Annotated in this window: 120 protein-coding genes, 2 tRNA genes, 1 other RNA gene and 1 riboswitch (1 of these 124 only partly in view); of the genes, 97 read left to right on the top strand and 26 right to left on the bottom strand. The window is 60.4% G+C overall.

Annotated elements, in window-relative coordinates:
• Positions 1-719, top strand: partial view of an SDR family oxidoreductase gene (locus CXK96_RS08500; RefSeq protein WP_102836046.1) — the 3' portion only. The gene continues 43 nt to the left of window position 1, outside the view; the window shows 719 of its 762 coding nt (coding positions 44-762); its start codon lies off the left edge, out of view; its stop codon occupies positions 717-719.
• A 13-nt stretch (positions 720-732) separates the two neighbouring features.
• On the opposite strand, the gene CXK96_RS08505 is transcribed toward CXK96_RS08500, so the two are convergent.
• Positions 733-1,929, bottom strand: a complete 1,197-nt coding sequence (locus CXK96_RS08505) for a benzoate/H(+) symporter BenE family transporter (RefSeq protein WP_102836047.1) — start codon at positions 1,927-1,929, stop codon at positions 733-735.
• A gap of 302 nt (positions 1,930-2,231) precedes the next feature.
• Between CXK96_RS08505 and fliE the strand changes: the two genes are divergently transcribed.
• The 18 genes from fliE (at position 2,232) to flhB (ending at position 17,612) form a co-directional block, all read left to right on the top strand.
• Positions 2,232-2,561, top strand: a complete 330-nt coding sequence (gene fliE, locus CXK96_RS08510) for a flagellar hook-basal body complex protein FliE (RefSeq protein WP_102836403.1) — start codon at positions 2,232-2,234, stop codon at positions 2,559-2,561.
• Positions 2,562-2,576: 15 nt separating this feature from the next.
• The gene (gene fliF / locus CXK96_RS08515; RefSeq protein WP_102836048.1) at positions 2,577-4,364 is read left to right on the top strand and encodes a flagellar basal-body MS-ring/collar protein FliF; all 1,788 of its coding nucleotides are present in this window, start codon (positions 2,577-2,579) and stop codon (positions 4,362-4,364) included.
• Positions 4,357-5,373: a flagellar motor switch protein FliG gene (fliG, locus tag CXK96_RS08520; RefSeq protein WP_102836049.1), complete on the top strand. Its 1,017-nt coding sequence runs from the start codon at positions 4,357-4,359 to the stop codon at positions 5,371-5,373. The genes fliF and fliG overlap by 8 nt, the downstream gene beginning before the upstream one ends.
• 15 nt (positions 5,374-5,388) lie before the next feature.
• Positions 5,389-6,177 (top strand): flagellar assembly protein FliH, encoded by a 789-nt coding sequence (gene fliH, locus CXK96_RS08525; RefSeq protein WP_102836050.1) that lies wholly within the window; start codon positions 5,389-5,391, stop codon positions 6,175-6,177.
• Positions 6,167-7,525 carry a flagellar protein export ATPase FliI gene (fliI, locus tag CXK96_RS08530; RefSeq protein WP_102836051.1) on the top strand — a complete coding sequence of 453 codons (1,359 nt, stop codon included), beginning with the start codon at positions 6,167-6,169 and terminating at the stop codon, positions 7,523-7,525. The genes fliH and fliI overlap by 11 nt, the downstream gene beginning before the upstream one ends.
• 3 nt (positions 7,526-7,528) lie before the next feature.
• Positions 7,529-7,981, top strand: a complete 453-nt coding sequence (gene fliJ / locus CXK96_RS08535; protein ID WP_102836052.1) for a flagellar export protein FliJ — start codon at positions 7,529-7,531, stop codon at positions 7,979-7,981.
• Positions 7,982-8,155: 174 nt separating this feature from the next.
• Entirely contained in the window at positions 8,156-8,461 is a 306-nt protein-coding gene (locus CXK96_RS08540) for an STAS domain-containing protein (RefSeq protein ID WP_102836053.1), read from the top strand.
• Positions 8,461-10,164, top strand: coding sequence for a fused response regulator/phosphatase (locus tag CXK96_RS08545; RefSeq protein WP_102836054.1), 1,704 nt, complete (start codon positions 8,461-8,463; stop codon positions 10,162-10,164). Before CXK96_RS08540 ends, CXK96_RS08545 begins: the two co-directional genes overlap by 1 nt.
• Before the next feature lie 76 nt (positions 10,165-10,240).
• A complete protein-coding gene (locus CXK96_RS08550) occupies positions 10,241-10,549 on the top strand; it encodes an Hpt domain-containing protein (RefSeq protein WP_418952678.1) in 309 nt (102 codons plus the stop codon).
• A gap of 122 nt (positions 10,550-10,671) precedes the next feature.
• On the top strand, positions 10,672-11,910 hold the full coding sequence (locus tag CXK96_RS08555) for a flagellar hook-length control protein FliK (protein ID WP_102836056.1): 1,239 nt from the start codon (positions 10,672-10,674) through the stop codon (positions 11,908-11,910).
• Positions 11,911-12,111: 201 nt separating this feature from the next.
• On the top strand, positions 12,112-12,642 hold the full coding sequence (gene fliL, locus CXK96_RS08560) for a flagellar basal body-associated protein FliL (RefSeq protein ID WP_102836057.1): 531 nt from the start codon (positions 12,112-12,114) through the stop codon (positions 12,640-12,642).
• A 12-nt stretch (positions 12,643-12,654) separates the two neighbouring features.
• Complete coding sequence (gene fliM / locus CXK96_RS08565; protein WP_102836058.1) at positions 12,655-13,626, top strand: flagellar motor switch protein FliM; 972 nt, start codon at positions 12,655-12,657, stop codon at positions 13,624-13,626.
• 40 nt (positions 13,627-13,666) lie between these two features.
• Complete coding sequence (fliN, locus tag CXK96_RS08570; RefSeq protein ID WP_102836059.1) at positions 13,667-14,137, top strand: flagellar motor switch protein FliN; 471 nt, start codon at positions 13,667-13,669, stop codon at positions 14,135-14,137.
• A gap of 1 nt (position 14,138) precedes the next feature.
• Complete coding sequence (gene fliO / locus CXK96_RS08575) at positions 14,139-14,558, top strand: flagellar biosynthetic protein FliO (protein ID WP_102836060.1); 420 nt, start codon at positions 14,139-14,141, stop codon at positions 14,556-14,558.
• On the top strand, positions 14,558-15,334 hold the full coding sequence (fliP, locus tag CXK96_RS08580) for a flagellar type III secretion system pore protein FliP (RefSeq protein ID WP_102836061.1): 777 nt from the start codon (positions 14,558-14,560) through the stop codon (positions 15,332-15,334). Before fliO ends, fliP begins: the two co-directional genes overlap by 1 nt.
• Before the next feature lie 19 nt (positions 15,335-15,353).
• Positions 15,354-15,623: a flagellar biosynthesis protein FliQ gene (gene fliQ / locus CXK96_RS08585; protein WP_102836062.1), complete on the top strand. Its 270-nt coding sequence runs from the start codon at positions 15,354-15,356 to the stop codon at positions 15,621-15,623.
• Positions 15,624-15,659: 36 nt separating this feature from the next.
• Entirely contained in the window at positions 15,660-16,439 is a 780-nt protein-coding gene (fliR, locus tag CXK96_RS08590; RefSeq protein ID WP_102836063.1) for a flagellar biosynthetic protein FliR, read from the top strand.
• Positions 16,440-16,475: 36 nt separating this feature from the next.
• Positions 16,476-17,612: a flagellar biosynthesis protein FlhB gene (gene flhB, locus CXK96_RS08595; protein WP_102836064.1), complete on the top strand. Its 1,137-nt coding sequence runs from the start codon at positions 16,476-16,478 to the stop codon at positions 17,610-17,612.
• Positions 17,613-17,863: 251 nt separating this feature from the next.
• Here the strand turns inward: flhB and sodC are convergent, their stop codons facing one another.
• The gene (gene sodC / locus CXK96_RS08600; protein ID WP_102836065.1) at positions 17,864-18,385 is read right to left on the bottom strand and encodes a superoxide dismutase family protein; all 522 of its coding nucleotides are present in this window, start codon (positions 18,383-18,385) and stop codon (positions 17,864-17,866) included.
• A gap of 203 nt (positions 18,386-18,588) precedes the next feature.
• On the opposite strand from sodC, the gene flhA reads away from it, so the two are divergent.
• The 15 genes from flhA (at position 18,589) to CXK96_RS08675 (ending at position 33,408) form a co-directional block, all read left to right on the top strand.
• Complete coding sequence (gene flhA / locus CXK96_RS08605) at positions 18,589-20,709, top strand: flagellar biosynthesis protein FlhA (RefSeq protein ID WP_102836066.1); 2,121 nt, start codon at positions 18,589-18,591, stop codon at positions 20,707-20,709.
• Positions 20,710-20,725: 16 nt separating this feature from the next.
• Entirely contained in the window at positions 20,726-22,003 is a 1,278-nt protein-coding gene (gene flhF, locus CXK96_RS08610; protein WP_102836067.1) for a flagellar biosynthesis protein FlhF, read from the top strand.
• Positions 22,004-22,094: 91 nt separating this feature from the next.
• Positions 22,095-22,925, top strand: coding sequence for a flagellar synthesis regulator FleN (fleN, locus tag CXK96_RS08615; protein WP_102836068.1), 831 nt, complete (start codon positions 22,095-22,097; stop codon positions 22,923-22,925).
• A 14-nt stretch (positions 22,926-22,939) separates the two neighbouring features.
• Positions 22,940-23,665 carry an RNA polymerase sigma factor FliA gene (fliA, locus tag CXK96_RS08620; protein WP_102836069.1) on the top strand — a complete coding sequence of 242 codons (726 nt, stop codon included), beginning with the start codon at positions 22,940-22,942 and terminating at the stop codon, positions 23,663-23,665.
• Between the two features lie 116 nt (positions 23,666-23,781).
• Positions 23,782-24,156, top strand: coding sequence for a chemotaxis response regulator CheY (locus CXK96_RS08625; protein WP_172830728.1), 375 nt, complete (start codon positions 23,782-23,784; stop codon positions 24,154-24,156).
• A gap of 23 nt (positions 24,157-24,179) precedes the next feature.
• A complete protein-coding gene (locus CXK96_RS08630; protein WP_102836070.1) occupies positions 24,180-24,974 on the top strand; it encodes a protein phosphatase CheZ in 795 nt (264 codons plus the stop codon).
• Between the two features lie 12 nt (positions 24,975-24,986).
• On the top strand, positions 24,987-27,182 hold the full coding sequence (locus CXK96_RS08635; RefSeq protein ID WP_102836071.1) for a chemotaxis protein CheA: 2,196 nt from the start codon (positions 24,987-24,989) through the stop codon (positions 27,180-27,182).
• A gap of 49 nt (positions 27,183-27,231) precedes the next feature.
• Positions 27,232-28,341 (top strand): protein-glutamate methylesterase/protein-glutamine glutaminase, encoded by a 1,110-nt coding sequence (locus tag CXK96_RS08640; protein ID WP_102836072.1) that lies wholly within the window; start codon positions 27,232-27,234, stop codon positions 28,339-28,341.
• The gene (locus CXK96_RS08645; protein WP_102836073.1) at positions 28,341-29,081 is read left to right on the top strand and encodes a flagellar motor protein; all 741 of its coding nucleotides are present in this window, start codon (positions 28,341-28,343) and stop codon (positions 29,079-29,081) included. The genes CXK96_RS08640 and CXK96_RS08645 overlap by 1 nt, the downstream gene beginning before the upstream one ends.
• Before the next feature lie 141 nt (positions 29,082-29,222).
• The gene (gene motD / locus CXK96_RS08650; protein WP_102836404.1) at positions 29,223-30,050 is read left to right on the top strand and encodes a flagellar motor protein MotD; all 828 of its coding nucleotides are present in this window, start codon (positions 29,223-29,225) and stop codon (positions 30,048-30,050) included.
• A gap of 90 nt (positions 30,051-30,140) precedes the next feature.
• Positions 30,141-30,929 carry a ParA family protein gene (locus CXK96_RS08655; RefSeq protein ID WP_102836074.1) on the top strand — a complete coding sequence of 263 codons (789 nt, stop codon included), beginning with the start codon at positions 30,141-30,143 and terminating at the stop codon, positions 30,927-30,929.
• 86 nt (positions 30,930-31,015) lie between these two features.
• The gene (locus CXK96_RS08660) at positions 31,016-31,840 is read left to right on the top strand and encodes a CheW domain-containing protein (protein ID WP_102836075.1); all 825 of its coding nucleotides are present in this window, start codon (positions 31,016-31,018) and stop codon (positions 31,838-31,840) included.
• A gap of 86 nt (positions 31,841-31,926) precedes the next feature.
• Positions 31,927-32,406: a chemotaxis protein CheW gene (locus tag CXK96_RS08665; RefSeq protein WP_019340623.1), complete on the top strand. Its 480-nt coding sequence runs from the start codon at positions 31,927-31,929 to the stop codon at positions 32,404-32,406.
• A 3-nt stretch (positions 32,407-32,409) separates the two neighbouring features.
• On the top strand, positions 32,410-32,823 hold the full coding sequence (locus CXK96_RS08670; RefSeq protein WP_102836076.1) for a DUF2802 domain-containing protein: 414 nt from the start codon (positions 32,410-32,412) through the stop codon (positions 32,821-32,823).
• A 144-nt stretch (positions 32,824-32,967) separates the two neighbouring features.
• The gene (locus CXK96_RS08675; protein WP_102836077.1) at positions 32,968-33,408 is read left to right on the top strand and encodes a rhodanese-like domain-containing protein; all 441 of its coding nucleotides are present in this window, start codon (positions 32,968-32,970) and stop codon (positions 33,406-33,408) included.
• Here CXK96_RS08675 and CXK96_RS08680 read toward each other — a convergent pair.
• Positions 33,389-33,712: an EscU/YscU/HrcU family type III secretion system export apparatus switch protein gene (locus CXK96_RS08680; RefSeq protein WP_102836078.1), complete on the bottom strand. Its 324-nt coding sequence runs from the start codon at positions 33,710-33,712 to the stop codon at positions 33,389-33,391. The two genes, CXK96_RS08675 and CXK96_RS08680, sit on opposite strands and share 20 nt — an antisense overlap.
• Positions 33,709-35,232: a flagellar hook-length control protein FliK gene (locus CXK96_RS08685; RefSeq protein WP_102836079.1), complete on the bottom strand. Its 1,524-nt coding sequence runs from the start codon at positions 35,230-35,232 to the stop codon at positions 33,709-33,711. Before CXK96_RS08685 ends, CXK96_RS08680 begins: the two co-directional genes overlap by 4 nt.
• Positions 35,233-35,358: 126 nt before the next feature.
• Here CXK96_RS08685 and ccmA point away from each other — a divergent pair, with 126 nt between their 5' ends.
• From ccmA to CXK96_RS08760, 15 genes are all read left to right on the top strand, one after another.
• Entirely contained in the window at positions 35,359-35,994 is a 636-nt protein-coding gene (ccmA, locus tag CXK96_RS08690) for a cytochrome c biogenesis heme-transporting ATPase CcmA (protein ID WP_102836080.1), read from the top strand.
• On the top strand, positions 35,991-36,662 hold the full coding sequence (ccmB, locus tag CXK96_RS08695) for a heme exporter protein CcmB (RefSeq protein ID WP_102836081.1): 672 nt from the start codon (positions 35,991-35,993) through the stop codon (positions 36,660-36,662). Before ccmA ends, ccmB begins: the two co-directional genes overlap by 4 nt.
• Before the next feature lie 155 nt (positions 36,663-36,817).
• Positions 36,818-37,573, top strand: coding sequence for a heme ABC transporter permease (locus tag CXK96_RS08700; protein WP_102836082.1), 756 nt, complete (start codon positions 36,818-36,820; stop codon positions 37,571-37,573).
• The gene (gene ccmD / locus CXK96_RS08705) at positions 37,570-37,746 is read left to right on the top strand and encodes a heme exporter protein CcmD (RefSeq protein ID WP_102836083.1); all 177 of its coding nucleotides are present in this window, start codon (positions 37,570-37,572) and stop codon (positions 37,744-37,746) included. Before CXK96_RS08700 ends, ccmD begins: the two co-directional genes overlap by 4 nt.
• Positions 37,743-38,207 carry a cytochrome c maturation protein CcmE gene (gene ccmE, locus CXK96_RS08710; RefSeq protein WP_102836084.1) on the top strand — a complete coding sequence of 155 codons (465 nt, stop codon included), beginning with the start codon at positions 37,743-37,745 and terminating at the stop codon, positions 38,205-38,207. Before ccmD ends, ccmE begins: the two co-directional genes overlap by 4 nt.
• Positions 38,204-40,177 carry a heme lyase CcmF/NrfE family subunit gene (locus tag CXK96_RS08715; RefSeq protein ID WP_102836085.1) on the top strand — a complete coding sequence of 658 codons (1,974 nt, stop codon included), beginning with the start codon at positions 38,204-38,206 and terminating at the stop codon, positions 40,175-40,177. Before ccmE ends, CXK96_RS08715 begins: the two co-directional genes overlap by 4 nt.
• Before the next feature lies 1 nt (position 40,178).
• Positions 40,179-40,709: a DsbE family thiol:disulfide interchange protein gene (locus tag CXK96_RS08720; RefSeq protein ID WP_102836086.1), complete on the top strand. Its 531-nt coding sequence runs from the start codon at positions 40,179-40,181 to the stop codon at positions 40,707-40,709.
• Entirely contained in the window at positions 40,706-41,179 is a 474-nt protein-coding gene (locus CXK96_RS08725) for a cytochrome c-type biogenesis protein (protein ID WP_102836087.1), read from the top strand. Before CXK96_RS08720 ends, CXK96_RS08725 begins: the two co-directional genes overlap by 4 nt.
• A complete protein-coding gene (ccmI, locus tag CXK96_RS08730; protein ID WP_102836088.1) occupies positions 41,176-42,393 on the top strand; it encodes a c-type cytochrome biogenesis protein CcmI in 1,218 nt (405 codons plus the stop codon). The genes CXK96_RS08725 and ccmI overlap by 4 nt, the downstream gene beginning before the upstream one ends.
• 24 nt (positions 42,394-42,417) lie before the next feature.
• Entirely contained in the window at positions 42,418-42,852 is a 435-nt protein-coding gene (locus CXK96_RS08735; RefSeq protein ID WP_102836089.1) for a hypothetical protein, read from the top strand.
• A 129-nt stretch (positions 42,853-42,981) separates the two neighbouring features.
• Positions 42,982-43,278 carry a flagellar protein FliT gene (fliT, locus tag CXK96_RS08740; protein ID WP_102836090.1) on the top strand — a complete coding sequence of 99 codons (297 nt, stop codon included), beginning with the start codon at positions 42,982-42,984 and terminating at the stop codon, positions 43,276-43,278.
• Between the two features lie 402 nt (positions 43,279-43,680).
• Positions 43,681-45,150 (top strand): sigma-54 dependent transcriptional regulator, encoded by a 1,470-nt coding sequence (locus CXK96_RS08745; protein ID WP_102836091.1) that lies wholly within the window; start codon positions 43,681-43,683, stop codon positions 45,148-45,150.
• A gap of 114 nt (positions 45,151-45,264) precedes the next feature.
• Entirely contained in the window at positions 45,265-46,482 is a 1,218-nt protein-coding gene (locus CXK96_RS08750) for a sensor histidine kinase (protein ID WP_423835184.1), read from the top strand.
• On the top strand, positions 46,473-47,870 hold the full coding sequence (locus tag CXK96_RS08755; protein ID WP_102836092.1) for a sigma-54-dependent transcriptional regulator: 1,398 nt from the start codon (positions 46,473-46,475) through the stop codon (positions 47,868-47,870). The genes CXK96_RS08750 and CXK96_RS08755 overlap by 10 nt, the downstream gene beginning before the upstream one ends.
• 67 nt (positions 47,871-47,937) lie before the next feature.
• Complete coding sequence (locus CXK96_RS08760) at positions 47,938-48,600, top strand: thiopurine S-methyltransferase (protein ID WP_102836093.1); 663 nt, start codon at positions 47,938-47,940, stop codon at positions 48,598-48,600.
• Positions 48,601-48,708: 108 nt separating this feature from the next.
• Here the strand turns inward: CXK96_RS08760 and CXK96_RS08765 are convergent, their stop codons facing one another.
• The 4 genes from CXK96_RS08765 to CXK96_RS08780 all read right to left on the bottom strand — a co-directional run bounded on the left by CXK96_RS08765 (position 48,709) and on the right by CXK96_RS08780 (position 52,117).
• The gene (locus CXK96_RS08765) at positions 48,709-49,353 is read right to left on the bottom strand and encodes a DUF2959 domain-containing protein (protein WP_102836094.1); all 645 of its coding nucleotides are present in this window, start codon (positions 49,351-49,353) and stop codon (positions 48,709-48,711) included.
• Between the two features lie 115 nt (positions 49,354-49,468).
• The gene (gene htpX, locus CXK96_RS08770; protein WP_102836095.1) at positions 49,469-50,341 is read right to left on the bottom strand and encodes a protease HtpX; all 873 of its coding nucleotides are present in this window, start codon (positions 50,339-50,341) and stop codon (positions 49,469-49,471) included.
• A gap of 114 nt (positions 50,342-50,455) precedes the next feature.
• On the bottom strand, positions 50,456-50,899 hold the full coding sequence (locus tag CXK96_RS08775; protein ID WP_102836096.1) for a hypothetical protein: 444 nt from the start codon (positions 50,897-50,899) through the stop codon (positions 50,456-50,458).
• 6 nt (positions 50,900-50,905) lie between these two features.
• The gene (locus tag CXK96_RS08780; protein ID WP_102836097.1) at positions 50,906-52,117 is read right to left on the bottom strand and encodes a pyridoxal phosphate-dependent aminotransferase; all 1,212 of its coding nucleotides are present in this window, start codon (positions 52,115-52,117) and stop codon (positions 50,906-50,908) included.
• Positions 52,118-52,307: 190 nt separating this feature from the next.
• Here CXK96_RS08780 and msrB point away from each other — a divergent pair, with 190 nt between their 5' ends.
• Genes msrB through CXK96_RS08795 form a run of 3 tightly spaced genes read left to right on the top strand, consistent with a single transcriptional unit; the run spans position 52,308 to position 54,161 of the window.
• Positions 52,308-52,706: a peptide-methionine (R)-S-oxide reductase MsrB gene (msrB, locus tag CXK96_RS08785; RefSeq protein ID WP_102836098.1), complete on the top strand. Its 399-nt coding sequence runs from the start codon at positions 52,308-52,310 to the stop codon at positions 52,704-52,706.
• A 33-nt stretch (positions 52,707-52,739) separates the two neighbouring features.
• Positions 52,740-53,222, top strand: coding sequence for a glutathione peroxidase (locus tag CXK96_RS08790; protein ID WP_102836099.1), 483 nt, complete (start codon positions 52,740-52,742; stop codon positions 53,220-53,222).
• Positions 53,223-53,282: 60 nt separating this feature from the next.
• Positions 53,283-54,161, top strand: a complete 879-nt coding sequence (locus tag CXK96_RS08795) for an ATP-binding protein (protein ID WP_102836100.1) — start codon at positions 53,283-53,285, stop codon at positions 54,159-54,161.
• 221 nt (positions 54,162-54,382) lie between these two features.
• Here CXK96_RS08795 and CXK96_RS08800 read toward each other — a convergent pair whose 3' ends face one another.
• Positions 54,383-55,066, bottom strand: a complete 684-nt coding sequence (locus tag CXK96_RS08800) for a glutathione S-transferase family protein (RefSeq protein WP_102836101.1) — start codon at positions 55,064-55,066, stop codon at positions 54,383-54,385.
• 95 nt (positions 55,067-55,161) lie between these two features.
• Positions 55,162-55,929, bottom strand: coding sequence for a hypothetical protein (locus CXK96_RS08805; RefSeq protein ID WP_102836406.1), 768 nt, complete (start codon positions 55,927-55,929; stop codon positions 55,162-55,164).
• Between the two features lie 214 nt (positions 55,930-56,143).
• Between CXK96_RS08805 and CXK96_RS08810 the strand changes: the two genes are divergently transcribed.
• Positions 56,144-56,219: transfer RNA gene (locus tag CXK96_RS08810), tRNA-Glu, on the top strand.
• A gap of 16 nt (positions 56,220-56,235) precedes the next feature.
• Positions 56,236-56,311: transfer RNA gene (locus tag CXK96_RS08815), tRNA-Gly, on the top strand.
• Positions 56,312-56,510: 199 nt separating this feature from the next.
• Here CXK96_RS08815 and CXK96_RS08820 read toward each other — a convergent pair.
• Positions 56,511-56,801 carry a metal-sensing transcriptional repressor gene (locus CXK96_RS08820; RefSeq protein WP_102836102.1) on the bottom strand — a complete coding sequence of 97 codons (291 nt, stop codon included), beginning with the start codon at positions 56,799-56,801 and terminating at the stop codon, positions 56,511-56,513.
• Positions 56,802-57,123: 322 nt separating this feature from the next.
• On the opposite strand from CXK96_RS08820, the gene CXK96_RS08825 reads away from it, so the two are divergent.
• The 3 genes from CXK96_RS08825 to CXK96_RS08835 are packed head-to-tail and all read left to right on the top strand — an operon-like array spanning position 57,124 to position 58,194.
• Positions 57,124-57,558, top strand: coding sequence for a YeeE/YedE family protein (locus tag CXK96_RS08825; RefSeq protein ID WP_102836103.1), 435 nt, complete (start codon positions 57,124-57,126; stop codon positions 57,556-57,558).
• A 2-nt stretch (positions 57,559-57,560) separates the two neighbouring features.
• Positions 57,561-57,980: a YeeE/YedE family protein gene (locus tag CXK96_RS08830; protein WP_102836104.1), complete on the top strand. Its 420-nt coding sequence runs from the start codon at positions 57,561-57,563 to the stop codon at positions 57,978-57,980.
• A gap of 13 nt (positions 57,981-57,993) precedes the next feature.
• The gene (locus CXK96_RS08835) at positions 57,994-58,194 is read left to right on the top strand and encodes a YgaP family membrane protein (protein ID WP_102836105.1); all 201 of its coding nucleotides are present in this window, start codon (positions 57,994-57,996) and stop codon (positions 58,192-58,194) included.
• Positions 58,195-58,279: 85 nt separating this feature from the next.
• Here CXK96_RS08835 and CXK96_RS08840 read toward each other — a convergent pair whose 3' ends face one another.
• The 7 genes from CXK96_RS08840 to CXK96_RS08870 form a co-directional block, all read right to left on the bottom strand.
• Positions 58,280-58,660: a rhodanese-like domain-containing protein gene (locus CXK96_RS08840; protein ID WP_102836106.1), complete on the bottom strand. Its 381-nt coding sequence runs from the start codon at positions 58,658-58,660 to the stop codon at positions 58,280-58,282.
• On the bottom strand, positions 58,657-60,432 hold the full coding sequence (locus tag CXK96_RS08845) for a SulP family inorganic anion transporter (RefSeq protein ID WP_102836107.1): 1,776 nt from the start codon (positions 60,430-60,432) through the stop codon (positions 58,657-58,659). Before CXK96_RS08845 ends, CXK96_RS08840 begins: the two co-directional genes overlap by 4 nt.
• Positions 60,429-62,177 (bottom strand): bifunctional protein tyrosine phosphatase family protein/NAD(P)/FAD-dependent oxidoreductase, encoded by a 1,749-nt coding sequence (locus tag CXK96_RS08850; protein WP_102836108.1) that lies wholly within the window; start codon positions 62,175-62,177, stop codon positions 60,429-60,431. The genes CXK96_RS08845 and CXK96_RS08850 overlap by 4 nt, the downstream gene beginning before the upstream one ends.
• 22 nt (positions 62,178-62,199) lie before the next feature.
• Positions 62,200-63,063 (bottom strand): MBL fold metallo-hydrolase, encoded by an 864-nt coding sequence (locus CXK96_RS08855; protein WP_102836109.1) that lies wholly within the window; start codon positions 63,061-63,063, stop codon positions 62,200-62,202.
• A gap of 178 nt (positions 63,064-63,241) precedes the next feature.
• Entirely contained in the window at positions 63,242-63,973 is a 732-nt protein-coding gene (locus CXK96_RS08860; RefSeq protein ID WP_102836110.1) for an ABC transporter ATP-binding protein, read from the bottom strand.
• Positions 63,966-65,186, bottom strand: coding sequence for an ABC transporter permease (locus CXK96_RS08865; protein WP_102836407.1), 1,221 nt, complete (start codon positions 65,184-65,186; stop codon positions 63,966-63,968). The genes CXK96_RS08860 and CXK96_RS08865 overlap by 8 nt, the downstream gene beginning before the upstream one ends.
• 5 nt (positions 65,187-65,191) lie before the next feature.
• Positions 65,192-66,373, bottom strand: coding sequence for an efflux RND transporter periplasmic adaptor subunit (locus tag CXK96_RS08870; protein ID WP_102836111.1), 1,182 nt, complete (start codon positions 66,371-66,373; stop codon positions 65,192-65,194).
• A gap of 239 nt (positions 66,374-66,612) precedes the next feature.
• On the opposite strand from CXK96_RS08870, the gene CXK96_RS08875 reads away from it, so the two are divergent.
• The gene (locus tag CXK96_RS08875) at positions 66,613-67,542 is read left to right on the top strand and encodes a ZIP family metal transporter (RefSeq protein WP_102836112.1); all 930 of its coding nucleotides are present in this window, start codon (positions 66,613-66,615) and stop codon (positions 67,540-67,542) included.
• Between the two features lie 75 nt (positions 67,543-67,617).
• Here CXK96_RS08875 and CXK96_RS08880 read toward each other — a convergent pair whose 3' ends face one another.
• Positions 67,618-68,604, bottom strand: coding sequence for an NAD(P)/FAD-dependent oxidoreductase (locus tag CXK96_RS08880; RefSeq protein WP_102836113.1), 987 nt, complete (start codon positions 68,602-68,604; stop codon positions 67,618-67,620).
• Positions 68,605-68,908: 304 nt separating this feature from the next.
• Here CXK96_RS08880 and ffs point away from each other — a divergent pair.
• From ffs to nhaD, 19 genes are all read left to right on the top strand, one after another.
• An RNA gene (ffs, locus tag CXK96_RS08885) (signal recognition particle sRNA small type) lies at positions 68,909-69,005 on the top strand.
• A 281-nt stretch (positions 69,006-69,286) separates the two neighbouring features.
• Positions 69,287-70,462 carry an elongation factor P maturation arginine rhamnosyltransferase EarP gene (earP, locus tag CXK96_RS08890; RefSeq protein ID WP_102836114.1) on the top strand — a complete coding sequence of 392 codons (1,176 nt, stop codon included), beginning with the start codon at positions 69,287-69,289 and terminating at the stop codon, positions 70,460-70,462.
• A 134-nt stretch (positions 70,463-70,596) separates the two neighbouring features.
• Entirely contained in the window at positions 70,597-71,163 is a 567-nt protein-coding gene (gene efp / locus CXK96_RS08895; RefSeq protein ID WP_102836115.1) for an elongation factor P, read from the top strand.
• A 416-nt stretch (positions 71,164-71,579) separates the two neighbouring features.
• Positions 71,580-71,708 carry a hypothetical protein gene (locus CXK96_RS20925; RefSeq protein WP_256061688.1) on the top strand — a complete coding sequence of 43 codons (129 nt, stop codon included), beginning with the start codon at positions 71,580-71,582 and terminating at the stop codon, positions 71,706-71,708.
• Between the two features lie 270 nt (positions 71,709-71,978).
• Positions 71,979-73,049: a 3-deoxy-7-phosphoheptulonate synthase gene (locus tag CXK96_RS08900; protein ID WP_102836116.1), complete on the top strand. Its 1,071-nt coding sequence runs from the start codon at positions 71,979-71,981 to the stop codon at positions 73,047-73,049.
• A gap of 94 nt (positions 73,050-73,143) precedes the next feature.
• Positions 73,144-73,815: a DNA-3-methyladenine glycosylase I gene (locus CXK96_RS08905; RefSeq protein WP_102836117.1), complete on the top strand. Its 672-nt coding sequence runs from the start codon at positions 73,144-73,146 to the stop codon at positions 73,813-73,815.
• A gap of 136 nt (positions 73,816-73,951) precedes the next feature.
• Positions 73,952-74,317 (top strand): DUF2946 domain-containing protein, encoded by a 366-nt coding sequence (locus tag CXK96_RS08910; protein ID WP_102836408.1) that lies wholly within the window; start codon positions 73,952-73,954, stop codon positions 74,315-74,317.
• Between the two features lie 104 nt (positions 74,318-74,421).
• Positions 74,422-74,976 carry a putative natural product biosynthesis protein gene (locus CXK96_RS08915; RefSeq protein ID WP_102836118.1) on the top strand — a complete coding sequence of 185 codons (555 nt, stop codon included), beginning with the start codon at positions 74,422-74,424 and terminating at the stop codon, positions 74,974-74,976.
• Between the two features lie 378 nt (positions 74,977-75,354).
• Positions 75,355-75,534, top strand: coding sequence for a cytochrome oxidase putative small subunit CydP (gene cydP / locus CXK96_RS21130; RefSeq protein ID WP_102836119.1), 180 nt, complete (start codon positions 75,355-75,357; stop codon positions 75,532-75,534).
• Positions 75,531-77,171 carry a cytochrome ubiquinol oxidase subunit I gene (locus CXK96_RS08925; RefSeq protein ID WP_102836120.1) on the top strand — a complete coding sequence of 547 codons (1,641 nt, stop codon included), beginning with the start codon at positions 75,531-75,533 and terminating at the stop codon, positions 77,169-77,171. Before cydP ends, CXK96_RS08925 begins: the two co-directional genes overlap by 4 nt.
• 10 nt (positions 77,172-77,181) lie before the next feature.
• Positions 77,182-78,324, top strand: coding sequence for a cytochrome d ubiquinol oxidase subunit II (gene cydB / locus CXK96_RS08930; protein WP_102836121.1), 1,143 nt, complete (start codon positions 77,182-77,184; stop codon positions 78,322-78,324).
• A 55-nt stretch (positions 78,325-78,379) separates the two neighbouring features.
• Positions 78,380-78,505, top strand: coding sequence for a cytochrome bd-I oxidase subunit CydX (gene cydX, locus CXK96_RS08935; RefSeq protein WP_102836409.1), 126 nt, complete (start codon positions 78,380-78,382; stop codon positions 78,503-78,505).
• Positions 78,486-78,779: a cyd operon YbgE family protein gene (locus CXK96_RS08940; protein ID WP_372239365.1), complete on the top strand. Its 294-nt coding sequence runs from the start codon at positions 78,486-78,488 to the stop codon at positions 78,777-78,779. Before cydX ends, CXK96_RS08940 begins: the two co-directional genes overlap by 20 nt.
• Before the next feature lie 83 nt (positions 78,780-78,862).
• The gene (locus CXK96_RS08945) at positions 78,863-79,303 is read left to right on the top strand and encodes a group II truncated hemoglobin (RefSeq protein WP_219807525.1); all 441 of its coding nucleotides are present in this window, start codon (positions 78,863-78,865) and stop codon (positions 79,301-79,303) included.
• 14 nt (positions 79,304-79,317) lie between these two features.
• On the top strand, positions 79,318-79,893 hold the full coding sequence (locus tag CXK96_RS08950; RefSeq protein ID WP_102836123.1) for a cytochrome b/b6 domain-containing protein: 576 nt from the start codon (positions 79,318-79,320) through the stop codon (positions 79,891-79,893).
• Positions 79,894-80,030: 137 nt separating this feature from the next.
• A complete protein-coding gene (locus tag CXK96_RS08955; protein ID WP_102836124.1) occupies positions 80,031-80,678 on the top strand; it encodes a C40 family peptidase in 648 nt (215 codons plus the stop codon).
• Positions 80,679-80,761: 83 nt separating this feature from the next.
• Positions 80,762-81,292 (top strand): C40 family peptidase, encoded by a 531-nt coding sequence (locus tag CXK96_RS08960; RefSeq protein ID WP_102836125.1) that lies wholly within the window; start codon positions 80,762-80,764, stop codon positions 81,290-81,292.
• 104 nt (positions 81,293-81,396) lie between these two features.
• A complete protein-coding gene (locus CXK96_RS08965) occupies positions 81,397-81,717 on the top strand; it encodes a hypothetical protein (protein ID WP_102836126.1) in 321 nt (106 codons plus the stop codon).
• A gap of 160 nt (positions 81,718-81,877) precedes the next feature.
• Positions 81,878-83,143 (top strand): sodium:proton antiporter NhaD, encoded by a 1,266-nt coding sequence (gene nhaD / locus CXK96_RS08970; protein WP_102836127.1) that lies wholly within the window; start codon positions 81,878-81,880, stop codon positions 83,141-83,143.
• 49 nt (positions 83,144-83,192) lie between these two features.
• Here nhaD and CXK96_RS08975 read toward each other — a convergent pair whose 3' ends face one another.
• Positions 83,193-83,996, bottom strand: coding sequence for a metallophosphoesterase family protein (locus CXK96_RS08975; protein ID WP_102836128.1), 804 nt, complete (start codon positions 83,994-83,996; stop codon positions 83,193-83,195).
• A 159-nt stretch (positions 83,997-84,155) separates the two neighbouring features.
• Positions 84,156-84,373: riboswitch (cobalamin riboswitch) on the top strand.
• A 110-nt stretch (positions 84,374-84,483) separates the two neighbouring features.
• On the opposite strand from CXK96_RS08975, the gene btuB reads away from it, so the two are divergent.
• Genes btuB through CXK96_RS09035 form a run of 12 tightly spaced genes read left to right on the top strand, consistent with a single transcriptional unit; the run spans position 84,484 to position 95,789 of the window.
• Positions 84,484-86,358, top strand: coding sequence for a TonB-dependent vitamin B12 receptor (btuB, locus tag CXK96_RS08980; protein WP_102836129.1), 1,875 nt, complete (start codon positions 84,484-84,486; stop codon positions 86,356-86,358).
• Positions 86,359-86,396: 38 nt separating this feature from the next.
• Positions 86,397-86,966, top strand: coding sequence for a hypothetical protein (locus CXK96_RS08985; protein WP_102836130.1), 570 nt, complete (start codon positions 86,397-86,399; stop codon positions 86,964-86,966).
• Positions 86,963-87,574 carry a cob(I)yrinic acid a,c-diamide adenosyltransferase gene (gene cobO, locus CXK96_RS08990; protein ID WP_102836131.1) on the top strand — a complete coding sequence of 204 codons (612 nt, stop codon included), beginning with the start codon at positions 86,963-86,965 and terminating at the stop codon, positions 87,572-87,574. The genes CXK96_RS08985 and cobO overlap by 4 nt, the downstream gene beginning before the upstream one ends.
• Positions 87,575-87,617: 43 nt before the next feature.
• Positions 87,618-88,913, top strand: a complete 1,296-nt coding sequence (locus CXK96_RS08995; protein ID WP_102836132.1) for a cobyrinate a,c-diamide synthase — start codon at positions 87,618-87,620, stop codon at positions 88,911-88,913.
• Entirely contained in the window at positions 88,910-89,560 is a 651-nt protein-coding gene (gene bluB, locus CXK96_RS09000) for a 5,6-dimethylbenzimidazole synthase (RefSeq protein ID WP_102836133.1), read from the top strand. Before CXK96_RS08995 ends, bluB begins: the two co-directional genes overlap by 4 nt.
• Entirely contained in the window at positions 89,557-90,468 is a 912-nt protein-coding gene (gene cbiB / locus CXK96_RS09005) for an adenosylcobinamide-phosphate synthase CbiB (RefSeq protein ID WP_102836134.1), read from the top strand. The genes bluB and cbiB overlap by 4 nt, the downstream gene beginning before the upstream one ends.
• On the top strand, positions 90,461-91,453 hold the full coding sequence (gene cobD, locus CXK96_RS09010; protein ID WP_102836135.1) for a threonine-phosphate decarboxylase CobD: 993 nt from the start codon (positions 90,461-90,463) through the stop codon (positions 91,451-91,453). The genes cbiB and cobD overlap by 8 nt, the downstream gene beginning before the upstream one ends.
• Entirely contained in the window at positions 91,450-92,919 is a 1,470-nt protein-coding gene (locus CXK96_RS09015) for a cobyric acid synthase (protein WP_102836136.1), read from the top strand. Before cobD ends, CXK96_RS09015 begins: the two co-directional genes overlap by 4 nt.
• Positions 92,916-93,437 carry a bifunctional adenosylcobinamide kinase/adenosylcobinamide-phosphate guanylyltransferase gene (cobU, locus tag CXK96_RS09020; protein WP_102836137.1) on the top strand — a complete coding sequence of 174 codons (522 nt, stop codon included), beginning with the start codon at positions 92,916-92,918 and terminating at the stop codon, positions 93,435-93,437. Before CXK96_RS09015 ends, cobU begins: the two co-directional genes overlap by 4 nt.
• Complete coding sequence (cobT, locus tag CXK96_RS09025; protein WP_102836138.1) at positions 93,434-94,483, top strand: nicotinate-nucleotide--dimethylbenzimidazole phosphoribosyltransferase; 1,050 nt, start codon at positions 93,434-93,436, stop codon at positions 94,481-94,483. Before cobU ends, cobT begins: the two co-directional genes overlap by 4 nt.
• Positions 94,480-95,073: an alpha-ribazole phosphatase family protein gene (gene cobC, locus CXK96_RS09030; RefSeq protein ID WP_102836139.1), complete on the top strand. Its 594-nt coding sequence runs from the start codon at positions 94,480-94,482 to the stop codon at positions 95,071-95,073. The genes cobT and cobC overlap by 4 nt, the downstream gene beginning before the upstream one ends.
• Entirely contained in the window at positions 95,058-95,789 is a 732-nt protein-coding gene (locus CXK96_RS09035) for an adenosylcobinamide-GDP ribazoletransferase (RefSeq protein WP_102836140.1), read from the top strand. The genes cobC and CXK96_RS09035 overlap by 16 nt, the downstream gene beginning before the upstream one ends.
• A 9-nt stretch (positions 95,790-95,798) precedes the next feature.
• Here CXK96_RS09035 and modC read toward each other — a convergent pair whose 3' ends face one another.
• From modC to CXK96_RS09055, 4 genes are read right to left on the bottom strand one after another with little or no spacing between them, the layout of a single operon-like run.
• Positions 95,799-96,890, bottom strand: coding sequence for a molybdenum ABC transporter ATP-binding protein (gene modC, locus CXK96_RS09040; RefSeq protein ID WP_102836141.1), 1,092 nt, complete (start codon positions 96,888-96,890; stop codon positions 95,799-95,801).
• The gene (gene modB / locus CXK96_RS09045; protein ID WP_102836142.1) at positions 96,887-97,576 is read right to left on the bottom strand and encodes a molybdate ABC transporter permease subunit; all 690 of its coding nucleotides are present in this window, start codon (positions 97,574-97,576) and stop codon (positions 96,887-96,889) included. Before modB ends, modC begins: the two co-directional genes overlap by 4 nt.
• Before the next feature lie 3 nt (positions 97,577-97,579).
• Positions 97,580-98,335, bottom strand: a complete 756-nt coding sequence (gene modA / locus CXK96_RS09050) for a molybdate ABC transporter substrate-binding protein (protein ID WP_102836143.1) — start codon at positions 98,333-98,335, stop codon at positions 97,580-97,582.
• Between the two features lie 7 nt (positions 98,336-98,342).
• The gene (locus tag CXK96_RS09055; RefSeq protein WP_102836144.1) at positions 98,343-99,155 is read right to left on the bottom strand and encodes a TOBE domain-containing protein; all 813 of its coding nucleotides are present in this window, start codon (positions 99,153-99,155) and stop codon (positions 98,343-98,345) included.
• 151 nt (positions 99,156-99,306) lie between these two features.
• On the opposite strand from CXK96_RS09055, the gene CXK96_RS09060 reads away from it, so the two are divergent.
• The gene (locus CXK96_RS09060; protein ID WP_102836145.1) at positions 99,307-99,855 is read left to right on the top strand and encodes a glutathione peroxidase; all 549 of its coding nucleotides are present in this window, start codon (positions 99,307-99,309) and stop codon (positions 99,853-99,855) included.
• Positions 99,856-99,893: 38 nt separating this feature from the next.
• Here CXK96_RS09060 and CXK96_RS09065 read toward each other — a convergent pair whose 3' ends face one another.
• Together CXK96_RS09065 and CXK96_RS09070 are read right to left on the bottom strand one after the other, a co-directional pair.
• The gene (locus CXK96_RS09065) at positions 99,894-101,189 is read right to left on the bottom strand and encodes an OmpP1/FadL family transporter (protein ID WP_102836146.1); all 1,296 of its coding nucleotides are present in this window, start codon (positions 101,187-101,189) and stop codon (positions 99,894-99,896) included.
• A 174-nt stretch (positions 101,190-101,363) separates the two neighbouring features.
• Complete coding sequence (locus tag CXK96_RS09070; RefSeq protein WP_102836147.1) at positions 101,364-102,209, bottom strand: sulfurtransferase; 846 nt, start codon at positions 102,207-102,209, stop codon at positions 101,364-101,366.
• Between the two features lie 146 nt (positions 102,210-102,355).
• Between CXK96_RS09070 and rnd the strand changes: the two genes are divergently transcribed.
• The 7 genes from rnd to CXK96_RS09105 all read left to right on the top strand — a co-directional run bounded on the left by rnd (position 102,356) and on the right by CXK96_RS09105 (position 110,880).
• On the top strand, positions 102,356-103,480 hold the full coding sequence (gene rnd, locus CXK96_RS09075; protein WP_102836148.1) for a ribonuclease D: 1,125 nt from the start codon (positions 102,356-102,358) through the stop codon (positions 103,478-103,480).
• Positions 103,477-103,770 (top strand): YcgL domain-containing protein, encoded by a 294-nt coding sequence (locus CXK96_RS09080; protein ID WP_102836149.1) that lies wholly within the window; start codon positions 103,477-103,479, stop codon positions 103,768-103,770. Before rnd ends, CXK96_RS09080 begins: the two co-directional genes overlap by 4 nt.
• A 121-nt stretch (positions 103,771-103,891) precedes the next feature.
• Positions 103,892-104,341 carry a YcgN family cysteine cluster protein gene (locus CXK96_RS09085; RefSeq protein ID WP_102836411.1) on the top strand — a complete coding sequence of 150 codons (450 nt, stop codon included), beginning with the start codon at positions 103,892-103,894 and terminating at the stop codon, positions 104,339-104,341.
• A 52-nt stretch (positions 104,342-104,393) separates the two neighbouring features.
• Positions 104,394-105,620: a hypothetical protein gene (locus CXK96_RS09090; RefSeq protein WP_102836150.1), complete on the top strand. Its 1,227-nt coding sequence runs from the start codon at positions 104,394-104,396 to the stop codon at positions 105,618-105,620.
• 64 nt (positions 105,621-105,684) lie between these two features.
• Complete coding sequence (gene ltaE, locus CXK96_RS09095) at positions 105,685-106,689, top strand: low-specificity L-threonine aldolase (protein ID WP_102836151.1); 1,005 nt, start codon at positions 105,685-105,687, stop codon at positions 106,687-106,689.
• 179 nt (positions 106,690-106,868) lie between these two features.
• On the top strand, positions 106,869-109,493 hold the full coding sequence (alaS, locus tag CXK96_RS09100) for an alanine--tRNA ligase (protein WP_102836152.1): 2,625 nt from the start codon (positions 106,869-106,871) through the stop codon (positions 109,491-109,493).
• A gap of 151 nt (positions 109,494-109,644) precedes the next feature.
• The gene (locus tag CXK96_RS09105; protein WP_102836153.1) at positions 109,645-110,880 is read left to right on the top strand and encodes an aspartate kinase; all 1,236 of its coding nucleotides are present in this window, start codon (positions 109,645-109,647) and stop codon (positions 110,878-110,880) included.
• The last annotated feature ends 114 nt before the right edge of the window (positions 110,881-110,994 follow it).

Genomic DNA, 110,994 nt, shown 5'->3' on the forward strand with positions numbered 1-110,994 from the left:
GTGCAGCGGGCATTGGCCGTGCGACGGCGTTGGCGTTTGCCGAACAGGGGCTGAAGGTGGTGGTGGCCGATGTGGACGAGGCCGGTGGAGCAGCATGCGCTGATGCGATTCGTCAGGCCGGTGGCGAGGCGGAGTTCGTGCGCTGCGACGTCACCCGCGACGCAGAGGTCAAGGCGATGGTCGAGCAGGCGGTGGCGACCTATGGGCGCATCGACTATGCGTTCAACAACGCCGGGATTGAAATCGAACAGGGCCGCCTGGCCGAAGGCAGTGAAGCCGAGTTCGACGCCATCATGGGAGTCAACGTCAAAGGGGTCTGGCTGTGCATGAAACACCAGTTGCCTTTGATGCTCGCCCAGGGTGGCGGCGCCATCGTCAACACCGCCTCGGTGGCGGGCCTGGGGGCGGCCCCGAAAATGAGCATCTATTCGGCGTCCAAGCATGCGGTCATCGGCCTGACCAAGTCGGCGGCCATCGAGTACGCCAAGAAGAAAATCAGGGTCAACGCCGTCTGTCCTGCGGTGATCGATACCGACATGTTTCGTCGTGCCTATGAGGCAGACCCACGCAAGGCGGAGTTTGCCGCGGCCATGCACCCGGTCGGTCGCGTAGGCAAGGTCGAGGAAATTGCTGCTGCCGTGCTCTACCTCTGCAGCGATGCCGCGGCCTTTACCACCGGTCACGCACTGGCGGTCGATGGCGGAGCCACGGCGATCTGATCAGAGAGGGTGATCAGGCTGATCGCTTGGGTGCGCTGACGATCAACAGCGTCAGCACACCCGCGACCAATCCCCACAGCGCGGAGCCGATGCCGAAAAGCGTCAGCCCCGAAGCCGTCACCATGAAGGTAATCAGCGCCGCTTCGCGCTCGCGCGGCGTTTGCATGGCCTGAGTCAGGCCACTGCCGATCGAACCGAGCAGGGCGAGGGCTGCGATGGACAACACCAACGCTGCCGGAAAGGATGCGAACAGGGCCGCCAGCGTAGCGCCGAAAATCCCGGCGATGCCGTAGAAAACGCCGCACCAGACGGCTGCGGTGTAGCGTCTCGCCGGGTCTGGATGCGCTTCCGGCCCGCTGCAGATAGCCATGGTGATCGCTGCCAGATGAATACCGTGGGAGCCGAAGGGTGACAGCAATACCGAGGCGATGCCCGTCACCGAGATCAGTGGTGAGGCCGGCACCTGATAGCCCTCAGCGCGAAGCACCGCCAGCCCTGGCATGTTTTGCGAGGCCATGGCGATCACGAACAGCGGTATGCCGATGCTGAAGATGGCCGCAAGCGACAAACTGGGCGTGGTCCAGACCGGCACCGCCACTTCCAGACTCAGCTGGCGGAAGTCCAGCAGGCCGAGCCCGGCCGACAATGCACAGCCGACCAGAAGTGCCGACAGCACCGCATAGCGGGGCTGCACGCGCTTGAACAGCAGATAGCTGAAGAACATCGACAGAACCAGTGTCGGCTGGACTTCAACCGCGCGGAAAATCTCGCTGCCAATGTTGAACAGGACGCCCGCCAGCAACGCGGCTGCCAGCGATGCGGGCACCTTGCGCATCAACCGCTCGAAGCTGCGGGTGAGCCCGCACAGGGCGATCAGCGCTGAAGCAAAGATAAAGGCGCCGATCGCTTCGCTGTACGGAACGCCGGGCAGGCTGCTGATCAGCAACGCGGCGCCCGGGGTCGACCAGGCGATCACGACCGGCGTTCGGTAGCGCAACGACAATCCGATGCTGCAGATCGCCATACCGGTCGACAGCGCCCAGATCCAGGAGGAGATCTGGGCGCCGCTGAGCCCGGCAGCCTGGCCGGCCTGGAACATCAGCACCAGCGAGCTGGTATAGCCGGTGAGCATGGCGATGAAGCCAGCCACGACGGTAGAGGCCGAGCTGTCCTTGAATAGACGGTAAGGTTGAGCGGCGGTGGCGGTCATCGTCGGCTTCGGGTCCGGTTCGGAAATGGATACACAGGAATTGCAGAAGGCTCACGAGTGAACTGGTGTTCTGCCTCAACAGGCGTCTGCAGGCGGTATGACGACAGGCTAGGGCGTCACGCGCTTCGCGTCGCGGTACAGCCAACGGCGCGATCAGCGTAACAGTCACCCGCACCCCTCAGCGCCGTTCGTCTCCCATGCCGAGAGGCACGGTGATGGCCGTGCTGACACTGGCACCGATGTTGCTATTACTCCTGTGCCTGCTGCGAGGCGTCAAAAAAACCGCAGCTGTTGGAGGAATGATGAGTCAGGGTATCGAATTCAATCGCTTGATGCTGGAAATGCGGGCCATGCAGACCGATGCAATGGCGCGCTCCAAGCCCGTGACGGCGGCCCCGGAGGTGGGTGCTTCGAGCTTTTCAGACATGCTCGGGCAGGCCGTCAATAAAGTGAACGAAACCCAGCAGGCCTCCAGCCAGTTGGCTACTGCCTTCGAGATGGGCCAGGGCGGCATCGACCTGACTGAAGTCATGATCGCCTCCCAGAAAGCCAGCGTTTCCTTTCAAGCGATGACCCAGGTGCGCAACAAGCTGGTTCAGGCGTACCAAGACATCATGCAGATGCCGGTTTAAGGCAGGATTTGAACAATGGCTGACGCGCTTAGCAAAGTTCCAGTGCCGGTTGCTTCGGAAGGCCCGAAGAAGCCTCTGCTGGGCCTGTCCTTTCTGGAAAACCTTTCCGAAATGTCGATGCTGCGGCAGATCGGCCTGCTGGTCGGTCTGGCAGCGAGCGTCGCCATCGGCTTTGCTGTGGTGCTTTGGTCACAGCAACCGGATTATCGCCCACTGCTGGGCAGCCTTGCCGGAATGGACGCTAACCAGGTGATGGAAACCCTGGCAGCTGCAGACATTTCCTACACGGTGGAGCCCAACTCCGGCGCTCTGTTGGTCAAGGCCGACGACCTTGCCCGTGCGCGGCTGAAGCTGGCCAGCGCCGGCATCGCCCAGACCGACAGCAATATCGGCTTCGAGATTCTCGATAAAGAACAAGGCCTCGGCACCAGTCAGTTCATGGAAGCCACCCGCTATCGCCGTGGTCTCGAAGGCGAGCTGGGTCGTACCATTTCCAGCTTGAACAACGTCAAGGGCGCGCGCGTCCACTTGGCCATTCCAAAAAGTTCAGTTTTCGTCCGCGACGAGCGCAAGCCGAGCGCATCGGTTCTGGTTGAGCTTTATCCGGGGCGCAATCTCGAGCCAAGTCAGGTGATGGCGATCATCAACCTGGTCGCGACCAGCGTGCCGGAACTCACCAAATCACAAATTACCGTGGTCGATCAGAAGGGCAACCTGCTGTCCGATCAGCAGGAACTCACCGAGCTGAGCATGGCCGGCAAGCAGTTCGACTACAGCCGCCGCATGGAGAGCCTCTACACCCAGCGCGTGCACAATATCCTGCAGCCGGTGCTGGGCAGCGGTCGCTACAAGGCCGAAGTGTCTGCCGATGTAGATTTCAGCGCGGTAGAGTCCACCTCCGAGACATTCAACCCGGATCAACCGGCACTGCGCAGTGAGCAGAGCGTTAGCGAGCAGCGTCAGAGCAGCCTCGGTCCGCAAGGTGTGCCTGGTGCTCTCAGCAATCAGCCACCGGGACCCGCTGCTGCGCCCGAGAATGCTGTTGCCGGGCAGGCCGGCGCGGCGGGCGCCATTGCTCCGGGCCAGCCGCTGCTGGACGCCAACGGCCAGCAGGTCATGGACCCGGCAACAGGCCAACCGATGTTGGCGCCGTATCCGGCAGACAAGCGCGAGCAGGCGACCCGCAACTACGAGCTGGACCGTTCGATCAGTTACACCAAGCAGCAGCAGGGGCGCCTGCGTCGCCTGTCGGTTGCCGTGGTGCTCGACGACCAGACGACGGTTGCAGCTGACGGAAGCACGACTCGGGTACCGCGGACCGCCGAAGAACTGGCGCGCTTCACCCGGCTGGTACAGGATGCTGTTGGTTTCGATGCGAGCCGTGGTGACAGCGTCAGCGTGATCAATGCCCCGTTCGCTGCTGATTCGCTCGACGAGACGTTCATCGACATTCCGTTCTACTCGCAGCCGTGGTTCTGGGACATCGTCAAGCAAGTGCTCGGCGTCCTGTTCATCCTGGTGTTGGTGTTCGGCGTGCTAAGGCCCGTACTGAACAACCTGACCAACGCCGGCAAGAGCAAGGAATTGCAAACGGTGGGTGGCGATGCCGAACTTGGTGACATGGAAGGCATAGACGGTGCGCTTTCGAGCGACCGCGTCAGCCTGAGCGGCCCGCAGAGCATCATGCTGCCGAGCCCGACCGAGGGATACGATGCGCAATTGAATGCCATCAAGAATCTGGTAGCAGAGGACCCGGGCCGGGTGGCTCAGGTTGTCAAAGAGTGGATCAACGCAGATGAGTGATGCTCGAAATCCCGTCAAGCTGAACAAGGTCGACAAGGCTGCGGTCCTGCTGCTCTCGCTGGGCGAGGCCGATGCCGCACAGGTACTGCGTCACCTCGGGCCGAAGGAAGTGCAAAAGGTCGGCACGGCGATGGCGCAATTGCGTAACGTGCAAAAAAACCAGATTGAGCAGGTGATGGGCGAGTTCGTCGAGATTGTGGGCGACCAGACCAGCCTTGGGGTCGGTTCGGATGGCTATATCCGCAAGATGCTCACCCAGGCGCTGGGCGAGGACAAAGCCGGCGGCTTGATCGACCGCATTCTGCTCGGCGGCAACACCAGCGGCCTGGACAGCCTCAAGTGGATGGAGCCACGGGCGGTCGCTGACGTGATCCGCTACGAGCACCCACAGATCCAGGCAATCGTCGTCGCCTACCTAGACCCCGATCAGGCGGGTGAGGTGCTTTCGCACTTCGACCACAAGGTACGGCTCGACATCGTACTGCGCGTATCGTCGCTCAACACCGTGCAGCCGGCCGCGCTGAAGGAGCTGAACCTGATCCTGGAGAAACAGTTCTCCGGCAACGCCAATACCACGCGGGCGACATTGGGCGGCGTCAAGCGCGCGGCGGACATCATGAACTACCTCGACAGCTCGGTCGAAGGCCAGCTGATGGACGCCATTCGCGATGTGGACGAGGACCTCTCGTCGCAGATCGAGGATCTGATGTTCGTCTTCGACAACCTTGCCGATGTCGACGACCGGGGCATCCAGGTGCTGTTGCGTGAAGTATCCTCGGACGTGCTGGTGCTGGCGCTCAAGGGCGCCGATGACGCCATCAAGGAAAAGATCTTCAAGAATATGTCCAAACGTGCCGGCGAATTGCTGCGTGACGACCTGGAAGCCAAAGGGCCGGTGCGTGTCAGCGAAGTCGAAGGCGCCCAGAAAGAAATCCTCACCATTGCCCGTCGCATGGCCGAAGCCGGAGAAATCGTGCTCGGTGGCAAGGGCGGCGAAGAAATGCTCTAGGTCTAAGCGAGCCGTATGTCCAAGGAAAACCCCAGCGACGTAATCCGCGCGAAAGACGTCAACGTGTTTGATCGCTGGGCCTTGCCGAGCTTCGACCCTCTGGGTGCCGAGCCGGAAGACCCGGAGATTGACGAGGAGCCGGTCGAAGACGAGAACTTGTCACGCAGCGAAGACGTGCCGGTCGAGGAAGTCAAACCGCTGACGCTCGACGAGCTCGAGGCAATCCGTCAGGAGGCGTACAACGAAGGTTTCAGTACTGGCGAGAAGGACGGGTTTCACGCCGGTCAGCTCAAAGCCAAGCAGGAGGCCGAGGCGGCGCTTACGCCCAAGCTGGATAGTTTGGAAAAACTGATGACTCAGCTGCTCGAACCCATCGCCGACCAGGATCGCAACCTTGAACACGCCATGGTCACGCTGGTCAGTCAGCTGGCCCGCGAAGTGATTCAACGCGACCTGCTGATCGATTCCAGCCAGATCCGCCAAGTGCTGCGCGAAGCACTCAAATTGCTGCCGATGGGCGCCAGCAACGTGCGCATCTACATCAACCCGCAAGATTTCGATCTGGTGAAAGCGCTGCGCGAGCGCCACGAAGAGACCTGGAAAATCGTAGAAGACAGTGATCTGCTGCCCGGCGGCTGCCGCATCGAAACCGAGCAAAGCCGCATCGACGCCAGCGTCGAGACCCGCCTGGGGCAGGCTATCAAGCAGTTGTTCGAACAGCAGCGCGAGAACGCCACCAGTCCACCCGAGGCTGACTTGCACCTGAATCTGGATCCAGGCCTGGACAGTCCCGATGCGTCTTGAGCGCACCAGCTTCGCCAAGCGCTTCGAAACCTACGGAGAGGCGATCAAGCTTCCCAGCCAACCGATCCTCGAGGGTCGGTTGTTGCGTATGGTCGGGCTGACGCTGGAAGCCGAAGGCTTGCGCGCGGCTGTTGGCAGCCGCTGCCTGGTGATCAACGAGGACAGCTACCATCCGACCCAGGTCGAGGCAGAGGTCATGGGCTTTTCCGGCGGCAAACTGTACCTGATGCCGGTGGGCAGCCTCGCTGGCATTGCACCGGGGGCCCGCGTCGTGCCGCTGGCCAACACCGGACGCCTGCCGATGGGAACCTCGATGCTTGGTCGCGTGCTGGACGGAGCCGGGCGTGCATTGGATGGAAAGGGCGGGATGAAGGCCGAAGACTGGGTGCCGATGGATGGCCCGGTGATCAACCCGCTCAAACGTCACCCCATCAGCGACCCGCTGGACGTGGGGATCCGCAGCATCAATGGCCTGCTCACCGTGGGCCGTGGCCAGCGTCTTGGCCTTTTTGCCGGCACCGGTGTCGGTAAGTCGGTCCTGCTGGGCATGATGACGCGCTTTACCGAGGCCGACATCATCGTTGTCGGGCTTATCGGCGAGCGTGGTCGGGAAGTGAAGGAGTTCATCGAGAACATTCTCACCGAAGAAAGCATCAAGCGTTCGGTGGTGGTGGCTTCACCGGCGGACGATGCACCCTTGATGCGCCTGCGCGCCGCCATGTACTGCACGCGCATCGCCGAGTACTTCCGCGACAAAGGCAAAAACGTGCTGTTGTTGATGGACTCGCTGACCCGCTTCGCCCAGGCGCAGCGCGAGATCGCCCTGGCCATCGGCGAGCCGCCCGCGACCAAGGGTTACCCGCCGTCGGTGTTTGCCAAGCTGCCAAGCCTGGTGGAGCGCGCGGGCAACGCGGAAGAGGGCGGTGGCTCGATCACGGCGTTCTATACCGTCTTGTCTGAGGGGGACGACCAGCAAGATCCGATCGCCGACGCGGCGCGCGGTGTGCTCGACGGCCATTTTGTGCTTTCTCGCCGCTTGGCTGAGGAGGGGCATTACCCCGCCATCGACATCGAGGCCTCGATCAGTCGGGTCATGCCACAGGTAGTCAGCGCCGAGCATATGCGCAATGCCCAGCGCTTCAAGCAACTCTGGTCGCGCTTTCAGCAAAGCCGGGATCTGATCAGTGTCGGCGCCTATGTGCCTGGTGGTGATCCGGAAACCGATCTCGCCATCGCCCGGCAGGCGGAGATGGTTCGCTACCTCCGGCAGGGCCTGAACGAGGCCGAACATCTGGCCCAGAGCGAAGCGCTGCTGGCCAGCGTATTCAATCCCAAGGCAGCAGGCTAAACCTTGCCGGCCAGCCGAGCGGCGCGCCTGGCGCCGGTGATCGATATGGCCGAGCGTGCCGAGCGAGAGGCTGCGAAGCTGTTTGGACAAGGCCAGACGCAAGTCGCACAGGCCGAAGCCAAACTCGGCGAGTTACGGCAATACTTTGCCGATTACCAGCAGCAGTGGATGGCCCAAGGCAGCCAAGGCGTGTCCGGCCAATGGCTGATGAACTACCAGCGCTTTCTCTCTCAGCTCGAGTCGGCTATCGGACAACAGCAGCGCAGCCTGGATTGGCACCGCAACAACCTCGACAAGCTGCGCGAGCAATGGCAGCAACGGCGAGCGCGGCTCGATGGTCTGCGTAAACTGGTCGAACGCTACCTGCAGGAGGCGAGGACCGCAGCGGACAAGCGAGAGCAAAAGCTGCTGGACGAGTTTTCCCAGCGACTGTCCAGCCGGCCCAAACCCGATTGAAGCTTGCTGTGCCGGACTTTGGGTGCTAAATCTTCATCAGCTTCTTTACAACAGTGCGGCTGGAACTGAAGCTGCAGTCGTTGGACGAGGCGCCAATCGGCGGGCCTGCACCAACCCAGCAATAACGACAGCCGTGGCGAAAGGTCACGACCTCGTTCGAAACAGGAGTGCTAGATGACCATCAGTTCACAGCTATCGGCAGATGGACAGGAGCTGACCATTACGATTCAGGGGCGCTTCGATTTCAACACCCACCAGGCCTTTCGGGACGCCTATCAGAATGCCGGGAGCTCGCCCCGACGCTATGTGGTCGACCTCGACGGCGCGACCTATCTCGACAGCTCTGCTCTGGGCATGTTGCTCTTGCTGCGTGATCACGGCGGCAGCGAAAAAGCCGATATTCGTCTGGTCAACTGCAACCCTGATGTGCGCAAAGTTCTTGCGGTTTCCAACTTCGAACAATTGTTCGCAATAGCCTGATGCCTGGTCGGCTCTCCATACTCATTGCCGAGGATGGTGCGGCCGACCGCATGCTGTTGGCGGCCATCGTTCGCCGCCAGGGCCATCGAGTGACCACCGCGGCCAATGGCGCCGAGGCGATCAGCCTGTTCGAGCGCGAACGTCCGCAGCTGGTGTTGATGGATGCGTTGATGCCAGTGATGGACGGCTTCGAGGCGGCACAACAGATCAAGCGGCTGGCTGGCAATGAACTGGTCCCGATCATCTTTCTGACTTCGCTGACCGAGAACGAAGCGCTGGTTCGCTGTCTTGAGGCGGGCGGCGATGACTTTATCGCCAAGCCGTACAACCCCATCATTCTGGAAGCGAAGATCCAGGCCATGCACCGCTTGCGGCGATTGCAGGCGACTGTACTGGAGCAGCGCGATCTCATCGGGCGCCGCAACCAGCAATTGCTCGATGAACAACGCGCAGCCAAGGCGATTTTCGACAAGGTCGCCCACGCCGGATGCCTGAACGCCCCTAACATTCGTTACCGGCAGTCTCCTCGAGCACTGTTCAATGGCGATCTTTTACTGGCTGCTCAAGCGCCTGCCGGCAGGATGTTCGTGCTGCTCGGCGACTTCACCGGCCATGGTCTGCCGGCCGCGGTAGGCGCCATGCCGTTGGCAGAAACCTTTTACGGGATGACAGCCAAGGGCTATTCGAGCAACCAGATCCTTCGCGATATCAACGCCAAGTTGAAACTGATCCTGCCGGTGGAAATGTTTTGCTGCGCGACCTTTCTCGACATCAACCTCGAGCAGGGGATCCTGCGTGTGTGGAACGGCGGTTTGCCGGACGGCTATCTGCTCAAGGCGGACGGCGATTGGTTGCCTTTGCGGTCCAGACATCTGCCCTTGGGCGTGCGTGAAGCGTCATCATTCGATGACAGCTTCGAGACACTCCCCTTGGCGATGGGAGATCGCTTGTTGCTGTTGTCAGACGGGTTGCTGGAGAGCCGCAACGCTGACGATCAGCTGTTTGGCGAACAGCGGTTGCTTGCAGTGATTGAGGCCAACCGCAACCCGGCGACACTGTTTGACGACATTCAGGAGGCGCTGCAGGCCTTTCATGGTCAAATACTTGACGACCTGAGCCTCGTCGAAGTGAGCATGTTGGCGGAGTCGGAGGAGACTGCAGCCCACCTTTCCCATGTCTATCCGTTAGGAAGTCGGGAGTTGCGTCCGCGGGACTGGACGACCTGCTTCGAGTTGCGGCCTGACAGCCTGCGCACGGCCGACCCTTTGCCTATGACTATGCAGCTGCTGCTGCAGATTTCACCCTTGCGCTATCGGGTGGGAACAATTTTCACAGTGTTGAGCGAGCTTTATTCCAATGCCATGGAGCATGGGGTGCTGTTGCTCGATTCATCGATCAAGAGCGACGCGGAAGGCTTCGCCAGTTATTACCGGGAGCGTCAGCGACGCCTGGAAGCGCTTGACGAGGGGTTCGTGTCCATCGAGTTGACCGTCAAGTCTGAAGGGGGCAGCGGATATCTGCGCATTACTGTCCGCGACAGTGGGCCGGGCTTCGATGTGCAGCGTGCGCTGAATCAGCAGTACTGCAGCGAGCAGCTGGGTGGGCGAGGCCTGCGTATGATCCGCCAGTTAAGCGAGCGCTTTTATTGGCAGCCTGATGGCAAGGTGCTCAACGTAGAGTTTCACTGGGTCGGTCATGCATAATCTGCCGTTTACAGCCAGGAGCATCTCCGTGGCCGAACATCTCGACAGCAGCGTGCTGGGAACTCTTCAGGAAGTGATGGAAGCGGAGTACCCGGTACTGCTGGATACTTTTCTCGTCGATTCGGAAGAGCGACTGCGCCTGTTACAGGCGGCCTGCCGGAGCGGCCAAGCAGAGAGCCTGCGCCAGGCTGCGCACAGTTTCAAAGGGAGCTGCAGCAATATGGGCGCCGCGCTGCTGGCAGAACTTTGTCGCGAGATGGAAGAAACCGCCAGGCGCGATCAGCTCGACGAGGCGCCAGCGCTGATCGAGCGCATAGAGCGCGAATTTGCCATTGTGCGCATTCTCTATCGGGCCGAACGCCAGCGTTGGAGCGGACCTGCCTGATCAACGCCTGTACCCGCAGATCCGCTGCGGGTCGCTAAGTTGCCTTTGACTCATCACCACCTGCCGGCTGGCCCGGAGTTTGCTTGGGCATCTACACGTCCCCACTCCCAGCGGAAAGATCCATGGCCGTTTCCCCCGATCTGTTGCTCAATATCAAGGCCCCGACTGCCGTCGCCAAGTCGGCGGGCGCATCCCCCAAGCCTGCTCCACAATCCAGTCGGGACGAGGCCTCCAGCTTCGCTAACGTGTACGCAAAAGAGCGTCAGGGCAAGCCTGCCGAGGCGCAAGGTGCGTCGGCGAAGCCAGTCCGAAACAAGGCCGCCGACGAGGAGCCGAGTCAGGAAACCGACAAGGCCAGTGGCGTCGAAAAGCCGGCCGCGAACGAGACCGGCAACGATTTGCCGGCCAATCTCGAGACGGTCGATGACAGCGCTCCGACCGCCGAAGCCGAGCTTGATCCGTTGCTGCTGTTCGGCATGGGCGGGCAGGGTGAGGTCAGCACGGAAGCGGTGGTCGAAGAGCCGCCGTTGACGGGCAGTGAGTTTTTGGTTGGTCTGGCGCAGCCACAAGCGGTTGCAGAGGGTGTTCCGGCAGATGGCGAAGCGGTGCTGACTGGGCAGCGGACGCTGGACATTCAATCCACCGTTCAGAAGAGCCCTTTAGTGGCGAGCCTTGCTCCGGCCGAAGAGCCCACGTTGGACGCCCAAGAGGCAGTCTCGACGAGCCTGTTGGGTGAAAAGCTGGTCGACGAAGCGGCCGAAAGCTCACCGGAGGAAGGCTTCGCCGAGCTACTCGAGCAACTGGAAGCGCCTAAAGAAAGCCGCACGAGCGCCAGCGAAGCCGCGATCAATCGTCTGAACCCCCTGACCCAGGCGATCGCGCAGCAAAACCAGATGCAGCAGATACTTAAGCCGCCAATGGTGCCGGGCCAACCGGTACAGATGCAGCAGTCTGGCTGGAGTGAAGCGGTGGTGGATCGGGTGATGTGGTTGTCGAGCCAGAACCTCAAGTCGGCCGAGATCCAGCTTGATCCAGCCGAGTTGGGCCGCATGGAGGTCCGTATCGACATGACCAAGGATCAGACCCAGGTAACCTTCCTCAGTCCGCATGCTGGCGTACGCGATGCGCTGGAAGGGCAGATGCAGCGATTGCGCGATATGTTCACCCAGCAGGGGATGACAATGGACGTAAACGTCTCTGACCAGTCCCGAGGATGGCGCGGTGACGGCGGCGGCGAGTCGCGAGACCGAGGCATCGCCGGTGTATCGGCTGCAGGGGAAGATGAGGTCGTGCAAGGCAGCATGGAAATCAGCTCCGCACGTGCCGGTGGCGACCGCGGCTTGGTGGATTACTACGCGTGACCATCACAGGCTGACCGGAACCGGGCTTCTAGCCCGGTTTTTTTTGCCCGCGCTCATTGCGGTTCTGACTATTCGTCTGCAAAAAGAGGACGCAGCATGGCAATCGTTTACGCTGCCTGTTCGCTAGTCGATACTTTGGCACAGCAGTTGCTCGCATCGTGATGAAGCGAGTGAAAACACTTGTGATGACGGATATTTGGCATGGCAAAGAAACAAGGACCTCCGGACGTCCCGAGTCCTGCGGCTGCGACCGAAGGGAAGGGCAAGCTCAAACTGATCATCATGATCGTCCTCGGATTGCTGCTGGCTGTCGGGGTGTCGGTCGGCGCTACCTTGTACTTCATGTCTAAAGGTGAGGCAGACAAGCCGGCGGACGAGGCTGCAAGCGAAGATGCCGCGCCCCAGCGCCAGGCGGCAATCTACGAGGTGCTGGCGCCGGCTTTCATTGTCAACTTCACCAATGCCGGTGGGCGTCAACGCTACATGCAAGTCAGTGTTGCGCTGATGTCTCGCGATCAGGCAGCGCTCGACGGATTGAAGGAACACATGCCCCTGTTGCGCAATCAACTGGTCATGTTGTTCTCAAGCCAGGACTTTGCCAGCCTGGCGACGCCGGTGGGGCAGGAAATGCTGCGTCAGCAGGCGACCGCCAGCGTTCAGGAGCTGGCGCAGAAGGAAATCGGCAAGCTCGCGGTCGAGCAAGTGCTGTTCACCAACTTCGTATTGCAATAGGGGTCGTTCCAGATGGCTGTTCAAGACCTGCTCTCGCAAGACGAGATCGACGCGCTCCTGCACGGAGTTGACGACGGTCTGGTCGATACCGAAAGCGATTCCGAACCGGGCAGCATCAAGAGTTACGACCTGACCAGCCAGGACCGCATCGTTCGCGGACGCATGCCCACCCTGGAGATGATCAACGAGCGTTTTGCCCGCTACACACGCATCAGCATGTTCAACCTGCTGCGCCGTTCGGCAGATGTTTCGGTCGGCGGCGTGCAGGTGATGAAGTTTGGTGAGTACATACACTCGCTGTATGTACCGACCAGCCTCAACCTGGTGAAGATCAAGCCTCTGCGCGGTACGTCTCTGTTCATCCTCGACGCCAAGCTGGTGTTCAAGCTGGTGGATAATTTTTTTGGTGGTGACGGTAGGCACGCCAAGATCGAGGGCCGGGAATTCACCCCCACCGAATTGCGCGTGGTGCGAATGGTATTGGATCAGGCCTTTGTCGACCTCAAGGAAGCCTGGCACGCAGTGCTCGACGTGAACTTCGAGTACGTGCATTCGGAAGTGAATCCGGCGCTGGCCAACATCGTCAGCCCCAGCGAAGTGGTGGTGGTGTCGACGTTTCATATCGAGCTTGAAAGCGGCGGCGGCGATTTCCACGTCACCATGCCGTACTCGATGATCGAGCCGATCCGCGAGATGCTCGATGCAGGTTTCCAGTCCGATGTCAGCGATCAAGACGAGCGCTGGGTCAACGCGCTGCGCGAGGACGTGCTCGATGTGAATGTGCCGCTCAGTGCGACGGTGGTGCGGCGTCAGCTCAAGCTGCGCGAGATTCTCAACATGCAGCCGGGCGACGTGATCCCGGTGGAAATGCCCGAAGACATGATCATGCGCGCCAATGGCATGCCGGCTTTCAAGGTCAAGCTGGGTGCGCATAAGGGCAACCTGGCCCTGCAAGTGCTCGAATCCGTATTGCGACCACGTTGATTCAGTCTTTATTCAATTACCCGCCGGTCGAGGATTAGCGATGGCAGACGAACACGAAAACACTTCCGCCGACGAGCAGGCGCTGGCGGATGAATGGGCTTCGGCGCTGGCTGAGGCCGGTGACGCCAATCAGGATGACATCGATGCCTTGCTGAATCAGGGGCCGGCGGCAGCGCCAGCGCCGCCTCGTGCGCCGCTGGAGGAGTTTGGTAGCAGCCCCAAGGCGGCCGCGGTGCCCGCTGGCCTGGAAGGTCCTAACCTGGACGTTATCCTGGATATCCCGGTATCGATCTCCATGGAGGTCGGCAGTACCGAAATCAGCATTCGCAACCTGTTGCAGCTCAATCAGGGTTCGGTGGTCGAGCTGGACCGCCTGGCCGGCGAGCCGCTGGATGTACTGGTCAACGGCACGCTGATCGCGCACGGCGAAGTGGTGGTCGTGAACGAAAAATTCGGCATTCGTCTGACTGACGTGATCAGTCCGAGCGAACGCATCAAGAAGTTGCGCTGACATGCGCTTCCTGGCGCTCCCCTCGCTGTTACTGGCTTTGCCAGCGCTGGCCGCTGAGCCCGCAGCAAGCATGAGCAGCAGCGGCATGGGCACCCAAATGACCAAGTTGCTGCTTGGCCTGCTGCTGGTCATCGGGCTGATCTTCCTGCTCGCCTGGCTGTTGCGCCGGATGCAGCAACTGAACCCGCGCAGCAATCAGGCGATCAAGCTGATTTCCAGTCATGCGCTTGGCCCTCGCGAGCGGCTGGTGTTGGTGCAGGTCGGCAGTGAACAGGTTCTGCTTGGTCTGAGCGCCGGACGAATCACCCCATTGCATGTGCTCGAGGAGCCGGTACACCTGCCGGATGCCGAGCCTGCCAACGCGGAGTTTGCCCAGCGCCTGATGGAGCTGCTCGGGCGGGACAATAAGGACAAGCCCTGATGCTTCGATTGTTGTTGGCGGCCCTGCTGATCCTGGCCGCCCCGTTTGCCGTGGGCCAGGATGCAGGAGGGCTGATCAGCCAGGGTGACAACCCCTTGTCGATACCGGCCATTACCCTGAGTACTGACGCGCAGGGACAGCAGGAATATTCGGTCAGCCTGCAGATTTTGCTGATCATGACCGCGCTGAGCTTTATCCCGGCGTTTGTCATGCTGATGACCAGCTTCACCCGGATCATCATCGTTTTTTCCATCCTGCGTCAGGCGCTGGGCCTGCAGCAGACACCGTCGAACCAGATCCTTGTCGGCCTGACCATCTTTCTGACGCTGTTCATCATGGCGCCGGTGTTCGAGCGGATTAACAACGAGGCGGTACAGCCCTACTTGAATCAGCAGCTGTCGGCGCCAGAGGCTATTTCACGCGCCGAGGTGCCGTTGAAAAACTTCATGCTCGCCCAAACCCGCGAGAGTGATCTGGAGCTGTTCGTGCGACTGTCGCGGCGGACCGATATTCAGACTCCGGATGCGGCGCCACTGACCATCCTGGTTCCTGCCTTCGTGACCTCCGAGCTTAAAACCGCGTTCCAGATCGGCTTCATGATCTTCATTCCGTTCCTGATCATCGACATGGTGGTCGCCAGCGTGCTGATGGCGATGGGCATGATGATGCTCTCACCGCTGATCATTTCGTTGCCATTCAAGATCATGCTGTTCGTGCTGGTCGACGGCTGGGGTCTGATCATCGGTACGCTCGCCAGCAGTTTCGGCACGCTCTAGGGCCTAGACGGAGACACTCATGACACCCGAAGTCGCGGTTGACCTGTTTCGCGAAGCGCTCTGGATGACCGCCTTGATTGTCGGTGTGCTGGTCGTGCCCAGCCTGCTGGTCGGCCTCGTGGTCGCGATGTTCCAGGCGGCCACCCAGATCAACGAACAAACCTTGAGCTTTTTGCCGCGCCTGTTGGTCATGCTGCTGACATTGATCTGGGCCGGACCCTGGTTGGTTCGTGAGCTCATGGAGTACACCCAGGGTCTGGTTCAGAACATTCCGCTGATCATCGGCTAGCCATGATGATCGAAGCCTCTCGCAAGCGGTGCGCCAGTGCTTGAGCTCAGCGATGCTCAGATCGGGGCCTGGGTCGGGCAATTTCTGCTGCCGTTGTTTCGGATTGCAGCGCTGCTGATGAGCATGCCGATCATCGGCACCCAGCTGGTGCCAATGCGGATTCGGCTTTACCTGGCGGTCGCGATTGCAGTCGTCCTCGTCCCGGGGTTGCCGGCGGTGCCAGTGGTGGAGGCGTTGAGCGGGCAGGCACTGGTGCTGATTGCGGAACAAATCCTGATCGGGGTCATGCTGGGCTTCGTGCTACAGCTGTTCTTCCAGGTGTTCATAGTCTCCGGTCAGCTGCTTGCCATGCAGATGGGCCTTGGGTTCGCGTCGATGGTCGACCCGGCCAACGGCGTCTCGGTGCCGGTGATTGGCCAGTTCTTCAACATGCTGGTGATTCTGCTGTTCTTCGCCATGAACGGGCACCTGGTGGTGCTGGAAATTCTCACCGAGAGTTTCACCACTTTGCCGATCGGTGGTTGGCTGGTAGGCACCAACCATTTCTGGGAAGTGGCCGGCAAGCTTGGTTGGGTTCTGGGTGCCGGTCTGCTGTTGGTACTGCCGGCGATCACCGCGCTGCTTGTGGTTAACCTCGCCTTCGGCCTGATGACGCGCGCTGCGCCGCAGTTGAATATCTTCTCGATCGGTTTTCCGCTGACGCTGGTGCTGGGTTTGATCATCGTCTGGATCGGCATGGCCGACATTCTTGCGCAGTACCAGACCTTCGTCAGTGAAGCGCTGGCGATGCTGCGCGAATTGATCGGCCTACGCTGATGCTCATTTGTTCCCTAACGCTGCCGGAGGCCGAATATGGCTGAGAGCGAAAGCGGCGCCGATAAAAGCGAGGAACCCACGGAGAAACGCATCCGTGAGTCGCGTGAAAAAGGCCAGCTGGCCCGTTCCCGCGAACTGAATACGGTGGCGGTGACACTGGGTGGTATTGGCGGTTTATTGGCGTCCGGCGGCAGCCTGGCCGGCAGCCTGATGGCCATCATGCAGGGCAGCTTCGAATTGAGCCGCGAAACGCTGTTGGACGAAGGCTCTATGGTGAGGCTGTTGATGGGCAGCGGCATGATTGCGTTGGAAGCCATCATGCCGCTGCTGATCGTGCTGCTGCTCGTCTCGATCATCGGGCCGATCTCGCTGGGCGGTTGGCTGTTCTCAGCCAAGGCGATGGCGCCTAAATTCAGCCGTATGAACCCCGGGCCCGGCCTTAAACGGATGTTCTCGACCAAAGCGCTGGTCGAGCTGCTGAAAGCGCTGGGCAAGTTTCTTGTGGTGCTGCTCGTGGCGCTGGCGGTCCTCAGCGCCTATCAGGACGATCTGCTATCCATCGCCAAACAGCCGCTGGACTTGGCGATCATGCATAGCGTGGAGGTGGTTGGCTGGTCTGCACTCTGGATGGCCTGCGGGTTGATCCTGATCGCTGCAGTGGACGTGCCTTTTCAGCTCTGGGACAACAAACAGAAGCTGATGATGACCAAGCAGGAAGTGCGCGACGAGTACAAGGACAGCGAGGGCAAACCTGAAGTCAAATCGCGGATTCGCCAGTTGCAGCGCGACGCGGCTCAGCGGCGGATGATGCAGGCGGTGCCGGAGGCGGACGTCGTCATCACCAACCCGACGCACTTTGCCGTGGCGCTCAAATACGACGGCAGCAAGGGTGGGGCGCCAATGCTGGTGGCCAAGGGTGGGGATTTCGTCGCCCTGAAAATTCGCGAAATCGCCAACGAACATCAGGTGACGGTGCTCGAATCACCGGCTCTGGCGCGAGCGGTTTACTACTCGACTGAGCTCGACCGGGAGATTCCGGCAGGCCTGTATCTTGCGGTAGCGCAGGTCTTGGCCTACGTCTACCAGTTACGCCAGTACCGCTCCGGCAAGGGCAAGCGGCCGGATCCGTTGAGCAGCTTGCCGATTCCGCCGGACTTGCGCCGCGATGAATGATCGAATGGGAATACGCTTGGCGTGAAGCGCGAACCTGGCGCCTTGCGGAGGGAGCAAAAGTAGGGATGCGCATGCGAGAGGGATATTGATTGGCCTGCCAGGACAGGTTCTTTCTTCCTCTTTGGCAGGAGCCCACCCTGCATCCGTCAAACCGCGCACAGGGCCCCATAGGGTGGGATTCAGCCAACCCTTGCGGGCCTGAAGCTGGCCGGTAAGGCCAGCCTGCCTTATGGCTTAAGCCGCAAGTGGCGTTACTCGATTACCCCACAGGCTACTCGTGCGCCGCCACCGCCCAGCGGTTTGGGCTCGTCGGAATAGTTGTCGCCGCCTTCATGAACCATCAAAGCGTGGCCTTTGAGATCGCCGAGGCTTTTCAGGCGTGGTGCCAATACCGGTTGGTTGGCCTTGCCCTCAGCGTCAACCACCAGGACCGGCAGATCTCCCATGTGGCCTTCACCCCAGGGTTCGCCATGCTTGCCGGCGTTCTTGGGGTCCCAGTGACCGCCAGCCGCAACCGCTGCTGCCGGTTTGCCGTCTTTCTCTGCTGGCTGGCAACTGCCATTGGCGTGGACATGAAAGCCGTGCGCGCCGGCATTCAGGCCAGACAGGTCGGGGCGAAATACCAGGCCCTGATCGGTGGTTTCGATCTTCACGGTGCCGACGGCGCTGGCGATGCCCTGGTCATTGACCTTGTTCATCTCGACCGTAAGGGTTTCGGCCTGTACGCCCATTGCGGCGCAGCCGGCCATTGCAGCGATTAACCACTGTTTCATAGCACGCTCCTGTTCTGACTGAAGTGGGGCAGCGTTACGCCACCCGTCGACTGTCTGACTGCCTCGGCCCAGACGCGTTCGATTGGCCTGCCATGGCCTCGCATGGCCGTATAGAGGCTCGACCAAAACTGGACCTCTTCTTGCTATAGCCCGGATAGGACGCGTTTTGCGTCAATTCTTTGTTCTTGTCTGGCGGGGTCTACGTGGATCGCACGCAACTCATCAATTTCGGCAACGGCCTAGCTGGCGCAGGGCGGGGTAACCTCGGGGTGCCGCTGCTGTTGCTGGTCATGATGGGCATGATGATGCTGTCGGTGCCGCCGTTCCTTCTGGACCTGCTGTTTACCTTCAACATTGCGTTGTCGATCGTCGTGCTGTTGGTCAGCGTCTACGCCCTGCGGCCACTGGACTTTGCCGTATTCCCGACGATCCTCCTGGTCGCCACGCTGATGCGACTCGCGCTCAACGTGGCATCGACGCGAGTGGTGCTGATCAATGGCCATGAAGGCGGCTCAGCGGCTGGTCACGTGATCGAGGCGTTCGGCAACGTGGTGATCGGCGGCAACTACGTCGTCGGTATCGTCGTCTTCGCAATTCTGATGATCATCAACTTCGTCGTGGTTACCAAAGGTGCCGGGCGGATCTCCGAAGTCAGCGCGCGCTTCACCCTCGACGCCATGCCGGGCAAGCAGATGGCGATCGACGCTGACCTCAACGCCGGGTTGATCGATCAGTCCGAGGCGAAGTTGCGCCGGGTCGAGGTCGCCTCCGAGGCGGATTTTTACGGTTCGATGGACGGTGCGAGCAAGTTCGTTCGCGGCGACGCCATCGCCGGCCTGCTGATTCTGTTCATCAACCTCATCGGCGGCGTCGGCATCGGCATGGCGCAGCACGGCATGAGCTTCAGCGAGGCGGGGCAGGTTTATGCCTTGCTGACCATCGGTGACGGCCTCGTTGCGCAGATCCCTTCGCTGCTGCTGTCGACGGCCGCCGCCATCATGGTGACCCGCGTTACCAGTTCCGAGGACATGGGGCAGCAGGTCAACCGGCAGATGTTCGCCTCGCCCAAGGCGCTGGCGGTATCGGCAGGCATCATGATTGCCATGGGCCTGGTGCCGGGCATGCCGCACATGTCGTTTCTCGGCCTCGGTGCGGTGGCTGCAGGTGGCGCCTACTGGATCTGGCACCGTCAGAAGCAGGTCACGCAACAGGCCGAGCAGGAGGTGCAGAAGCAGCAGGAAATGCTCCCTGCCCAGCGGGCCGCCGAGACCAAGGAGCTGGGCTGGGATGATGTGACGGCGGTGGATATGGTCGGCCTGGAAGTCGGTTACCGGCTGATCCCCCTGGTTGACCGCAATCAGGGTGGACAGCTGCTGGCCCGGATCAAGGGCGTGCGCAAGAAGCTGTCCCAGGATCTGGGCTTTCTGATGCCGTCGGTGCACATTCGCGACAATCTCGACCTGTTGCCCAACGCCTATCGCTTGACGCTAATGGGCGTAAGCCTGGCGGAAGCCGAGGTGTATCCGGATCGCGAGCTGGCGATCAATCCGGGGCAGGTATTCGGCCCGCTCAACGGCATCGCCGCCAAGGATCCGGCTTTCGGGCTGGAGGCGGTATGGATCGAGGCCAGCCAGCGCGATCAGGCGCAATCGCTCGGCTACACGGTGGTGGATGCCAGCACTGTGGTAGCGACGCACCTCAACCAGATACTGCACAAGCATGCCCATGAATTGCTCGGGCATGAGGAAGTTCAGCAGCTTCTGCAGTTGCTAGCTAAGAGCTCGCCCAAGCTCGCCGAGGAGTTGGTGCCAGGGATGATTTCCTTGTCCACCTTGCTCAAGGTGCTGCAGGCGCTGCTGCAGGAGCAGGTGCCTGTGCGTGACATCCGTACGATTGCCGAGGCCATCGCCAATGTCGCTGCCAAGAGTCAAGATCCCGCCGCAATGGTAGCGGCAGTACGTGTCGCGCTGTCTCGTGCAATCGTGCAAAACGTTGTCGGGCTTGAGCCGCAGCTGCCTGTGATCACCCTTGAGCCCAGGTTGGAACAGATATTGCTCAATAGCCTTCAGAAGGCTGGACAAGGCTCGGAAGATGGCATTCTCCTCGAGCCAGGAATGGCCGAAAAGTTGCAACGTTCTCTGGTAGAAGCGGCACAGCGTCAAGAAATGTTAGGTAAGCCGGCGATTCTGCTGGTGGCAGGTCCAGTCCGCGCGATGCTGTCGCGGTTTGCCCGCCTCGCCGTACCGAACATTCATGTACTGGCCTATCAGGAAATACCGGATAACAAGCAGGTCACCATCGTTTCAACGGTGGGTCAGAATTAACTGAGGGCTACAGGCCATGCAGGTCAAACGTTTCTTCGCAGCCGACATGCGTATCGCCATGAAGATGATTCGTGACGAGCTGGGCGCTGACGCCGTGATCACGGGAAACCGTCGGGTCGCTGGCGGCGTCGAGCTGACCGCTGTGCTTGATTATCCGATGGAATCGGCTGTGGCGAAGCAGCCTAATCCGGCTCTCGAAGCCGAGCTGCGCAAGACTCAGGCGCGACTTGCCAGTGCCCATGCCGAAATCAGCGCGCCAGCGCGCGGTTCGGCTGGTCAGGATCGTCAGCTGTTTGACGAGAAGCCCCCAGCTGCGCCCCAGGCAACCCCCGGCGCCGCGAGCCCGTCGTTCGAATCACGTGCGGTCGAGGCGATGCAGTCGGAACTGCAGGGCCTGCGTGAACTGATCGAAGTGCAGCTCGGTTCGATTGCCTGGGGGCAGGAGCAGAGCCGCCGTCCGCAACAGGCTGGCCTCTGGCGCCGCCTGCAGCGCATCGGTTTGCCGGCCGAACTGTCTCGCGCCTTGCTTGAAAAAGTCTCCACCGTATCGGAGCCACGCCAGGCCTGGCGGATGTTGTTGGCGCATCTGGCGCAATCGATCAAGGTGACCAAGGTCGAGCCGCTGGAAGAGGGTGGGGTGATCGCTCTGGTCGGCCCAGCCGGTGCCGGCAAGACCACCACCCTGGCCAAGCTCGCTGCACGCTACGTGCTCAAGCACGGCCCGCAGAGCATCGCTCTGGCGAGCATGGACAACTATCGGATTGGGGCTCAGGAACAGCTGAAAACACTGGGGCGTATTCTCGACGTACCGGTTATTCAGCTGGACCCGAGTCAGCCCTTGAGCAAAACACTGGCGCCGTTGGCTCGTAAGCGCCTGATTCTTGTCGATACCGCTGGTCTACCCGCGGGTGACTCGATGATGAAGGTGCAGCTCGAAGCGTTGGCGGACCGTGGCATCAAGGCGAAAAATTATCTGGTTCTGCCAGCGACGAGCCAGAGCCAGGTGCTCAAGGCTACCTGGCACAATTACCGCCGTTGCGGGCTGGCGGGCTGCATCCTGACTAAACTGGATGAGGCCGGCAGCCTGGGCGATGTGTTGGGGCTTATCATCAGTCAGCATCTGCCTATCGCTTACCTCGCCGATGGGCCGCGTATTCCGGACGACCTGCATCTGCCTCGCAGTCATCAGTTGGTCAGTCGTGCGGTGAGCTTGCAATCGGAAGAGAATCCGAGCGAGGAAACCATGGCTGACATGTTCTCCGATCTTTACAACGGTTCTCGGAAGGTCGGATGAACGCTTTGCTACGTGTGACACACAAAGAAGACGCGTTCGGGCTGAACGCATCGATGGCCCTAGGGCTCCAGCAAGAGATAGGCGTGTGAAAATGGGTATGCATCCCGTACAGGTTATTGCAGTGACCGGCGGCAAAGGTGGCGTCGGCAAGACCAACGTGTCGGTCAATCTGTCCTTGGCGCTGGCCGATCTCGGGCGTCGGGTCGTATTGCTCGACGCCGACCTCGGTCTGGCCAACGTCGATGTGTTGCTCGGCCTGACAACCAAACGCACCCTGGCTGATGTCATTGCAGGCGAATGCGATCTTCGTGACGTGCTGATCCAGGGGCCGGGCGGCATCCGCATCGTGCCGGCCGCATCCGGCACGCAGAGCATGGTGCAGCTATCGACGCTGCAGCACTCCGGCCTGATCCAAGCGTTCAGCGATATCGGCGATGACATCGATGTGCTGATCATCGATACCGCCGCCGGCATTGGTGATGGTGTGGTGAGCTTTGTGCGCGCCGCACAGGAAGTGCTGCTGGTGGTGACCGACGAACCCACGTCGATCACCGATGCCTACGCGCTGATCAAACTGCTCAATCGCGACTACGGCATCAGCCGCTTCCGGGTACTGGCCAACATGGCCCATGCGCCGCAGGAAGGCCGCAATCTGTTCGCCAAGCTGACCAAGGTGACTGAGCGCTTCCTGGACGTGGCGCTGCAGTATGTAGGCGCGATTCCGTACGACGAGTCGGTGCGAAAGGCCGTGCAGAAGCAGCGTGCCGTTTATGAAGCCTACCCCCGTGCAAAGTGTTCGCTGGCTTTCAAGGCCATCGCGCAGAAAGTTGACACCTGGCCGTTGCCGGCAACGCCACGCGGTCATCTGGAGTTCTTTGTGGAGCGCCTGGTAAGGCCCGCCGCAGAGCCTAACGAACAATAGCGGCTGGATTCGGTATGTATTACAGCAAAGCTCAGGCTAAAGACTCGCAGTACCAACTCATCGATCAATACGCGCCGCTGGTCAAACGCATTGCTTACCACCTCCTGGCGCGTTTGCCGGCGAGCGTGCAGGTCGACGACCTGATGCAGGCTGGGATGATCGGCTTGCTGGAAGCGTCAAAGAAATATGACGCCGGCAAGGGTGCGAGTTTCGAGACTTACGCGGGTATTCGCATACGAGGTGCGATGCTCGACGAGGTGCGCAAGGGTGATTGGGCGCCGCGTTCGGTACACCGGAATTCGCGCATGGTCAGTGAGGCGATTCGGGCAATTGAGGCCAGAACAGGACGCGACGCTAAAGATCAGGAAGTTGCGGCCGAACTTAAATTGAGTCTCGATGAGTACTACGGCATTCTGGGCGACACCTTGGGCAGCCGCCTGTTCAGCTTCGATGATCTGCTTCAGGAAGGTGAGCATGGGGAGTTCGAGGAGGATGCTGCCAGCACCCATCCGGAACCGTCCCGCGATCTCGAAGACGAGCGTTTTCAACAGGCGTTGGCTGAAGCCATCGGCAACCTGCCCGAACGTGAAAAGTTGGTGCTTTCGCTGTATTACGACGAAGAGTTGAACTTGAAGGAAATCGGTCAGGTACTGGGCGTCAGTGAATCGCGGGTGAGCCAGTTGCACAGTCAGTGCGCGGCACGTCTGCGGGCTCGTCTTGGCGAGTGGCGCGCGCGTTAACGACCGGTTTGCAACAAAGCATTAGAGACCGCTTACGAGCTTCATTCATGAGGCCCGCAAACAGACCGTGAGCAGGTCTCGGATTCGGGTTTACGGAGGTGTACTTGGACAAGAACATGAAAATCCTCATCGTCGACGATTTTTCGACCATGAGACGGATCATCAAGAACCTCTTGCGCGATCTGGGCTTTACCAATACCGCCGAAGCGGACGACGGCACTACTGCTTTGCCAATGCTGAAGAGCGGAAGTTTCGATTTTCTCGTCACCGACTGGAACATGCCCGGCATGAGCGGCATCGACCTGCTGCGCGCGGTGCGCGCCGACGAGCGCCTCAAGCACCTGCCGGTGTTGATGGTGACCGCCGAGGCGAAGCGCGATCAGATCATCGAGGCCGCGCAGGCTGGCGTTAACGGATACGTGGTCAAGCCATTCACGGCTCAAGTGCTCAAAGAAAAGATCGAAAAGATCTTCGAGCGCGTCAACGGCTGAAGCAGTAACGCCGCGAGGGCACTATGACGCAAGCAGACCAAGGCCTGGCAGAGTTCGAAGCGACTCTGAGGGCTCATGCACCCCAATTGATTGAAAGTCTGCAGCAGGGCCGCTTCGAAGAAGCGACGCAGATGTTTAACGAGCTCAATCAGGCGCGCAACCTGGGGCTGTACCAGGAAGTCGGCAAGCTCACGCGTGAGCTGCACAACGCCATCGTCAAGCTCGAAATGGACACCTGTGCGACGGGGGGTGATCCGTCGCCAATCACCGACGCCACGGACCGATTGTCTTACGTGGTGGAGATGACCGAAAAAGCGGCCAACCGCACCATGGACCTGGTTGAGGAATCGGCGCCGCTGGTGAACTACGTCAGCTACGAAGCCCAGAGCCTGACTGCCGATTGGCAGCGCTTCATGCGTCGCGATATGAACGCTGAACAGTTCCGCGACCTGGTCAAACGCATCGATCAGTTTCTCCAGCGCAGCATGAACGATGGCAGTCAGCTGTCGCAGAACCTTAGCGAAATCATGCTGGCCCAGGATTTCCAGGACCTCACCGGTCAGGTGATCAAAAGGGTGACCCGGCTCATTACCGAACTCGAAAGTAACCTGCTTAATCTGGTGCTGATGGCAGGCCAGGTTGACCGCGTGGCGGGCATCCAGCATGACCGCGAAGCGATGCGCGCCGAGCAGGAACTAAAAAAACAAGAAAAACAGCCTTCCAATGGTGAAGGTCCGCAGATGCATGCCGATATACGTGAAGACGTCGTTTCCGGGCAGGACGATGTCGATGATCTGCTTTCGAGCCTGGGCTTTTAGGGGAAGTTAAATATGAGCTTCGACGCCGATGAAGAAATCCTCCAGGATTTCCTGGTAGAGGCCGGCGAGATTCTCGAACTATTGTCAGAGCAGCTGGTGGAGCTGGAAAGCAGCCCCGATGACACAGCCTTGCTCAATGCGATTTTTCGCGGTTTCCATACGGTAAAAGGCGGTGCCGGGTTTCTCCAGCTACATGAGCTGGTGGAATGCTGCCACATCGCCGAAAACGTCTTCGACATCCTGCGCAAGGGTGAACGTCGCGTCGACTCGGAATTGATGGATGTCGTTCTGCAGGCTCTGGACTCCGTCAATGAAATGTTTAGCCAGGTGCGCGAGCGTACCGAGGTAACCCCAGCGACCCCTGAGCTACTGGCAGCGCTGGCCCGCTTGGCTGAGCCGGCCGGTGCGCAGGAACCTGTGGTCGAAGCCCCTGTCGAGGCTGAACCCGAGCCTGCGGTTACTGCCGATAGCGAGTTCGAGCAGTTTCTTGGCGCGCTGGAAGAGTCTGTCGAGACGCCGGCCTCCAGTGCCGCTGACGAGATCACCGACGAGGAGTTCGAATCGTTGCTTGATCAACTCCACGGAAAAGGCCAGTTCGCGGCTGAGCAGGACGCAAAGCCGGCTGCATCGGCGGCGGCTGTCGTGCAACCATCTGCCAGCGACGAGATCACTGATGATGAGTTCGAGGCGCTGCTCGACCAGCTGCATGGCAAAGGCCAGTTCGCCGAGCCGGTGGCAGCCGCACCCGCTGAAGCGGCGGCCAAGCCTGTAGCTGCTGGTGGTGACGATATTAGCGACGACGAGTTCGAAGCGCTGCTGGACCAGCTGCATGGAAAAGGAAAGTTTGAGCCCGACGCGGCTGCACCAGCTGCGGCTGCAGTTGTGCCTGTTGCTAAGCCCGCAGCGGTTACCGCGCCTGCGGAAAAGAAGGCTGCGCCTGCGAAGCCAGCTGTAAGCACCGTAGCGAGCAAAGCCGCTGTTCCGGCTAAAGCAGAGCCTGCATCCAAGCCTGCCGCCGCACCGGAGAAGCCCGCGAGCGAGGCGGAGACAACCGTTCGAGTCGATACCGCCCGACTTGATGAAATCATGAACATGGTTGGTGAGCTGGTGCTGGTGCGTAATCGCCTGGTGCGCCTGGGCTCCAACAGTGCCGATGAAGCCATGGCCAAGGCCGTGTCCAACCTCGATGTGGTGACCGCCGATCTGCAAAGTGCCGTGATGAAAACGCGCATGCAGCCGATCAAGAAGGTTTTTGGCCGCTTCCCGCGTCTGGTTCGCGATCTGGCTCGCAGCCTCAAGAAAGAGATCAATCTCGAGCTGGTCGGTGAAGAAACCGATCTGGACAAGAACCTTGTCGAGGCGCTGGCCGATCCACTGGTGCACTTGGTGCGCAACGCGGTGGACCACGGCATCGAAACTCCGGAAGAGCGCGAAGCCGCAGGCAAGCCGCGCACCGGCAAGGTCGTGCTTTCCGCTGAACAGGAAGGCGACCATATCCTGCTGCTGATCACCGATGACGGTAAAGGCATGGATGCGGACGTCTTGCGTGCGAAGGCAGTTGAGAAAGGTTTGCTCGATAAAGACGCCGCCGACCGACTGAGCGATCTGGAATCTTACAACCTGATTTTTGCGCCGGGCTTCTCGACCAAGACCGAAATCTCCGACGTGTCCGGCCGCGGCGTCGGGATGGATGTTGTCAAGACCAAGATTTCGCAGCTCAACGGTACGGTCAACGTCTTTTCCAACAAGGGTCAGGGCTCGCGCGTCGTGATCAAGGTGCCGCTGACGCTGGCGATCATGCCGACCCTGATGGTGATGCTCGCCAACCAGGCATTCGCCTTCCCGCTAGTCAGCGTCAATGAAATTTTCCACCTCGACCTATCCCGTACCAATGTGGTTGACGGTCAGGAAGTCGTGATAGTCCGCGACAAGGCGCTGCCGTTGTTCTATCTCAAGCGCTGGCTGGTGCACGGAGCCGAGCTCGAAGAGCAGCGTGAGGGGCACGTAGTGATCCTCAACGTCGGCAATCAAAGTATCGGCTTCGTCGTCGATCAGCTGGTGGGGCAGGAGGAGGTGGTGATCAAGCCATTGGGCAAGATGCTGCAGGGCACTCCGGGGATGTCCGGCGCGACTATCACCGGCGATGGTCGTATCGCCTTGATCCTGGACGTCCCGAGCATGCTCAAGCGTTACGCGCGCCGGATCTGATCAGTAGGCAGCGGTTTTTTCTCGGACCGCTGTCGCTAGGAGTTGTTTTATGGCAGTCAAGGTCCTGGTGGTGGACGATTCCGGCTTCTTCCGCCGCCGTGTATCGGAGATCCTTTCTTCAGACTCGAATATTCAGGTGATCGGAACCGCGACCAACGGGCGCGAGGCTATCGACCAGGCGCTGGCGCTGAAACCGGACGTCATCACCATGGATTACGAGATGCCGATGATGGACGGTATCACCGCCGTCCGGCAGATCATGCAACGCTGCCCAACGCCGGTGTTGATGTTCTCCTCGCTTACCCATGAAGGCGCGCGGGTCACGCTCGATGCGCTGGATGCGGGGGCCGTTGATTTTCTGCCCAAGAATTTCGAAGACATCTCGCGAAATCCGGACAAGGTAAAGCAGCTGCTCTGCGAGAAGGTTCATAGCATCTCGCGCAGCAATCGCCGTTTCAGCAGTACTGTCACCGCTCCGGCAGCCACGACCCACGCAGCGCGCCCGGTCGGCGGCAGCCCTTCGGGTATCACCTCTCATGCGAGGCCTTCGGCGCCGGTCCATACAGCTCAAGCTCCAGCTTCGGCGCCTCGTCGCAAGTCGTACCGGCTGGTTGCCATTGGCACCTCGACCGGTGGGCCGGTTGCGCTTCAGCGCGTACTGACGCAACTGCCCGGCAATTTTCCGGCGCCTATCGTGCTGATCCAGCACATGCCGGCCGCGTTTACCAAAGCCTTCGCTGAGCGTCTGGACAAGCTCTGCAAGATCAGCGTCAAAGAAGCAGAAGATGGCGATGTACTGCGCCCTGGCTTGGCACTTCTAGCGCCGGGCGGTAAACAGATGATGGTCGACGGGCGCGGCACGGTACGCATTCTGCCGGGCGATGAGCGCCTCAATTACAGGCCTTGCGTTGACGTTACCTTTGGTTCAGCCGCCAAGGCCTACGGAGACAAAGTGCTGGCCGTAGTGCTGACCGGGATGGGTGCTGACGGCCGCGAAGGGGCGAGGATGCTCAAGCAGAGCGGTAGCCAGGTGTGGGCTCAGGACGAGGCCAGCTGTGTGATCTATGGCATGCCGATGGCGGTGGTCAAGGCCAACCTCAGCGACGCCGTTTACGGGCTCGATGACATTGGTCGCCACTTGAGCGAGGCGTGCATCTAATGGATGTACTCAGCCTGATTGGGCTGGTGCTCGCATTCGTCGCCATTGTTGGGGGTAATTTCCTAGAGGGTGGGCATGTTTCGGCGCTGCTCAACGGGCCGGCTGCGCTTATCGTTCTCGGCGGTACGCTCGGGGCAGTGTTGTTGCAGACGCCCATGCCGGTGTTCATGCGTGCGATGTCGGTGATGGGCTGGATTTTTTTCCCGCCGCGCATCGACATGGTTCGTGGAATCAGTCTGGTCACGGGATGGAGTGCCACGGCGCGCAAGGAGGGGCTGCTTGGCCTCGAGCCGATCGCCGAAACCGAGCCGGATCCTTACGCTCGCAAAGGCCTGCAGCTGCTGGTCGATGGTGCTGAGCCGGAAGTGATTCGCAGCATTCTCGAAGTTGATCTGTACACCCAGGAAACCCGCGATCTCAGGGCGGCCAAAGTATTCGAGAGCATGGGCGGCTACTCGCCTACGGTAGGCATTATCGGTGCGGTGATGGGGCTGATACATGTCATGGGCAACCTTGCCGATCCCAGCCAACTGGGCAGCGGTATCGCGGTTGCATTCGTTGCCACCATCTATGGCGTGGCCTTTGCCAACTTGCTGGTGTTGCCGATGGGCAACAAGCTCAAGAGTGTGGTGCAGAAGCAGACCGCTTACCGCGAAATGTTGCTCGAAGGCGTTCTATCGATCGCCGAAGGAGAAAACCCTCGCTCCATCGAAATGAAACTCCAGGGTTTCATCGATTAATGACACAAGGGCAACGCTGCGTACGCTCGGCGCTGCGGATCTGGGACTGAACATGGCAAAGACTGCAAGCAAGACGTTCTACCCAAGTGCCGCTCAGGTGAGCCTGTTCATTTGTTGCGCCTGGCGTGTGGTGATCTGATCATGGCTCGTCGCCGCAGTCACGAAGAGCCCGAGAATCACGAGCGTTGGTTGGTCTCCTACGCGGACTTCATCACACTGCTGTTTGCCTTTTTCGTGGTGATGTATTCGATCTCCTCGCTCAACGAGGGCAAATACAAAATCTTGTCCGACTCGTTGGTAGGCGTTTTCAATCAGGTCGACCGCGCCGTAAAGCCGATTCCGATTGGTGAAGAGCGGCCGCGGACTACGCAGCCAGATGTATCCCAGATCGATGAGCCGCAATCATCGCAGCAGCCAATCGATCCGCTGCAGAGCATCATGAAGAGCATGCAGGCGGCTTTCGCCGATCTTATCGGTTCCAATCAGCTGACCATTCGCGGTAATGAGTTGTGGGTGGAAATCGAGCTGAATTCGAGCTTGCTGTTCCCCAGTGGCGATGCGCTGCCCAACGACCACGCGTTCGATCTCCTGGAAAAGGTCGCCGGAATACTGGCACCGTTCGACAATCCGATTCACGTAGAAGGCTTCACCGATAACCTGCCCATCAACACGGCGAAATACCCGACCAACTGGGAGCTGTCCGCAGCGCGGGCTGGCAGTGTGGTGCGGATGCTCGCTGCGGACGGTGTCGACCCCGCGCGGATGGCGGCGGTAGGGTACGGCGAGTTCCAGCCTATCGCGGACAACGCCACCGCCGAGGGCAGGGCGCGCAATCGTCGCGTGATTCTGGTCATCTCCCGAAATCTCGATGTGCGTCGCAGCGTCAGTGGGGTAGGAAGCGCAAATGCCCGACCGGTCGTGGGCAGCGCCCAAACTGGCACACAACGTGCTGCTCCCTCTGATCGTTAGGTGCCGCTCGCGGCGTCGTCAATTCTCCGTCGTTGGCTAAAGCCTAGACGGCCGGTCCCGGTCTGGTTCGATCCGGATGGAAAAAGAGTTATGAGAGTCTGGGCTGTAGCCAACCAAAAAGGCGGAGTGGGTAAAACCACTACCTCCATTGCACTTGCCGGTTTGCTGGCCGATTCCGGCAAGCGGGTCGTAGCGCTGGATCTCGATCCCCACGGCTCGATGACGAGCTATTTCGGCCATGATCCGGATAACCTCGACCACAGTGTTTTCGACCTGTTCCAGCATCAGGGAACCGTTCCCGAGGGGCTGCCCTGGCAGCTGCTGCTGCCAACCAGCCATGAGCGTCTCTCCTTGCTGCCGTCCAGTACAGTGCTGGCGACGCTGGAGCGCCAGTCGCCGGGCCAGAACGGTCTCGGCCTGGTCATCGCCAAGAGTCTTTCGCAGCTCTGGCAGGATTTCGATTACGCGATTATCGACAGCCCGCCGCTGCTTGGCGTGCTGATGGTGAACGCGCTGGCCGCCAGCCAGCAGCTGATCATCCCGGTGCAGACCGAATTCCTGGCCATGAAGGGACTGGAGCGCATGGTCAGCACGCTGAGTATGATCAACCGCTCACGCCGGCAGGCCTTGCCTTATACCATCGTGCCGACCATGTTCGATCGTCGCACCCAGGCCTCGATGAACACACTTAAGGTCTTGCGTAACGGCTACCAGGAGCACCTCTGGCAAGCCTTCATTCCGATCGACACACGGTTGCGTGATGCCAGTCGCGCCGGCCTTACGCCATCGCAGCATGACCCCAGTAGCCGAGGCGTGCTTGCCTATCGCGCACTGCTTAAAACACTGCTGGCGGCGCAAGCGTCGCCAGCGGTGGCCTGAATGACGACGTACGGCCGCGTCCGCAGTTCAAGTTCGCCCTGGGTGCGGCCGATAGCCTATTCAGTGGGTTCGCACGAGTTGGTTCCATGAGTCGTACCGTTCTTAAAGAAAGCCGATCGCAACAGACGCTGCAGTCGTATCTCGACGCCCTGTTGCAGGACGCCATCGTTGGATTGACCGAATCGGTCAGTCCAGACGAGTTCCAGGCTGCCGTACTCGAGGAGCAGCAACGCGACACACAGCGAGTAGTTGCGCTGCGTCCGGTTACTCCGGCTGAACCTGAAACTGTGGCCGCTCCGGTAACAGTCGAGGCTCAGGCGTTACTCGAGTTGCCGCCCGAATTGCCCTTGGAAGCACCGCTTGCACCGGTCGAGCCGATTGCCATTTTCGAGTCGCAGGGGCAGGCTCCGGTTGGTCCTCCCGCGATCCCCAGTGGTCAGCCGGAGTGGGGTGAGGAGCCGTTCGAGTGCTTGTTGTTCGATGTGGCCGGGCTGACGCTGGCGGTGCCGCTGGTGAGTCTCGGCTCGATCTATCCGCTTGCCGGACAAGAGCTCACGCCTCTTTTCGGTCAGCCCGCCTGGTTCCTCGGTATCTTGCCGAGCCAGGCTGGCAATCTGAAGGTTCTGGACACCGCACGCTGGGTCATGGCTGAACGGTATCGCGACGATTTCCGCGACGGACTTCAGTACGTGATTTCTGTGCAGGGATATGAGTGGGGGCTGGCAGTGCATCAGGTCAGTCGCTCGATTCGTCTGGACCCGAAAGAAGTGAAGTGGCGCACTCAGCGCACTCAGCGGCCCTGGCTGGCCGGTACGGTGATCGACCACATGTGTGCGCTGGTGGACGTGACCGCGCTCGCCGAGCTGATCGCCAGCGGTGCGACCCGACATCTCAAGGGCGTCCCGTCGTAAACGAATTGAACAAACACAGGGGCACACAAGCGCCCCGAGTAACCGATAGAATCAACCGCCAGTGCGGTACATGAAGAGGTGGGGCTATGAAGATGACTTCCGCACAGGGTTCCGATGATCCGGTCCTGCAATGGGTAACCTTCCGACTGGATAACGAGACCTATGGCATCAACGTGATGCAGGTCCAGGAAGTGCTGCGTTACACCGAAATCGCCCCGGTGCCGGGCGCTCCCAGCTATGTGCTGGGCATCATCAACCTGCGTGGCAACGTCGTTACGGTGATCGATACGCGCCAGCGCTTTGGTCTCGACACGGCGCCGGTATCGGACAATACCCGTATCGTCATCATCGAGGCTGACCGCCAGGTCGTCGGCATCCTCGTCGACAGCGTGGCTGAGGTGGTCTACCTCCGCCAATCGGAAATCGAGACTGCGCCTAACGTCGGTAACGATGAATCAGCGAAGTTCATCCAGGGCGTGTGCAACAAGAACAATGAGCTGCTGATTCTGGTCGAACTGGACAAGATGATGAGTGAAGAAGAATGGGCGGAACTTGAGAGCATCTGAAACATGATCGCGTCGCTGGTAGCGGCGGTCGTTGCGCTTGCCTTGTGCTGCCTCGCATTGCTCGGCTGCTGCATCTGGCTGTTTCGCCGCCAGCGCCAGCAGGTCGAGACGCAAGCACGCGAAGACGCTATCCGCGACAAACGCATCAAAGCGCTCAGCGCCCGTCTGGACAACTATCTGGAAAGCAACGTGCGAATGGGCAAGGACCTGCATGAACTGTCGCGTATCGTTGCTCCGTTGCCGGAAAAGCTGGGCCAGCTCGAGCAGCGCGATCCAAACAATTTCTCTTTTTCTCAGGCGGCCAAACTGGTTGGTATGGGCGCCAGTGTCGATGATCTGACGCAGTCCTGCGGTTTGTCCCAATCTGAAGCCGAACTGATGCGCAAATTGCATCAGGCGCGGCGCGAGGCCGATTAGCGCGCAGATCCCTCGCTGCGCTCGGGCGTCAAAACGTCGGCCCGCTGACCGTGGCATTGAACGATATGACTGTTGCTTCCTCCAATCTGGACAAGGTTTGGCCATGTCTGGTGAAGGCCTGTGCCCGAGGGCGAGGAGGATGTGATGCTGCGCATTCTGATGCTGTGCATGCTGGCGAGCCCCGCTTGGCTCAGCGCAGCGGAAGCGCCATCACATGTGAACGGTGCAATGACCGTCAACGTGTATCAGGCTCGGCAACTTCATGCGCTTGGCGCGGTGTTCATTGATGTGCGACCCAGGCGCGAGTGGGTCTGGGGGCATGTTGAAGGCGCGGTGCACATGAGTCTGGCACATGAGTTCTTCGGGCTGTCGCGGACCGAGTGGCCAAGAAGCGTGCCTCTGGTGATCTATTGCAACAGCGACGTTTGCCCGGCGAGTGCCGAGGCAGTGCGCCTCGCGGTCGCGTGGGGCTATCAGCAGGTTTTTTACTTCCGTGAAGGCTACTTCGCCTGGATGCTGGCTGATCTGCCGCAGGAGAAGGGCCACATAGATGACGTCACGACGCTCAACGCTCAGGCCCATTGAGCAGCGGAAGCGTCGATGGGTCTTTATGAGTGCTAAAGCCTGGCGGGCATTTACCTTTTAGATACCAGGCAAAGGCGATGATCTCCGCAATGGTGCGGTAAAGCGCTTCGGGAATCGCGTCGCCCAACTCCAGGCGCGCCAACAACTTTACCAATTCAGCATTTTCGTAGATTGGCACGTCGTGTTCGCGAGCGATTGCCAGAATCGCTTCGGCCAGTTCGTCGTCGCCCTTTGCTGACAGGGTCGGTGCGGTGGCGCCGTCATAGGTCAGTGCGATGGCCTGGCGCGGTGTCTGGTGGGTCATGCGGTTTCATCCACGAAGCGTTGATCCAGTGAAGTGCGAGGTCCCTGCGGCGGCGTTCCCTGTCGACAGGCCAGCTCACCAACATTTAATCCTGCTGTGACCAGTCGCTGACGCAAGTGCTCAAGCTCTGCCGAGATCAGCTCGGCAGTACCGCTGCGTTCGGCCCAGATCTGACTCGAAAGACTGCCCTGCAGCAGTTGTGCCTGGACTTGCAACCGACCGAGCGGCGCGACATCGAACGCGAGCTCGACCTTCCAGAGCGTTTCCGGTTTTTCCTTGCGGTTTTGTTGGGGTTCGTCTTCACGTTGAAACTTCACTTGCAGCGGGACGATATCGCGCTGGTCGCGCATTGGCACCTCGAGCTGCCAGGTCGTGACCTGGGTGCCGTCCGGACTGGTCTGGGTCTGGGCAAGGCTGGACAGTTGATGCGTCTGTAGGCGCGACACTGCCGCTGCCGCCAGCTTCAGCAATAGCTCAAGGTCGGGCTCTTCGTCGGCATTCGGCAGTAAACGGCTCGACAAGGGGAAATTTTGCGCCAGCTGGCGTGGGATTGGCTGGCCAAGCGCACCGAGCGCGTTGCGGGCGAAGGCTGGCAGAGCCTGGCCGAGACTAGCACCTGCCTGCGCGGCTGCTAGCGCGCCCCCACCAGGCAGGCCCGGCAGTTGCGCGATCAGGCGGAGCAGGGTGGCCTTTATGTCAGTCGGCAGATCGCTTGCTTCGCCGCGCAGGAGGTTGCCTTCTAGAAAAACCCCACTGCGCGCCAGCGCCTGTGCCAAGGCCTTGGCATCGCCAAGCTGTTGCATGTCCGGCACCAGGCCTAGCAGGCGTTCGGCTGCCCCACGCAATTGCTCGGGCAGTGCCGCGCTGGGTGCGAGCGCGGTGAGCAGCCCTTCTATCGAGCCTTGGCGACTGTGTTGTGCGGTCAGTTGTTGGCCCAGCATCAACTGGTCTAAGCGACCGCTCAATGGCATGAAGACCAACGACTGGTCGCCCTGGACGCGCGCGGTAATCAGACTGCCTGGCGCGAGCGGCATGGCGGATTCGACGTTGAGCTTCTGCCCGGCGAGCGGCGAATTGAGCAGAGTGATTACGACCTTGAACAGAAGCTTGCCGTCCTGCTGAGTTTGCTGGCTGGCTGTCACCTTGCCCTGCACTACGCTGCCCGTTGGCAACTGCGCTAGATCGATGCTGCTCTGCGGCTGGCGATTGTTGGGCTGCAACGAAGCTATCAGACGCGAATCGGAGACGGCGGTGATGAGCAGGGCAGCCCCAGGCGAGGCTGCTTTTGGGCTCGTGGTTTCGACCGTTGCCTGTCGTCCGCTGCTCAGGGTTAGGCGCAGTGTCAACTGAAAGCTTTGCAGTGCCTCTTTTATGCTGATGACTTCCGCCTCGGCACTCTCGCCTGCGGCCAGCAATCCCTGCATTGGCTGCAGCAATTTCAACGCAAGGTCGGCCGGCGCCACTGTCGGGCGAGAAGGACCGGCGGCGGGAATTGCCTGAGTGCTTTTGATCTCGGTCATCTTACTTAAATGCTCTTACAACCTTTCTACGTTGTGGTCTTTGGCGTCCGGGTTCGGCATGTATAATTCCGCCGCCCGCCCGATCTTGTAGCGGCCGGGCTCCTTTCATCTTGAGGTAGCCCTAGCGTGTCCAGCCCCTTTCTAGAAACTGTGGCGCTTTCCTGTGAGCGAGACTGGCGCCTGCTTTTCGAGAGGTTAGACCTGCAGATCGTCAAAGGGGAAATGTTGCAGATCGCCGGCCCCAACGGCAGTGGCAAGACAAGCCTGCTGCGGTTGCTGTCCGGCTTGATGCAACCAACCTCCGGAGAGGTGCTGTTGAAGGGAGAAACGCTGGAAAGCCAGCGCGGCGAACTGGCCCGCAATCTGTTGTGGATCGGTCATGCTGCCGGCATCAAAGGATTGCTGAGCGCCGAGGAAAATCTCACCTGGCTGTGCGCCTTGCATCAGCCTGCGTCGCGTGATGCGATCTGGCAGGCGCTTGAGGCCGTAGGGCTGCGCGGTTTCGAGGATGTGCCCTGTCATACGCTCTCCGCCGGTCAGCAGCGACGGGTTGGGCTGGCCCGGCTGTATCTGTCGCCGCCGCCCTTGTGGATTCTCGATGAACCTTTCACGGCGCTCGATAAAGGCGGCGTGGTGCAGCTAGAGCGGCACCTGGCGACACACTGCGAGCAAGGCGGCATGGTCGTGCTGACCACCCATCATTCGCTTGTTGAAATGCCGGCGGGATTTCGCGAAATCGATCTGGGACAGCGAGCCGCATGAGCAACGTCTTTACGCTGTTGCTGGCTCGCGAAAGCCGGCTGTTGTTCCGCCGGCCGGCAGAGCTGGCCAATCCATTGGTGTTCTTTGCCATTGTCATCGCACTGTTTCCCCTGGCGGTCGGCCCTGAGACGCAGCTGCTGCAGACCATTTCGCCCGGCCTGATCTGGGTCGCTGCGTTATTGGCTGTGTTGCTTTCTCTGGATGGATTGTTCCGCAGTGATTTTGAGGATGGCTCACTGGAGCAGTGGGTCGTTTCGCCGCACCCGTTGGCGCTTCTGGTTCTCGCCAAGGTGCTGGCACACTGGTTGTTCTCCGGCCTGGCGCTGGTGCTGCTGGCACCGCTGCTGGGGCTCATGCTAGGTATGCCGGTCAGCGCATTGCCGGTACTGCTGATGTCGCTGCTACTGGGTACGCCGGTTCTGAGCCTGTTGGGCGCGGTCGGTGCCGCCTTGACAGTCGGGCTCAAGCGAGGCGGGCTTTTGTTGGCACTGCTTATTCTCCCGCTGTACATCCCCGTGCTAATTCTGGGCAGTGGCGCACTGCAGGCAGCGCTACAGGGGCTGCCTGCACTCGGTTATCTATTATGGCTTTCCAGCCTGACTGCCCTGGCAGTTACTCTGACACCCTTTGCAATAGCGGCCGGCCTGAGAATCAGCGTCGGCGAATGACGGATTGGCAGAATGTTTCTATCCAATAGCGGAACGCAGTGGACCGATGCGAGACGAGCGGTTATCGCCACGATGGATTTGATGATCGCAAACAAGCGGCGGTTGACCGGTTATGGCGCAGTATCGGCATACGAAGCAGGCGTGAGGCAGGCTCTATGAACTGGACATGGTTCCACAAGCTGGGTTCGCCTAAATGGTTTTATGGCATCAGCGGTCGCTGGCTGCCTTGGTTGGCCTGGGCCGCATTGCTGCTGGTTGGCGTCGGGTTGGTCTGGGGTTTGGCATTTGCTCCTCAAGATTACCAACAGGGCAACAGTTTCAGGATCATCTATATCCACGTTCCGGCCGCGTTTCTGGCGCAGTCCATCTATGTGATGCTGGCGGTGGCGGGGCTGGTCGGGTTGGTATGGAAAATGAAGCTGGCCGATGTCGCCCTGCAGCAGGCTGCGCCCATTGGTGCCTGGATGACCTTCATTGCGCTGGTCACCGGTGCGGTGTGGGGCAAGCCTACGTGGGGCGCTTGGTGGGTGTGGGATGCGCGCCTGACTTCGATGCTAATTCTGCTGTTTCTGTATTTCGGCATCATCGCCTTGGGTCAGGCCATCAGCAATCGTGACAGCGCAGCCAAGGCTTGCGCCGTGCTTTCAATCGTTGGGGTGGTGAACATCCCGATCATCAAATATTCCGTCGAGTGGTGGAACACCCTTCACCAGCCGGCCACCTTCACCGTGACAGAAAAGCCGGCCATGCCCGTGGAAATGTGGGCGCCCCTGCTGGTCATGGTGCTGGGCTTCTACTGCTTCTTTGCGGTGGTGCTGCTCATGCGCATGCGTCTCGAGGTGCTACGCCGCGAGTCGAGAAGCAGTTGGGTCAAAGCGGAAGTGAAAGAACTGGTGGGTAGAGCATCATGAACTTCTCGTCTTTTTCGGAATTCATTGCCATGGGTAACCATGGTCTGTACGTCTGGACGTCCTACGGCATCAGCCTGGCGGTCCTGGTTCTCAACGTGGCGCTGCCAATGATGGCGCGCAGGCGTTATCTGCAAGACGAGGCGCGTCGTTTGCGCCGGGAGGAAATGAAGTGAATCCTGTGCGCAAAAAGCGTCTGTTCATCATTCTGGCCATTCTGGCCGGCGTTGGTGTTGCGGTTACGCTGGCATTATCCGCCCTGCAAGAGAACATCAACCTTTTTTACACACCGACGCAGATTGCGGCTGGCGAAGCGCCTGAAGGCACGCGGATTCGTGCTGGCGGCATGGTCGAAGAGGGTTCGGTACAGCGCAGCAACGATTCCCTGACGGTAAGCTTTCGGGTCACTGACTATGCCGAAGCGGTCACTATCCAGTATCAAGGAATCCTGCCCGATCTGTTTCGTGAAGGGCAGGGCATCGTTGCCTTGGGGCGCGTAAACGCTGATGGCGTCCTGGTTGCTGATGAAGTGCTGGCCAAGCATGACGAAAATTACATGCCGCCAGAGGTCACCGCAGCGCTGGAGAAAAGCGGCAAAAGCAAGCCCTACAGCAGCACGCAGGAGGGTGCCAAATGATTCCTGAGCTTGGTCATCTCGCAATGATTCTGGCGCTGTGTCTGGCCGTGGTGCAGGGCACGCTCCCGCTGATCGGGGCCTGGCGCGGCGACAGTCAATGGATGGGGCTGGCGCAACCTGCCGCCTGGGGTCAGTTCTCCTTCTTGGCGTTTTCCTTTGCCTGCCTCACCTATGCCTTCATGGTGGATGATTTCTCCGTGGCCTATGTCGCGCAGAATTCCAACAGCGCCTTGCCCTGGTACTACAAGTTCAGCGCTGTATGGGGTGCACACGAAGGCTCGCTGCTGCTGTGGGCGTTCATCCTGGCAGGCTGGACCTTCGCCGTGTCGATATTCTCGCGACAGCTGCCCGAGGACATGTTGGCGCGGGTGCTGGGCGTGATGGGGCTGATCAGCATTGGTTTCCTGCTGTTCCTGATTGTCACGTCCAATCCTTTCGAGCGGCTGCTGCCGCAAGCACCGATGGATGGGCGCGATCTCAATCCATTGCTTCAGGATTTCGGTCTGGTAGTGCATCCACCCATGCTTTATATGGGTTATGTCGGTTTTTCGGTTGCCTTTGCGTTTGCGATTGCCGCCTTGCTGGGCGGCCGCCTGGACGCGGCCTGGGCACGCTGGTCACGTCCCTGGACGCTGATTGCCTGGGCCTTTCTGGGTACGGGTATCGCGCTCGGTTCCTGGTGGGCGTATTACGAGCTGGGTTGGGGCGGCTGGTGGTTCTGGGATCCGGTGGAAAACGCCTCGTTCATGCCATGGTTGGTGGGCACTGCTTTGATCCACTCACTGGCCGTGACGGAAAAGCGTGGTGTATTCAAGAGCTGGACCGTACTGCTGGCGATTGCTGCCTTCTCGCTCAGCTTGCTGGGGACTTTCCTGGTTCGTTCCGGGGTACTCACCTCGGTACACGCTTTTGCCACCGATCCTGAGCGCGGTGTCTTTATCCTCGCCTTCTTGCTCGTGGTGATTGGTGGTTCGCTCACGCTGTTCGCCCTGCGTGCGCCGGTGGTGAAGAGTCAGATCGGCTTTGGTCTGTGGTCACGTGAAACGCTGCTGCTGGTCAACAACCTGCTGTTGGTCGTTGCGACCTCCATGATCCTGCTGGGCACGTTGTACCCCTTGCTGCTCGACGCGCTGTCCGACACCAAACTTTCGGTCGGCCCGCCGTATTTCAACGCGATGTTCCTGCCGCTGATTGGCGCATTGATGCTCGCGCTCGGCGTGGGCGTGCTGGTGCGCTGGAAGAACACACCGGTTAAATGGCTTATCGGCATGCTGACGCCCGTGCTGATTACCAGTGCCGTTCTGGGCGGACTGGGCTCGATGCTGTTTGGTGATTTTCACTGGGCGGTACTGGCGGTCTGTCTGCTCGCTGGTTGGGTCGTGAGCGCGGGGGTGCGTGACATCCTCGACAAGACTCGCCACAAAGGCCTGTTGAAAGGCTTGCGGAGTCTGACACCGAGTTATTGGGGCATGCAGCTGGCGCACTTCGGTCTGGTGGTTTGCGCGCTGGGTGTGGTGTTGACGAGTCAGCAAAGCGACGAGCGTGACCTGCGCCTGGCTCCGGGGGAGTCGCTGCAGTTGGGCGGTTACAGCTTCGTATTCGACGGGGCCAAACATTTCGAAGGCCCGAACTTCACCTCTGACAAAGGCACCATTCGCGTCTTTGAGGGCGATAAGCAGGTCGCGACGCTGCACCCGGAGAAGCGTCTGTACACCGTGCAGCAAATGCCAATGACCGAGGCGGGGATCGACGCAGGTTTCACCCGTGATCTCTATGTGGCGCTGGGCGAGCCGCTGGAAAACGGCGCCTGGGCCGTCCGCGTGCATATCAAACCATTCGTTCGCTGGATTTGGCTGGGTGCTCTGATGATGTCCCTGGGCGGCGTGCTTTCGGTGAGTGACAAACGGTATCGGGTGAAAGTCAGGACCCGTGTTCGCGAGGCGCTCGGTTTGGCCCAGCAAGGAGCCTGATATGAAAAGATTATTGATGTTGCTGCCGCTGGCAATCTTCCTACTGGTCGCCGTGTTTCTTTATCGAGGTCTGTTTCTGGACCCCACCGAATTACCCTCTGCGTTGATCGGCAAGCCGCTGCCTTCGTTCTCTCTGCCTTCGGTCGAGGACCCGCAGCGAGCAGTAACAGCCGAGGACATCAAGGGAAAACCAGCGTTGGTTAACGTCTGGGCGACCTGGTGCGTCGCCTGCAAAGTTGAGCATCCCGTACTGAACAAGCTTGCAGAACAAGGCGTGGTCATCCATGGCGTCAATTACAAGGATGACAATGCCGCAGCTCAGAAATGGCTGCGCGACTTCCACGACCCCTACCAGCTCAATATTCGCGACGAGCAGGGCACGCTGGGGCTGGACCTCGGAGTATATGGTGCGCCCGAAACCTTCCTTGTCGACAAGCAGGGCATCATCCGCCACAAGTATGTCGGCGTCATAGATGAGCGCGTGTGGCGTGAACAGCTTGCGGCGCTTTATCAGCAATTGGTGGACGAATGAGACAGCTGATTCACGGACTTGTGCTGACGCTGTGTCTGCTGGGCACCGCGTCTGCAGCGATTGATGCCTACGAGTTCAAGGACGAGGCCGAGCGCGCGCGTTATCGCACCTTGGTCGAAGAGTTGCGCTGCCCAAAGTGCCAGAACCAGAACATTGCGGACTCCAATGCGCCAATCGCCATGGACCTGCGGCGGGAAATCTACCGCATGCTGGAAGAGGGGCAGAGCAATGAGCAGATTATCGATTATCTGGTCGCCCGCTACGGCGACTTCGTGCTCTATAAGCCCCCGGTCAACACCAAAACCCTGGTGCTCTGGTATGGGCCAGCCGCCTTGCTGGTGATTGGATTCGGCGTGTTGGCGTTCATCCTGGTGCGCCGTCGCCGTTCAGCCACTGGACCGGCATCGAATACATTTTCCGAGGCCGAGCGCGCGCGCCTTGCCACGTTGTTGGATAGAAAAGAACCATGATCGATTTTTGGATAGGTGCGGGCCTCTTATTGCTGGCCGCCCTGGCGTTCCTATTGCTGCCGCTGTTGCGGGGGCGTGGTGTACAGGCGGAAGAGGATCGGACGGCGCTGAATGTGGCGCTTTACCAGGAGCGGCTCGGCGAGCTGGCTGCGCAACAGGCGGCTGGAACCCTTGACCCGGAGCAGTTCGAGGCCGGACGCGCCGATGCGGCGCGGGAGTTGCTGGACGACACCGAGGGAGGTACCACGCGCCGTAGCAACCATTTGGGGCGTGCTGTACCGCTGATCGCGGCGATCCTTGTTCCGTTTCTGGGCGCTGGTCTCTACCTGCACTGGGGGGCCAGTGACAAGCTGCAGCTGGCGCGGGAGTTCACCGAGCAGCCCGCCACGATGGAAGAGATGGTCGAACGGCTGGAGCGCGCAGTAAAGGCTCAACCCGAGTCTGCCGAGGCGTGGTACTTCCTCGCGAAGACCTATATGAATCGGGAGCGCCCCGTGGATGCTGCCGCCGCTTACGAGCAGGTCGTCAAGCTGGCAGGGCGCCAACCGGAACTGCTGGGGCAATGGGCGCAAGCGCTCTATTTTGCAGGCGACCGCCAATGGTCGGAGCAATTGCAACAGCTGACCGATGAGGCGTTACGTGGGGATCCCCATGAAGTTACTAGCCTCGGCCTGTTGGGCATCGCGGCTTATGAGGAGGAGCGGTTTGCTGATGCGATCGGCTTCTGGGAGCGGTTGGTTTCAACGCTGCCTGCTGAGGATCCATCGCGTGAAGCCATTCAGGGCGGCATCGCTCGTGCGCGTGAACAGCTCGGCGAACCGGCTTCGGCGGAAGTGACAAAGCCAGCTGGCGAGATGATTACCAGAAACGGAGCAGAACTAACGGTTGAAGTACAACTGGCTGTCGAGATGGCCGACAAGGTTAGCCCTACCGACGCCGTATTCATCTTCGCACGCGCGCTGTCCGGACCGCCCATGCCGTTGGCTGTGAAGCGCCTGACTGTTGCCGATCTGCCTGCCAAGGTGAATTTGAGTGATGCTGATGCAATGACTCCACAGCTTCGATTGTCCAACTTCGAGCAGGTCAGATTGTTCGCCCGCGTATCCAAAGATGGCAACGCTACTCGCGGCGAGTGGCAAGGCAGTAGCGAGCCGTTGTCTCCAGGGAATCCGGAGGCGATCAAGTTGACCATCGATCAACCGGTTGCACCCTGATCGCAGGGGCTCAAGAGACGACTGATGACGTTGGAAGAGCGGGTATCAACAAGCGTTCAACGGCTGACCAGAGGCAGCGCCGTGGTGACACTGGCGCTGCTGCTGGGAGCTTGTGCGGGTAATCCTTATCAAGTGTCAGAGCCGACTCGCGGCCCGGAGCCGCCCGTATCGACACCGCCCCGCGAACCGGTTGCGACGCCTCCTCCAGTGCGTACTCCGCCGGCACCGCGTCCTCCTGCGACCCAGAAGAGCCATCCACGCTATGCTCCACCGCCTCATGCGGCGGCGCACTGGGACAAACGTCTGGGCGTCTATGTTGTGGAAGGGCAGGACTTGTTCTATCGCGAACGCCTGTATTACCGGTGGGACGGCGACTGGTATTGCGCCGGTCGGCCTGGCGGTCCCTGGGAGCCGGTTGCGCCACCCAGCGTTCCGACGGGGCTGCGCAGTCTGCACTGACTCACTCCAATTTCCCGCATGTGCGACTAAAGGCGAGGCGAAAGCGGTCGATAACCTGTCAGGTGCCGCGAGCCATGGCTCGAACGGTGCCGGTTCGACCCTTGCCACCAGTTCATTCGGAGCAGATCCATGAGTGCAGCAGCCAAACGTCTTGAGGAAACCGGCAACGCCTTGCGTGACGCCATGGCGCAGCAGGATTGGACAGCGATCAGCGTGCTGGATCTGCAATGCCGGCAGGTCGTCGAGGCTGCAATGGTGGAGCCCCGTGAGGACGAGTCAGCCATCCGCCAGCGCTTACAGGAACTGGTAAGTCTTTACCGTGAGCTGCTTACCTCCTGCCAGAGCGAGAAGCAGCGTGTGGCAGGGGAGCTGATTCAGCTCAACCAATCTCAGCAAGGCGCTAACGTCTACAAGTTATTTGGTTGAGAGTTCCTATAAACAAGCGCGACAATTGGTCGCGCTTGTAGTGGACATGCTCAGGCGGTGTCTACGAGACGTCGAACCGTCAGAAGCTATAACGAGTCCTTACCTCAGCAGCATAGTTTTTCGCCTACAGCGAGCCTTTCCGCCCGAAATCTGACGATTTTGCCCCGATCTCCCAGGCTTGCGCAGACGAGCCAAGTCCCGCTAGATATCTCCCGACTCGTTGCTTACGAGTTGCTCTAAGTCAATACCAAAATGCATTCCTTGCTATTTTGTCGTTGAATCACGTCATAAATTTGACTCAGGCCGATTTTTTTAATTAACTACCGGCTATCTGCCGATGACGTTGCCGTTCTGCCGAGGACGAGCGCGGGCTTTCTTTCAGCCTCTAGAGCTATAAACAAGATGTGGCGTGAAACCAAAATTTTGTTGATAGACGACGATCAGGATCGTCGCCGGGATCTGACGGTCATTCTGAACTTTCTCAGCGAAGATCATTTGTCATGCGCCAGCAGCGAATGGCAGGCTGCGGTCGATTCACTGGAATCAAGCCGCAGTATACTCGGCGTAATGCTTGGTGACGTTGCATCCAAGGGCGGCGCCGTAGAGTTGCTCAAGCAAATCAGCAAGTGGGACGAGAACCTGCCGTTGCTATTGATTGGCGAGCCGACGCCGGCTGAATGGCCAGATGAACTGCGTCAGCGCGTGCTGACCAGCCTGGAAATGCCTCCGAGCTACAACAAGCTGCTCGACTCGCTTCACCGCGCCCAGATCTATCGGGACATGAACGATAAGGCGAAGGCACGTGGCCGGCAGCGCGAGCCCAACCTGTTTCGCAGCCTGGTGGGCACCAGTCGTGCAGTCCAGCATGTGCGTCAGATGATGCAACAGGTTGCCGACACCGAAGCGAGCGTGTTGATTCTTGGTGAGTCGGGAACCGGCAAAGAAGTTGTTGCACGCAACCTGCACTACCATTCCAAGCGCCGTAATGGACCGTTCGTTCCGGTCAATTGCGGGGCGATTCCAGCGGAGCTGCTGGAAAGCGAACTGTTCGGTCATGAAAAGGGCGCGTTTACCGGCGCGATCACCTCGCGTGCCGGGCGTTTTGAGCTGGCCGAAGGCGGGACGCTGTTCCTCGACGAGATCGGCGACATGCCACTGCCTATGCAGGTCAAGTTGCTACGCGTTCTGCAGGAGCGCACCTTCGAGAGAGTGGGTAGCAATCGAACGCAGAACGCCGACGTACGCATCATCGCAGCGACGCATAAAGACCTGGAAAAGATGATCGTGGATGGCAGCTTCCGCGAGGATCTCTATTACCGGTTAAACGTGTTCCCGATCGAAATGGCCCCGCTGCGCGAGCGTATCGAAGATATTCCGCTGCTGATGAACGAGCTTATCTCGCGCATGGAGCATGAGAAACGTGGCTCAATCCGCTTCAACTCGGCCGCGATCATGTCCCTGTGTCGGCACGATTGGCCGGGTAACGTAAGGGAGCTGGCCAATCTCGTCGAGCGCATGGCCATCATGCACCCGTACGGCGTGATCGGTGTGATGGAGCTGCCGAAGAAATTCCGCCATGTCGATGACGACGATGAGCAGTACGCGACCAGCCTGCACAACGAAATGGAAGAACGTGCTGCGATAAATGCCCCAATCATTGCGGCGGATGCGCACGCCATGCTTCCCGTGGAAGGTCTCGATCTGAAAGATTACCTGGGCAATCTCGAGCAAGGGCTTATTCAGCAGGCGCTCGAAGACGCAGGCGGCGTTGTGGCTCGCGCTGCGGAGCGCTTGCGGGTACGGCGCACCACGCTTGTGGAAAAAATGCGTAAATACGGAATGAACCGTCGAGAAGACGAGCTCGACGAGTGACTCGTTGGCCACGCCGCCTTTGCTTGCGGCGTGGCCCTTGCTTGATCTGCTGTCGCGGCATGATCCTTGCTGAACCACACGTTACCGACCATCTTTTGACGGATACGTGTGCCCGTGGCTTCAGCGATCTACTCTCCCTTCCCAGGGCAATGTCTGGTTACCGCTGACGCAAGCGATGAGCTCGAACAGTCGCTTGCGTTGGTCCGTGACATATCCGGCCAGTTGGGCGAGTCCGAGGGTATGTTGCAGGCGCGAGTAGCCGAGTTGCAGGATCAGCTGGCAGAGAGCGCTGCGCAGCGCCTGCAGGAGCTCGATGAGAAGGAGCGCTTAGCGAATCGCCTGCAAAGCCTGCTCGACCTGTTGCCCGGCGGTGTGATCGTCATCGATGGCCAGGGCAGGGTCCGCGAAGCCAATCCCGTAGCGCTTGACCTGCTAGGCGCACCGCTCGAAGGAGCGCTCTGGCGTGAGGTGATTGCACGAAGTTTCTCGCCGCGCAGCGATGACGGCCACGAAATTTCATTGAAGGACGGGCGTCGTGTTTCCATCGCTACACGTTCCTTGAACATTGAGCCTGGGCAGCTGGTGCTGTTGACCGATCTGACGGAGACGCGACGGCTACAGGAGCAGCTGGCGCGTCATGAACGTTTGTCTGCGATTGGCCGGATGGTCGCCTCGTTGGCTCATCAAATCCGTACGCCGTTATCATCAGCCCTGCTGTATGCCAGCCATCTGGAGCAGGGCGGTCTGTCGGCCGAGCACCAGCAGCGGTTTGCAGGTCGTCTGAAGGACCGGCTGAACGAGCTGGAACATCAGGTTCGTGACATGCTGGTTTTCGCCCGCGGTGATCTGCCGCTTGAGGACCGGCTGACACCCGCCGAATTGCTTGCAGGAATTCGTGTAGCGGCCGAGACCCAGTTGGAAGGCATTGCTGTTCGCTGGCAATGCGACGCCCACGCCGGCGCTCTGTTGTGCAATCGCGACACCTTGGTTGGTGCACTCCTCAACCTTATCGAAAATGCGCTCCAGGCAGCGACCGGCGATACCAGGCTGAAGATTCACCTCTTTTCACGCGGTGCCGTGCTGCGCCTCAGCATCAGCGACAACGGCGCCGGAATTGATGCCGCGACCCTGGCCCAGGTCGGCGAGCCGTTTTTCACTACACGGGCGACCGGAACCGGCCTCGGACTGGCCGTCGTTAACTCGGTCGCGCGGGCCCATTCAGGCGCGCTTGCGCTGCGCTCCCGTCCGGGCAGAGGAACTTGCGCCACCTTGCAGTTGCCGCTGCTCCCGGCGTCTTCGCGGGCTTCTACGGAGCAAGCACCATGGGCGTAAAGGTTTTACTCGTTGAAGACGACCGCGCTTTGCGCGAAGCGCTAGGCGATACCCTTGAACTGGGTGGCTATTCCTATTGCGCTGTTGATTGCGCTGAGGCCGCTTTGTGCGCGCTGAGTCAGGAAAGCTTCAGCTTGCTTGTCAGCGATGTGAACATGCCTGGGATGGACGGTCACGCCTTGCAGGCGCTTGTGCGCGAACGGTATCCGCAGACTCCGATCCTGCTCATGACAGCTTATGGTGCGGTCGAGCGCGCCGTCGAGGCCATGCGCCAAGGCGCTGTGGACTACCTGGTCAAGCCGTTCGAGCCGAAAGTGTTGCTCGACCTGGTTGGCCGCCATGCGTGCGGCCAGCTTGGCATCAGCGATATGCAGGGTCCTGTGGCGGTCGAACCAGCGAGTCAGCAACTACTGGCATTGGCGGCCCGGGTGGCCCAGAGCGACTCTACAGTGCTCGTCTCAGGGGAGTCAGGCACCGGCAAGGAAGTGTTGGCTCGTTTTATTCATCAGCAATCAACGCGAGCGGGCAAGCCGTTTGTAGCGATCAACTGCGCTGCGATTCCAGACAATATGCTGGAAGCGACGCTTTTCGGTCATGAGAAAGGCGCCTTCACCGGCGCGATCGCAATGCAGCCAGGCAAGTTCGAGCTGGCCGATCACGGCACGCTGTTGCTCGACGAGATATCCGAGATGCCGCTGGCATTACAAGCCAAGTTGCTGCGAGTGCTGCAGGAGCGTGAGGTCGAGAGAGTTGGTGGACGCAAGCCGATACCGCTCGACATTCGTATCGTCGCCACGACCAATCGTGATCTGGCTGAAGAGGTTCGCAGCGGGCGTTTCCGTGAGGACCTGTTCTATCGCCTCTCGGTCTTTCCGCTCGCCTGGCCTGCATTGCGTCACCGGCCTGCGGATATCGTGCCGCTTGCCGAGCGGTTACTGGCCAATCATGCGGCGAAAATGCGCCAGCCGGTGGCAAGACTGACATCCGACGCGCGCCTGTGTCTGCTCGGGCATACCTGGCCCGGTAATGTGCGCGAGCTGGACAACGCGATCCAGCGCGCGTTGATCCTGCAGCAGGGCGGGATGATCCGGCCGGACGATCTTTGTCTGACCGCTGCTGCCGGTTTTGCTTCACTGGCGCGAACCCACACGAGTGAAACCGAACTCACTCCGTCCGTTGCGCCTGTGCCGGCCGAAATCACCGGGGCGTTGGGCGAAGACCTGCGGCGTCGCGAATTCGAGCTCATCCTCGATACCCTGCGTGCCGAGCGCGGGCGCCGTAAGGAGACGGCTGACCGTCTAGGCATCAGTGCACGTACCCTGCGTTACAAGCTCGCTCAGATGCGCGACGCCGGTATGGACCCGGAGGCGGCGCTGCGCTCTGGCTGAAGCGGTGTTTCGGGCAAAGGCGGCTCTGATAAGCTCCTAGACCAACATCGTTCAAGAGGGTCTCAACATGGATGAAGCGTTCTGGCAGCGTCGCTGGGCACGTAACGAAATCGGCTTTCATCTAAACGAGGTCAACCCTTATTTACGCCGCCATTGGCCCAGCCTGGGCTTGGCCCCGGGGGCGCGCGTCCTGGTGCCATTGTGTGGCAAAAGCCTGGACATGGCCTGGCTCGCTGATCATGGGTTAGCCGTCTTGGGAGTAGAGCTGAGCGAGCGCGCAGCCGAGGATTTCTTTGCCGAGCACGGGCTAGTTCCAGATGTCAGCGTTCAGGGTGAGTTCAAGGTTTACCGAGCGGGTAACGTTGAAATCCGCTGCGGCGATTTTTTTGCCATGACGCCAGATGATGTGGCTGACTGCCGAGCGCTTTACGACCGGGCTGCCCTTATCGCATTGCCTTCCGATATGCGTCAGCGTTACGTCAACCATCTCGCCAGCATCCTCGCTCCAGGCTGCCAGGGGTTGCTGATTACGTTGGATTATCAGCAGGAGCAGATGTCCGGCCCGCCGTTCGCGGTAGGCGATGCTGAGGTTGGAGATCTTTTGAACACGCGTTGGAAAATCCAATTGCTCGAGTTTGCAGATGTATTGAACGAAAGCAACTGGAAGTTCCTCCAGCGTGGGCTCACGCGCCTGGATGAGCGCTGCTATCGACTCGATGACACCTGCTAGCAGCCCTCGAAGCCGTGTCGTCTAGCCAGGAACCCAGCGGGCGCTCAGCCGCGCGCCCGTTGCAGGCTTACGCGATGCGCTTGCCGGCGGCCCTGCTGGGTAGCGTGGTCACTGATTGCGCTGGAGTTGACGAATAAACACGTCGGCTTCGTCTATGGCCCGCTGCATCTCCGCCAGGAGCTGATCCACATTCCCTTCGAGCGTGCGGTATTCGCCCTTGAGGGCGCCAATGGCGCGGGCATTGAGGTTGTGCTTGAGAAACAACACCTGGTCGCGCAAGACATCAAGCACAGGGTCGATGCGTTTTTCCGCTGCTTTCATCCGTTGCAACAGGACACGATAGTCTTTCTGAGTGCGCTCCAGGTTTCGCTGACTGGTCGCCCTCAGGCTCGCGTTGCTGTACTCGTCGAGCTCCTGTTTCCATTCCTTGAAGAGCGCCTCGGCGACATCCTCGACGGCATTGATCCGGTCCCGTACTTCACGAGCGCTGTTCTCGCTGGCCTCGAATTCACTGTTCAGAGCTTCGTAGCGCTCCTCAAGTTCGCCGCCATCGACCTGCACTACGCTGCGGTAGCGCTCCAGGGCGTCCTTGAATTGCTCCTTGGCATCCTGCTGGGAGTCGCGCGCATCCTCGACGCGGTCAACCAGAATGTCTCGCTTATGCAATCCGACTTTTTCCATGGCCGAGTAGTAGGCGCTCTGGCAGCCGGCCAAGGTGAGCAGGGCGAAGGCAAGTAAAAGGAAGCGTCGCATATAGGCATATCCCTATTCAAAGAAGGCGCTTGCTTCGACAGGCATACAGCCACTACGTGCAAATTCTGGATGAAAAAAAGGGCGGCTATTGCCGCCCTTGTTCTGGCTCGCTCGCTCAGCCGCGCTGGCGCAGGGCTTCGATGCGGTCTTCCAGCGACGGGTGGGTCATCAGCAGGCCGGCGAAGCCGTTGCGCAGGGCGCCGTTGATGCTGAATGCCTTGAGGCTGTCAGGCATGTCGACTGGGACGCCCTGTTCCGCGCGCAGACGCTGCAGGGCGCCGATCATGGCGCTGGTGCCGGCCAGCTGTGCGCCAGCCTCGTCAGCACGGAACTCACGTTTACGCGAGAACCACATGACGACGATGCTGGCAAGAATGCCAAGGACCAGCTCGGCGAAGATCGTTGCAACGAAATAGCCGATGCCATGACCGTCTTCGTTCTTCAGGATCACCCGGTCAACGAAGCTGCCGAAGATGCGTGCGAAGAACATGACAAAGGTGTTCACCACGCCCTGGATCAGGGCCAGCGTGACCATGTCGCCGTTGGAGACATGGCCGATCTCGTGAGCCAGTACAGCCCTGACTTCGTCCGGGGAAAAACGCTCGAGCAGGCCTTGGCTGACCGCGACCAGCGCATCGTTCTTATTCCAGCCGGTGGCAAAGGCGTTGGCTTCGTAGGCGGGGAAGATGCCCACTTCAGGCATCTTGATTCCGGCTTCACGGGCAAGCTGCTCGACGGTTTGCAGCAACCACTGCTCATGGCGCGTACGCGGTTGGCTGATGATCTCGGTACGGGTACTCATTTTCGCCATCCATTTGGAGATGAACAGCGAAATCAGCGCGCCAGCGAAACCAAACACGGCGCAGAAAGCCAGCAGGCTGCCATAGTTCTGACCGGTGTAGCGGTCGACCCCGAGCAGCTTGAGGGTGACGCTGGCAACCACCAGTACAGCCAGGTTGGTGGCCAGGAACAAGAAAATGCGCATCATGTTGCGGCAGACTCCAAGGGGAACAGTAAAGAACGATAGGCTATATAAGGGGCGGGCCGATGCGATTCAACCGAGCGACTATTTCAAGCTATGTCGCCCTACACGCTGCCGGGCTTAGCGGTGCTCAACCAGCGAGCTATCGAACAGCTGCCGGGTCAGCTGTGCCAGCCGCTCGCTGTCGCCTTCACGCAACGCCTCGCGCAGTTGATGCGCCAGGGTGGACTGGACCCGACGAACACTCGTCGGCAGTGATTCATCCCATGTGCCGGCGCTAGGAACACTGCGTGTCAGTCGCATGAATGCCTTCTCGGTGAGCGCCGCCTGGTCCAGTGCCTGGAAATGAATGGTGCTCTCGAAGCGCAGATAGCCTTCCTCGGCGAGCCATATCAGAGCGCCGAGACAGCCTTGGTGGCGCTTGCTGGGCAGGCCGAACTCATCGGGTTCTTCATGACCGATAAGGTCTTCGACGTACAGCGCGACCTTCCGCGGAAAGGCCTGATAAAGAATCAGCAGTCCGGCCGCGGCGTCCCGGTAGAAGTCGTCGATCTGGAGATCCATCGAATCCTACTGGCTGTAGGTCTTGAGGAAGTTGCCGATGCGGCCGATTGCTTGCTCGAGGTCATCGACGCGGGGCAGGGTGACCACCCGGAAGTGATCCGGCCACGGCCAGTTGAACGCTGTCCCCTGAACGATCAGCAGCTTTTCTGACAGCAACAGATCGAGGACGAACTTCTCATCGTTGTGGATCGGGCAGATCTTCGGATCGATTCGCGGGAACGCATACAGCGCCCCCATTGGCTTGACGCAGCTGACGCCGGGAATGTCGTTGAGCAGTTCCCAGGTCCGGTTGCGTTGCTCCAGCAGTCGGCCCGGTGGCAGCACCAGGTCGTTGATGCTCTGGTAGCCGCCCAGAGCCGTCTGAATGGCGTGCTGGGACGGCACGTTGGCGCACAGGCGCATATTGGCCAGAATGTCGATGCCCTCGATGTAGCTCTGCGCTTTGTGCTTGGGGCCAGAGATTGCGACCCAGCCGGAACGGAAGCCGGCGACCCGGTAGGACTTCGAAAGGCCGTTGAAGGTGAGGCACAGTACGTCCGGGGCAAGGGATGCGGTGCAGATGTGCACGGCATCGTCATAGAGGATCTTGTCGTAGATCTCGTCGGAGAACAGCACAAGCTTGTGCTGACGAGCCAGCTCGACCATGCCTTCCAGCACTTCGCGCGGGTAAACCGCGCCCGTGGGATTGTTCGGGTTGATCAGTACCAGTGCTTTGGTGTTCGGCGTGATCTTGGCCTTGATGTCGGCCAGATCCGGCCACCAGTTGGCCTGTTCGTCACAGAGGTAATGCACTGGTTTGCCGCCCGCCAGGCTCACGGCGGCGGTCCACAGAGGGTAGTCAGGCGCCGGAATCAGTACTTCATCGCCATTATTGAGCAGTGCCTGCATGGACATCACGATCAGCTCGGACACACCGTTGCCAAGGTAGATGTCTTCAATGGTGATGCCTTCTACCTGCTTCTGCTGGTAGTACTGCATGATCGCCTTGCGTGCGCTGAACAGGCCTTTGGAGTCGCTGTAGCCCTGCGCGGTGGGCAGGTTGCGGATCACGTCCTGGAGGATTTCCTCCGGCGCTTCGAAACCGAACGGCGCAGGGTTGCCGATATTCAGCTTGAGGATGCGATGGCCTTCCTCTTCCAGGCGTTTGGCGTGCTTGAGCACTGGCCCACGGATGTCGTAGCAGACATTGGCGAGCTTGTTCGATTTGCTGACCTGCATGATCCTGAGTGTCCCGAAGTGAAGACGCGCGCAGCTTTCGATGGCTGGCGACGTTTGGCATGAACCCGGGCGCCTTGGCAGTCTGAAACCCCGCTGCCAGACTAGGCGTCTAAGAGCAACGCATCATACGTGCGGCCCGACTACCGGAAAAGGTACAGATCCGCCTTTTTTGAGATCACGAGGTGTACCGATGGACAAGCTAGAGAAACCGCTGGAAACCTGGCGTGCAGAGCTCTCCGACGAACAATTTCAGGTCTGTCGGCTGGGTGCCACCGAGCGCCCATTCACCGGCCAGTACAACGATATGAAAACCCCTGGCATCTATCATTGCGTCTGCTGCGATGCGCCGCTGTTTGATTCGGCTGCCAAGTTTGACTCTGGCTGCGGCTGGCCGAGCTACTTTCAGCCGGTCAGCGATACGGCAATTTCCAGCGTCGACGACTTCAGCCATGGCATGCACCGCATCGAGGTCAAGTGTGCTCGCTGTGATGCCCATCTGGGTCATGTATTCCCGGATGGTCCGGCACCGACCGGGCTGCGCTACTGCATCAATTCTGCCTCTTTGAACCACAAGCCGAGCGAGGCCTGAATATGGTTCGAAACGTGGCAGTGAGGTCCGATCATGCATGATCCAATGCTGGATATTCCTTGCATGACCCTTGATGGGCGGCAGGTCTCTCTGGGTGAGTACGATGCGAAAGTGCTGCTGGTGGTCAATACAGCTAGCAAATGCGGTTTCACGCCCCAGTACAAAGGACTGGAAGCACTCTGGCAGCGCTATCGCGATCAGGGGCTGGTAGTACTCGGGTTCCCCTGTGATCAGTTCGGTCATCAGGAGCCGGGGGACGAGGCGCAGATCGGTGCATTCTGCGAGCGCAATTTTGGTGTCAGCTTTCCGCTCTTTGCCAAGGTCAAGGTCAACGGAGTCGATGCCCACCCCTTGTTTAGCGAATTGAAGAAGCGTGCACCCGGTTTTCTGGGCAGCAGAGCGATCAAGTGGAATTTCACCAAATTTCTGGTGACTGATCAGGGCGGCTCGATCGAGCGTTTTTCTTCGCGCACCTCTCCGGACGCGCTGGCAGCGCATATCGAAGCTCGCCTGTAATCTGTAATTCTTGCTACAGCGCTTTGCAGGTAGCTGACGCGATCGTTCTGGAGTCGTTGAATGGATGCCGAGCTGAAGGCTTTTTTGCAGCGCGCCGATGCGCTGATCACGCGATTGGAGCCCTTGCTGCCTGCGCAGCGGGCACCGATGGATTGGGCAACAAGTTTAGCCGCCCGCTGGCACCGTGAAGGGGCAGGTGGCTACCTGCAGGCGCTGAACGTGTCGCTCGACATGAAGCTGAACGACCTGATCGGAATCGATCGACAGCGCGAGCTGTTATCGCGCAACACCTGCCAGTTCGTGAGCGGCTTGCCGGCAAACCATGTCCTGCTGTGGGGCGCCCGTGGTACGGGCAAATCTTCATTGATCCGAGCGCTGCTGGCTGAACATGCACCACAAGGCCTGCGCCTGATAGAAATCGAGCGCGACCATCTGGCTGATCTGCCCAAGCTGGTCGATCAGCTTGCCGGAGAGCCACAGCATTTTGTGGTGTTCTGCGATGACCTTTCGTTCGAGGCGGGTGAGGGTGACTATCGGGTCTTGAAAAGCGTGCTGGACGGCTCGCTGGAGCGCGCGCCCGACAACGTTCTGCTGTATGCCACTTCGAATCGCCGACACCTCGTGCCAGAGCGTCAGAGCGACAACGAAAATTGGCAGATGGTTGATGGGGAGCTGCATCCGAACGAGGCGGTCGAGGACAAGATTGCGCTGTCAGATCGCTTTGGACTTTGGCTGTCGTTCTACCCGTTCAGCCAGGAGCATTACCTGAACGTGGTGCGACATTGGATCGGTTCGCTGGCTGCGCAGGCGGGGCTGAGCTGGCATTGGGATGATGAGCTCGAGAAGGAGGCTGTGCGATGGGCTACGGCGCGTGGCAATCGCAACGGTCGCTGCGCTTACCAGTTCGCTCGGCAATGGGTGGGTGTTCGCTTGCTCTGAGGATTGGCAAGCCTTGTCGCATTCGTTGTGAAGGCGGCCCGATCTGATGAGCTCAGCCTAGACGACCTGCCTGGAGATGCGCCTCCATAGCTATTGCACAACGGATGTATCAGATGGCCACGAGGCAAGGCTTGTTGATTTTTGCCCTGGAGTGGGCGGCTTTGCTGAAGGGCCGCCCAGTGGTAGCCACTTTAGTGGCAACCAGGCGGCGCAGATCAGCCTCAGTTTGCGGGTGTTTGCGTTTTCCCCATGTCGATGAGCTTTGCTGCCATGCGTTGCTCACCGGGCAACACGTTCTCAACAGACGCGCGCGCCTTCATTCGTGAGTAGTGCGCGGCAAGCGCTGGCCAACGACCCGCGTCTACTACTTCGCCGCCGTGTTCCATGTTGATCAGCTGGCATGCAACGGCAATGTCCGCCATCGAGAGTCGCTCGCCAGTGAAAAAGACTTTCTCCCCCAGCTGCCGTTCGAGGTAGTCGAAGTGCGGTGGCAGCTTCTCGTTCAAGGCGGCCTGCACGGTTTCCTCGTTACAGGGCTTGCCCGAACTGGGCTTCAGCACACGGTTGCGGAAAACTCCGAACGTCGTCAGCGGTGCGAGTTCGTAATCGGCGTATTTTTCCAGCCAGCGTATATGTGCCCGGCCGGCCGGGTTGTCGCCGCACAGCCGCACGGTTTGTTCGTAGGCTTCATCGAGGTACTGACAGATCACGCTGGAGTCAGCAAGACAGAGCTCCCCATCCTTCATGGCAGGAATGCGGCCGAGTGGGTTGAGCTGCAGATACCATTCCGGTGGGGTGAACGGCATGACGAATTCGAGCCCATAATCCAATCCTTTTTCCTGTAAGCAAAGGCGCACTTTGCGAACGAAGGGCGATAGGGGGGCACCGAATACGGTTATGGGCATAGCGAGTTCTCCACCAAGGCAGGGAGGCAACCGCCAGACGTGAGAGGATCAAGTGCATGGCGCGATGGCGCCGTCTCTTTTTGTCCGGTCAGTGCCTAGTAGATGTTGTTTTTCTTCCAGTCGTCTTCGCTTTCAAGGCTCTTCAAACCTTCGGCCAGCTCGCTTGGTTCGTCAAGCTTCGGCTGTTGTTGCGTCTGCTCGAGCTTATTGGCGTGGCTGTAGCTTGCTTCGAGCTTGCTCAGTTGGGCTTGATACTCGGCCGGGTTGGGTTGCTTGCGGATGTGCTGGATGCCGCGCTCGAATGCCAGGCGTGCCTTGTGCGCGCTGCCCTGTTGAAGCGCCTGCTGGCCAACATTGCTGAAGTATTCCACATGCAAGATCACCATCATCCGCTGGATCTGTTGAATCCAGCGCTTGGCGGCAGCCGTTTCCAGCTGGTTCTGCTTGGCAGCCCAAACGATCTGGGTATGCAGGTCTTCCATCAGCAAGCGAATCTCCTTCGCTTGGGCTTCGGTGGTGATCCTGACTGGCGCGTTTTCCACAGGTATATCCTCACCCTTGGCAACAGCGCTACGCAGAGCGGCTACCCGAGGTTCGAGCGTGGCGTTCTTCTTGTCTAGGGGAAGAAGTTGTTCGGCCAGACCCAGCTCCAGGCGTGTCAGCAACAGCTTGAGCTCCGGCGTCATCATCTGGCCTGGGATGCTCGCGGAAAGATTGGCACAGCGGCGCATACGGTCGCTGAGCTCGGCGCGTATGCGCGCCTTTTCCAGACTGTTCTTTTCAACGATCTGATTGATGACGCCGATTGCAATCAGGATGAACAGGCCGGCGATGACCAATCCAGTAATCAGAACTGGGGACACGAAACGCACCTCTCTGACCGAGCGATTTTTTCCGAGTGTAGAGCGTTGGGTGGCAAGCTGATAGCTCAACGCTGGCTAGACGTTAGGTTCATAAAATATTTGCAGATGGTGCTTGACGACCTTGTTAGACGTCCATAGAATGCGCGCCACTTGCAGCGTGAAGCTCTAAAGCGAAACGTTGAAAGCCGGATAAAAGCAGTAGCTTCCGGGCAGCGTCCCCTTCGTCTAGTGGCCTAGGACACCGCCCTTTCACGGCGGTAACAGGGGTTCGAGTCCCCTAGGGGACGCCATTTTTGTGGTAGATACGCGGGAATAGCTCAGTTGGTAGAGCACGACCTTGCCAAGGTCGGGGTCGCGAGTTCGAGTCTCGTTTCCCGCTCCAAATTTGCTTCGGGTCTTCTTAGAAGATATCGAAGCGCGAAGAAGCGACCTTAGGGTCGCTTTTTTCGTTTCTGCCAATCAATCAGCCGATTGTCCATAGCCTCTGCAGAAATCTGGATTGTCAGGGGTTCGCCTACTGACGCCTCCTGGCGCTCGAGACATTGGGCCATACACAGGCCCAGCGTTTGAGCACTTCACTGTCAGGTGTACTTGGTAAAAATGCTGCGCACACGCGCCAGCGTCTCGCCAGTGTCCTGAGTCTGATCGTGCATGGCCTCTTCGATCAGGCAAGTCAGCATCAGCCGATAGGCTTTATCCAGCGCGCTGCGAGCAGCAGAGAACTGCTGTGCTATCGCTTCGCAATCCTCGCCACGCTTGATCATTGCCTGGATGCCTCGCACCTGTCCCTCCACCCTCGCGAGCCGTTTCAACATGGCCTGCTGTTGTTCCTGTAGCTGTAGGGCTTCGGCGGGGGTTATCTGGTCATTCATGCTGATACCTGGCGTCACGGAAAGGGCGTCTGCTGACAAGCTCGGTCACCAGCATTTGTCAGCCTGGCATACCCATCGCTGCATGCTAGCGATGCCACTGCATACGGCCAACTTCTTTCGATCCACCAACTCTGACAATATATTGATAAATATATTGTAATGAGATTAACTATAGCCATCTGCGCTGGCGGATCTCACATGCCTTAAAGCTGATGCCGGCATTCTTCGGCGTTAGACGTTAGAGCGAACAGCCCCGTCGAAGAGCCGGATTCGGCGGGGTGGTCGAGATTACGTCCCACTGTCTCTTGTTTCGGAACTAGCTATGACGATCGATTGGGGCAACTTCACTCCTTGGACCTCGCTGGCGGGCGGCGTGCTGATTGGTGCCGCGGCTGGGCTGTTCGCACTCCTCAATGGCCGTATCGCTGGGATTAGCGGTCTGCTTGCCAGCTTGCTGGAGCGCGATGCCGAAGGGCGAGGGGAGAAGTTGGTGTTCATTCTTGGCGTATTGCTGGCGCCATTGTTGTGGGTCTCGTTTACTGCTTTGCCAGCCCTGGAATTTCAGTCGGGTTGGCTTGGACTGCTGGCGGCCGGACTGTTGGTTGGTATCGGCACGCGCTACGGCGCCGGTTGCACCAGTGGCCACGGAGTGTGCGGCATTTCCCGGCTTTCACCTCGCTCGATCGTGGCGACGCTGACATTCATGGCTGCCGGTTTCGCCACAGTCTTTGTCCTTCGTCATCTCCTTGGGGCCTGAATATGCGCAAGCTGAGCTCGTTTGCCGCCGGCCTGTTGTTCGGGCTGGGGTTGTTGCTTTCGGGTATGGCCAACCCTGCCAAGGTCATCGGGTTCCTCGATCTGTTCGGTGCCTGGGATCCATCGCTGGCGTTGGTCATGGCTGGTGCGATCGGTACCGCGCTGGTGCCTTTCAGTTTGGCCAAGGCGCGCCGGCGCTCATTGCTCAATGCCCCGATGCAATTGCCCAGCAAACGCGAAGTCGACAGGCGCCTGATTGGCGGCAGTCTGCTATTCGGTATCGGCTGGGGCATTGCCGGTATTTGTCCGGGCCCGGCGATAGCCGTGTTGCTCAGTGGACACTGGCAGGTGCTCTTGTTTGTCCTTGCCATGCTTGGCGGGATGCTGCTGTTCTCCGCGCTGGAACGCCGGCGCGTTTGCTGACCGGGAGGTCATTATGAAAACCAACGTTGGAACTATCGACCGCACACTGCGGATCGTCATCGGCCTCACACTCATCGGCCTGTCACTGGCCGGAGTAATCGGCGTGTGGGGATGGATCGGGCTGGTACCGCTCGCCACCGGCCTTTTCCGCTTCTGCCCGGCTTATACGCTGTTCGGCATCAAGACGTGCAAGGCATGCAGTCCCAAGCCCTGATCTGGGAAGCAGAGGCGGGACCACCCGGCAGAAGACCGACGGCGACGTCGGTTTTCTGCATTATGGATATGCTGATCTTGCGTGGTTACTCAAAGCTCGGCAGGCTCGGTTTCGCTACCGGCTTGCCGGCTCCCGTCCAGGCATCGAAACCGCCGGCGATCGATTTAACGTGCAGATAGCCCATGTCCTGTAGCGATGCAGCTGACAGCGCTGCGCGGCCACTGGTTTTGCAGTAGAGCACGATGTTCATATCCCGTGCGCCTAGCTCGGGCGTACCGCTTAGCTTGAACTCCAACAGGCCGCGCGGAATGTTCGTGGCACCCTGTATATGGCCTTCGTGAAACTCATCGGCTTCGCGTACATCGATCACGACATCCGCGGCCTGTATTGCCGCTTCGGCATCGCCAAGTGGTATTTCCTGGATGCGGGTTCGGGCCTGTTCGACGAGGTCATGTGCGTTTTTCATTTGCAGTCTCCCATGCTGGTTCCGTTGCAACGCTGGCGTTCAAGTGCGTGTCGAGTGGTCTGCGAATCCAGGGCGAGCAGCGCTTCGTACTGGCTGATGAACACTTGTCCGCCAAAATGTTCGAGGAAATCGGTGCGGCGTAGCCGGTCCATCACCGGCCCCTTCACTTCGGAGAGGTGAAGCTGAACGCCCGCCGTGTGAAGACGAGCGGAGATGGCTTCGAGACTTTCCAGTGCGCTGGCATCTATCAGATTGACTCCAGGGCACATCAGCACCAGATGCTCGGCGTGCGGGTATTGGCCCAACAGTTCGGCAATGCGGTCTTCGAGAAAGCGTGCGTTGGGAAAATAGAGGCTTTCATCGACGCGCACCGAAAGCACCCTGGGGCTCTGTACCACGGCGAAACGCTCGATGTTGCGAAAGTGCTCGCTGCCAGGTAGCTGTCCTACGACCGCAATATGCGGTTGGCTGGTTCTCCAGAGAAACAGCAACAGCGATAACCCCACCCCCATGATGATGCCGGTCTCGACGCCGATCAGCAGCACGCCGAGCATGGTGGCGGCCATGGCGGCGGCGTCCTGGCGGGAATAACGCCAGGTGCGCGTGAGCGCGGTAAGGTCGACCAAGCTGAGTACCGCGACGATGATGGTCGCGGCCAACACAGCGTGTGGCAGGTTGTGAAACAGCGGTGTAAAGAACAATACCGTCAGGCCTATGCCGGCAGCTGTGAGTGCGCCAGCCAGCGGCGTCTGGGCGCCAGCATCGAAGTTGACCACCGAGCGGGCGAAACCGCCGGTGACCGGGAAACCTCCACTCAGGGCAGCGGCGATATTGGCGCCGCCCAGGGCGACCAGCTCCTGATTGGGTTCGATGCGTTCGCGACGTTTGGCCGCCAAGGTCTGCGCTACCGAAACTGACTCGACGAAGCCCACCAGGCTGATCAGAACTGCCGCTGGCAGGAGTTGAATGATCAGCGCGAGGTCTAGTGGGGGCAGGCTCAAAGAAGGAAGGCCCTTGGGCACTTCGCCAACCACGCGCACGCCTGCAGCGGCGAGCTGAAAGCCACTGACCGCCGCTATTGCTAGGAGCAGGGCCACGACCGGGCCGACTTTAGTGAGCGTGCCGGCTGTGCGGGGCGCCATGCCTAGCCCTTGCAGCCAGCGGCCAAGGCGGCTGCGTACCAGAAACAGGAAGACCAGGCTGGTGGTTCCAATGGCGAGTGTGGTCAGGTGCGTTTCTGGCAGGCCTTGGATCAACCCCCGCAGCAGCTGAGCAGCGTTGTCACCGGTGACTGAGATACCAAGGATGTGCTTCAGTTGACCGATTGCGATAAGAATGCCCGAGGCGCTGATGAACCCTGAAATCACCGGATGACTGAGGAAATTGGCCAGGAAACCCAGCCGCAGAACCGCCATGGCCAGCAGGATCGCGCCGGACATCATTGCCAGCAGCAGTGCAGCGCCTGCATACGCGGCGCTGCCGGAAGCGAACAAAGGGCCGAGGGCGGCAGCCGTCATCAGCGATACCACGGCGACGGGGCCAACCGCCAAGGTTCGGCTGGTGCCGAAAAGCGTGTATGCGAGCAACGGCAGGATACTGGCGTAAAGGCCCGCTACTGGTGGCAGGCCGGCAAGCATCGCGTAGGCCAGGCTCTGCGGGATCAGCATGAGCGTTACGATCACCGCGGCCAGACTGTCCTTGGCCGCAGCAGCCTTGTTGTACTGTTTCCCCCATTCCAGGCACGGTAGGTGGCGGGCGAGCCGCTGCATCATCCCTTCTTCTCCTGAGTAAAATCACAGGCGTTGAGCGCCTCGGCCGGCCGCGGCTCGAAGTCCAGATGTTTCGGTTCGGCCAGCCATTCATGGCCCTTGAGCATCATGTCGAAGTAGATCGAGGGCATCCACCGGGTTTTCAGCTTCCAGGCCAGGCGCCGAGGCACTCTGGGGTCGAGCGGGAAAGTCGGCAACAGTTTGCCTCCGTAGCCAAACTCAGCGAGGATCACTTTGCCGAATTCGACAGTTAAGGGGCAGGAACCATAGCCGTCATAGATGGCCTGCGGTCCCTTACCGCTGAGCACGCTTAATACGTTCTCCGCTACCACCGGTGCTTGCTTGCGCACCGCTGCAGCAGTCTTCGCGTTTGGTGCAGAGCAAACATCACCGAGACTGAAAATATTGCCGAAGCGGGGGTGGCGGAGAGTTTCATGCTCGGCTTCGAACCAGCCGTCGGCGTTACTCAGTGCGCTCTGGCGAATGAAATCCGGTGCATGCTGGGGCGGTACGACGTGCAGCAGGTCGAATTCACGTTCGACCGTGCTGCTCTGGCCGGTTCCGTCGGACACTTTGAACCAGGCTTTTTGCGCCGGACCATCGACTGCGATCAGGTTGTTATTGAAGTTGAGCGTAGCGCCGTAACGTTCAACGTAGCGCATCAGGCCGGGAACGAACTCGGCGACGCCGAACAGCACCGCTCCAGCTGAACAGAAGTCCACTTGTATGTCCTTAAGTGCGCCTTTCTTGAGCCAGTGGTCGCAGGAAAGGTACATGGCCTTCTGCGGCGCGCCGGCACACTTGATGGGCATGGGTGGTTGGGTGAACAGGGCTTTGCCGTGGCGCAGGTGCTGTACCAGCTGCCAGGTGTACGGTGCCAGTTCGAAGGCGTAATTGGATGTCACGCCATATTTTCCGAGGCTGTCGCGCACGCCTTCGATGGCGTCCCAGTCGAGGCTCAGGCCCGGACAGACCACCAGCGAGCGGTAACCGATGCGGCTGCCGTCTTCAAGCACCACCTGTTGATGCTCCGGATCGAAGGCCTCTACAGCTGCGCGAATCCACTGCGCCCTTGTCGGGATACAACGGCTCATGGGCCGCTCGGTGTTAGCGCGATCAAACACCCCGGCACCGACCAGCGTCCAGCCTGGCTGATAGTAATGCTGTTCCCGTGGTTCAATGATTGCGATGCGTAGATCCGGGTCGCGCTTTAGCAAACTGGCCGTCACGGCGCAGCCAGCCGCGCCGCCGCCGACAACTAGCACGTCATAACGTGGCGTGGCGGCGAACGTGGGTGCAGGGCTCAGCGGACCCTCCGCTGAAGATTGCCAATACTGGTCCAGGCGCGGTCGCAGGGCGGTCAAATCGTAATCGGCCTGTCGAGCCGTTTGGATGAGCTCGTGTGGGTCCAGATGATGAGCCTCGGCCAACGCCCAGAGCGATGCTGAACGGGTGCCGGTCCGGCAGAACGCCAGCACGGGACCTTTGATCTGCTCCAGAAGCGCGCGAAAGGCGGCGACATCACTGTCGCTGATCTGCCCCGACACTACCGGAATGTGATGGTATTCGAGCCCCGACTCCTCGGCCGCGACGCGTATAGCCTCACTGGAAGGCTGGCCTTCGCCCTCGTTGTCCGGGCGGTTGTTGATGACGCAACGAAAGCCGCTTCCCGCCAGCAGGGCCATATCGGCTGGGTCCAACTGGCCGGCCACCGAGATGAAGGGTGTCAGGCGTTTTAAGGTTTGCATATGACGTCCTCCACACAGGCAGTTACAGCGCGTCCAAAGGAATCTTCAAATAGCGGGTGCCGTTGCTTTCAGGCGCTGGCAGCTCACCGCCACGCATGTTGATCTGCACTGACGGCAGAATCAGAGTGGGCATCGCCAGGGTGGCGTCGCGCGCGGTGCGCATGGCGACGAAGTCGTCCTCGCTGATGCCACTGTGCACGTGGATGTTGCGCTCTCGTTCGGCTGCAATGCTCGTCTCATAGCGAAACTCCTCGCGGCCCGGTGCCTTGTAGTCGTGGCACATGAACACGCGGGTCTCGGCTGGTAGCGTGAACAGTTTCTGGATTGACTGGTACAGCGTCCGCGCATTTCCACCGGGGAAGTCGCATCGCGCGGTGCCGTAATCGGGCATGAACAGGGTATCGCCGACGAACGCGGCGTCGCCGATCACATAGGTCATGCAGGCCGGCGTATGGCCTGGCGTATGAATCGCCCGCGCCTGGATGTGGCCGACCTGAAAGACATCGCCGTCGTGAAACAGGCGATCGAACTGACGGCCATCTGTGGCGAACTCGCTGCCCGCATTGAACAGGCTGCCAAAGGTGTTTTGTACGACGGTAATCTGGTCGCCGATCGCCAGCGTCCCGCCCAGCCGCTGTTTCAGGTACGGCGCGGCGCTCAGGTGGTCGGCGTGCACATGGGTTTCGAGCAGCCATTGCACCTTGAGGTCGTGCTCGCGCACATAGTCGACCAAGCGCTCAGCACCGGCATGCGAGGTACGGCCCGACGCCGGATCGTAATCCAGCACCGAGTCGATCAACGCGCACTGACGCGTTTCCGGGTCGCTGACAACATAACTGTAAGTAAAGGTCGCGGGATCGAAGAACGCTTCAACGCGGGCATTCATGGCTTGCTCCTTTGCTTGGCTAGATACGGGTGGGGGTATGCCTGCAAGGATCTTAGCGCTAGATACGGTTATATGCTTAGACTTAATAGTTATTAACGGGTGCGAACCAATTCTGCTGGTGTTTCAAAGCGAAGCTGGGGTGGCAGGGGAGAGCGTCGGGTGGTTTGCCGGTGAAGGGTCAGCGTGTCTTGGTGTCGGATTGGTCACTGACAATACGGCCGTCAACCAGTTGTATGGTTCGTGCGCAGTCGGCAGCCAGCCGCGGATCATGGGTCACCACCAGTACCGCGCAGCCGAACTGCGCATTGATACGGTGGAATAGCTCGAAGACATTTTGCGCGGTGCGAGTGTCGAGATTGCCGGTTGGCTCGTCGGCCAGCAGCAGTGGAGGGCGGGTGACCAGTGCGCGGGCAATGGCGACCCGTTGTTGCTGACCGCCGGATATTTGCGTGGGTTTCTTGTCGGCAAACGCGCCCAGCCCGACTTCGTCTAACAAACTGCGAGCCAGCTCGATATCCGCACTCGACGGCTTGCCGTGGCGGATCATCAATGGCATCAGCACATTCTCCAGTACGCTGAACGCCGAAATCAGATGGTGAAACTGAAACACGAAACCGATGGCCTGGTTGCGCAGCTGGGTGCGGGTTTCATCATCGCTGTTGCGGGTGGGCTGGCCGAGCAGGTACAGCTCGCCCGAACTGGGCGCATCGAGCAGACCGATCAGGTTGAGCAGGGTGCTTTTGCCGGAACCGGATGGTCCGATGAGCGCCGTCAGTTCACCGCGGCACAGCTGCAAGTCGATGCCATGCAGCACTTCCGTTTCCAGCGGGGTGCCGAGGTTGAACACTTTACGTACCTGCTCGAGACGCAGAACCTCTTCGACGTTGGGGCTGGCAGCAGACTCAGACATAGCGGATCGCCACGGCAGGGTCGTAGCGCGCTGCGCGGCGTGCCGGCATGGCGGCGGCCAACACGCCGGTAACCGTTGCGACCAGCATCGCCAGTGGTACCAGCGTCGGGTCGACCGGTATGAAGAACAGGCGTGGCCCGGCCAGATTGAAGACCTGCACCAAGCCCCAGCCGACGGCGCCGCCGCAGGCCGAGCCAAGCAAACCGAGCAGCCCACCTTGCAGCAGGAACACTCGGAGTATCTGTCCGCGCGGGCTGCCCATGGCCCGCAGAATGCCGATCTCGCGGGTGCGTTGGACGACGCTTACCGCCAGCACGCTGGCGATGCCGAAGGCCACCGAGACCCCGACGAACACACGGATCATCTCTGTGGTCATGCTTTGCGAGCTGAGGGCGTTGAGCAGTTGGCCATTGGTTTCCATCCAGCTTTCGGCGCGCAGCCCGGTCAGGCGGGCCAGGCGTTCGGCGATGCGGTCGGCTTCGAATATTTCGCCGACCGTGGTATCGATCACGGTGACGCCTCCGGCCAGGTCGAGCAGGGTCTGAGCCTGCTTCAGGTCGAGGTAGACATAGCGCGCATCCAGCTCGCGCACCCCTAGCTCGAAGATACCGGCGATGTCGACCACGGCCTCGCGGCCTTCGCCGGCGTCCAGCCTTAGCTTGTCGCCGATGCCAAGGCCCAAGTCGCGGGCGAGTTCCTTGCCGATCACTGCATGACCGGCGCCGACGGTGAATTGGCCGGCTATCAGATCCTTGGCCAGTGGAATGATCTGTTGATAGCGCACCGGATCGATACCGAGCAGCGCGACGGATGCACGCGCCACACCGCGCCGAGCGATAGCCGGACCGCTGATGACCGGTGAAACGGCAAGTACCTGCCGATCTTCATCAAGCACGTCGCGGATGTCCTGCCAGTTGATGATCGAGCGCAGGCGCTGCGCTCGCGGACTCTCCAGCACCAGCGACCAGCTGCCATCATCGGCGGGCAGAACACGGTTGAGCTCATCGGGCGGAAGGATACGAATATGCGCCTGTGTGCCCAAGGTCCGTTCGATGACGTTGGCCTGTAGGCCGGTGATCAGCGCCGTGATGAACACGATGACCGCGGAACCGACAGCGATGCCAAAGATGATCAACAGGGATTGCATGCGGTTGTCCAGCAGGAAGCGCAGGGCAATCAGCCATTCCGTCCAAAGAGAGTCGGCCAGGCGCACCGCGGTCAATCCCGGATGCCGTGGGGCATCGGCTGTTCGCGAACCCGCACGCGCTGACCGGCTTCGGCTTCGGCAGCCAGCACCAAGTCGCCAGCGGTCAGGCCCTCTATCACTTCGCTCAGTGCAGTGCCCAGCAGACCCAGGCGAACCTCGACGCGCTCGACGACGCCTTCATTCATCCGTAGCACCTGAGCGCGATTGCCGTTGCGGAGCAGGGCATCGTTGGGTAGCACCAGCGCCTGTTCACGGCGGCCGGTCTCGATGTTCACTGATACCGTCATGCCCTGACGCAAGAAATCGGCTGGCTCCAGCAGGTCGAGGTGGACATCGATGGTGCCACGCGCGGTATCGACACTCGGCGCGATGAAGCTGACCCGAGCTTGCAGCACCCGCTCGGGATAGGCGTCGGCGATCACTTTGGCTGCCTGGCCGAGCTCGACCGGTGCCAGGTTCTTCTCGTCCAGGGGAAGGAGTATTTCGCTGCTGCCGGAGCGCGCGATAGTCAGCAGTGTGCGGCCCGGCTGCACCAGATCGCCGGGTTCGACGTCGCGTGTCTGGACGATGCCATCCACCTGCGCGTGAACACGGGTTTTGGCCAGTGCCGCGCGTGCTGCTTCCAGGCGCTGTTGCTGCACCCGCTCTTCACTGCCGCCCTCGGCCAACGCTGCAGCGGCGAAGCGTGCGCGATCACGCACAGCGCGTGCCGTCAGTTCCGCGCGGCGCGCCTGTTCGAGCGGCTCGGAAGCCAGCAACTTGCGGTCGAACAGTGCTTTCCGGCGCTTCAGCTCGCGGCTTGCCTGCTCGAGATTGTGCTGGGTCTCGCGCGCCGTCGCCTCTGCCTGTGGGCGAGCGGAATCGATCAGTTGCTGTAGGGCCGCTTCGGCTTCGCGCAAGCGGGCGCGCTGTTCGTCATCGCGCAACTCCAGCAGCAGATCACCGGCTTTTACCGCGTCGCCTTCACGCACATGCCGCGCGGCAATCACGCCGGTGATCTCGCTGCCGACCTGGGCCAGCGACTGGGTGTCCACTTCGCCACTGGCGACCACGCGTTGCACCAATGGTCGTGTTTCCAGCTGGTAACCTGGCAACTCCGGCCCTTGCAGCTGACGCCAGCCCAGCCAGCCTGCAATCAACAGCAGCACAATGAGGAACAGGAACGCGCGGCGGATTGATTTGGCGGCAGGCAAACGGACCACTCCCTGTGCGACACATGACGACCATCGGACGCACAAGCTTACGGATAATCACCCGCTATTGGTACAGCGCGGGTATCCCTCGGCGGAGATACCTAACCGCGTTGAATCATCGGCAGGCTCTTGGGCTCAAAGAGTGAGCCCCTTCGTGGTACGGGACTATCGCAGCGATAGCCTCGCCCTTAGAAGGGGCTGCGTACAATCAACGTTCCCGCTTTCAGGATTTGCTGATCATGGCGTCAACCGCTCAAAGCCCCGCTGCCACTTTGCGCGCCGTCTGGCTCGCTCAGGCCCAAGCCAGTCCGTGGATTACCTTCAGCCTTGCCGCAGCGGCAGTGGTTGTCCTGCTACTGCTCGTGGCCGGTGGCGTCAACGCCTTCAATAACGAGTCCAGTAACGTTCGCTACGCCCTGCTCGGGGGGAGCGCCGGTTTCGTTGCGACGGCTGTTGGCGCGTTTCTGGCCATCGGCTTGCGCGATATATCCACTCGCTCCCAGGACAGCATGCTCGGGTTCGCGGCGGGGATGATGCTGGCAGCTAGCGCATTCTCATTGATCCTGCCGGGACTGGAAGCCGGCCGTGAGCTGTTTGGCAACGGGCCCGCTGCGGCATTGACCGTCGTGGTCGGGCTCGGCCTCGGTGTTTTGCTGATGCTCGGGTTGGACCACTTCACGCCGCATGAGCACCAAAGCACCGGACCCCGTGGCCCCGAATTCGCGCGGCTCAATCGCGTGTGGCTGTTTGTCCTGGCTATCGCGCTGCACAACATTCCCGAAGGGATGGCCATCGGCGTGAGTTTCGCCACTGGCGACTTGAGTGTCGGGTTGCCGCTGACCACCGCGATATCGATACAGGACATCCCGGAAGGGCTGGCGGTCGCGCTCGCACTGCGCACCACCGGTTTGTCTGCGCGGACGTCCGTGCTGATTGCGGCAGCTTCCGGGCTGATGGAACCCATCGGGGCGCTGGTCGGCATAGGCATGTCCAGCGGCTTTGCCATTGCTTACCCGGTCAGCCTCGGGTTGGCGGCGGGCGCCATGATCTTCGTGGTGTCCCATGAAGTCATTCCAGAAACGCACCGCAACGGCCACCAGACGCCGGCCACGCTCGGGCTGATGCTGGGCTTCGCTGTAATGATGTTTCTAGACACGGCGCTGGGTTGAACGCATCTGTGTGGCGCTGAGCGGCCCCGCGTTCCGCAGTCATGCAGCACTGCGCGAAGGGGGCCGTGACTGTGCTTAGAGGTTTTCCAGCAGCCGGCGGGCGGCTTCCTGGCCGCTGAGCCAGGCGCCTTCGACTCGGCCGGACAGGCACCAGTCGCCACATGCGTACAGGCCCAGTCTGGCATCGGCCAGTGCCGTCCATTCATGGGCCTGGGCCGGTCGGGCATATAACCAGCGATGCGCCAACGTGAACTCCGGCGCCGGCACTACACAATCGATCAGCTCGGCGAACGCGCCATGCAGGCGCTCGATCACCGCTTCCTTTGATAGATCGAGATGCTGGCGGCTCCAGTTGCTGGTGCCGTGCAGCACCCAGGTGTCTAGCCCGCCGTCTCGCCCTGGTTTGCTGCGATTGCGAGCCACCCAGTCAAGGGCATCGTCCTGAACGAAACAGCCTTCCACCTGAGTGCTCAGCGGTGTGGCAAAGCCCAGCGCAACCGCCCATGTCGGTTCCATCGCGACGCTTGCTGCAACGGCGGCAAGCTTGGGAGCACTGGGTAGCAACGCTGCGGCCTGAGGCGCCGGAACCGCAACCACTACCTGGCTGAAGGGGCCATGGCTGGCGCCTGAGGCGTCTACCAATGTCCAGAACTGCTCACCGCGAAACACCTCGGTGATGCGACAACTGAAGGTGACCGGAAGATCGCCCAGCAGGCCGCGGGTAATCGCGCTCATGGTCGGCGTGCCAACCCAGCGTACTTGCTCGTCGGCAGAGGGCGTCAGCTGTCCGTCGCGAGCCTGGTACAGGTTCGGCGCCCACTGATCGACCCAACCCTCGGCGTGCCACTGGCGCAGGGCGTCAGTGAAGCGGCGGTCCCGCGCGGTAAAGTACTGCGCGCCCAGATCGAGCGAACCCGCATCGCTGCGTTTACTGGCCATCCGACCACCACTGCCGCGGCTTTTGTCGAACAGGTGTACGGGCTGCCCGGCATCGTGAAGTGTACGGGCCGCGGACAGGCCCGCGATTCCGGTACCGATGATGGCGATTGGAGCCTTGCTCATGATTACCTCGAGTGCTGTGTCATCAGCCGCACAATCGATTGGTTGCGGCATGATTTCATGACAAGTGTTCGATAGCGTTTAGCCTCCCCATCCTCGGACAGACGCTCGTGTTTGGCTAGAGGGTTTTGACGCAATGGACTAAACGGTCTCGCCGTTTTCGGGGTTGCTGACCGGCGGTCATACTGGTCGGTGGAGTAGGCTATGCGGCCAGTGAAACTGGCGTTCGCAGGCAGTGGTTGTAAGTTGCTGATAAGCCGGTACAATGGCGCCGCTCGCCGCCAGGCGGGTTTGTCATGGTGGGCCCTGCCGGTCCCCCCGCAACGATCAGCCGTGAACCCGGTCAGGCCCGGAAGGGAGCAGCCGCAGCGGTGACATTGTGTGCCGGGGTGTGGCTGGTAGGGTTCACCTCCATGACGATCTATATCCCCTCCCTCGATTGCCAAGCAATCGGCTCCCTGCGAGTCCTAGCGAGTGCTCACGCCCATTTATCGAGATGAGGCGACATCTTCAGACTGCAGTGCTCGAAAGTACTCAAGCTCGCCTACAGCTAGCCAGTCGAGCGCGCTTGGCATTGCTGACCATGCGTCCGGCTGGAAATGTGGTTGGAGCGCCGTAGTCGGGATTCTTCTGCTGACATCCTGCAGGTCAACTGGCCTGAAACGGCACATTCGAGGGGTTTCGTTTGTCAGTTAAAACAAGCTGGGACATCTTTTGCGTTGTCGTCGACAACTACGGTGACATTGGCGTGACCTGGCGACTGGCGCGGCAGTTGGTGGCTGAGTACGGCCAGGGCGTGCGGTTATGGGTCGATGACCTCGATACCTTCGCTCGGCTTTGCCCGGGCGCCAGCATCACCTCCGCTCAGCAATGGCACGAAGGTGTCGAGGTGCGTCATTGGACACCTGAGTGGCCAGGGGCAGAGCCGGCTGAGGTGGTGATCGAGGCTTTTGCCTGCCAGCTTCCCGACGCCTATATAAAGGCAATGGCTTGCAGTGGGCGCCGCAGCCTCTGGCTCAACCTCGAATACCTCAGTGCAGAAGACTGGGTGGTGGGCTGCCATGCGCTGCCTTCTATGCAGCCCGATGGCTTGCAGAAGTATTTCTTCTTTCCGGGATTCGAGCAGGGCACCGGCGGTCTGATTCGTGAGGGAGATCTGCTGGCACGCCGGGAGGCGTTTCAAGCCAACCCGGTGCTACGTGAAGCCTTCCTCCAGAGCTTCGATTTGACCGCGCCGGCCGGCGCGCGCTTGCTCTCGCTGTTCGCCTATGAAAATCGCGCCGTTGCCGGATGGCTCGATGCGCTGGCTGTTGATGAACGTCCATCACAGCTACTGGTGCCTGAGGGGCGGGTCTTGGGTGACGTAGCGGCCTGGCTGGGGCTCGAAAAGCTGCGAGCTGGTGATCGTCACGCCCGTGGTGCGCTGCAGGTTGCAGTGCTGCCGTTCATGACCCAGAACCAGTACGACATGCTGCTGTGGTGTTGCGATTTCAATGCCGTGCGCGGCGAGGAATCCTTCATCCGGGCGCAGTGGGCAGGGCGGCCACTGGTCTGGCACATCTACCCTCAAGATGAGGATGCGCACTGGGACAAGCTCAACGCATATCTGGATCTGTATGTCCGCGACCTCTCACCACCGGCTGCGGGAGCGCTACGTGAGTTCTGGCGTGCCTGGAACGAGGGCATAGGCAGCGGCATCGCCTGGACCGCGATGCTCGAGCACGAGGCGGAGCTGCAGGCACATGCGGACCGCTGGACACACAAACAGGTCGCCAACGGAGATCTGGCCGGAAAACTGATGCTGTTTTACGCGGACTGGTTAGGGCCTGCTCCGGCGCGACACCCGGCTGCTCCGGCTTGACCATTCGGTAGGCCTGCCAATATGGGACAGCAAAGGGGGCGATGCGTCGCAGTAACGCGGCTTGCGACGAAACAGGAACAGACCCTATGATACGCGGCCTGATTTTATGTCTCTAATTCCATTCGGATATTCGTATGAAAACCGCACAAGAGTTCCGTGCCGGCCAAGTGGCCGTTATCAACGGCGCGCCCTGGATCATCCAGAAAGCCGAGTTCAACAAGTCCGGTCGTAACAGTGCCGTGGTCAAAATGAAGCTGAAGAACCTGCTCAATGGTTCGGCGACCGAGACCGTTTACAAGGCTGATGACAAGCTGGAACCGGTCATTCTCGAGCGCAAGGAAGTGACCTATTCCTACTTCGCTGACCCGCTCTACGTATTCATGGACGAAGAGTTCAACCAGTACGAAATCGAAAAAGACGACCTTGAAGGCGTGATGACCTTCATCGAAGACGGCATGACTGACGTCTGCGAAGCCACTTTCTACAACGACAAGGTGATTTCGGTCGATCTGCCGAACACTATCGTTCGTGAAATCGTCTACACCGAGCCGTCCGTTCGTGGCGACACTTCCGGCAAGGTAATGAAGACTGCGCGCCTGAAGAATGGCGCTGAGCTGCAGGTTTCCGCTTTTTGCGAAATCGGCGACTCGATCGAAATCGACACGCGCACCGGCGAGTACAAGTCCCGCATCAAGGCCTGATTACAGCCCTGCCCGGACGTGCCCGGCCTGGCGCCGGGTTAGTTGAGACCGAACCCCGCTTATTGCGGGGTTTCGTTTTTCTGGGGCCGGTGATATGTGGTGGCCGGCCGCGCGGTGTCTGCATTCTTCGTGGAAAGCAGCAAGCGGAGCGTCAGGCACTACGGCTCATCTGAACGGTAGGATCTGACTCGAGAGAGTTGCCTACCCTGCGAGGTTGCCTCCACTCGACCTGCATCGGGACGGCGGCTCTGATGCTCAGCCGAACAGACGCGTCTTCAGCTCACAGCCCCAGACAATCCTGTGACAGCGCGAGCCCCCGCTGCCCAGCAGAGCAGCGGGGGCTGATTCTTACTGCACTGCCGGTTGAAACCAGTCGGCGTGCTGGAGTATGGTTCGGGCATCCTTTGGAGAACAGCATGCTGCTCAATCTGATTCCCTCGATCCTTGCGACCACCGGCGCCATGCGCACGGCGTCGCTGCGTGGGCAGGCGATTGCGGCTGACGGTTGCTATTTTGGGTATTGGTTTAGCCATCGGCGCGCCTGATACCCCGCAGGCGCCCTAGCAACCCGGGTCGCCACCAGACAGTTTTCGCCCCCGGTCGGCCACCCGACCGGGGGTTTTGTTTTTTTCTGGCCTGAGAAGGCCTTACATACCGAGGACAGCACCATGTATCACAACACCAACGCTTACCGCACCTACCGCTATGACTGGCGATTTAGCCGCTTCACGGCCGCAGCACTTACACACCCAGACCGAACACTTGGCTAGCGCCGACGCGGCACAGATGCCGCGTCGGCCAAAGGACCGCCAGTCATGAATGCATCAATCAACGCCTCAACCCTTAGCTGCAACACTTCCTCCACCCCAGCCAGACGTAGCGCTCTTCCGTTACCGAGCCCCGCTTTACTGCGGCAACGGCTGCCCCTCAGTGCATCGCTTGACGAGCGCGTCCGAGATAATCGAAAGGCCATTCGCGCCGTGCTTAACGGCGACGACCCGCGCCTGCTGGTGGTGGTTGGCCCTTGCTCATTGCATGATCCGACGTCCGCACTGGAATACGCCGAGCGCCTGGCTGAACTAGCCCCGAAGGTCAGCGATCAGCTGCTGCTAGTCATGCGCGCGTATGTCGAGAAACCGCGAACTACCGTCGGGTGGAAGGGGCTGGTTTACGATCCGCAGCTCGATGGCAGCGGTGACATGGCTGAAGGGTTGCACCTGTCGCGGCGGTTGATGCTGGATATCCTGGCGTGCGGGCTGCCGATCGCCTCCGAATTGTTGCAGCCCCTGGCGGCGGGCTATTTTGATGACCTGCTTGGCTGGGCAGCGATCGGTGCACGTACCAGCGAGTCGCAGATTCACCGTGAGATGGTCAGCGGGCTCGACCTGCCGGTGGGGTTCAAGAACGGGACCGATGGCAGCCTCGGGATTGCTTGTGATGCCATGCGCTCGGCTGAGCACCCGCATCAGCACTTCGGAATCGACGAACTGGGGCATCCAGCGCTGCTAAGCACGAGCGGCAATGGGGATACCCATCTGGTGTTGCGTGGTGGACACTCAGGGCCGAATTTTGACGAGGACAGCGTCGCAAAGGCCCGTGACACGTTGCTGCGCCAGGGCATTGCTCCGCGCATCATGGTCGACTGCAGTCATGCCAACAGCGGTAAAGATCCGCTGAGCCAGCCGGCGGTGCTGGCGTCCATTATTGATCAGCGCATGGCTGGCGATTCGACTCTGCGCGGTGTGATGCTTGAGAGTCACCTGTTCGACGGCTGTCAGCCCCTGTCTGGCAAGCTGAAATATGGCGTGTCCGTCACCGATGGTTGCCTGGGCTGGGCGGCCACCGAGGCAATACTGCGTCGGGCTGCGGATCGGCTGCGTCGCTAGAGCGAACCAGCCCGGCTGCGACGGCCGGGCTTGCGACGTCGGGTTGCCAAGGGCAACCTGTGCGGCTCGTTTCGATCGATGAATCAGGACCTGCATGCGCGACTACAAATGGCTGCACGAATACTGCCTCAATCGTTTCGGCTCGGCCGCAGCACTGGAGAGCCGCCTGCCGCAACCCAAGCGTCCCGATGAGCTTCGCGCCGTTGCGGATGACCGTTACCTCTCGCTGATCAGCCTGCGTATCTTCCGCGCCGGGCTCAAGCACAGCCTGGTCGACGCCAAATGGCCGGCGTTCGAAGAGGTCTTCTTTCGTTTCGACCCTGAGAAGCTGGTGTTGATGGGCGGCGAACACATTGAACGGCTGATGCAGGACGCCCGCATCATTCGGCACCTGGGCAAACTCAAGAGCGTGCCGCGCAACGCCCAGTTCGTGCTGGACGTGGCGAAGGAGAAGGGGAGTTTCGGCAACCTGATCGCGGATTGGCCGGCCACCGATATTGTCGGCCTGTGGCGCTATCTGGCCAAGCACGGCACCCAGCTGGGAGGCCTTTCGGCGCCGCGTCTGCTGCGCATGGCGGGTAAGGATACGTTCATCCCCAGCGATGACGTGGTCGCTGCGCTCAAAGCACAAAAGGTGGTGGACAAGGTGCCCAGCAGCCAGCGGGACCAGGCAGCCGTGCAATCGATTTTCAACCAATGGCACAGCGACAGTGGCCGTCCCATGTCTCAGCTCTCGGCGATGCTGGCGTTTACGGTAAACCACTGACGGGTTTGACCTACGAGTGGAGTGTCGAAGCCTCGTTGGTCGGCGATGTCGCGCGTGGCAGGAACAGCGCTTTGCCCGGTGTTCTGCGGCGGTTTGGCGCAGCGCCGCCCAAGCACGGGCGGTGTACAGTCAAAACATGACGATCGTCAAAGACAAGCGTATTCAGATCATATGGGTGCTATTCACCTGCATCCTGCTCAACGCTTTTGTCTGCAGCTTGAACCATGGCTCCCACATGGGATTCGAGCTTGCCATGGGGCAGGAGTCGTTCTGCGCCAGCAATGCATCGTCAGTTGGCGGCGATGTGTTCCCCGCCGATGTTCATGAGCTGGCTGAGCACATGCTGGATTGCCCGCTATGCGGCTCGGTCTTTCTCGCCATTGCGGTGCTGTTTGCGCTGGGTTGGCTGGGAATTCCGGCAACCGTGTCGCTGCCTCGACCTGGCCCGCAACGGCGTGGTCCGCGTTACCACTGGCCATCGCTGAATCCCCGCGCACCCTGATACCCCTGACCGGACTCCCTCACCGTCCGAATGCAGCCTGGCTGCGGAGTGGACGAAAAGACTGTCGGTGACCCGACGGTACGGTCAATTCAGGGGCTTTCACCATGGCCATGATGGAAAAATTCGCTCGCGCCGAGGGCCGCATCGGCTATCGGCTTCCCTTCCCGGATTACCCCAGCAATGCCCGCAGTTTTGTGCATCTGGACGCCCGGTTGTTGCCCTATTGGCATGCCTTGTTCGACGTTTGCCCAGGGTTGCTCAAGCTTGATCCGCCAGATGGCCTGGACATCTTCCGCCAGTTCATGACGTGGGCCTACGGCTGCCAGCTGGCGCTGGGCTGGACGTTTCACCTCGGCGTCTGCCGCTGGCTGCTGAGTTCCGGTTACCGAGATCTGGTCGCGCCGGAGCATATCGAGACCATGATGATCGCCGCTGCCGCGCGCTGGGTAGCCAGCGACGACAGCGCGGCAATCGGCGTTGTGCTTGGCTGGCAAGGTAGCAATCAGCACGTGTTCGACTGGAAGCCACAGGTTCGCCTGGGCACGCGGGCGCTTGCAGCTGAGCAGGAAGAGCTTCCTCCGGCGCCTTGGGACTTTGCCTGGAGCCCGCTTGCCACGACGAGTGGCAGCGGTTTTCGGCGCTGGTTGAGGGTGCCCTGACTGCGACAGTGCGCCGCGGACGTGCTGTCCTCGACCAGCCAGGTTGTCGATGCGGCGCGTGGTGCAGGCGCAAGTTCCCGCGATGCTCTGCGCGGGGCGCCGTATCGCTGATCTAGCGTGCAACGACGTGGATGCAGTGGGCAGTGTCGGCGGGGCGGGGCAGGTTGTCGCAGTTGTTGCTAAGACGGTCACGCCGGACACTTTCCCTGCCTCGGATCCGAGCAGAGTTCCACGGTAGGTTCGAGGTGTAGCGATTGGGCCCGGGCCGCGACAACCGGGTTTTGGCCCCCTCCCCAAAGGGGGCTGCAATCGCCTCATGCGGTCGGAGTCCGATGCGCTCGAACGGATTTCGGCACTGATGTGCAAGGAGAGCTAGGCATGCTTAGGTCATCGCTCAGACGGGACATCGCGCTGGTTCTGCTGGTCAAGCTTGCGATCCTCATAACCATAAAAACGATCTGGTTCGATGCGCCCAGCACTCCGGAAAACGGTTCGGCGCGGATTGCCGAGTTTTTGCTTGATTCACGGGGTTCGATCCCTGAGGGAGGACCGAGATGATCTCGGAAAGCGTTGTCGATCTGTCACGCCTGCAGTTCGCCATGACGGCGATGTACCACTTTCTTTTCGTGCCGCTGACCTTGGGCCTGGCCTTCCTGCTGGCCATCATGGAGTCGGTCTACGTCATGACCGGCAAGCAGGTCTACAAGGATATGACCCAGTTCTGGGGCAAGCTGTTCGGTATCAATTTCGCCCTCGGTGTCACCACCGGGCTGACCATGGAGTTCCAATTCGGCACCAACTGGGCCTACTACAGCCACTACGTGGGTGACATCTTTGGCGCGCCGCTGGCAATCGAAGGCCTGATGGCGTTTTTCCTGGAGTCGACCTTTATCGGGCTGTTCTTCTTTGGCTGGGATCGCCTGAGCAGGGTGCAGCATCTGGCGGTCACCTGGTTGGTGGCGCTGGGGTCGAACCTGTCGGCATTGTGGATCTTGATCGCCAACGGCTGGATGCAGAACCCGGTGGGCTCGGAGTTCAACTTCGAAACCATGCGCATGGAACTGGTCGATTTCGGCGCGCTGCTGTTCAACCCGGTCGCCCAGGTCAAGTTCGTCCACACGGTGTCGGCTGGTTATGTCACTGGGGCGATCTTTGTTTTGGCGATTTCGTCCTTCTATCTACTGAAGAAACGTGACCTTAGCTTCGCCCGGCGCTCGTTTGCCATCGCGGCCGTATTCGGTCTGGCTTCGACCCTCTCTGTGATCATCCTCGGTGACGAGTCCGGCTATGAGATTGGCGACGTGCAGAAGGTCAAGCTGGCGGCCATCGAGGCCGAGTGGGAAACCCACCCGGCACCGGCCGGCTTCACCCTGTTCGGTCTGCCCAATCAGCAGGAGCAGCGTACCGACTACGCGGTGAAGATTCCCTATGCGCTGGGGCTGATCGCGACGCGCTCGCTGGACGAGGAGGTCAAGGGCATCAAGCAGCTGGTCGCCGAGCACGAGTTGCGCATTCGCAACGGCATGCTTGCCTATCAGCGATTGCAAACACTCCGTAGCGGGGACAAGTCGCCACAGGCCATCGCCGCGTTCAACGAGGTCAAGCAGGACCTGGGTTATGGCCTGCTGCTCAAGCGCTATACCGACAAGGTGGTTGACGCCAGTGATGAGCAGATCCGCCTGGCCGCGCTGGATACAATTCCCGACGTGTTCAGCCTGTTCTGGTCCTTCCGTGCGATGGTCCTGGCGGGTTTCCTCATGCTGTTGCTGTTTGGTCTGGCCAGCTGGGCTTCGATCAAGCGCAATGCCGAGAACAAACCCTGGTTGCTCAAGTTCGCCTTGTTTAGCCTGCCGCTGCCTTGGATCGCGGCGCAGACCGGCTGGTACGTGGCTGAGCACGGCCGTCAGCCCTGGTCGATCGCTGAGCTGCTGCCGACGCATTTGTCTGCGTCGACGTTGGCGGCGGGGGATATCTGGGGTTCGCTGGTGGCGCTGGTGGCGTTCTACACGTTGCTGTTGGTGGTGGAAATGTTCCTGATGATCCGCTTCGCCCGCCTCGGGCCAAGCAGCCTGCACACCGGCCGCTACCACTTCGAGATCGCACCGGCCACCCCCAGGCACATTCACAAGCCCCGCGACGCCGGTGCCGTACCGGCAGCAGCGAAAGACGCACCTATCGAACCGACCCCTGTGTGAGGTAAACAAGATGTTCGACTACGAAGTGCTCAAACTCATCTGGTGGGTGTTGATCGGTGTGTTGCTGATCGGCTTTGCCCTGACCGACGGCTTCGACATGGGCGCCATGGCGCTGATGCCTTTCGTTGGCAAGACCGACAACGAGCGGCGCGTGGCGATCAACACCATCGCGCCGCATTGGGATGGCAACCAGGTGTGGTTCATCACCGCCGGTGGTGCGCTGTTTGCAGCCTGGCCGATGGTCTATGCAGTGGCGTTTTCCGGGCTTTACTGGGCAATGCTACTGGTGCTCTTCGCGCTGTTCTGCCGGCCGGTGGGCTTCGACTACCGTAGCAAGGTGGAAGACCCGCGCTGGCGCAGTGCCTGGGACTGGGCCCTGTTCGTCGGAGGCGCGGTGCCAGCGCTGGTGTTCGGTGTGGCCTTCGGCAACCTGTTCCTCGGCCTGCCGTTCCAGCTCGACGAGCTAATGCGGTCCAGCTATCACGGCTCGTTCTTCGAATTGCTCAACCCCTTCGCGCTGCTTTGCGGCATCGTCAGCCTGAGCATGCTCTGCGCCCATGGCGGTGCCTGGCTGATGATGCGCACTGAAGGTGCATTGGGCGAGCGCTCGCGCCTGGCAACCCGCTTGTGCGCGCTGGTATTCCTGATTGGCTTCGTCGGGGCGGGTCTGTGGCTGGCGTTCGGCATTCAGGGCTTCAACCAGCTGTCTGTCACCGATCCGGGGGCTGCACTCAACCCCTTGCTAGACAAGCAGGTGGTGCAGAGCAATGCGGGTTGGCTGGGCAACTACAGCCGCTACCCAAGCACCCAAATTGCACCAGTCGCCGGAATCCTCGGCGCGCTGATAGCGCTGCTGGGCGCCAGTCGTAACAGCGGCGGGGTGAGCTTTCTCGGTACCAGTCTGATGATTGTCGGCAGCATCTGCACCGCCGGCTTCGCCCTGTTCCCCTTTGTCTTCCCGTCGAGTCTCGATCCGGCCTCCAGCCTTACCCTGTGGGACGCCGTATCGAGCTACAAGACGCTGGGCATCATGTTCGTGGTGGTTTGCATCTTCGTGCCGCTGATCCTCTGCTACACGCTGTGGAGCTATGTCCGCATGTGGGGGAGGCTCAACGATCAGACCATCAACGCCAACCCGCACGGCTTGTATTGACCCTATGGCCAGGCGCCAACGCGTCTGGCCAGAACGACCCTACGGAGAAATCATCATGTGGTACTTCACCTGGATTCTCGGCGTACTGCTGGCTTGCAGCTTCGGGATCATCAGCGCGCTCTGGTTCGAAGCGACCCAAGACCTCGATGCGGAGCCAGGCCGTGATCGGCTCGGTCAATAGCATTCTCTACCGCAGGCCCGGCTGCGTGCTCTCGCTGCTGCTGGCCTCGCCGCTGGCCCTGCTGTTGCTGATTCACCCCGCGGTGATGCTCGACGGAGCAGGTAGTTACAACCACGCACAGCTGATGCTGGTGATGTGGGGCATATCAGCGGGCTTCATTCATGGCGTCGGCTTCGTGCCGCAGCATTGGCTATGGCGCCTGCTATTCCATCCAGCGGCCGCCTGGCTGCTGATGGGGCTTGGCTACCTGATCCTGTGGCGGGCGCAGCAGTAGCGCGGCGGGCCGATCTGCCACGGCGGCACAGTTCTTTGCAACCGTTTCGGCTTATTCAGAGGAGCAATACGTGAACGCAACCGTTGAACTCACTCCTTACCAGCAACTGGGCGGCGATACGCCAGCTGGTCGACCGCTTCTATGACGTCATGCTCAGCGAGCCCAGCATCGAGACAGTGCGCGACATGCACCGCGCGGATACCACTCAAATTCGCGAGCGGCTCTTCGACTTTCTCTCCGGATGGCTGGGCGGACCTTCCCGCTTCACTGAAAAGCACGGTCATCCGCGGCTGCGAATGCGACATCGCTTCTTCCAGATAGGTGAGGCCGAGCGCGACCAGTGGATGCTGTGCATGCGCCAAGCATTGGCAGAGATCACCATGGACGCCACCCTGAGGGTTCGCCTCGAGCAGGCGATCATGCAAATGGCCGAGATGCTGCGCAACGATGCGCCACGTACTTGCGATGGTGGCGGCTTCGGTTGCTCGGCCTTGACGCCTGGGGGCGAGCGCTGTGGGCGTTGAACAGCGGGACAATCATGGCTGAGCGTTGGGATATCAGGTTGCGCCTGCTGCACTGGGCCGTCGCCCTGACCGCGATGTTCCAGCAGTTAAGCAGCTTGTGGATGTCCGATCCTGGTAGCCAATACCTGTTTCCCTGGCATCGGTTGGTCGGCATGCTGGCGGCACTGATCGTGCTGTTGTTCTGGCTTTACAGCTATGCCGTGTACGACCTGCAGCGCTTGTTTCCGTGGGGGCGCGACGGGCGCCGTATGGTGTTGCGTGAGGGTATTGACCTGGTGCACGGCAAGTTGCCGCCAAGCGGCCCGCGTCGTGGGCTTTCCAGCTTCGGGCATGGGCTGGGCCTGCTGGCACTCAGCGGCTGTGCAGCTACCGGTATGGTTCTGTTCGCGATGATCCCACCCGGGCACGTCGGCCCACCAGCCGATGGTTTGGCGTTCACACGCTACACCTTGCAGCATAAATTCTTCGGCCAGCTGCTCTGGTACTACTGGTATGGCCACGTAATGTTCGCTGTGGTCCACCAACTCAGAGGCGATAACCTGTTAGGGGCGATCTTCGGTTTGGGCCGAGAAAATCACCGCGACGGATGATCAACTGTGAGTTGAAGTGCAGGTCGCGCAGACGTTTTGCCGCAGCTAGTCGGTCACATTTGCGGCAATAGAATTTGCTCATCGGAGCGACCGCAGGCATAGTTTCGCCACTTTCGACTTCCCGACCTGTCAGTGCCATGCGCCAACGCCTCGCACCCCTGTTGCCCTTTGCTCTCATTACGCTGTTGGCGGCCTGTGCCGCGCAGCCGGAGCAGACTGAAAGTCCGCTGCTGTCGCAGGAGTTCCAGTTCGATTTCCCGGTCGAGATAGCAGAGGCTGATGCCGACTCTCAAGCCGTAACAGACGAACCCACCGAGCAGCAACTTCGTGAACTCGCCGATGACGAGAGCTACGAGTTGCCAGCTCTGGCCGATAGCGTGCTTGAGCGCGGCTTCACGCTGGTGGGCACCCCGTACCGCTACGGTGGCAGCTCCACGAAAACCGGCTTTGATTGCAGTGGTTTCGTCAGTTTTCTGTTTCGCAAGGAGGCCGGCATCGAGCTGCCACGCTCTACCCGCGAAATGATCAATTTGGAAGCACCGAAGATCAAACGCAGCGAGCTGGAGCCGGGCGACGTGGTCTTTTTCAACAACCGTGGGCGCGGTCAGGTCAGCCATGCCGGTATCTACATCGGCGGTGACCGGTTCATTCACTCGTCCAGTAGTCGCAGCGGCGGCGTTCGCGTCGACAGCCTTGATGACAAGTACTGGCGTTCCAGCTTCATGCAAGCCAAGCGCGTCCTGGTCCTTGCCCATAACTCAAGCGCTGTTTCCAGTCATCACTGAGTGCTGAGATAGATCTGCATCGGGCTTGCATCCATTTCTGCATGCCGGCAGAGTGATGGCTCATTTGCCTGGACTGCTCTGCCATGCCTCTTCTGGCTCGTTCTATAGCTGTTCTGCTGACTGCGATACTGCTTTCTGCCTGTTCCAGCCAAGCGCCGGTCGAACCGGTAGTCGTCGCGCCTTTGCCAACAACGCATGAGTTTCCCGGCACTGCTGAAGACGTATTGTTCACGGCTCTGGGACTGGTGGGTACGCCGTATCGCTACGGCGGCAATTCCCCTGATGGCGGCTTCGATTGCAGTGGTCTGATTACCTACGTCTACCGAGGCGCAGCCGGCGTTGCATTACCGCGTACGACTCGCGAGATGAACGCCATGCGGGGCGCTACCATCAGGCGTGATGCCTTGAAAGCAGGTGACCTGCTGTTCTTTGCCACCAGCGGCGGGCGTCGTGTCAGTCACGCGGCCATCTACGTCGGCGAAGGGCGTTTCGTCCATGCACCTTCAACCGGCGGAACGGTACGCCTGGACAGCCTTTCCAACAGCTATTGGCAGAAGAGCTACCTCAGCGCCAAGCGCGTGCTGGACGGTGACCGTCTCGCTCAAAACCCCTAACGCTGGCGGGAGTCGAACATGATAGGCGCCGGCATTTACTTTCTCTGCTCCCCGCGACGCCGAGCTGGTGCGGATTTCAGGCGCTGCGAGTAGGAGGTCGTTAGATGGCGCCACTCCTGCGTTTGCCTGACCAGCCTGAAGTGTGCGAGCTGTGCCTGCGGCAGGCGCCTTTGACCCGCCATCACCTGATTCCCAAGGCCTTGCACGGCAAGACCTATATCCGAAAGCGCTTCCCTCGTGAGGAGCGTATTACCGCCACGCTGTGGGTCTGCCGGCCCTGCCACAACCAGATCCATCGCCTGTTTACAGAAAAGGAGCTGGCGCTCAGCTTCAACAGTCGCGACGCGTTGCTGGCCGATGCTCGGCTGCGCACCTTCGTTGACTGGTTGTCGGCCAAGCCTGCCGGCTTCGTGCCACGCCATTAAACGGCTGCCAAGCCACACCCGTGCGGCGGAATAATTCGAAATATCTTCGAATTGACATTTGTCAGGTGTCGAATTGTCGCACTTTGGCTATGATCGGCGCCCCAACTTCTCGGGTGCGCATCCGCGCACGAACCGTCCCTCCTTATCCGTTAGGTGCCCCATGCCTGAAATACTTCAGTACGTGCTGATCGGCCTCGCCGTGGCCGCTCTGCTCGGTGTCGTTCTTGAAGAAATTACCCATGTAAACAAAGCCAAGGTCACGCTGTTCTTCGGTACCTTAGCGTGGATGCTGCTGTTCATCTTTTCCCCGCACGGCGCCGAACGCGACCTGGTGCTCACCAGCCTCAACGAAAACATCGCGGAGATTGCCGGGCTGTGGATCTTTCTGGTGGCGGCGATGACCTTTGTCGCCTACCTGAACAAGAAAGGCCTGATTGAGAACCTGATCTACCTGGTTTTGCCAAAGCGGATCAGCGAGCGGCAGCTGCTGTTCCTGACGGCGACGTTCTGCTTTGTGTTCTCCTCGCTGGCGGACAACATTACCGCGACGCTGGTCTCCATCACGTTGATCATGTCGCTCAAGCTCAGCGCTGAGAAGACCATCAAATACGCGGCGTTGGTGGTGTTTGCCGTGAACTCCGGCGGCGTGGCGCTGATCACCGGTGACGTCACGACCCTGATGATCTTCCTAGCCGGCAAGGTACAGATCCTGCAGTTGCTGCTGCTGGCGCTCCCGGCTTTTCTGGCGGTCATGCTGCTAGCGGCGATGCTCTCGCTGGGCATGAGCGGGCAGGTCGTGGTGGAGAGCCATCGCACCGATGTACGCCGGGTCGACATTGCCATCGCACTGATCTTTCTCGGCACAATCCTGTGCACCATCGCTGGCAACTTCTTCTTCCAGATTCCGCCCGTGCTGACCTTCCTGACCGGGTTGTCGATCATGTTTCTGGTGGCGCGCTTCTTCAGCGACGACATCGAAACCGATCCGATTCTGGAATACGTCCGTCAGGTTGAGTTCGAGACCTTACTGTTCTTCCTCGGCATCCTGCTGCTGGTCGGCATGCTCAAGGAAATCCATGTGCTCGACGGCCTGGTGCGTATCTATGACCAGGTGCCCGCCGTGGGCGCCAACTACCTGATGGGCATCCTGTCGGCCGCGATCGACAACGTACCGCTGACCGCAGCACTGCTGAAGTCCGGACTTGAAATGGGCATCGCCGAGTGGATGGTTCTGACTTACGCGGTGGGCGTCGGTGGTTCGCTGCTGGTCATCGGTTCAGCAGCCGGCATCGTGGCCATGAGCAAAGTGCCGGGGCTGACCTTCGGTAGCTACCTCAAATACAGCCTGTACCTGTTCGTTGCATTCAATCTCGGCTTCGCTGGCGTGTATCTGACCGGGCTTGCTGTGGCAGGCGCGGTGGGCTGAACCGCGCTCGGGTCGCAGCAGCTCATAACCGCCGGGTGAGCTGCTTCGCTCACCAATGCAGGTTGAAGTGCGATCCGAGCACGAACTGATCATCGAGCAAATCCCAGCGCTCGACACAGACCTTCTTGTCCGCGCCCGGGTGCAGCTTCAACCGATTGAACGAGTTTGGGGAGGTGCCGCGTACGCGTGATGAGAGGGTGGTGCCTGCCTGGACCATCCAGATCTCGCGAGACAGCGCGGTGTACTGCTTGGACAAGGGCAATACATAGGGCAGGTGGATGTGCCCGCCCATTACCAGGTCCAAGCCTTCATCGGCCCAGCGGTGCAGCGCATTATCTGCGTTGTGCTGCAGGTTGCTCAGATCGCTCAGCACCATCGCGCCGAAGGGCTGGTGCGCCACTACGATACGGATCTTGTTCGGGTCGCTCTGCTTGAGGCGCCGGGCAACCGCTTGCACCTGCTCGTCGGTCACCAGTCCATCCTTGTGGCGCCTGGGGTGGGTGGTGTTTAGGCCGATGACCAGCATCTCGTCGTTTTCGAAGGTCGGCTCCAGATCGTCACCAAAGTGGCGACGGTAGTTGCGGTAGGGCATGAACAAACGCGCAAAGACGTTATACAGCGGGATGTCATGGTTCCCCGGGATCACCAGCGCCTTCGGGATGCCATGCCCATGCAGGCGCTGCACGAAGGCCTGAGCATCGGCGAACTGCCCGGCCCTGGCGCGCTGCGTGATGTCGCCGGAAAAGATCAGCAGGTCCGCGCCGTGCTCGCGCACGTGGTCTTCCATGGCTTGCACGACGGCGGCCTGTTCGGTGCCGAAGTGAGTATCGGAGATCTGCACGATGCTGGTCATGGGTGGCTGTCTTCTCGTCTGATGTCTGTGACGGGTGGCATTGTTGCATTCGAAGCCAATCGGCGCCCGGCGTTCCGGTAAATCGCAAGCAGCGCTCCCGAAACCTGTTCTGGCTCGGGTCCTGATCGCTTTCGGTTGCGCTGCGCAGGGCCTTGGACTACCCTCCGCGCTGCTTCAGGTGCCCCCTGGCGAAACGCCAGAGGGGTGAAACAGGGAAGCCGGTTCATTCGATGAAGATTCCGGCGCTGCCCCCGCAACGGTAGGCGAGACAGGACACCGCTCACAGCCACTGTGCCACAGGCATGGGAAGGCCGCGGTTCCAGGATGCAAGGCATCCGCTCGCAAGCCCGGAGACCGGCCTGTCGCATTCCACGGCAGTGCGGCGGGCGCTGATCGGGGTGCGGCTGCTTGCACCTGCGCTCCCTTCGCATTCTCCGTCTGCCCTTATCGACTGTTGTCGTGCGGCGGGCACGACGGAGACCTGAACTTGACCTGCAAGACCCTCAACACCTCGGCAGCGTTCGTGCTGCTTGGCTATGCTTCGCTTTCCCATGCTCAGCCGGTACAGCCGCTGAATCTCAACGAACAGGTGGTCACGGCCACGCGCACCGAGCAGGTGCTCAGCCCGATTGCCTCCACCAGCGTCATTACCCGCGAGCAGATTGTGCGCAGTCAGGTGCAGAGCGTTCCTGAACTGCTGCGCGGCCTGGCTGGCGTCAACGTTGCTTCCAACGGCGGACGCGGCAAAACCTCTTCCGTGTATGTGCGTGGTACCAGCAGCCAGCATCTGCTTGTTCTGGTTGATGGGGTGAAAATCGGATCGGCCACATCGGGCGGTGCGTCGCTTGAGAACATACCGGTCGAGCAGATCGAGCGTATCGAACTCGTCCGCGGTCCGCGTTCCAGCCTGTACGGCTCGGAAGCGGTGGGTGGGGTCATGCAGATCTTCACGCGGCGCGGCGATGGCGAAGGGTTCAAACCCTATTTCTCCGCAGGCGCGGGCAGTCGCTCCAGCTTTGACGGTACCGCCGGCATATCCGGTAGCCAGGGTGCCGGTTGGTTCAATCTCGGCGTGGCGAGCGCGTCAACCGACGGCATCAATTCGCGAGCCTATCGGCCCACTTCGCCTCGCGCCTATGAAGCTGATGCCGACGGTTATCGTGAGCTGTCGGGCGCCTTGCGCGGCGGCTACCGCTTCGACAGTGGGCTGGTGCTGGATGGCAGCTGGCTGCACGTCGACACTCACAGCGACTACGACTCCCGCTCCAATTCGGGTGCTACGGGCCGCTTTGCCTATAGCGACGGCAGTCAGCAAGTCATCGGCGGCCGGGCACGATTCACGCCAATCGATCCATGGCTGGTCACCCTGCAGGCCGGGCATAGCGAAGACAACACCGACAATTTCCGTGACGGTCGTTTCTATTCGCGTTTCGATACCAAGCGCGATTCTTTCAATTGGCAGAATGATTTCAGCGTGGCTGAAGACCAGCTGCTCACGCTTGGTTTCGACTACCAGCAAGACCGCATCGACGTGACGGACGACTATGCGGTCGACACGCGCGACAACAAGGGCGCCTATCTTCAGTACCAGGGTCGCTTCGGCCGTCACGGCGTGTTGGCCGGCCTGCGTCGCGATGACAACGAGCAGTTCGGCAACCATGACACCGGCAATCTTGGCTGGAGCTATGACCTGCGTGACAACCTGATACTGAGCGCGTCCTACGGCACGGCATTCAAGGCGCCCACCTTCAACGATCTCTACGCGCCGGACACCGGCTTCACTGCCGGCAACCCCGACCTGCAGCCGGAGGAGTCGCAGAGCTATGAGCTGGGCCTGAAGGGAGAGCAGCAATGGGGCGAGTGGAGCCTCAACGCGTTCGAAAACCAGATTGACGACCTGATCATCTGGAGTGGCAGCAGTCCGATGCAGCCGCAGAACGTCGATGTGGCGCGCATTCGCGGGATCGAAGGCGTGGTCGGCACCGAGCTGCTGGGCTGGGATGTCGTCACCTCGGTGACCGTCCTCGACCCGCAGGACCGTAGCAAGGCCAATCACGGGCATCTGCTGCCGCGGCGTGCCAAACGGACGCTGAATGTCGACCTGGACCGTGCCATTGGCCGCTTTGCTGTCGGCACGACGCTGTACGCAGCGAGTGAGCGTTTCGACAAATCCAGCAATACCGAAGCCGAGCGTTTGCCCGGTTACGCCCTCGTAGACCTGCGTGGTGAGTACCGTCTCGATGATGCCTGGCGATTGCAGGCAAAGCTGAGCAACCTGTTCGACCGCGATTACGAAACCGCCCAGACCTATGAACAGCCCGGCCGCGCGATCCATTTCACGATCCGCTACCAGGCACTCTAATCGCGCCCGCTGGCGCGCTGCCCCAAAGGAGAACACCGATGATAAAACTGTCCCCAAGAGCCCAACTGGCTGTCGGTATTGCACTGGCGGTGCTGATGGCTATGACCCGTGGCCAACACTTCGCCTCGGTAAATTTGCCAAGCGCTTCATGGGCGGTGTTCTTTCTGGCGGGTGTGCTGCTGGCGCCGCGCTGGGTGTTTCCGGCTTTGTTTGTCGAGGCGTCGCTGCTGGATTTCGCCGCCATCCAATGGCAGGGCGTGAGCAGTTATTGCATGTCACCGGCTTACTGGATGCTGATGCCTGCCTACGGCTCCCTGTGGTTCGGCGGACGGATGTATGCGCGGTTGCACCGTGACCAACTGAGCAGCCTGGCGTTGCTGGCGGGCGTCGTGGTGCTCAGCGCCTTCGTGTGCTACCTGTTTTCCGGCGGTGGTTTCCTGTTTTTCTCCGGCCGCTATCCGGATCCGAGCCTGGCGCACCTGGCTGAGCGCATCGGCACCTACTACCCCCGTTACCTGGGCAATCTGGCCCTGTATGTCGGCACAGCTGCGGTCTTGTTCGTCGGGCTGCGTGCTTGGACTGCACAGCGTGAAGGCGCTCGAGCATGAGTGAGTCCAGCGAGCGCGATGCCCGCCACAAGGCGCGCATGCAGCGTAAAAAGGCCGTGGTAGACGAGAAGATTGCCGAAGCACAGGACGAGCACGGTTTGCTGCTGGTCCACACCGGCAATGGCAAGGGCAAGAGCAGCTCGGCCTTTGGCATGGTGGCTCGTGCCCTCGGCCACGGTATCAAGGTTGGCGTGGTGCAGTTCATCAAAGGCGCTGCCAGCACCGGCGAGGAGAGTTTCTTCCGACGCTTTCCCGACGAGGTTCGCTACCACGTGATGGGCGAAGGGTTCACCTGGGAAACCCAGGACCGCCAGCGTGATATCGCCAAAGCAAAGGAGGCGTGGAACGTCGCGGCTCAACTGTTGGCCGATCCGGAGGTTGGCCTGGTGGTGCTGGATGAGCTGAACATCGCGCTCAAATATGGCTACCTGGAGCTTGATCCGGTGCTGGCTGATATCGAGTCGCGACCGCTGTTGCAGCATGTGGTGGTCACCGGCCGCGGCGCGCCGCCGGGGTTGATTGAAGCCGCCGACACCGTGACTGAAATGAGCTTGGTCAAGCATGCTTTCAAAGCGGGTGTGAAAGCGCAGAAGGGAATCGAATTTTGACGCTTGAGCTAAGGGTGTGTGCTGCTGGAGGCGGAGGCGGGCGATGAACACTTCGCATCATTGCCCAGCCTTGCTGATAGCCGCACCCGCCTCAGGCCAGGGTAAAACCACTGTAACGGCTGGCCTGGCTCGCTTGCACACCCGTCAAGGTAAACGGGTGCGTGTATTCAAGTGCGGGCCGGATTTTCTGGATCCCATGGTGCTGGCGCGCGCCAGCGGCCACCCGGTCTATCAGCTCGACCTGTGGATGGTGGGCGAGGCCGAAAGTCGCCGCCTGCTCTGGGAAGCGGCGCGCGATGCCGATCTGATTCTTATCGAAGGGGTCATGGGACTGTTCGATGGCACGCCCTCGGCAGCGGATCTGGCGCGCCAGTTCGGAGTACCGGTTTTGGCGGTAGTCGATGGTTCGGCGATGGCACAGACCTTCGGGGCGCTCGCCCACGGTTTGGCCAGTTATCAGCCGGATCTGCCGTTTGCCGGTGTGTTGGCCAACCGGGTCGGTAGCGGCCGACACGGTGAAATCCTTCGCGACTGCCTGCCTGAGAATCTCGGTTGGTTCGGCGCCCTGCCTCGCGCTGAATCTGTTGGCCTGCCCAGCCGTCATCTGGGTCTCGTACAGGCGCAGGAGCTGGCCGATCTGGACGCCCGACTCGACGCGGCTGCCGACGCCCTGGCGGCGAGCGCGGATTGCAGCCTGCCAGCAGCGATCAGCTTTCCGCCACCGGCACCCGAGACACTGCCGAAACTGTTGAGCGGGGTGCGTATCGGTGTGGCACGTGACGCCGCCTTCTCGTTCGTCTATCAGGCCAATCTCGATCTGTTGCAAGCGCTGGGCGCGGAGCTGCTGTTCTTCTCGCCGCTGCGATTTTCCCGTTTGCCTGCTGTGGATAGCCTTTACTTGCCGGGCGGCTACCCGGAGCTGCATCTGCGAGCGTTGAGCCGCAACCATGCGATGGCTGAGGCGATACGCGCCCATCACGATGCAGGCAAGCCAATGCTTGCCGAATGTGGCGGCATGCTTTATCTGCTCGACGGCCTGACCGGCCAGGACGGAATCCGGGAGAGCATGCTTGGCTTGATTCCTGGCGAAGCGCAGATGCAGAAGCGCTTTACCGCACTGGCGCTGCAGGAGGTGCAGCTGCCGGAAGGGCGCCTGCGTGGCCACACCTTTCACCATTCCTCGCTCGAATCGCCAATGCAGCCACTGGCGAGAGGCGAATGCCCAAACTACAAACGAACGGCTGAGGCGGTGTACCGGCAGGGTCGGCTGACGGCTTCCTATATTCACTTCTACATGCCGTCCGATTTCCGCGCGGCTGCGGCAATGCTCTGTCCATGAACGATTCAGCCTTCACCGACGAGCAGCGGGCCGGAGTTTACCGGGCCATTGGCGAGCGGCGCGACATGCGGCATTTCAACGGAGGCGACGTCGCACCGGCGCTGCTGGCGCGCCTGCTCGAAGCCGCGCATCAGGCGCCCAGCGTGGGCTTGATGCAGCCTTGGCGTTTTCTGCGTATCAGCCTTCCTGAATTGCGAAGCGCCATTGCCGATCTGGTCGAGGAGGAGCGACTCCTGACCGCTGATGCGCTGGGCGAGCGTGGCGAGGCATTCATGAAGCTCAAGGTTGAGGGCATTCACGATTGCGCTGAGTTGCTGGTCGTCGCGTTGATGGAGGGTCGCGAGGCCCACGTGTTTGGCCGTCGCACAATGCCGGACATGGACCTCGCTTCGGCTGCCTGTGCGATCCAGAATCTCTGGCTCGCTGCGCGGGCTGAAGGGCTGGGCATGGGCTGGGTATCGCTATTCGATCCTCAAGCGCTAGCCGATCTGCTGCAGATGCCCACGGGGGCCAAGCCGGTTGCGGTGATTTGCCTTGGCCCGGTGGCTGAGTTCTACCCTTCGCCAATGCTCGCGCTTGAAGGTTGGACCCAGCCGCGACAACTCACTGAGTTGCTGTTCGATAATTACTGGGACCGTCAGTCGTGAGCGTGGCCCTAAGCTGTTTAGCGGGGGTTGCGCTGGATGCGGCACTCGGCGAACCGCGTCGCGGTCACCCGCTGATTGCATTCGGCACGCTGGCTGATCGGCTCGAGCGCCACTTCAACGGGCCCGACGGTCGCGGTTGGCGCAGCCACGGCGTAACTGCCTGGTGTCTCGCCGTGCTGCCGCTTACGGGATTGGCGTGGCTACTCGGTTCATTGCCGGGCGTTGGCTGGCTGGTTGAGATCTGCTTGCTCTATATGGCTCTGGGTCTACGCAGTCTTGGCGACCATTTGCTGCCGGTTGCCCGTGCGCTGCGCCAGGGTGACTTGGCCGAGGCGCGCTTGCGTGTCGGGTTCATCGTCAGCCGCGATACGCGCGAGCTCGACGAGCAGGGCGTCGCCCGGGCGGCGACCGAGTCGGCACTGGAGAACGGGAGCGATGCGGTATTCGCCGCGCTTTTCTGGTTGGTGCTGGCGGGCGCGCCGGGCGTGATCCTGTACCGACTGAGCAATACGCTCGATGCCATGTGGGGCTACCGCAATGAGCGCTTCGAGCGATTCGGCTGGGCTGCGGCGCGTATCGATGACGTGCTCAACTTCATTCCTGCCCGGCTGGTTGCGCTGACCTATGCCTTGCTGGGCCAGACGCGCCGAGCCTGGCGCTGCTGGCGTACCCAGGCGCCGCTTTGGGACAGCCCCAACGCCGGGCCCGTGATGGCTGCCGGGGCGGGGGCATTGGGCGTGGCGTTGGGCGGTTCGGCGGTCTACCACGGCGAGCTGCACCACAGACCCGTGCTTGGCGAAGGCGAAGCGCCTCAGGCGCGCGACATCGAACGCGCATTGGACATGGTCTGGGCGGGCGTCGGTCTGTGGTTGTTGGTGCTGTTGTTCGGAGACTGGTTGAGTGCTTGAGCATGGCGGAAGGCTGCGCAGGGCGGCCGAGCATTTCGATATTCCGCTGCAGGATTGGCTGGATCTTTCCACTGGCATCGCACCTTACGGTTTCGATCTGCCGGCCATTCCCGCCGAAGCCTGGAGGCGTCTGCCGGAAACAGAAGACAAACTGGAGCCCGCTGCACAGGCCTATTTCGGTGCCACCTCGCTACTGCCAGTGGCCGGCTCCCAGGCAGCGATTCAAATGTTGCCGCGCCTGCGCGGGCCGCTGCAGGTCGGAATCGTCTCGCCCTGTTATGCAGAGCACGCAGCGGCATGGCGCCGGGAAGGGCACCGCCTCAGCGAATTCAGCGAGGGCAGCGTGCCGCGGGCCCTCGATAGTCTCGATGTGCTGGTTGTGGTCAACCCGAATAACCCCACTGGACGTCTGCTGCCACCGGAGCAATTACTCGGCTGGCATGGCCGTCTTGCCGAGCGTGGTGGCTGGCTGATTGTCGACGAAGCTTTCATGGACCCAACCCCGTCTAACAGCCTGGCCCCGCATAGCCACTTACCAGGGCTGATCGTTTTGCGCTCGTTCGGCAAGTTTTTCGGCATGGCCGGTGCGCGGCTGGGTTTCGTGCTGGCGGAGCAAGGCTTGCTGTCCGTGCTCGGCGATGCCCTTGGGCCATGGCCGATTGCCGGCCCGTCACGTTTCATCGGTACCGTCTTGCTTGGTGATCGTGAGGGGCAGCACCGTCAACGCGAGCGCTTGCGAAACGATAGCGAGCGACTGGCGCAGCTGCTTTCAGAGCAGGGGTTGCCGCCCACCGGGGGCTGCGGGCTTTTTCATTGGGTTGTGACGGAGGAAGCCACGATGCTTCACGAGTTTCTGGCCTGCCAGGGCATTCTGGTGCGTCGCTTCCTGTGTCCGTCGAGTGTGCGCTTCGGGCTGCCGGCGGACGAAGCCGGATGGGCGCGGCTGACCCGGGCGCTGATCAGCTATCAGGCGGTACGCACATGAGCACCTTGATGGTTCAGGGCACAACCTCCGACGCTGGCAAGAGCACGCTGGTGACCGCACTTTGTCGCTGGCTCAAGCGAAAGGGCATCACCGTCGTGCCGTTCAAACCGCAGAACATGGCGCTGAACAGCGCGGTTACCGCCGACGGTGGCGAGATCGGGCGTGCTCAAGCGGTGCAGGCCCAGGCCGCCGGCTTGCCGCCGCACACCGACATGAATCCAATCCTGCTCAAGCCCAACAGCGATGTGGGCGCGCAGGTCATCATTCACGGCCGGGCCGTCGGCAACATGGATGCGGTGGCCTATCACGACTACAAACGCGTGGCGATGGAGGCGGTGCTGGCGTCGCACAAGCGCCTCAGCGATGGCTATCAGGTGGTGATGGTCGAGGGCGCGGGTTCGCCGGCCGAGATCAATCTGCGCGCCAACGATATCGCCAATATGGGCTTTGCCGAAAAGGTGGACTGCCCGGTGATCCTCATCGCCGATATCGATAAGGGCGGGGTGTTCGCGCATCTGGTCGGAACACTGGAATTGCTCAGCCCAAGTGAGCAGGCACGGGTCAAAGGCTTTGTTATCAACCGCTTTCGCGGTGATATTGCGCTGCTGCAGCCGGGCCTCGACTGGCTCGAGCAGCGCACGGGCAAGCCCGTTCTCGGGGTGCTGCCTTACCTTATGGATTTCCACCTCGAAGCAGAAGACGCCGTCGACGTGCGTCAGTCGGCGAAGAGCGAGCAGACCCTGAAAGTGGTGGTGCCGGTGTTGCCGCGTATCAGCAACCACACCGACTTCGATCCGCTGCGTTTGCATCCGCAGGTTGATCTCTGCTTTATCGGGCCGGGGCAAACTGTGCCATCTGCCGATCTGATTATCCTGCCGGGATCGAAAAGCGTGCGCGCGGACCTTGCATGGTTGCGCGCGCAAGGTTGGGAGCCGGCGATCCAGCGGCATCTGCGCTACGGCGGCAAGGTGCTGGGGATTTGTGGCGGCCTGCAGATGCTGGGCGACGCAATTGCCGACCCGCTGGGGCTGGAAGGACCGGCTGGGCAAAGCGACGGGCTGGGACTGCTGAGGTTCTCCACGACGCTGGCTGCGCACAAGCAGCTGCGCAACGTCAGGGGTCGACTGGCGATTGATGGCGCCGACATCACCGGCTACGAGATTCACGCGGGCATCAGTGACGGACCGGCACTGGAGCGTGCTGCCGTACGACTCGAAGAGGGGCGCGGTGACGGTGCGATCAGCGAGGATGGCCAGGTGCTCGGCACCTACCTCCATGGCCTGTTCGAGTCTCCCGCTGCTTGCGAGTCACTGCTGCGCTGGGCCGGGCTGGAGAAGGCGCAGCGGGTCGATTACCAGGCACTGCGCGAACGGGACATCGAGCGCCTGGCGGATCTGGTGGACAAGCATCTGGACGCCTCGCAGCTGTTGGCGCTTTGCGGGCTATCAAGGGAGACGGGGGCATGATTGAGCTCATCCTCGGTGGGGCGCGGTCCGGAAAGAGCCGGTTGGCCGAGCGGCTTGCCGTTGAAAGTGGCCTGGCGGTCACTTACATCGCCACGAGCCAGCCGCTTGACGGCGAGATGAGCGAGCGCATCGCTCATCATCGTGCCCGGCGCCCTGCCAGCTGGGGGCTGATTGAAGAACCACTGGCGCTGGCTTCAATCCTGCGCGAACACGCCCGAGCGGATCGCTGCCTGCTGGTGGACTGCCTGACACTATGGCTCACCAATTTGCTGATGCTGGACGACGAGACTCGCCTGGTTGAGGAGCGCGATGCCTTGCTCGAGTGTCTTCATGAGCTGCCGGGACGGGTAGTGATGGTGAGCAATGAAACCGGGCTGGGTGTGGTGCCGCTGGGCGAGCTGACCCGCCGTTATGTCGATGAAACCGGCCTGTTACATCAAGCCATCGCCGAGCGTTGTCAGCGGGTGATCTTTACCGTGGCGGGCTTGCCAATGACCCTTAAAGGAGTGGCGCTTTGAACACGCAGTGGTGGTTGGAGGCCTGCCGGGTACCGGACGAAGTGGCACGCCGGGCGGCACAGCAGCGCGATGCTCAGCTGACTAAACCGGCGGGTGCGCTGGGGCGTATCGACTCGGTGATCCCCCAGCTGGCGTCTTTGCAAGGGCGCGAGCGACCCTCGGTTCAGCGTATTTTCATCGCCATTTTTGCCGGAGATCACGGTGTCGCCGAGGAAGGTATCTCGGCATTTCCGCAATCGGTCACTGGTCAGATGCTTGGTAACTTCGTCAACGGCGGCGCCGCGATCAGTGTGCTTGCCAAGCAGCTCGACGCGATGCTGGAGGTGATTGATCTGGGAACGGTGGCTCCGTTGTCGCTGCCTCGGGTGCGCCATCTTTCGCTGGGGCCGGGCACCCGCAATTTCACCAGAGAATCGGCCATGAGTGCCGAAACCTGCCAGCTCGCCATGGAGGCTGGGCGCGACACTGTGCTGCGGGCGCAACAACAGCGCAGCGAGCTGTTCATTGGCGGCGAAATGGGCATCGGCAATACCACTACTGCGGCGGCGCTGGCCTGCGCCTTGCTGGGTTGCGCGCCTCACGAACTGGCTGGGCCAGGCACCGGCCTGGATGCGGCTGGTATTGCCCAAAAGAGTGCAGTCATCGAACGGGCGCTGGCGCTGCATGCGGGGCCGCACGACACCTTTGGCTGGATGCAGCGGGTCGGTGGTTTCGAACTGGCCGCGCTCACCAGCGCTTATATTGCCTGCGCGCAGCTAGGAATCGTCGCGCTGGTCGACGGTTATATCTGCAGTGTGGCAGCGTTGTGCGCCGTGCGGCTGAATCCGGCGTGTCGTGACTGGCTGCTCTTCGCGCACCGCTCGGCCGAGCCGGGCCATCTCGCTGTGCTTACAGCCCTGGATGCAAGCCCGCTTCTGGATCTCGGTCTGCGGCTAGGCGAGGGCAGCGGCGCGGCGCTGGCGGTTCCGCTGCTTCGGCTGGCCTGCGCGCTTCACGACGGCATGGCCACGTTCGACGAAGCTGCTGTCGCGGCGAAGCACTCATGAGTGTTCAGCTGGAGTTGGTGCGACATGGCGAAACCGAGTCCGGTGGCGGATTTCGAGGGCGGCTGGATGATGCGCTTACCGTAAAGGGTTGGCAGCAGATGCGCGCCGCCGTCGCCGGTGCCGGGCCTTGGGACCGAATCATCAGTTCGCCCCTGCGCCGCTGCGCAGACTTTGCAACTGAACTCGCCGAGCAACAATCCCTTGAGCTCAATCTTGAGCCTGACCTGCGCGAGCTGAACTTTGGCGATTGGGAGGGGCGCACCGCCGCCGACCTGATGGTCGATCAGAGCGAAGCCCTGGGGCGCTTCTGGAACGACCCGTACGGATTCACTCCGCCCGGTGCGGAGCCCGTCGCGGACTTTGAGAAGCGCGTGCTGGCGGCAATCGAGCGACTGACCGATCGTTGCGCGGGCGAACGTGTATTACTCGTCACCCACGCGGGCGTGATGCGGCTGCTGCTGGCAGAGGCCCGTGGTCTGCCGCGAGAATGTCTGTTGCAGGTCGAGGTCAGTCATGGCGCGTTGTTCGGCCTGAGAACCGGTTTCAACGACGCCACGCTCTGGCTGGAAGAACGATGCAGCCCTTTCTGATTGCGCTGCAGTTTCTGACCTGCCTCCCGGTGCGACTGCACAGCATCCCCGAGCCACGGTTGATCGGCAGATCCCTGCTGTATTACCCGTTAGTTGGGTTGCTGTTGGGCAGCATGCTCTGCTTCCTCGGCATGGCGCTTGGCAATGCGGCGGCGCCACTAAAAGCTGCTCTGCTGTTAGCCGCGTGGGTCTGGCTGACCGGTGCGTTGCACCTCGATGGCCTGGCCGATAGCGCGGATGCCTGGCTGGGCGGATTCGGCGACCGGGAACGTACTCTGGCGATCATGAAAGACCCCTGCAGCGGTCCGGTTGCGGTCGCCGTGCTGGTGTTATTGCTGCTGTTGAAATTCGTCGCGCTATGGACGCTGCTTGAGCAAGGCAACCTGTTGATGCTGTTGGCAGTACCACTGTTGGGGCGAAGCGCAATGTTGGGGCTGTTTCTTACCACCGCCTATGTGCGGCCGGGTGGTTTGGGCCAAGCCTTAGCCGAGCACATGCCGCGCTCAGAGGCTCGGTTCGTACTGGCGCTGATCGTGCTTGCTGGCGTGCTGATGGGAGCCAGTGGCTGGCTTGCGCTGGGGGTCGCAGCGGCGGTTGGAATGCTAGTGCGTCGTAGTCTGGTCCGGCGTCTGGGCGGAACCACAGGCGACACTGCCGGAGCTTTGCTGGAACTGGTGGAATGCGCGGTGCTGGTTGGTCTGGCGCTGCTGGGCTAGCCAGGCACCTCATCCCAGCAGAGCGACTGTCTTGATCTGCGCCCAAAGCGCTTTACCTTCGATGACGCCGAGCTGGTCGGCCGAGCGCCGCGTAATGCGAGCCAGCAGCGGTGTGCCCTGGGCATTTAGACGGACCAGGACATGCGCGGGCGTATCGGCACTGACGACTTCATCCACCTGCACCGGTAGCAGGTTGCTGATGCTGGTGCCCTCTGCACGTTCCAGCGTCAGGCTGACATCCCGCGCATGGACGCGAAAGCGCAGCCGATGCCCGACCGCTTCGCTCCGCTGCGCTACCAGCACATCACCGCCCTGAAACGTCAGGCGAGTGAGGTGATAATCCAGGTCGTGTCCCGTAATTTCCGACTCGATGACAACGCCAGCATCCTCACCGAACGCGGTCGGCAGATCCAGGCGTGCCAGGGTTTCATGAAGTGCTCCCTGCGCCACGACCTTGCCCTCATCGAGCAGGACCAGGTGGTCAGCCAGTCGCGCCACTTCGTCTGGCGCGTGGCTGACATAGAGCAGGGGGATATCCAGTTCGTCATGCAAACGTTCAAGGTACGGCAGGATTTCCTGTTTGCGCTTCACATCGAGCGCAGCCAGCGGCTCGTCCATCAACAGCAGGCGTGGGCTGGTAAGCAGGGCGCGCGCAATTCCTACCCGTTGCCTTTCTCCGCCGGAAAGCCGCTCCGGCATCCGCTGCAAGAGGTGCGCGATACCCAGCAACTCGACAGCCTGATCCCAAGCGACGCGCCGGTCCCTCGTCGGGATGCGCTTCATGCCGAATTCGAGATTGCCTCTGACAGACAGATGGGCAAAAAGATTGGCGTCCTGAAACACGTAGCCAATGGCGCGCTGGTGCGGTGGCATAAACCACTCACGGCTTGAGTCCTGCCAGCATTCGCCGTTGACCACCAACGCGCCCGTGCTGCCGCGTTCGAGCCCTGCGATGCAACGCAGGCAACTGGTCTTGCCCGAGCCCGAAGGACCGAACAGAGCGGTAACACCTCGCCCCGGTAGTTCGACATCGACGTCCAGCGTGAAACCTGGATGGGTCAGGCGCAGGCGAGCATGGATCCCGCTCGGGTTGCTGGTCATCCGCGCCACCCCTGCCGAATGGGGCTCGCATAGAGCGTGAGCAGTACGAGAAAGGAAAACAGCAGCATCCCACCGGCGAGCCAGTGTGCCTGGGTATATTCCAAGGCTTCGACGTGATCGTAGATCTGCACGGATAGCACGCGGGTTTTCTCCGGAATGTTGCCGCCGATCATCAACACCACACCGAACTCGCCGACTGTATGGGCAAAGCCGAGAATGCTGGCGGTTACGAAACCTGGCCGAGCCAGCGGCAACACGACGCTGAAGAAGGTGTCCACTGGCCCTGCACGCAAGGTCATCGCGGCTTCCAGGGGGCGTCCACCAATGGCTTCGAAGGCGTTCTGCAACGGTTGCACGACGAAGGGCATCGAGTAGAAAACCGACCCCACTACCAGCCCGGCAAAGGTGAACGGCAAGACACCCAGACCGAGCGACTGGGTCAGTTGCCCAACGGGTCCATTGGGTCCCATCGCGACCAGCAGATAGAAACCGAGCACGCTGGGCGGCAGCACCAGAGGCAGCGCCACCACGGCGCCAATGGGGCCTTTAAGGCGTGAGCGGGTCCGCGCCAGCCACCAGGCAATGGGCGTACCTAATAGCAGCAGCAGGAGGGTGGTGACGCTGGCGAGTTTAAGTGTCAGCCATATGGCAGAGAGGCTGGCGTCATCCAGAGTGGGCAATTCCATTACCTACCGGTCATAACCGAAGGCTTTGATCACCTCGGCTGCCTCTGCGCTTTGCAGGTAATCGAGCAACGCTCGCGCCGCTGGGTTGTCCTGACCTTTGTTCAGCAAAATGGCGTCCTGGCGAATCGGTGGATGGTAGGCGGCAGGCACCACCCAGCCTGAACCTTGCCGTATCACTCCATCTTCAACTACCTGCGAAAGGGCAACGAAGCCGAGTTCGGCGTTGCCGCTGGCAACGAACTGATGGGTTTGTGCGATGTTTTCGCCCTGCACTAATTTGCCCCGGACCGAATCTGACAGGCCCAGCTTTTTTAGCGTGGCCACAGCCGCGGCCCCGTAGGGCGCGGTCTTTGGGTTGGCGATGGCCAGGTGGCGAAACGCTTGGTCACTGAGCACGGCGGCCTGATCATCAACGAGGTCTTCTTGGGCCGACCACAACATCAGTGTGCCAATGGCATAGGTGAAGCGGCTTCCAGCGACGCCCAACCCTTCGTCTTCCAGCCTGGCGGGAACCTGTTCATCGGCCGCCAGAAGTACTGAGAAAGGTGCACCGTTGCGAATCTGTGCGTAGAGTTTTCCGGTCGAGCCAAAGGACAGCAGTGCTTTGTGGCCTGTGTCGCGCTCGAACCGTTCGGCAATGACGCGCATCGGGGCGGTGAAATTCGACGCCACCGCAACCTGGACATCGTCGGCACGAACCATCAGGGGTGAGAGTGCCGCCGCCAGCAGCGCTATTAGCGTCATTCGAGTGTGAATCATCATGTCCTCAATCTACCGCGATGATCACGTGGGAGGCCTTGATCAGTGCCGTACAAGGCTGGCCGACCGCTAATCCCAGCGCCTCTGTACTTTCATTGGTGATCACCGCACCCAGTGTGCGGTTACCGGGAAGCAGCAGCTTGACCTCGCAGTTGACCGCGCCAGGCGTGATCGCGCTGACTGTCCCGGTCAGGCGGTTGCGGGCGCTGATCTTCACGTCGGGGTCAGGCGACAGCAGGACGAAACTGGCTTTGATCAGCGCCATGGCAACTTTGCCCGTCGCGAGCTGAAGCTCGTCGATGCTGTCATTGGTCAGCGTGGCGGTCATGGTTTGTCCGTCGCCGATGTCCAGGCTGACGCTGCCGTTCACTGCGCCTCTTTCTACATTTGTGATCTGGCCTCGAAACTGGTTGCGTGCACTGGTTTTCATGGCGATCGCTCGAAGCAGTTTGTCAAAATCCTCGAATCCATCGATACCCTGGGCGACCTGCGCCAAGAAGCGCTCATACTCGCGCTGCATGCGCTGCCAGATATGCAGCATCTCTCGACCGAAACCGGTCAGTTGCGTTCCGCCACCCTTCGCGCCGCCAGCGTTACGCATCACCAGCGGACGTTCGGATAGATTGTTCATAGTATCTACCGCATCCCACGCCGCTTTGTAGCTGAGGTTGATAGCCTTGGCGGCGCGGGTAATGGACCCGGTTGCCTCGATCTGTTCGAGCAGCTCGATGCGTTTGCCGCCGAGATAACCTTTCTCGCCCCGGTTGAACCAGAGCTGCCCATCAATGCGCAATGGCTCGAATTGTCTGGGATCGCTCATGATCGGCTCCGGTCGGGGTGACCATTCTGGCAAGCGCTATATAGAGTTGTATATAGCGTTTTTGTGGTGGCCCTGGTCTTGGCCGATAGACACCGTTGCTCCCGGCGTGACTCGGGAGTAGCGTGGCTTCGATTCCATCTGGAGCTCTGTTATGAAAATCGAATGGATTGCCGCCTCACTTGCGCTGCTTTTAGTGGCTGGTCCTGCAGCGGCCGAGCAGTGCCCAGCGTTGCTTCAGCATGAGCTTCCGCAGCTGCGATCAAAGGAAACCATCGATCTCTGTGAGCAGTTTCAGGGCAAGGCGTTAGTAGTGGTCAACACCGCCAGCTTTTGCGGCTTCGCCCCTCAGTTCAAAGGGCTGGAGGCGCTGTATCAGCGTTTTAAAGATGATGGGCTGATGATTCTTGGCGTGCCGTCCGATGACTTCTTTCAGGAGTCAGACGATGCGGCGGAGACGGCTGAGGTTTGCTACGTCAATTACGGCGTGACCTTTCCGATGACGCAGACACAGCCTGTGCGTGGCGGCGACGCAATTCCGTTGTTTCGCGAGCTGGCCGAGCAGGCCGGCGGGGCCCCGCGCTGGAACTTCTACAAGTATGTAGTCGATCGCAACGGCAAGGTGGTCGATTACTTCTCGAGCAAAGTCGAACCGGACGATCCAGAGCTGATCGCTGCGGTGGAAAAGGCGTTGGCAAAGTAGCGGAGGGATGCCCCGACCGAGCGGTCGGGGCGGGTGCATCAGAAGCGGTAGGTCATGGCAGCGCCGAAACCGTGAGCGCTGTTTTCGTAGGTGGCGTTGTAGACGCCTTTGGATGGATGGTCACGGCGGACTGTTGTCTCCTCTTCCCATAGATATGAATAGGCGAGGTCAACCGTAACGTCGTCTGAGGGGTTCCAAGCCAGACCAAAGCTCACTGCTGTGCGGTCGCCAGTTGGAATACGAGGTGACCGATGCGTGTTATTGGTTGGGCTTTGATCGAAAGCAAGACCTGTGCGCAAAGTCCATTCTTTGTTCACCTTGTAAGCAGCACCTAGCGCGTACGACCAAGTGTCATGCCAGTCCTGCTCCTCAATGATAGGGTTGAGCGAACCTGACGGAAGGCCTTCATTTTCGATCACGATCGCCTCGAAGCGGCTCCAGCGGGTCAGCATCGCGCCAGCATACATCGTCCACTGATCGTTGAGTTCATGGGTGACAGAGACGTCAATCGCTTCGGGCGTGGTCAGGTCGAGGGATGCATCGTACGTGCCGGCCATGCCCAGCTGATTGAACCCTTCTTTGAGTTCAGTATCTCCCTCTAGGGTATATTCGACCTTAGAGCGATAAGCCAAACCCATACGGGTATGCGGCGTAAGTTCATAAAGGATGCCAGCATTGAAACCAACAGCAGTGTCGTCACCTTTGACCTTTACACGCCCATCATTTGACCCAAGGCTCAACGGGTTGATTGTGGCGCTCTGTAATTCGCCGTCGATGCGGTTGATCGTCGGGCCGAAGCCGACCGACAATTTTTCGTTGAAGCGATAGCTCACGGTTGGCTGTACGGTGATAACACGCACTTCGCTGTAGTCGCCATGATAGCGTCCCTGAAAACCACTCTCGTAGTCGGCAATGACGCCGAACGGTACGTACACGCCCACGCCAACTGCCCACTTGTCATCAATCGGTTTGACGTAGTAGCCCATCGGTACAGCGGTGAAGGGAACCATATCGCCATCATTGCTGCCGTCGAACGGAACGCGGGCGTTACCTAGCTGTTGTATTTGTGGTGATGCTGCAGATGCATCACTGATATCCGTATTGGCATTGATAGCCGCCATACCGAAACTGACTTCTTCACGCTTCAGGCGCGACATCCCTGCTGGGTTGCCAAATAGTGTGGACGCGTCATCGGCAGAAGAAGAGCGACCGGCGAACGAGGTGCCCATGCCGCTGATGCTTTGTTCGTTGAGGGCGAAGCCGGCAGCCATGGCCTGAGTGGAAAGGGCGCCTACGGCTACTGCAATCGCGGTCTTCAACCATGTTTTTTTCATTGTTGTACTCCAGGGGAAAAAGCGGCTCGGACCCTATCAAGCTTCTCTGATTCGTCGCAAACGAAAGAGTGCAATTTTTCGTAAAGCGCGACGATCGGCGCCGATAAGCGGTCGAATAGCAGATAAAAGCCATCAGGCCTGGTTTGACCATGCGGTCATATTTTGCTGCTTGGGTCAGGCCACGGGGCGCCCAGGATCGGTGATCCACTCGCTCCATGAGCCTGGGTACAGTTTGGCTAGTGGGTAGCCGGCCAGACACAAGGCAAACAGGTTATGACAGGCCGTTACGCCAGATCCGCAGTAAGCCACGACAGTGTCTGCTGGCTGATCGGTCAGTAACCGTTCGAATCGTGAGCGCAGCTCGTCGGGGCAGAGAAAGTGCCCCGTGGCATCAAGGTTTTCAGCGAACGGCACACAGCGAGCGCCAGGAATGTGTCCGGCCACGGGGTCGATCGGTTCGAGCTCGCCGAGAAATCGGGGTAGGGCACGAGCATCGATCAAGGTCAGGCCTGGCTGCCCCAGGCGTTCCGTCAGCTGTTGTGCAGAGAACAGCAGATCTTCGTCGGGCGTACCGTCAAACTGGCCTGGCTGACGATCTGCCATTTCTTCGGTTACCAGCCCGCCAGCCTCACACCAGGCTTTGAAACCCCCATCCAGTAAATAAACACCGCTGCGTTTGCCTAGCCATGCCAGTAGCCACCATGCCCGCGCGGCGAATGCGCCAGGGCCATCGTCGTAGAGCACGACCTCGCTGTCATTGTTCAGGCCTGCAGCGCGAAGGCGTGCGATCAGATGCTCCGGCTGCGGCAACGGATGTCGACCAGTCTGGCCGCGAGCTACTGGGCCTGAGAGATCCTTTTCCAGATCGAGAAAGCGCGCCCCGGGGATATGCGACTGCTCATAGCTGCGCCTACCTTGATCAGCGTCTTCGAGCGCGAACCGACAATCCAGAATGCACAGGTTTGGCTCCGAGCGTCGTGCGGTCAGTTCAGCGGGGTCGATCAGTTGAGCAAGTGGCATGGCAGGTCTCCGTGCGGATTTTGCGGGAACGTTATCACGCAGGCCGGCGTGGCCGATCAAAGCGCTGCGAATACGAGGGCGCGATATATACTGCGTGCCTTTTCGCCCGCTCGTCGGTCGTAACACCGAACAACAAGGAGGGCCTAGTGGCCATCGAAACTCAATGGGTGCTGGATGATGCGCAACTGACCCGACTTTGTTCCGAGTGGCGCCAGCTGCCTTATGTAGCGGTGGACACAGAGTTCATGCGGGTCGATACGTTTTACCCGATCGCCGCGCTGCTGCAGGTCGGTGACGGGCGTTGTGCCTATCTGATCGACCCGTTGTTGATTACCGATTGGTCTGCGTTTGCGGGTTTGCTGACGGACTCGTCGGTCGTGAAAGTCCTGCATGCCTGCAGCGAGGATCTGGAAGTTCTCTGGCGGCTTACCGGTAACCTGCCGGTGCCGTTGTTCGATACGCAACTTGCCGCCGGCTATCTGAACATCGGATTCTCAATGGGCTACTCGCGGTTGGTGCAGAGCGTGCTGAACATCGAGCTGCCAAAAGGTGAGACCCGTTCCGATTGGCTTCAGCGGCCGTTGAGTGAGATGCAGGTGCGCTACGCAGCCGAAGACGCACAGCACCTGGCGGAGTTGTACGAGGTGCTGCTGCCAAAGCTGTCCGACGAAAAGCGTGCTTGGGTGTTGGAGGATGGTGCGGAGCTGGTCGCCAATCTACAGCGTGAAACCGATCCTGACGAAGCCTACCGTGAGGTCAAACAGGCTTGGCGCCTCAAACCGCGTCAGCTTGCAGTGCTGCGAGTCCTGACGGCCTGGCGTGAGCGGCAGGCGCGAGCACGTAATCAGCCGCGCAATCGGGTGCTACGTGAGCACAGCCTGTGGCCGCTGGCGCGCACCCAGCCGACTGATCTTGTAAGCCTGGCGCGTATCGATGACATGCACCCGCGCACGGTGCGCCAGGATGGCGAGACTTTGCTCGAACTGATCCGTACGGCCGCCTCTACGCCCGAGCAGGACTGGCCGCAATCTTTACCGGAGCCGTTGCCACTCGATGCGTCGGGACTGCTGAAAAAACTACGTGCTGTCGGTCAGCGGGAAGCCCAAGTCATGGACATCGCACCGGAACTGATGCTGCGCAAGAAGGTGCTGGAAGCCTTGTTGAAAACCGGATATCCCGACGGTCCTTACGAACTGCCTGATTCGCTGCGTGGTTGGCGTCGTGAACGAATGGGGCAGGCCCTTCTCGAAGTGCTGGAAGAGAAATCATGAAACGCATCTGCTCCATTTATAGAAGCCCGCGCAAGAGCGGGATGTACCTGTACGTCGAGCGCAGCGAAGCGCTCGCCCGGGTCCCTGAAGCCCTGCTTGCGGCCTTCGGCCCGCCGCAGCTTGCCTTTGATGTCGTCCTTACGCCTGAACGCAAGTTGGCGCAGGAGGACATTGCGACGGTGCTCGATAACCTCGAGAAGCAAGGTTATCACCTGCAGATGCCGCCGCCCGAGGAGGAGTATATCGAGCACTTGCCGGAAGAATTACTCCGGCGAAATGACCCGATGTAGAGCTCTGGGCTGGCGGCCGCTGGTCGGCTTTACGCTACCTTAACCGCTCCGAACTTCCCCGTGCTTGGCCAGCTCCTCGGCAGTGGCTAGACTCGCAACTTTCCTTGAGATGGCTATTTTCATGGCGGCAAAAGTCGAACCTTTCTGGATGCGCAAGACTCTGGCCGAGCTGGACGCGGCCGAGTGGGAGTCGCTGTGCGACGGCTGTGGCCTGTGCTGCCTGCAAAAGCTCGAGGATGAAGAGGATGGCAGCGTCTATTACACCCGGATCGCCTGCAAACTGCTTGATCTGAAAAGTTGTCGATGCACTGACTATCCTAATCGCCGCGCCAGTGTTCCTGACTGTGTCCAGCTGACAGCTAAAGACGCGGCGCAATTCAAATGGTTGCCGCCAACCTGCGGCTATCGCCTCGTAGCTGAAGGCAAGGATCTTCCGCTTTGGCATCATCTGGTGTGTGGCGATCCGGATGCCGTACATGCCGAGCGAATTTCCCAGTCGGGCCGTATGATCGCCGAAGGCTCCGTGGCTGACGAAGACTGGGAAGATCATCTGATATTCCGGGCCGGTTGAATCTACTTCGACCCGCGTCGTCATAGCACTGAACCCAATCTGGAGCCGCTCGATGCCCCGCCGTCAGTTACCGCTGCTTGCCGTTCTGTTGCTCTCATTCGTGACGCCACTTCAAGCGGCCAAACGGGTCGATCTGGACTACACCGTCAAGTTCGTTCCCGAACAGGATGCGGCAGAAGTGGAGCTCCTCCTTGAGGATGGCAGCGCCGTTAAGTCTCTCGATCTGAATCTCGGCGAGGAAGGTGCCTACAGCGATTTCCAAACCGATGGAGAAAGCAGCTGGGAGCAGCAGGGTGGTCGCGGTGTCTGGCGGCCCGCGCCTGGCAAGGCGCGGCTGAATTACCGGGTCAAGATCAGTCATCAGCGCAAGAGCGGCCGCTTCGATGCGCGGATGACCGACGACTGGGCATTGCTGCGCGGAGACGATCTGGTGCCTGCCGGTCGGCTTGACCAGCAGGATGGCGTCAGGCTGGTTTCTCGACTGCAGTTCGAGCTGCCGGCAGGTTGGAAGAGCGTAGAGACCGGCTGGCCACGTATCGGCAAGAATCGCTTCCGCATTGACAATCCAGAGCGCCTTTTTGATCGCCCGACCGGCTGGGTTCTTGCCGGCAAGCTAGGCAGCCGCCGCGCCCAATTGGGCGAGACTGATGTATCGGTGTCAGGTCCGGTGGGCGAGGGGCTGCGCAGGATGGATATCCTCACCTTGCTGACCTTCGTCTGGCCTGAAATGCAGAATGTATTCCCGCGCGATCCCGGAAAACTATTGGTTGTCGGGGCTGGTGACCCGATGTGGCGTGGAGGCTTGTCTGGCCCTAACTCGCTGTTCATGCACGCCGACCGGCCATTGGTCAGTGAGAATGGCACCAGTTCGCTGGTGCACGAGCTGGTTCATGTGTTCAGCCGAATCTCCGATGCAGACCGCAGTGACTGGATCAGCGAAGGGCTGGCCGAGTACTACGCAATCGAACTGATGCGCCGCGCCGGCGGCATGAGCGAGGATCGCTACCAGGCGGTCAGGGACCACCTGACCAAATGGAGTCGCAAGGTCGATAGTCTACGTACCGAGCGATCCAGTGGCCCGATCACAGCCAGAGCTGTGCTGCTGCTACAGGAGCTTGACCGGGAGATTCGCCAGCGCAGCAAGGGCCGCCACTCGCTGGATGACGTTGCACGGGGCTTGATGCGCCTGGACCGGGTAACCACTGAAGACTTCATCGATATCACTGAAACCATGTTGGGTGGTGGGTCGAAGGTTCTGGATACTCGGTTGTTGCGTTAAGGTCGTCCCGGCTGCACAGGCGGCGTGTGACCTGTGGACGAATCCATTCGGGTAAGGATCTTTGATGAATCTGATTGATCTTCGCAGCGATACGGTCACGCAGCCCACCTCTGCGATGCGCGAGGCCATGCTGGGTGCCGTCACCGGCGATGATGTGTATGGCGAGGATCCTACGGTCCGCAAGCTGGAGGAGAGCCTGGCGGCGCAGCTGGGATTACAGGCTGGATTGTTTGTCCCCAGCGGAACCATGAGCAATCTGTTGGCGCTGATGGCGCATTGCGAGCGGGGCGACGAGTACATCGCCGGTCAGTTGGCCCACGCTTACAAATACGAGGCAGGCGGCGCGGCGGTGCTTGGTTCGATCCAGCCGCAGCCTGTCGAGATGGAACCGGATGGTTCGTTGGATCTGGCGCGCGTCGCGGCTGCAATCAAACCGGATGACTTCCATTTCGCCCGCACGCGTTTGCTAGCTCTGGAAAACACCATGCATGGCAAAGTCCTGCCGCTCGCCTACTTGGCAGAGGCTAGAGCATTCACGTATGAGCGTGGACTCGCTCTTCATCTGGATGGCGCTCGACTGTTCAATGCAGTGGTCAAGTTGGGTTGCACGGCAGAAGACATCGGCCGCCATTTCGATTCGGTGTCGGTGTGTTTGTCCAAGGGGTTGGGTGCGCCTGTCGGTTCGGTGCTATGCGGTGAGGAAGCCTTTATCGCCAAGGCTAGGCGGCTGCGTAAAATGGTCGGCGGTGGCATGCGTCAGGCCGGCGTGCTGGCAGCAGCAGGGCTCTACGCGCTGGATCATCAGGTGCAGCGCCTCACCGAGGATCACCAGCGAGCGCATGACATCGCGAAAGGCTTGGTAGCGCTGGGCTATAGCGTCGAGCCGGTCCAGACCAACATGGTATACGTCGATATGGGCGATCGTGCGGCGTCGCTCAAAGCGTTTTGCTCGGGGCGCGGAATCGTCCTCACGGCCGCGCCTCGATTGCGGCTGGTAACGCACATGGATGTATTGCCCGAGCATGTCGAGCCAATTCTTGAAACCTTCGCCGCCTTCCTCAAGGCATAGGTTCGAATCGCTGTCGAATAGCTTGATTCAATCTTATTTATCCTCTATGCGCGCGGCAAAGGGCCGATATAATGCGGCCCTTTGCCGGCTATCCGTATGGTTAGCTGTGAACCGGCTCCCGGTGCCGCCTCGCCGCGTCGTTTTGCAGCCGTTCGGCCGCAGTCCTCTGGAAGAGATCTATGAAAAGCGCAGAAATCCGTGAAGCCTTCCTCCGCTTCTTCGAAGAGAAGGGCCACACCCGTGTGGCCTCTAGTTCGCTGATTCCCGCGAACGATCCGACCCTGTTGTTCACCAATGCCGGCATGAATCAGTTCAAGGACTGCTTCCTCGGGCTGGAAAAACGCGCCTACACCCGCGCAGCCACCAGTCAGAAGTGCGTGCGCGCCGGCGGTAAGCACAACGATCTGGAGAACGTCGGCTACACCGCGCGCCATCACACCTTCTTCGAAATGCTCGGCAACTTCAGTTTTGGCGATTATTTCAAGCGCGATGCGATCAACTACGCTTGGGAATTCCTGACGTCTGACAAGTGGCTGAAGCTGCCCAAAGAAAAGCTCTGGGTTACCGTCTACGCCAGCGACGACGAAGCTTATGACATCTGGACGAAAGAAGTAGGCGTGCCGGCCGAGCGCATGGTCCGCATCGGTGATAACAAGGGTGCGCCGTACGCCTCAGACAATTTCTGGGCAATGGGCGATACCGGGCCCTGTGGCCCATGTACCGAGATCTTTTTCGACCACGGCGACCACATATGGGGCGGGCCTCCGGGTTCGCCGGAAGAAGACGGCGACCGTTACATCGAGATCTGGAACAACGTATTCATGCAGTTCAATCGCACCGCCGATGGTGTGATGCATCCGCTGCCGGCTCCGAGTGTCGATACCGGCATGGGGCTGGAGCGCATCAGTGCTGTGCTGCAGCACGTCAATTCGAACTACGAGATCGACCTTTTTCAGAGTCTTTTGAATGCAGCTGCTCAGGCCATTGGCTGCAGCAACGACGGTCAGGCTTCGCTCAAGGTTGTGGCCGATCACATTCGTTCCTGCGGCTTCCTGATCGCCGACGGCGTGACGCCTTCCAATGAAGGACGCGGCTACGTGCTTCGCCGTATCGTTCGGCGTGCCTGCCGTCATGGCAACAAGCTCGGCGCCAAGGGCAGCTTCTTTTACAAGCTCGTCGCCGCATTGGCAGCGGAAATGGGCGATGCCTTTTCCGAATTGAGGACCCTGCAGGCGCACATCGAGCGCGTGCTGAAGACTGAAGAAGAGCAGTTCGCCAAAACCCTTGAGCAGGGCCTGAAAATTCTCGAACAGGATCTGGCTGACCTTCAGGGTTCCGTGATTCCTGGTGACGTGATCTTCAAGCTGTATGACACCTACGGCTTTCCTGTCGACCTGACCGGCGACATTGCGCGTGAGCGCGAGTTGACGCTCGACGAAGAAGGGTTCGAGCGTGAAATGGAGGCGCAGCGTGAGCGGGCGCGTTCGGCCAGTGCCTTCGGCATGGACTACAACAGTCTGGTCAAGGTCGAGGGTGAAACGCGTTTCACGGGTTATATGGGTACCTCCGGCAGCGGCAAGGTGCTGGCGTTGTTCAAGGAAGGCATTGCTGTACAGAGCCTGTCGGCAGGCGAGGAGGGTGTGGTCGTTCTCGACGAGACGCCGTTCTACGCCGAATCCGGCGGGCAGGCCGGCGACTGCGGATACCTTTCGGCAGATGACCTGCGCTTCGATGTGCGCGACACCAGCAAGGCCGGTGGTGCGTTCCTGCATCACGGCATCCTGGACAGTGGCAATCTGCAGGTGGGTGCGACCGTAGATGCGACGGTCGACTCTTCCGTGCGCCAATCCACGGCGCTGAACCACTCTGCGACTCACCTCTTGCACGCAGCGCTGCGCCAGATGCTTGGTGAGCACGTGAGTCAGAAAGGCTCGCTGGTCGACAGTCAGCGGCTGCGCTTTGACTTCAGCCATTTCGAGGCGATCAAGCCCGAACAGCTGAAGGCGCTCGAAGACAAGGTCAACGCCGAGATCCGTAACAATTCGGCAGTTGAGACTGAGGAAACCGACATCGAGACGGCTAAGAGCAAGGGTGCGATGGCGCTGTTCGGCGAAAAGTACGGCGATCAGGTGCGCGTGTTGACCATGGGGGGCGGTTTCTCTGTCGAGCTGTGCGGCGGGACTCATGTCAAACGGACCGGCGACATAGGCTTGTTCAAGATCGTCAGTGAAGGTGGTGTGGCTGCAGGCGTTCGGCGCATCGAAGCGGTCACTGGCGAGCAGGCGCTAGCCTATCTGAACCGTGCCGAGGAGCAGTTGAAAGAGGTTGCCGGCTTGGTAAAAGGCAGCCGTGACAATTTGCTAGACAAGCTGGGCGCGATGCTCGAACGCAACCGCCAGCTGGAAAAGGAATTGGAGCAGCTCAAGGCTAAAGCGGCCAGTGCTACTGGCAATGATCTGGCCAGCGCCGCCGTGGACGTTAAAGGCGTGAAAACCTTGGCCGCTCGCATTGATGGTTTGGACGGCAAGGCGCTCCTGGCCTTGGTGGATCAATTGAAAAACAAGCTCGGCAGTGGCGTCATTCTGCTCGGCGGCGTGCAGGACGAAAAAATTGTGCTCGTGGCTGGCGTTACGCAGGATCTCACCGGCCGTTTGAAGGCTGGTGAACTGATGAAGCAGGCTGCTGCGGTTGTTGGCGGCAAAGGCGGCGGTCGCCCGGATATGGCACAAGGCGGTGGGAGCGATGTGAGTCGCCTCGACGAAGCATTAGCCATCGCCGAGGGGTTCGTCGCGAACGGCTTGTAAGCAGGGGAGTGCCAGGTTCGCCTGGCCGCAAGGGACTGTTGGTTCGGTGCCTGTGTCGAATCTGAGCCTGGTCGGGCCGATGTCGTTAGCACTACGTGATGCTGGCTGGAATGATTAACAAGCGCCCTTGACGGGCTTAGGCGGCGATGAGATGGCTTTGATCGTACAAAAGTTTGGAGGTACCTCGGTTGGCTCCGTCGAGCGCATCGAGCAAGTAGCGGCGAAGGTCAAAAAGTTCCGCGAAAAAGGCGACGATATAGTCGTAGTGGTCTCGGCCATGAGCGGGGAGACCAATCGGCTCATTGATCTGGCTAAGCAGATCAGCGAGCAACCTGTGGCCCGCGAGCTGGACGTGATGGTGTCTACAGGGGAGCAGGTGACTATTGCTCTGCTGGCGATGGCGCTGATCAAGATCGGTGTGCCTGCCGTGTCCTATACAGGCAGCCAGGTTCGCATTCTGACCGACAGCGCCCATACCAAGGCGCGCATCCTCCAGATCGATTCGCAGCAGATCCAGAAAGAGCTCAAGGCCGGGCGTGTCGTCGTCGTGGCCGGTTTCCAGGGCGTGGACGAAAGCGGCAACATCACCACCCTTGGTCGTGGCGGCTCAGATACCACCGGTGTAGCGCTGGCCGCTGCGCTGAAGGCTGACGAGTGCCAGATATATACCGACGTCGATGGGGTTTACACGACTGACCCGCGTGTTGTTGCCAAGGCTCAGCGTCTGGACAAAATCACGTTTGAAGAGATGCTCGAGATGGCGAGTCTCGGCTCCAAGGTCTTGCAGATCCGCGCCGTGGAGTTTGCCGGCAAGTACAGCGTACCGTTGCGTGTGCTGCACAGTTTTCAAGAGGGTCCAGGAACCCTCATTACCCTTGATGAAGAGGAATCCATGGAACAGCCCATCATTTCCGGCATCGCGTTCAATCGTGACGAAGCCAAGCTGACTATTCGTGGCGTGCCGGATACTCCGGGGGTGGCCTTCAAGATTCTCGGGCCGATCAGCGCGGCGAATGTCGAGGTAGACATGATCGTGCAGAACGTCTCGCACGATAACACCACGGATTTCACCTTCACTGTTCACCGCAATGACTATCACAACGCGCTGCAAGTGCTGGAAGGCATTGCTCGCGATATGGGCGCTCGCGAAGTCGTAGGCGACACCGAGATAGCCAAGGTGTCGATTGTCGGCGTAGGCATGCGCTCTCATGCTGGCGTTGCCAGCCGCATGTTTGAAGCGCTGGCGAAGGAAAACATCAACATACAGATGATCTCTACTTCAGAGATCAAAGTGTCGGTTGTGATCGAGGAAAAGTACCTTGAGCTGGCGGTGCGGGCGTTGCATACCGCGTTTGAGCTGGATGCGCCTGCGGGCAAGGGAGAATGACGCGCTAAGTGCGACTGATTCGAGCCTTCCGTCGATTTCGCCGGGGCTGAAGGAACTTTAGAGTCGTTGTTACTGGTCAATAGCTGGTGAAAGGCTCTAGGTCGATGTTTCACG

This window comes from Stutzerimonas stutzeri (assembly GCF_002890895.1).
GTDB classification, from domain to species: Bacteria; Pseudomonadota; Gammaproteobacteria; order Pseudomonadales; family Pseudomonadaceae; genus Stutzerimonas; species Stutzerimonas stutzeri_AB.

Bases quoted from the DNA above. Each gene is read 5' to 3' on its own strand.
- htpX (WP_102836095.1), bottom strand. From the start codon at position 50,341: ATGATGCGCATTTTCTTGTTCCTGGCCACCAACCTGGCTGTACTGGTG.
- nhaD (WP_102836127.1), top strand. From the start codon at position 81,878: ATGCCTGAAATACTTCAGTACGTGCTGATCGGCCTCGCCGTGGCCGCT.
- fliE (WP_102836403.1), top strand. From the start codon at position 2,232: ATGAGTCAGGGTATCGAATTCAATCGCTTGATGCTGGAAATGCGGGCC.
- CXK96_RS09055 (WP_102836144.1), bottom strand. From the start codon at position 99,155: ATGAGCGATCCCAGACAATTCGAGCCATTGCGCATTGATGGGCAGCTC.
- CXK96_RS08955 (WP_102836124.1), top strand. From the start codon at position 80,031: ATGCGCCAACGCCTCGCACCCCTGTTGCCCTTTGCTCTCATTACGCTG.
- fliA (WP_102836069.1), top strand. From the start codon at position 22,940: ATGTATTACAGCAAAGCTCAGGCTAAAGACTCGCAGTACCAACTCATC.
- ccmI (WP_102836088.1), top strand. From the start codon at position 41,176: ATGATCGATTTTTGGATAGGTGCGGGCCTCTTATTGCTGGCCGCCCTG.
- CXK96_RS08685 (WP_102836079.1), bottom strand. From the start codon at position 35,232: ATGACCGAGATCAAAAGCACTCAGGCAATTCCCGCCGCCGGTCCTTCT.
- fliP (WP_102836061.1), top strand. From the start codon at position 14,558: ATGCTTCGATTGTTGTTGGCGGCCCTGCTGATCCTGGCCGCCCCGTTT.
- CXK96_RS09080 (WP_102836149.1), top strand. From the start codon at position 103,477: ATGAAACGCATCTGCTCCATTTATAGAAGCCCGCGCAAGAGCGGGATG.
- CXK96_RS08725 (WP_102836087.1), top strand. From the start codon at position 40,706: ATGAGACAGCTGATTCACGGACTTGTGCTGACGCTGTGTCTGCTGGGC.
- cydP (WP_102836119.1), top strand. From the start codon at position 75,355: ATGCTTAGGTCATCGCTCAGACGGGACATCGCGCTGGTTCTGCTGGTC.
- cydX (WP_102836409.1), top strand. From the start codon at position 78,380: ATGTGGTACTTCACCTGGATTCTCGGCGTACTGCTGGCTTGCAGCTTC.
- ltaE (WP_102836151.1), top strand. From the start codon at position 105,685: ATGAATCTGATTGATCTTCGCAGCGATACGGTCACGCAGCCCACCTCT.
- CXK96_RS08825 (WP_102836103.1), top strand. From the start codon at position 57,124: ATGACGATCGATTGGGGCAACTTCACTCCTTGGACCTCGCTGGCGGGC.
- sodC (WP_102836065.1), bottom strand. From the start codon at position 18,385: ATGAAACAGTGGTTAATCGCTGCAATGGCCGGCTGCGCCGCAATGGGC.
- fliT (WP_102836090.1), top strand. From the start codon at position 42,982: ATGAGTGCAGCAGCCAAACGTCTTGAGGAAACCGGCAACGCCTTGCGT.
- CXK96_RS08735 (WP_102836089.1), top strand. From the start codon at position 42,418: ATGACGTTGGAAGAGCGGGTATCAACAAGCGTTCAACGGCTGACCAGA.
- CXK96_RS08855 (WP_102836109.1), bottom strand. From the start codon at position 63,063: ATGAATGCCCGCGTTGAAGCGTTCTTCGATCCCGCGACCTTTACTTAC.
- CXK96_RS08550 (WP_418952678.1), top strand. From the start codon at position 10,241: ATGGAAGCGGAGTACCCGGTACTGCTGGATACTTTTCTCGTCGATTCG.
- efp (WP_102836115.1), top strand. From the start codon at position 70,597: ATGAAAACCGCACAAGAGTTCCGTGCCGGCCAAGTGGCCGTTATCAAC.
- CXK96_RS08745 (WP_102836091.1), top strand. From the start codon at position 43,681: ATGTGGCGTGAAACCAAAATTTTGTTGATAGACGACGATCAGGATCGT.
- CXK96_RS08925 (WP_102836120.1), top strand. From the start codon at position 75,531: ATGATCTCGGAAAGCGTTGTCGATCTGTCACGCCTGCAGTTCGCCATG.
- ccmD (WP_102836083.1), top strand. From the start codon at position 37,570: ATGAACTTCTCGTCTTTTTCGGAATTCATTGCCATGGGTAACCATGGT.
- CXK96_RS08720 (WP_102836086.1), top strand. From the start codon at position 40,179: ATGAAAAGATTATTGATGTTGCTGCCGCTGGCAATCTTCCTACTGGTC.
- CXK96_RS08960 (WP_102836125.1), top strand. From the start codon at position 80,762: ATGCCTCTTCTGGCTCGTTCTATAGCTGTTCTGCTGACTGCGATACTG.
- cobU (WP_102836137.1), top strand. From the start codon at position 92,916: ATGATTGAGCTCATCCTCGGTGGGGCGCGGTCCGGAAAGAGCCGGTTG.
- CXK96_RS08625 (WP_172830728.1), top strand. From the start codon at position 23,782: ATGAAAATCCTCATCGTCGACGATTTTTCGACCATGAGACGGATCATC.
- bluB (WP_102836133.1), top strand. From the start codon at position 88,910: ATGAACGATTCAGCCTTCACCGACGAGCAGCGGGCCGGAGTTTACCGG.
- CXK96_RS08640 (WP_102836072.1), top strand. From the start codon at position 27,232: ATGGCAGTCAAGGTCCTGGTGGTGGACGATTCCGGCTTCTTCCGCCGC.
- fliN (WP_102836059.1), top strand. From the start codon at position 13,667: ATGGCAGACGAACACGAAAACACTTCCGCCGACGAGCAGGCGCTGGCG.
- CXK96_RS08755 (WP_102836092.1), top strand. From the start codon at position 46,473: ATGGGCGTAAAGGTTTTACTCGTTGAAGACGACCGCGCTTTGCGCGAA.
- CXK96_RS08645 (WP_102836073.1), top strand. From the start codon at position 28,341: ATGGATGTACTCAGCCTGATTGGGCTGGTGCTCGCATTCGTCGCCATT.
- fliH (WP_102836050.1), top strand. From the start codon at position 5,389: ATGTCCAAGGAAAACCCCAGCGACGTAATCCGCGCGAAAGACGTCAAC.
- CXK96_RS08790 (WP_102836099.1), top strand. From the start codon at position 52,740: ATGCATGATCCAATGCTGGATATTCCTTGCATGACCCTTGATGGGCGG.
- CXK96_RS08670 (WP_102836076.1), top strand. From the start codon at position 32,410: ATGATCGCGTCGCTGGTAGCGGCGGTCGTTGCGCTTGCCTTGTGCTGC.
- CXK96_RS08765 (WP_102836094.1), bottom strand. From the start codon at position 49,353: ATGCGACGCTTCCTTTTACTTGCCTTCGCCCTGCTCACCTTGGCCGGC.
- fliF (WP_102836048.1), top strand. From the start codon at position 2,577: ATGGCTGACGCGCTTAGCAAAGTTCCAGTGCCGGTTGCTTCGGAAGGC.
- fleN (WP_102836068.1), top strand. From the start codon at position 22,095: ATGGGTATGCATCCCGTACAGGTTATTGCAGTGACCGGCGGCAAAGGT.
- alaS (WP_102836152.1), top strand. From the start codon at position 106,869: ATGAAAAGCGCAGAAATCCGTGAAGCCTTCCTCCGCTTCTTCGAAGAG.
- CXK96_RS20925 (WP_256061688.1), top strand. From the start codon at position 71,580: ATGCTGCTCAATCTGATTCCCTCGATCCTTGCGACCACCGGCGCCATG.
- CXK96_RS09015 (WP_102836136.1), top strand. From the start codon at position 91,450: ATGAGCACCTTGATGGTTCAGGGCACAACCTCCGACGCTGGCAAGAGC.
- CXK96_RS08665 (WP_019340623.1), top strand. From the start codon at position 31,927: ATGAAGATGACTTCCGCACAGGGTTCCGATGATCCGGTCCTGCAATGG.
- CXK96_RS08840 (WP_102836106.1), bottom strand. From the start codon at position 58,660: ATGAAAAACGCACATGACCTCGTCGAACAGGCCCGAACCCGCATCCAG.
- CXK96_RS09105 (WP_102836153.1), top strand. From the start codon at position 109,645: ATGGCTTTGATCGTACAAAAGTTTGGAGGTACCTCGGTTGGCTCCGTC.
- modB (WP_102836142.1), bottom strand. From the start codon at position 97,576: ATGGAATTGCCCACTCTGGATGACGCCAGCCTCTCTGCCATATGGCTG.
- fliM (WP_102836058.1), top strand. From the start codon at position 12,655: ATGGCTGTTCAAGACCTGCTCTCGCAAGACGAGATCGACGCGCTCCTG.
- CXK96_RS08965 (WP_102836126.1), top strand. From the start codon at position 81,397: ATGGCGCCACTCCTGCGTTTGCCTGACCAGCCTGAAGTGTGCGAGCTG.
- CXK96_RS08545 (WP_102836054.1), top strand. From the start codon at position 8,461: ATGCCTGGTCGGCTCTCCATACTCATTGCCGAGGATGGTGCGGCCGAC.
- CXK96_RS08860 (WP_102836110.1), bottom strand. From the start codon at position 63,973: ATGTCTGAGTCTGCTGCCAGCCCCAACGTCGAAGAGGTTCTGCGTCTC.
- cobO (WP_102836131.1), top strand. From the start codon at position 86,963: ATGAGTGAGTCCAGCGAGCGCGATGCCCGCCACAAGGCGCGCATGCAG.
- cydB (WP_102836121.1), top strand. From the start codon at position 77,182: ATGTTCGACTACGAAGTGCTCAAACTCATCTGGTGGGTGTTGATCGGT.
- CXK96_RS08680 (WP_102836078.1), bottom strand. From the start codon at position 33,712: ATGACCCACCAGACACCGCGCCAGGCCATCGCACTGACCTATGACGGC.
- CXK96_RS09070 (WP_102836147.1), bottom strand. From the start codon at position 102,209: ATGCCACTTGCTCAACTGATCGACCCCGCTGAACTGACCGCACGACGC.
- CXK96_RS08915 (WP_102836118.1), top strand. From the start codon at position 74,422: ATGGCCATGATGGAAAAATTCGCTCGCGCCGAGGGCCGCATCGGCTAT.
- CXK96_RS08630 (WP_102836070.1), top strand. From the start codon at position 24,180: ATGACGCAAGCAGACCAAGGCCTGGCAGAGTTCGAAGCGACTCTGAGG.
- fliG (WP_102836049.1), top strand. From the start codon at position 4,357: ATGAGTGATGCTCGAAATCCCGTCAAGCTGAACAAGGTCGACAAGGCT.
- CXK96_RS08780 (WP_102836097.1), bottom strand. From the start codon at position 52,117: ATGCAGGTCAGCAAATCGAACAAGCTCGCCAATGTCTGCTACGACATC.
- CXK96_RS08775 (WP_102836096.1), bottom strand. From the start codon at position 50,899: ATGGATCTCCAGATCGACGACTTCTACCGGGACGCCGCGGCCGGACTG.
- CXK96_RS08675 (WP_102836077.1), top strand. From the start codon at position 32,968: ATGCTGCGCATTCTGATGCTGTGCATGCTGGCGAGCCCCGCTTGGCTC.
- CXK96_RS09065 (WP_102836146.1), bottom strand. From the start codon at position 101,189: ATGAAAAAAACATGGTTGAAGACCGCGATTGCAGTAGCCGTAGGCGCC.
- CXK96_RS08820 (WP_102836102.1), bottom strand. From the start codon at position 56,801: ATGAATGACCAGATAACCCCCGCCGAAGCCCTACAGCTACAGGAACAA.
- CXK96_RS08830 (WP_102836104.1), top strand. From the start codon at position 57,561: ATGCGCAAGCTGAGCTCGTTTGCCGCCGGCCTGTTGTTCGGGCTGGGG.
- CXK96_RS08905 (WP_102836117.1), top strand. From the start codon at position 73,144: ATGCGCGACTACAAATGGCTGCACGAATACTGCCTCAATCGTTTCGGC.
- flhF (WP_102836067.1), top strand. From the start codon at position 20,726: ATGCAGGTCAAACGTTTCTTCGCAGCCGACATGCGTATCGCCATGAAG.
- cobC (WP_102836139.1), top strand. From the start codon at position 94,480: ATGAGTGTTCAGCTGGAGTTGGTGCGACATGGCGAAACCGAGTCCGGT.
- CXK96_RS09060 (WP_102836145.1), top strand. From the start codon at position 99,307: ATGAAAATCGAATGGATTGCCGCCTCACTTGCGCTGCTTTTAGTGGCT.
- modA (WP_102836143.1), bottom strand. From the start codon at position 98,335: ATGATTCACACTCGAATGACGCTAATAGCGCTGCTGGCGGCGGCACTC.
- fliI (WP_102836051.1), top strand. From the start codon at position 6,167: ATGCGTCTTGAGCGCACCAGCTTCGCCAAGCGCTTCGAAACCTACGGA.
- fliO (WP_102836060.1), top strand. From the start codon at position 14,139: ATGCGCTTCCTGGCGCTCCCCTCGCTGTTACTGGCTTTGCCAGCGCTG.
- fliL (WP_102836057.1), top strand. From the start codon at position 12,112: ATGGCAAAGAAACAAGGACCTCCGGACGTCCCGAGTCCTGCGGCTGCG.
- CXK96_RS08845 (WP_102836107.1), bottom strand. From the start codon at position 60,432: ATGATGCAGCGGCTCGCCCGCCACCTACCGTGCCTGGAATGGGGGAAA.
- modC (WP_102836141.1), bottom strand. From the start codon at position 96,890: ATGACCAGCAACCCGAGCGGGATCCATGCTCGCCTGCGCCTGACCCAT.
- CXK96_RS08880 (WP_102836113.1), bottom strand. From the start codon at position 68,604: ATGAGCAAGGCTCCAATCGCCATCATCGGTACCGGAATCGCGGGCCTG.
- msrB (WP_102836098.1), top strand. From the start codon at position 52,308: ATGGACAAGCTAGAGAAACCGCTGGAAACCTGGCGTGCAGAGCTCTCC.
- motD (WP_102836404.1), top strand. From the start codon at position 29,223: ATGGCTCGTCGCCGCAGTCACGAAGAGCCCGAGAATCACGAGCGTTGG.
- CXK96_RS08795 (WP_102836100.1), top strand. From the start codon at position 53,283: ATGGATGCCGAGCTGAAGGCTTTTTTGCAGCGCGCCGATGCGCTGATC.
- CXK96_RS08700 (WP_102836082.1), top strand. From the start codon at position 36,818: ATGAACTGGACATGGTTCCACAAGCTGGGTTCGCCTAAATGGTTTTAT.
- CXK96_RS08635 (WP_102836071.1), top strand. From the start codon at position 24,987: ATGAGCTTCGACGCCGATGAAGAAATCCTCCAGGATTTCCTGGTAGAG.
- CXK96_RS08875 (WP_102836112.1), top strand. From the start codon at position 66,613: ATGGCGTCAACCGCTCAAAGCCCCGCTGCCACTTTGCGCGCCGTCTGG.
- CXK96_RS08655 (WP_102836074.1), top strand. From the start codon at position 30,141: ATGAGAGTCTGGGCTGTAGCCAACCAAAAAGGCGGAGTGGGTAAAACC.
- CXK96_RS08985 (WP_102836130.1), top strand. From the start codon at position 86,397: ATGATAAAACTGTCCCCAAGAGCCCAACTGGCTGTCGGTATTGCACTG.
- CXK96_RS08660 (WP_102836075.1), top strand. From the start codon at position 31,016: ATGAGTCGTACCGTTCTTAAAGAAAGCCGATCGCAACAGACGCTGCAG.
- CXK96_RS08800 (WP_102836101.1), bottom strand. From the start codon at position 55,066: ATGCCCATAACCGTATTCGGTGCCCCCCTATCGCCCTTCGTTCGCAAA.
- CXK96_RS09090 (WP_102836150.1), top strand. From the start codon at position 104,394: ATGCCCCGCCGTCAGTTACCGCTGCTTGCCGTTCTGTTGCTCTCATTC.
- CXK96_RS08715 (WP_102836085.1), top strand. From the start codon at position 38,204: ATGATTCCTGAGCTTGGTCATCTCGCAATGATTCTGGCGCTGTGTCTG.
- CXK96_RS08910 (WP_102836408.1), top strand. From the start codon at position 73,952: ATGACGATCGTCAAAGACAAGCGTATTCAGATCATATGGGTGCTATTC.
- CXK96_RS08835 (WP_102836105.1), top strand. From the start codon at position 57,994: ATGAAAACCAACGTTGGAACTATCGACCGCACACTGCGGATCGTCATC.
- CXK96_RS08950 (WP_102836123.1), top strand. From the start codon at position 79,318: ATGGCTGAGCGTTGGGATATCAGGTTGCGCCTGCTGCACTGGGCCGTC.
- CXK96_RS08900 (WP_102836116.1), top strand. From the start codon at position 71,979: ATGAATGCATCAATCAACGCCTCAACCCTTAGCTGCAACACTTCCTCC.
- CXK96_RS08540 (WP_102836053.1), top strand. From the start codon at position 8,156: ATGACCATCAGTTCACAGCTATCGGCAGATGGACAGGAGCTGACCATT.
- flhB (WP_102836064.1), top strand. From the start codon at position 16,476: ATGGCTGAGAGCGAAAGCGGCGCCGATAAAAGCGAGGAACCCACGGAG.
- ccmB (WP_102836081.1), top strand. From the start codon at position 35,991: ATGAGCAACGTCTTTACGCTGTTGCTGGCTCGCGAAAGCCGGCTGTTG.
- CXK96_RS09085 (WP_102836411.1), top strand. From the start codon at position 103,892: ATGGCGGCAAAAGTCGAACCTTTCTGGATGCGCAAGACTCTGGCCGAG.
- CXK96_RS09035 (WP_102836140.1), top strand. From the start codon at position 95,058: ATGCAGCCCTTTCTGATTGCGCTGCAGTTTCTGACCTGCCTCCCGGTG.
- CXK96_RS08995 (WP_102836132.1), top strand. From the start codon at position 87,618: ATGAACACTTCGCATCATTGCCCAGCCTTGCTGATAGCCGCACCCGCC.
- CXK96_RS08850 (WP_102836108.1), bottom strand. From the start codon at position 62,177: ATGCAAACCTTAAAACGCCTGACACCCTTCATCTCGGTGGCCGGCCAG.
- fliQ (WP_102836062.1), top strand. From the start codon at position 15,354: ATGACACCCGAAGTCGCGGTTGACCTGTTTCGCGAAGCGCTCTGGATG.
- CXK96_RS08760 (WP_102836093.1), top strand. From the start codon at position 47,938: ATGGATGAAGCGTTCTGGCAGCGTCGCTGGGCACGTAACGAAATCGGC.
- CXK96_RS08555 (WP_102836056.1), top strand. From the start codon at position 10,672: ATGGCCGTTTCCCCCGATCTGTTGCTCAATATCAAGGCCCCGACTGCC.
- CXK96_RS08975 (WP_102836128.1), bottom strand. From the start codon at position 83,996: ATGACCAGCATCGTGCAGATCTCCGATACTCACTTCGGCACCGAACAG.
- CXK96_RS08505 (WP_102836047.1), bottom strand. From the start codon at position 1,929: ATGACCGCCACCGCCGCTCAACCTTACCGTCTATTCAAGGACAGCTCG.